Annotated in this window: 94 protein-coding genes, 4 tRNA genes and 1 pseudogene (2 of these 99 running past the window's edge); 39 read left to right on the top strand and 60 right to left on the bottom strand. The window is 71.5% G+C overall.

Features of this window, described 5'->3' with window-relative positions; all coding sequences use genetic code 11:
• The 3 genes in view from QP090_RS19255 to QP090_RS19245 are tightly spaced (at most 19 nt apart) and all read left to right on the top strand, a layout consistent with a single transcriptional unit that may run on beyond the window.
• Positions 1 to 2,272: the 3' portion of a carboxyl transferase domain-containing protein gene (locus tag QP090_RS19255; RefSeq protein ID WP_285940387.1), read on the top strand. It extends 989 nt beyond the left edge of the window; only the last 2,272 of its 3,261 coding nucleotides appear in the window; its start codon lies off the left edge, out of view; its stop codon occupies positions 2,270 to 2,272.
• 19 nt (positions 2,273 to 2,291) lie between these two features.
• On the top strand, positions 2,292 to 4,034 hold the full coding sequence (locus QP090_RS19250) for an AMP-binding protein (RefSeq protein WP_285940386.1): 1,743 nt from the start codon (positions 2,292 to 2,294) through the stop codon (positions 4,032 to 4,034).
• The gene (locus tag QP090_RS19245; protein WP_285940385.1) at positions 4,031 to 4,660 is read left to right on the top strand and encodes a TetR/AcrR family transcriptional regulator; all 630 of its coding nucleotides are present in this window, start codon (positions 4,031 to 4,033) and stop codon (positions 4,658 to 4,660) included. Before QP090_RS19250 ends, QP090_RS19245 begins: the two co-directional genes overlap by 4 nt.
• A 105-nt stretch (positions 4,661 to 4,765) precedes the next feature.
• Here QP090_RS19245 and QP090_RS19240 read toward each other — a convergent pair whose 3' ends face one another.
• Positions 4,766 to 5,803: a LacI family DNA-binding transcriptional regulator gene (locus tag QP090_RS19240; RefSeq protein ID WP_285940384.1), complete on the bottom strand. Its 1,038-nt coding sequence runs from the start codon at positions 5,801 to 5,803 to the stop codon at positions 4,766 to 4,768.
• A 154-nt stretch (positions 5,804 to 5,957) separates the two neighbouring features.
• Entirely contained in the window at positions 5,958 to 6,680 is a 723-nt protein-coding gene (locus tag QP090_RS19235; protein ID WP_285940383.1) for a GntR family transcriptional regulator, read from the bottom strand.
• 134 nt (positions 6,681 to 6,814) lie between these two features.
• Between QP090_RS19235 and QP090_RS19230 the strand changes: the two genes are divergently transcribed.
• From QP090_RS19230 to QP090_RS19210, 5 genes are read left to right on the top strand one after another with little or no spacing between them, the layout of a single operon-like run.
• Entirely contained in the window at positions 6,815 to 7,762 is a 948-nt protein-coding gene (locus tag QP090_RS19230) for a TIM barrel protein (RefSeq protein ID WP_285940382.1), read from the top strand.
• 43 nt (positions 7,763 to 7,805) lie between these two features.
• Positions 7,806 to 8,723, top strand: coding sequence for a Cgl0159 family (beta/alpha)8-fold protein (locus QP090_RS19225; RefSeq protein WP_285940381.1), 918 nt, complete (start codon positions 7,806 to 7,808; stop codon positions 8,721 to 8,723).
• Positions 8,720 to 9,577, top strand: a complete 858-nt coding sequence (gene iolB / locus QP090_RS19220; RefSeq protein ID WP_285940380.1) for a 5-deoxy-glucuronate isomerase — start codon at positions 8,720 to 8,722, stop codon at positions 9,575 to 9,577. Before QP090_RS19225 ends, iolB begins: the two co-directional genes overlap by 4 nt.
• Positions 9,574 to 11,421 (top strand): 3D-(3,5/4)-trihydroxycyclohexane-1,2-dione acylhydrolase (decyclizing), encoded by a 1,848-nt coding sequence (iolD, locus tag QP090_RS19215; protein WP_285940379.1) that lies wholly within the window; start codon positions 9,574 to 9,576, stop codon positions 11,419 to 11,421. The genes iolB and iolD overlap by 4 nt, the downstream gene beginning before the upstream one ends.
• A gap of 23 nt (positions 11,422 to 11,444) precedes the next feature.
• The gene (locus QP090_RS19210) at positions 11,445 to 12,926 is read left to right on the top strand and encodes a CoA-acylating methylmalonate-semialdehyde dehydrogenase (RefSeq protein ID WP_285940378.1); all 1,482 of its coding nucleotides are present in this window, start codon (positions 11,445 to 11,447) and stop codon (positions 12,924 to 12,926) included.
• A gap of 80 nt (positions 12,927 to 13,006) precedes the next feature.
• On the opposite strand, the gene QP090_RS19205 is transcribed toward QP090_RS19210, so the two are convergent.
• Positions 13,007 to 14,473, bottom strand: coding sequence for a catalase (locus tag QP090_RS19205; protein ID WP_285940377.1), 1,467 nt, complete (start codon positions 14,471 to 14,473; stop codon positions 13,007 to 13,009).
• Between the two features lie 220 nt (positions 14,474 to 14,693).
• Here QP090_RS19205 and QP090_RS19200 point away from each other — a divergent pair, with 220 nt between their 5' ends.
• Positions 14,694 to 14,882 (top strand): YegP family protein, encoded by a 189-nt coding sequence (locus tag QP090_RS19200; RefSeq protein ID WP_285940376.1) that lies wholly within the window; start codon positions 14,694 to 14,696, stop codon positions 14,880 to 14,882.
• Between the two features lie 168 nt (positions 14,883 to 15,050).
• Positions 15,051 to 16,007, top strand: a complete 957-nt coding sequence (locus tag QP090_RS19195; RefSeq protein WP_285940375.1) for a cation diffusion facilitator family transporter — start codon at positions 15,051 to 15,053, stop codon at positions 16,005 to 16,007.
• Positions 16,008 to 16,152: 145 nt separating this feature from the next.
• Here QP090_RS19195 and QP090_RS19190 read toward each other — a convergent pair whose 3' ends face one another.
• Positions 16,153 to 16,608, bottom strand: a complete 456-nt coding sequence (locus QP090_RS19190) for a tellurite resistance TerB family protein (protein WP_285940373.1) — start codon at positions 16,606 to 16,608, stop codon at positions 16,153 to 16,155.
• A gap of 400 nt (positions 16,609 to 17,008) precedes the next feature.
• On the opposite strand from QP090_RS19190, the gene QP090_RS19185 reads away from it, so the two are divergent.
• From QP090_RS19185 to QP090_RS19170, 4 genes are read left to right on the top strand one after another with little or no spacing between them, the layout of a single operon-like run.
• Positions 17,009 to 17,608 carry a hypothetical protein gene (locus tag QP090_RS19185; protein ID WP_285940372.1) on the top strand — a complete coding sequence of 200 codons (600 nt, stop codon included), beginning with the start codon at positions 17,009 to 17,011 and terminating at the stop codon, positions 17,606 to 17,608.
• Entirely contained in the window at positions 17,605 to 18,456 is an 852-nt protein-coding gene (bufB, locus tag QP090_RS19180) for an MNIO family bufferin maturase (protein ID WP_285940370.1), read from the top strand. Before QP090_RS19185 ends, bufB begins: the two co-directional genes overlap by 4 nt.
• Positions 18,449 to 19,396, top strand: coding sequence for an HvfC/BufC N-terminal domain-containing protein (locus QP090_RS19175; protein ID WP_285940369.1), 948 nt, complete (start codon positions 18,449 to 18,451; stop codon positions 19,394 to 19,396). The genes bufB and QP090_RS19175 overlap by 8 nt, the downstream gene beginning before the upstream one ends.
• Positions 19,393 to 20,709: a ferritin-like domain-containing protein gene (locus QP090_RS19170; RefSeq protein WP_285940367.1), complete on the top strand. Its 1,317-nt coding sequence runs from the start codon at positions 19,393 to 19,395 to the stop codon at positions 20,707 to 20,709. The genes QP090_RS19175 and QP090_RS19170 overlap by 4 nt, the downstream gene beginning before the upstream one ends.
• A gap of 105 nt (positions 20,710 to 20,814) precedes the next feature.
• Here the strand turns inward: QP090_RS19170 and QP090_RS19165 are convergent, their stop codons facing one another.
• The 4 genes from QP090_RS19165 to QP090_RS19150 all read right to left on the bottom strand — a co-directional run bounded on the left by QP090_RS19165 (position 20,815) and on the right by QP090_RS19150 (position 21,613).
• Complete coding sequence (locus QP090_RS19165; RefSeq protein WP_285940366.1) at positions 20,815 to 21,144, bottom strand: hypothetical protein; 330 nt, start codon at positions 21,142 to 21,144, stop codon at positions 20,815 to 20,817.
• A 205-nt stretch (positions 21,145 to 21,349) separates the two neighbouring features.
• Positions 21,350 to 21,424, bottom strand: a tRNA-Val gene (locus QP090_RS19160).
• A gap of 20 nt (positions 21,425 to 21,444) precedes the next feature.
• Positions 21,445 to 21,515: transfer RNA gene (locus QP090_RS19155), tRNA-Cys, on the bottom strand.
• A 26-nt stretch (positions 21,516 to 21,541) separates the two neighbouring features.
• Positions 21,542 to 21,613: transfer RNA gene (locus tag QP090_RS19150), tRNA-Gly, on the bottom strand.
• A gap of 136 nt (positions 21,614 to 21,749) precedes the next feature.
• On the opposite strand from QP090_RS19150, the gene QP090_RS19145 reads away from it, so the two are divergent.
• Both QP090_RS19145 and QP090_RS19140 read left to right on the top strand, forming a co-directional pair.
• Positions 21,750 to 22,451 carry a helix-turn-helix domain-containing protein gene (locus QP090_RS19145; RefSeq protein WP_285940364.1) on the top strand — a complete coding sequence of 234 codons (702 nt, stop codon included), beginning with the start codon at positions 21,750 to 21,752 and terminating at the stop codon, positions 22,449 to 22,451.
• 162 nt (positions 22,452 to 22,613) lie between these two features.
• On the top strand, positions 22,614 to 23,453 hold the full coding sequence (locus QP090_RS19140; RefSeq protein WP_285940362.1) for an aminotransferase class IV: 840 nt from the start codon (positions 22,614 to 22,616) through the stop codon (positions 23,451 to 23,453).
• A 55-nt stretch (positions 23,454 to 23,508) separates the two neighbouring features.
• Here the strand turns inward: QP090_RS19140 and QP090_RS19135 are convergent, their stop codons facing one another.
• Positions 23,509 to 24,783, bottom strand: coding sequence for an MGH1-like glycoside hydrolase domain-containing protein (locus QP090_RS19135; protein WP_285940361.1), 1,275 nt, complete (start codon positions 24,781 to 24,783; stop codon positions 23,509 to 23,511).
• Entirely contained in the window at positions 24,780 to 25,523 is a 744-nt protein-coding gene (gene ppgK / locus QP090_RS19130) for a polyphosphate--glucose phosphotransferase (RefSeq protein WP_285940359.1), read from the bottom strand. Before ppgK ends, QP090_RS19135 begins: the two co-directional genes overlap by 4 nt.
• A 184-nt stretch (positions 25,524 to 25,707) precedes the next feature.
• Here ppgK and sthA point away from each other — a divergent pair, with 184 nt between their 5' ends.
• Positions 25,708 to 27,111 carry a Si-specific NAD(P)(+) transhydrogenase gene (sthA, locus tag QP090_RS19125; protein WP_285940357.1) on the top strand — a complete coding sequence of 468 codons (1,404 nt, stop codon included), beginning with the start codon at positions 25,708 to 25,710 and terminating at the stop codon, positions 27,109 to 27,111.
• Between the two features lie 37 nt (positions 27,112 to 27,148).
• Here the strand turns inward: sthA and QP090_RS19120 are convergent, their stop codons facing one another.
• Complete coding sequence (locus tag QP090_RS19120) at positions 27,149 to 27,568, bottom strand: SsgA family sporulation/cell division regulator (RefSeq protein ID WP_285940355.1); 420 nt, start codon at positions 27,566 to 27,568, stop codon at positions 27,149 to 27,151.
• Positions 27,569 to 27,929: 361 nt separating this feature from the next.
• On the opposite strand from QP090_RS19120, the gene QP090_RS19115 reads away from it, so the two are divergent.
• The 8 genes from QP090_RS19115 (at position 27,930) to QP090_RS19080 (ending at position 33,965) form a co-directional block, all read left to right on the top strand.
• The gene (locus tag QP090_RS19115) at positions 27,930 to 28,337 is read left to right on the top strand and encodes a PGPGW domain-containing protein (RefSeq protein WP_285940354.1); all 408 of its coding nucleotides are present in this window, start codon (positions 27,930 to 27,932) and stop codon (positions 28,335 to 28,337) included.
• A 24-nt stretch (positions 28,338 to 28,361) separates the two neighbouring features.
• Positions 28,362 to 29,357: an ABC transporter permease gene (locus QP090_RS19110; protein WP_285940353.1), complete on the top strand. Its 996-nt coding sequence runs from the start codon at positions 28,362 to 28,364 to the stop codon at positions 29,355 to 29,357.
• A gap of 72 nt (positions 29,358 to 29,429) precedes the next feature.
• Positions 29,430 to 29,501: transfer RNA gene (locus QP090_RS19105), tRNA-Val, on the top strand.
• Positions 29,502 to 29,628: 127 nt separating this feature from the next.
• A complete protein-coding gene (locus QP090_RS19100; RefSeq protein ID WP_285940351.1) occupies positions 29,629 to 30,135 on the top strand; it encodes a hypothetical protein in 507 nt (168 codons plus the stop codon).
• A 30-nt stretch (positions 30,136 to 30,165) separates the two neighbouring features.
• On the top strand, positions 30,166 to 31,047 hold the full coding sequence (locus tag QP090_RS19095) for a hypothetical protein (protein WP_285940349.1): 882 nt from the start codon (positions 30,166 to 30,168) through the stop codon (positions 31,045 to 31,047).
• A gap of 18 nt (positions 31,048 to 31,065) precedes the next feature.
• Positions 31,066 to 31,353: a superinfection immunity protein gene (locus QP090_RS19090; protein WP_285940348.1), complete on the top strand. Its 288-nt coding sequence runs from the start codon at positions 31,066 to 31,068 to the stop codon at positions 31,351 to 31,353.
• Positions 31,354 to 31,830: 477 nt separating this feature from the next.
• Positions 31,831 to 32,634 (top strand): phosphotransferase family protein, encoded by an 804-nt coding sequence (locus QP090_RS19085; protein WP_285940346.1) that lies wholly within the window; start codon positions 31,831 to 31,833, stop codon positions 32,632 to 32,634.
• Positions 32,635 to 33,707: 1,073 nt separating this feature from the next.
• Positions 33,708 to 33,965: a hypothetical protein gene (locus QP090_RS19080; protein ID WP_285940345.1), complete on the top strand. Its 258-nt coding sequence runs from the start codon at positions 33,708 to 33,710 to the stop codon at positions 33,963 to 33,965.
• A 543-nt stretch (positions 33,966 to 34,508) separates the two neighbouring features.
• Here the strand turns inward: QP090_RS19080 and QP090_RS19075 are convergent.
• From QP090_RS19075 to QP090_RS19045, 7 genes are all read right to left on the bottom strand, one after another.
• Complete coding sequence (locus tag QP090_RS19075) at positions 34,509 to 35,132, bottom strand: IS3 family transposase (RefSeq protein WP_285940343.1); 624 nt, start codon at positions 35,130 to 35,132, stop codon at positions 34,509 to 34,511.
• Between the two features lie 404 nt (positions 35,133 to 35,536).
• Positions 35,537 to 36,790, bottom strand: a complete 1,254-nt coding sequence (locus QP090_RS19070) for a DUF2399 domain-containing protein (RefSeq protein ID WP_285940342.1) — start codon at positions 36,788 to 36,790, stop codon at positions 35,537 to 35,539.
• Complete coding sequence (locus QP090_RS19065) at positions 36,787 to 37,290, bottom strand: SbcC/MukB-like Walker B domain-containing protein (protein WP_285941372.1); 504 nt, start codon at positions 37,288 to 37,290, stop codon at positions 36,787 to 36,789. The genes QP090_RS19070 and QP090_RS19065 overlap by 4 nt, the downstream gene beginning before the upstream one ends.
• A 3,175-nt stretch (positions 37,291 to 40,465) precedes the next feature.
• The gene (locus tag QP090_RS19060; RefSeq protein WP_285940340.1) at positions 40,466 to 41,764 is read right to left on the bottom strand and encodes a hypothetical protein; all 1,299 of its coding nucleotides are present in this window, start codon (positions 41,762 to 41,764) and stop codon (positions 40,466 to 40,468) included.
• Positions 41,765 to 41,774: 10 nt separating this feature from the next.
• Positions 41,775 to 43,064, bottom strand: a complete 1,290-nt coding sequence (locus QP090_RS19055) for a DUF2398 family protein (protein WP_285940338.1) — start codon at positions 43,062 to 43,064, stop codon at positions 41,775 to 41,777.
• Entirely contained in the window at positions 43,061 to 44,518 is a 1,458-nt protein-coding gene (locus QP090_RS19050) for a DUF2397 family protein (protein WP_285940336.1), read from the bottom strand. Before QP090_RS19050 ends, QP090_RS19055 begins: the two co-directional genes overlap by 4 nt.
• Positions 44,519 to 44,854: 336 nt before the next feature.
• Positions 44,855 to 45,490: a hypothetical protein gene (locus tag QP090_RS19045; protein ID WP_285940335.1), complete on the bottom strand. Its 636-nt coding sequence runs from the start codon at positions 45,488 to 45,490 to the stop codon at positions 44,855 to 44,857.
• Positions 45,491 to 45,911: 421 nt separating this feature from the next.
• On the opposite strand from QP090_RS19045, the gene QP090_RS19040 reads away from it, so the two are divergent.
• From QP090_RS19040 to QP090_RS37680, 6 genes and pseudogenes are all read left to right on the top strand, one after another.
• A complete protein-coding gene (locus tag QP090_RS19040) occupies positions 45,912 to 46,037 on the top strand; it encodes a hypothetical protein (RefSeq protein ID WP_285940333.1) in 126 nt (41 codons plus the stop codon).
• 69 nt (positions 46,038 to 46,106) lie between these two features.
• Entirely contained in the window at positions 46,107 to 46,613 is a 507-nt protein-coding gene (locus QP090_RS19035) for an integrase core domain-containing protein (RefSeq protein WP_285940332.1), read from the top strand.
• Between the two features lie 429 nt (positions 46,614 to 47,042).
• A complete protein-coding gene (locus QP090_RS19030; RefSeq protein WP_285940331.1) occupies positions 47,043 to 47,309 on the top strand; it encodes a hypothetical protein in 267 nt (88 codons plus the stop codon).
• 10 nt (positions 47,310 to 47,319) lie between these two features.
• On the top strand, positions 47,320 to 48,192 hold the full coding sequence (locus tag QP090_RS19025) for a WD40 repeat domain-containing protein (protein ID WP_285940330.1): 873 nt from the start codon (positions 47,320 to 47,322) through the stop codon (positions 48,190 to 48,192).
• A 218-nt stretch (positions 48,193 to 48,410) separates the two neighbouring features.
• Positions 48,411 to 49,509, top strand: a pseudogene (locus QP090_RS19020) (IS701 family transposase); the annotation flags it as partial.
• Between the two features lie 306 nt (positions 49,510 to 49,815).
• Positions 49,816 to 50,400 (top strand): SMI1/KNR4 family protein, encoded by a 585-nt coding sequence (locus QP090_RS37680; protein ID WP_432763057.1) that lies wholly within the window; start codon positions 49,816 to 49,818, stop codon positions 50,398 to 50,400.
• Positions 50,401 to 50,477: 77 nt separating this feature from the next.
• Here the strand turns inward: QP090_RS37680 and QP090_RS19015 are convergent, their stop codons facing one another.
• The 8 genes from QP090_RS19015 to QP090_RS18985 all read right to left on the bottom strand — a co-directional run bounded on the left by QP090_RS19015 (position 50,478) and on the right by QP090_RS18985 (position 62,799).
• Positions 50,478 to 50,870 carry a DUF6221 family protein gene (locus QP090_RS19015; protein ID WP_285940329.1) on the bottom strand — a complete coding sequence of 131 codons (393 nt, stop codon included), beginning with the start codon at positions 50,868 to 50,870 and terminating at the stop codon, positions 50,478 to 50,480.
• 540 nt (positions 50,871 to 51,410) lie between these two features.
• Positions 51,411 to 53,918 (bottom strand): S8 family serine peptidase, encoded by a 2,508-nt coding sequence (locus QP090_RS19010; protein ID WP_285940328.1) that lies wholly within the window; start codon positions 53,916 to 53,918, stop codon positions 51,411 to 51,413.
• Between the two features lie 26 nt (positions 53,919 to 53,944).
• Positions 53,945 to 55,135: a beta propeller repeat protein gene (locus QP090_RS19005; RefSeq protein ID WP_285940326.1), complete on the bottom strand. Its 1,191-nt coding sequence runs from the start codon at positions 55,133 to 55,135 to the stop codon at positions 53,945 to 53,947.
• A gap of 9 nt (positions 55,136 to 55,144) precedes the next feature.
• The gene (locus QP090_RS19000; RefSeq protein ID WP_285940324.1) at positions 55,145 to 56,371 is read right to left on the bottom strand and encodes a S53 family peptidase; all 1,227 of its coding nucleotides are present in this window, start codon (positions 56,369 to 56,371) and stop codon (positions 55,145 to 55,147) included.
• 53 nt (positions 56,372 to 56,424) lie between these two features.
• Positions 56,425 to 58,878, bottom strand: coding sequence for a hypothetical protein (locus QP090_RS18995; RefSeq protein WP_285940323.1), 2,454 nt, complete (start codon positions 58,876 to 58,878; stop codon positions 56,425 to 56,427).
• Positions 58,879 to 59,110: 232 nt separating this feature from the next.
• Positions 59,111 to 62,008: an ATP-binding protein gene (locus tag QP090_RS18990; RefSeq protein WP_285940321.1), complete on the bottom strand. Its 2,898-nt coding sequence runs from the start codon at positions 62,006 to 62,008 to the stop codon at positions 59,111 to 59,113.
• A gap of 175 nt (positions 62,009 to 62,183) precedes the next feature.
• A complete protein-coding gene (locus QP090_RS37675; protein WP_432763070.1) occupies positions 62,184 to 62,411 on the bottom strand; it encodes a hypothetical protein in 228 nt (75 codons plus the stop codon).
• A gap of 28 nt (positions 62,412 to 62,439) precedes the next feature.
• Positions 62,440 to 62,799 (bottom strand): hypothetical protein, encoded by a 360-nt coding sequence (locus QP090_RS18985; protein ID WP_285940320.1) that lies wholly within the window; start codon positions 62,797 to 62,799, stop codon positions 62,440 to 62,442.
• Between the two features lie 598 nt (positions 62,800 to 63,397).
• Between QP090_RS18985 and QP090_RS18980 the strand changes: the two genes are divergently transcribed.
• A complete protein-coding gene (locus QP090_RS18980) occupies positions 63,398 to 63,889 on the top strand; it encodes a DUF4352 domain-containing protein (RefSeq protein ID WP_285940319.1) in 492 nt (163 codons plus the stop codon).
• Positions 63,890 to 63,966: 77 nt separating this feature from the next.
• Here the strand turns inward: QP090_RS18980 and QP090_RS18975 are convergent, their stop codons facing one another.
• Complete coding sequence (locus tag QP090_RS18975; protein ID WP_285940318.1) at positions 63,967 to 65,151, bottom strand: NsdA family TPR-like regulatory protein; 1,185 nt, start codon at positions 65,149 to 65,151, stop codon at positions 63,967 to 63,969.
• A 222-nt stretch (positions 65,152 to 65,373) separates the two neighbouring features.
• On the opposite strand from QP090_RS18975, the gene QP090_RS18970 reads away from it, so the two are divergent.
• Positions 65,374 to 65,883, top strand: a complete 510-nt coding sequence (locus QP090_RS18970; protein ID WP_285940317.1) for a hypothetical protein — start codon at positions 65,374 to 65,376, stop codon at positions 65,881 to 65,883.
• 197 nt (positions 65,884 to 66,080) lie between these two features.
• Positions 66,081 to 66,284 (top strand): hypothetical protein, encoded by a 204-nt coding sequence (locus tag QP090_RS18965; RefSeq protein ID WP_285940316.1) that lies wholly within the window; start codon positions 66,081 to 66,083, stop codon positions 66,282 to 66,284.
• A 128-nt stretch (positions 66,285 to 66,412) separates the two neighbouring features.
• On the opposite strand, the gene QP090_RS18960 is transcribed toward QP090_RS18965, so the two are convergent.
• The 3 genes from QP090_RS18960 to QP090_RS18950 form a co-directional block, all read right to left on the bottom strand.
• Positions 66,413 to 66,946: a GNAT family N-acetyltransferase gene (locus tag QP090_RS18960; protein ID WP_285940315.1), complete on the bottom strand. Its 534-nt coding sequence runs from the start codon at positions 66,944 to 66,946 to the stop codon at positions 66,413 to 66,415.
• 301 nt (positions 66,947 to 67,247) lie between these two features.
• Complete coding sequence (locus tag QP090_RS18955) at positions 67,248 to 67,943, bottom strand: MvdC/MvdD family ATP grasp protein (protein ID WP_285940314.1); 696 nt, start codon at positions 67,941 to 67,943, stop codon at positions 67,248 to 67,250.
• A 3-nt stretch (positions 67,944 to 67,946) separates the two neighbouring features.
• Positions 67,947 to 68,147 (bottom strand): hypothetical protein, encoded by a 201-nt coding sequence (locus tag QP090_RS18950; RefSeq protein ID WP_285940313.1) that lies wholly within the window; start codon positions 68,145 to 68,147, stop codon positions 67,947 to 67,949.
• A gap of 186 nt (positions 68,148 to 68,333) precedes the next feature.
• Between QP090_RS18950 and QP090_RS18945 the strand changes: the two genes are divergently transcribed.
• The 3 genes from QP090_RS18945 to QP090_RS18935 all read left to right on the top strand — a co-directional run bounded on the left by QP090_RS18945 (position 68,334) and on the right by QP090_RS18935 (position 70,737).
• Positions 68,334 to 69,629: a helix-turn-helix transcriptional regulator gene (locus tag QP090_RS18945; protein WP_285940312.1), complete on the top strand. Its 1,296-nt coding sequence runs from the start codon at positions 68,334 to 68,336 to the stop codon at positions 69,627 to 69,629.
• 325 nt (positions 69,630 to 69,954) lie between these two features.
• The gene (locus tag QP090_RS18940) at positions 69,955 to 70,146 is read left to right on the top strand and encodes a hypothetical protein (RefSeq protein WP_285940311.1); all 192 of its coding nucleotides are present in this window, start codon (positions 69,955 to 69,957) and stop codon (positions 70,144 to 70,146) included.
• Between the two features lie 276 nt (positions 70,147 to 70,422).
• Positions 70,423 to 70,737, top strand: a complete 315-nt coding sequence (locus QP090_RS18935; protein ID WP_285940310.1) for a hypothetical protein — start codon at positions 70,423 to 70,425, stop codon at positions 70,735 to 70,737.
• A gap of 175 nt (positions 70,738 to 70,912) precedes the next feature.
• On the opposite strand, the gene QP090_RS18930 is transcribed toward QP090_RS18935, so the two are convergent.
• From QP090_RS18930 to QP090_RS18865, 14 genes are all read right to left on the bottom strand, one after another.
• The gene (locus tag QP090_RS18930; protein WP_285940309.1) at positions 70,913 to 71,950 is read right to left on the bottom strand and encodes a hypothetical protein; all 1,038 of its coding nucleotides are present in this window, start codon (positions 71,948 to 71,950) and stop codon (positions 70,913 to 70,915) included.
• Positions 71,943 to 73,775, bottom strand: a complete 1,833-nt coding sequence (locus tag QP090_RS18925) for a class I SAM-dependent methyltransferase (protein WP_285940308.1) — start codon at positions 73,773 to 73,775, stop codon at positions 71,943 to 71,945. Before QP090_RS18925 ends, QP090_RS18930 begins: the two co-directional genes overlap by 8 nt.
• Positions 73,772 to 74,926, bottom strand: a complete 1,155-nt coding sequence (locus tag QP090_RS18920) for a glycosyltransferase (protein WP_285940307.1) — start codon at positions 74,924 to 74,926, stop codon at positions 73,772 to 73,774. Before QP090_RS18920 ends, QP090_RS18925 begins: the two co-directional genes overlap by 4 nt.
• The gene (locus QP090_RS18915; protein ID WP_285940306.1) at positions 74,923 to 75,771 is read right to left on the bottom strand and encodes an alpha/beta fold hydrolase; all 849 of its coding nucleotides are present in this window, start codon (positions 75,769 to 75,771) and stop codon (positions 74,923 to 74,925) included. Before QP090_RS18915 ends, QP090_RS18920 begins: the two co-directional genes overlap by 4 nt.
• On the bottom strand, positions 75,764 to 76,039 hold the full coding sequence (locus QP090_RS18910) for a hypothetical protein (protein WP_285940305.1): 276 nt from the start codon (positions 76,037 to 76,039) through the stop codon (positions 75,764 to 75,766). The genes QP090_RS18915 and QP090_RS18910 overlap by 8 nt, the downstream gene beginning before the upstream one ends.
• Entirely contained in the window at positions 76,039 to 76,344 is a 306-nt protein-coding gene (locus QP090_RS18905; protein WP_285940304.1) for a phosphopantetheine-binding protein, read from the bottom strand. Before QP090_RS18905 ends, QP090_RS18910 begins: the two co-directional genes overlap by 1 nt.
• Positions 76,341 to 80,726 carry a beta-ketoacyl synthase N-terminal-like domain-containing protein gene (locus QP090_RS18900; protein WP_285940303.1) on the bottom strand — a complete coding sequence of 1,462 codons (4,386 nt, stop codon included), beginning with the start codon at positions 80,724 to 80,726 and terminating at the stop codon, positions 76,341 to 76,343. Before QP090_RS18900 ends, QP090_RS18905 begins: the two co-directional genes overlap by 4 nt.
• Positions 80,719 to 87,459 (bottom strand): type I polyketide synthase, encoded by a 6,741-nt coding sequence (locus tag QP090_RS18895; RefSeq protein ID WP_285940302.1) that lies wholly within the window; start codon positions 87,457 to 87,459, stop codon positions 80,719 to 80,721. Before QP090_RS18895 ends, QP090_RS18900 begins: the two co-directional genes overlap by 8 nt.
• 1,618 nt (positions 87,460 to 89,077) lie before the next feature.
• The gene (locus QP090_RS18890) at positions 89,078 to 89,710 is read right to left on the bottom strand and encodes a sulfotransferase family protein (protein ID WP_285940301.1); all 633 of its coding nucleotides are present in this window, start codon (positions 89,708 to 89,710) and stop codon (positions 89,078 to 89,080) included.
• A 29-nt stretch (positions 89,711 to 89,739) separates the two neighbouring features.
• The gene (locus QP090_RS18885) at positions 89,740 to 90,780 is read right to left on the bottom strand and encodes a type III polyketide synthase (RefSeq protein WP_285940300.1); all 1,041 of its coding nucleotides are present in this window, start codon (positions 90,778 to 90,780) and stop codon (positions 89,740 to 89,742) included.
• A gap of 144 nt (positions 90,781 to 90,924) precedes the next feature.
• Positions 90,925 to 92,412: an arylsulfotransferase family protein gene (locus QP090_RS18880; protein ID WP_285940299.1), complete on the bottom strand. Its 1,488-nt coding sequence runs from the start codon at positions 92,410 to 92,412 to the stop codon at positions 90,925 to 90,927.
• 50 nt (positions 92,413 to 92,462) lie between these two features.
• Complete coding sequence (locus tag QP090_RS18875) at positions 92,463 to 93,911, bottom strand: condensation domain-containing protein (protein WP_285940298.1); 1,449 nt, start codon at positions 93,909 to 93,911, stop codon at positions 92,463 to 92,465.
• Positions 93,908 to 94,492: a hypothetical protein gene (locus tag QP090_RS18870; RefSeq protein WP_285940297.1), complete on the bottom strand. Its 585-nt coding sequence runs from the start codon at positions 94,490 to 94,492 to the stop codon at positions 93,908 to 93,910. Before QP090_RS18870 ends, QP090_RS18875 begins: the two co-directional genes overlap by 4 nt.
• Entirely contained in the window at positions 94,482 to 95,573 is a 1,092-nt protein-coding gene (locus tag QP090_RS18865; RefSeq protein ID WP_285940296.1) for a PAS domain-containing protein, read from the bottom strand. The genes QP090_RS18870 and QP090_RS18865 overlap by 11 nt, the downstream gene beginning before the upstream one ends.
• A 288-nt stretch (positions 95,574 to 95,861) precedes the next feature.
• Between QP090_RS18865 and QP090_RS18860 the strand changes: the two genes are divergently transcribed.
• Positions 95,862 to 96,596, top strand: coding sequence for a sulfotransferase family protein (locus tag QP090_RS18860; RefSeq protein ID WP_285940295.1), 735 nt, complete (start codon positions 95,862 to 95,864; stop codon positions 96,594 to 96,596).
• Between the two features lie 46 nt (positions 96,597 to 96,642).
• Here QP090_RS18860 and QP090_RS18855 read toward each other — a convergent pair whose 3' ends face one another.
• The 13 genes from QP090_RS18855 to QP090_RS18795 all read right to left on the bottom strand — a co-directional run bounded on the left by QP090_RS18855 (position 96,643) and on the right by QP090_RS18795 (position 111,073).
• Positions 96,643 to 97,377: a 4'-phosphopantetheinyl transferase family protein gene (locus QP090_RS18855; protein WP_285940294.1), complete on the bottom strand. Its 735-nt coding sequence runs from the start codon at positions 97,375 to 97,377 to the stop codon at positions 96,643 to 96,645.
• Positions 97,374 to 98,756: an MATE family efflux transporter gene (locus QP090_RS18850; RefSeq protein ID WP_285940293.1), complete on the bottom strand. Its 1,383-nt coding sequence runs from the start codon at positions 98,754 to 98,756 to the stop codon at positions 97,374 to 97,376. The genes QP090_RS18855 and QP090_RS18850 overlap by 4 nt, the downstream gene beginning before the upstream one ends.
• Positions 98,749 to 99,912 (bottom strand): acyl-CoA dehydrogenase family protein, encoded by a 1,164-nt coding sequence (locus tag QP090_RS18845; protein ID WP_285940292.1) that lies wholly within the window; start codon positions 99,910 to 99,912, stop codon positions 98,749 to 98,751. The genes QP090_RS18850 and QP090_RS18845 overlap by 8 nt, the downstream gene beginning before the upstream one ends.
• Positions 99,909 to 100,616: a hypothetical protein gene (locus QP090_RS18840; protein ID WP_285940291.1), complete on the bottom strand. Its 708-nt coding sequence runs from the start codon at positions 100,614 to 100,616 to the stop codon at positions 99,909 to 99,911. The genes QP090_RS18845 and QP090_RS18840 overlap by 4 nt, the downstream gene beginning before the upstream one ends.
• A complete protein-coding gene (locus QP090_RS18835; RefSeq protein ID WP_285940290.1) occupies positions 100,613 to 101,419 on the bottom strand; it encodes a hypothetical protein in 807 nt (268 codons plus the stop codon). The genes QP090_RS18840 and QP090_RS18835 overlap by 4 nt, the downstream gene beginning before the upstream one ends.
• 84 nt (positions 101,420 to 101,503) lie before the next feature.
• Positions 101,504 to 101,809: an acyl carrier protein gene (locus tag QP090_RS18830; RefSeq protein WP_285940289.1), complete on the bottom strand. Its 306-nt coding sequence runs from the start codon at positions 101,807 to 101,809 to the stop codon at positions 101,504 to 101,506.
• A gap of 42 nt (positions 101,810 to 101,851) precedes the next feature.
• Positions 101,852 to 103,147 (bottom strand): type III PLP-dependent enzyme, encoded by a 1,296-nt coding sequence (locus QP090_RS18825; protein WP_285940288.1) that lies wholly within the window; start codon positions 103,145 to 103,147, stop codon positions 101,852 to 101,854.
• On the bottom strand, positions 103,137 to 104,546 hold the full coding sequence (locus QP090_RS18820) for a preATP grasp domain-containing protein (RefSeq protein ID WP_285940287.1): 1,410 nt from the start codon (positions 104,544 to 104,546) through the stop codon (positions 103,137 to 103,139). The genes QP090_RS18825 and QP090_RS18820 overlap by 11 nt, the downstream gene beginning before the upstream one ends.
• Before the next feature lie 8 nt (positions 104,547 to 104,554).
• Positions 104,555 to 105,487: a 3-oxoacyl-[acyl-carrier-protein] synthase III C-terminal domain-containing protein gene (locus QP090_RS18815; RefSeq protein ID WP_285940286.1), complete on the bottom strand. Its 933-nt coding sequence runs from the start codon at positions 105,485 to 105,487 to the stop codon at positions 104,555 to 104,557.
• Entirely contained in the window at positions 105,484 to 105,771 is a 288-nt protein-coding gene (locus QP090_RS18810; RefSeq protein WP_285940285.1) for an acyl carrier protein, read from the bottom strand. Before QP090_RS18810 ends, QP090_RS18815 begins: the two co-directional genes overlap by 4 nt.
• A gap of 66 nt (positions 105,772 to 105,837) precedes the next feature.
• Entirely contained in the window at positions 105,838 to 107,511 is a 1,674-nt protein-coding gene (locus QP090_RS18805) for an acyl-CoA dehydrogenase family protein (RefSeq protein WP_285940284.1), read from the bottom strand.
• On the bottom strand, positions 107,508 to 109,193 hold the full coding sequence (locus QP090_RS18800) for an acyl-CoA dehydrogenase family protein (protein ID WP_285940283.1): 1,686 nt from the start codon (positions 109,191 to 109,193) through the stop codon (positions 107,508 to 107,510). The genes QP090_RS18805 and QP090_RS18800 overlap by 4 nt, the downstream gene beginning before the upstream one ends.
• Positions 109,194 to 109,312: 119 nt before the next feature.
• Entirely contained in the window at positions 109,313 to 111,073 is a 1,761-nt protein-coding gene (locus tag QP090_RS18795) for a fatty acyl-AMP ligase (RefSeq protein WP_285940282.1), read from the bottom strand.
• Positions 111,074 to 111,493: 420 nt separating this feature from the next.
• On the opposite strand from QP090_RS18795, the gene QP090_RS18790 reads away from it, so the two are divergent.
• Positions 111,494 to 112,132 carry a hypothetical protein gene (locus tag QP090_RS18790; RefSeq protein WP_285940281.1) on the top strand — a complete coding sequence of 213 codons (639 nt, stop codon included), beginning with the start codon at positions 111,494 to 111,496 and terminating at the stop codon, positions 112,130 to 112,132.
• Positions 112,133 to 112,421: 289 nt separating this feature from the next.
• Here QP090_RS18790 and QP090_RS18785 read toward each other — a convergent pair whose 3' ends face one another.
• The 3 genes from QP090_RS18785 to QP090_RS18775 all read right to left on the bottom strand — a co-directional run.
• The gene (locus QP090_RS18785; RefSeq protein ID WP_285940280.1) at positions 112,422 to 113,414 is read right to left on the bottom strand and encodes a Gfo/Idh/MocA family protein; all 993 of its coding nucleotides are present in this window, start codon (positions 113,412 to 113,414) and stop codon (positions 112,422 to 112,424) included.
• Entirely contained in the window at positions 113,414 to 114,748 is a 1,335-nt protein-coding gene (locus QP090_RS18780) for an aspartate aminotransferase family protein (protein WP_285940279.1), read from the bottom strand. The genes QP090_RS18785 and QP090_RS18780 overlap by 1 nt, the downstream gene beginning before the upstream one ends.
• Before the next feature lie 273 nt (positions 114,749 to 115,021).
• Positions 115,022 to 115,343 carry the 3' end of an inositol monophosphatase family protein gene (locus tag QP090_RS18775; RefSeq protein ID WP_285940278.1) on the bottom strand. It continues 524 nt past the right edge of the window, so only the last 322 of its 846 coding nucleotides appear in the window; its start codon lies off the right edge, out of view; it ends in the stop codon at positions 115,022 to 115,024.

Below are 115,343 nucleotides of genomic sequence, written 5' to 3'. Positions count from 1 at the left end.
CGCGCTGCAAGTGCGGGTCAACCTGGAGACCCTCGCCGAGGACGGCTCGCCGCGTCCCGGCGCCGGGACGATCACCGCGTTCGGCCCGCCGTCCGGGCCGGGCGTGCGGGTCGACACCTACGGGTACGCGGGCTACCCGGCGAGCCCGCGCTACGACTCGCTGCTCGCCAAGGTCATCACCCAGGCCGCCGACTTCGCCGGCGCGACCGCGAAGGCGTACGCGGCGCTCGGCGAGTTCCAGGTGGAGGGCGTCCCGACCAACATCGCGCTGTTGCAGGGCGTCCTCGGGCACCCCGACTTCGCGACCGGCCGATGGGACACGACGTTCATCGCCGACCACCTGGCCGAACTGCTCGGCGGCGCCCACCGGCGGCTGTACTTCGACGCGGCCGTGAACGGCCCGGCCGGCGCCGCCGAACCCGTGGCGGAGGCGCCAGAGGGATCCGTGGCCGTGACCGCGCCGATGCAGGGCATGGTGGTGAGCCTGGCCGCCGCCGAGGGCGACCATGTCGCGGCGGGCGCCCCGCTGCTGGTGCTCGAGGCGATGAAGATGGAGCACGTCGTCCGGGCGCCGGAGGCCATGGTGGTCGGGGCCGTGCTCGCGGGCAAGGGCCGGCTCGTCGACGACGGCGCGCTGCTGGTGTTCGGCGAGCCCGCGGGCGCCCCGGACGCGCCTGCCGCCCCGGACGCCGCCGCCGGGGCGGGCGATGCCGAGCGCGACGCGGACTGGTCCGCCGAGGTCGCCGAGATCCGCCGCCGGCACGGGCTGGCCCGCGAGATGGGCGGCCCGGTGAAGGTGGCGCGGCAGCACGCCGCCGGACGGCTCACCGTCCGGGAGCGGATCGCGGCCCTCGCCGACCCCGGCAGCTTCGCCGAGATCGGGGCGCTCACCGGCTTCGCCGACTACGGCGGCGACGGCGCACCGTCCTCGCTGCTGCCCGCGAACTTCGTCGCCGGGACGGCCCGGATCGACGGCCGCAAGGTGGTGCTCGGCGCCGACGACTTCACCGTCCGCGGCGGCTCCGGCGACGCCGCGATCCACGAGAAGCAGATCTACTCCGAGCGGCTCGCCCGCGAGATGCGGCTCCCGCTCGTCCGGCTGCTCGACGGCGCGAGCGGCGGCGGCAGCGTCAAGATGGCGCAGGAGGCCGGCTTCACCTACGTGCCGGTCAACCCCGGCTGGGACGCGGTGGTCGACAACCTCTCGCTCGTCCCGGTCGTGGCGGCCTGCCTCGGCCCGACCGTCGGGCTCGGCGCCGCGCGGCTGGTGATGTCGCACCTGGCGGTCATGGTGGAGGGCGTCGGCCAGCTCTTCACCGCGGGCCCGCCGGTGGTGCGCGGCGGCACCGGCGAGGACCTCACCAAGGAGGAGCTCGGCGGCGCCGGGGTGCACCGCGGCAACGGCACGATCGAGCGGTTCGTCCGCACCGAGGACGAGGCGTTCGACGTCGTCCGCCGCTTCCTGTCCTACCTACCGGGCAGCGCGTTCGAGCTCCCGCCGGTCGTCCCGGGGACCGATCCGGCCGGCCGCCGCGACGAGGCCCTGCTGGCCGCGGTCCCGCGCGACCGGCGCCGCCCGTACCGGATCGGCCCCGTCCTCGACGCGATCTTCGACGCGGGCTCGGTGTTCCGGTACGCCGAGTACGGCGCCGGCACCGTCACCGCGCTGGCCAGGCTCGACGGGCACCCGGTCGGGGTCATCGCCGCCGATCCGTTCAAGGGCGCCACGATGTCGGTGGAGGGCGCGCAGGCGATCACCCGGCTGGCCGATCTGTGCACCACCTTCCACCTGCCGCTGGTCAGCCTGACCGACCAGGCCGGGATGACGATCGGGCTGGCCGCCGAGCGCCGCGCCACCATCCGGCACGGCGCCCGCGCGATCAGCGCCGTCTACCAGGCGCCCGTCCCGCAGGCCGAGCTGATCCTGCGCCGCGTGTACGGGGTCGGCGGCGCGGGCATCGTCGACCGGCACCGGTCCGGCCGCAGCTGGGCCTGGCCGTCGGGCGACTGGGGCTCGCTGCCCGTCCAGGGCGGCGTGGAGGCCGCCTTCCGCGCCCAGCTCCAGGACGCCGCCGACCCGGAGGCGGAGATCGAGCGGATCCGCCGCGAGTTGGCGGCCGTCGCGTCCCCGTTCCGCACCGCCGAGCGGTTCGGCGTGCAGGACCTGATCGACCCGCGCGACAGCCGCCCGCTGCTGTGCGACTGGGTGCGCGACGCCTACCGCGTGCTCCCCGAGCTGACCGGCCGCCCGTCGTTTGGCACCCGTCCCTGAACCCGTGAGGAGAGCTCTGATGAGCCAGGACCTGGTCGCGGCGCTGGCCGCCGATGGGGAGATCGTCACCGAGCGGCTGGACCACTGGGCCGCCACCGCGGGCGACCGCCCGTTCTTCCACTACGGCGAGGACGGGGTGACGCTGACGTTCGCCGAGTTCGGCCGGCGCACCGACGCGATCGCGGGGAACCTGGCCGCGCAGGGCGTCGGCAAGGGCGGCCGGGTCAGCGTGTTCTGCCTGAACCCGCTGGTCAGCGCGCTGGTGATGTTCGGCGCGTGGAAGGCCGGCGCGCTCTACTGCCCGATCAACTTCGGCTACGCCGGACGGCTCCTGTCGTACCAGCTCGACGACACCGGGCCGCTGCTGGTCGTCACCGAACCCGCGCTGCTGCCCGCGCTGAACGAGGTGGCGGGCGGGCTCGCCGAGCCCCCTGCGGTGGTTGTCTACGACGCCCCGCCCGGCGCGCACGACCACGCCGCCGAGCGCGAGCCGGCGCATCCCGCGCTGCGCGAGGTGCCGTGGGCCGCGCTGACCGCCGACGCGCCGCGCCCGCGGGTGACCGTGGCCTACGACGACCCGGCGAACGTCATCTACACCTCCGGCACGACCGGTCCGGCCAAGGGCGTCGTCCAGCCGTTCCGGTGGCTCGCGCAGTACACCTTCAACCTGCGGCTGCCCGTCACCGGCGCGGACGTCATCTACAACGACCTGCCGATGTACCACGTGGGCGGCGCGATCGCCAACGTCGCGCGGGCCGCGTGGGCGGGCTGCGAGGTCGCGGTCTGGAACCGGTTCAGCCCGACCGACTTCTGGCGGCGGGTCGAGTCGCGCGGCGTGACCACCGCGATCCTGCTGGACGTGATGATCCCGTGGCTGATGAAGGCGCCCGAGGACCCCGGCGACCGCCGCAACACCCTCAACAAGGTGCACATGCAGCCGCTGCCGGCGCACCATGCCGAGGCCGCGCGGCGCTTCGGGTTCGACTTCGTGACCGCCGGCTTCGGGCAGACCGAGTCCGGCGCGCCGCTCGCGGTGGTGATCGAGGAGACCGCGCCGGGCGAGGGCACCCCGCCGGGCCTCTACCGGGGCCGCACCCACGAGGAGATCGCCGAGCTGACCGCCGCGCACGGCGTCCCGTTCCTGGCCGGCGGCGAGGCCGGGCGCAAGGGGCTGATGGGCCGTCCCAGCCCGTTCGTCGAGGCGGCCGTCCTCAACGAGCGCGACGAGGAGTGCGCCGACGAGGAGCCCGGCCATCTGGCGCTGCGTCCGCGGCTGCCCGCGCTGTTCCTGAACGAGTACCTCGGCAAGCCCGAGGCGACCGTCCAGGCGTTCCGCAACCTGTGGTTCCACACCGGCGACGCCGCCGTCCGCGACGCCGACGGGCTGTTCTACTTCGTCGACCGCCTCGGCGACCGGATCCGGGTGCGCGGCGAGAACCTGTCGTCCTTCCAGGTCGAGGACATGATCAACCAGCACCCCGGGGTGCGGTACTGCGCGGTCTTCGCGATCCGCAGCGGCGAGGGCGACGAGGACGACGTGGTCGCCTACGTCGTCCCGGACGAGGACGGCGGGCTGACCGAGGACGGCGTGCACGCCTTCGCCGCCGCGACCATGCCCAAGTACATGCGGCCCCGGCACGTGCGGATCGTCGCCGACATCCCGCGCACCCCGACGAACAAGATCGAGAAGTACAAGCTCCGGGCACGCATCCTCGGCGAGTTGACCGGCGGCGCCGGGACCGCCGGAGCGGCGGGCCGGTGACCTCGGAGCGGGCCCCCTGGGCGGCGGCGCGCAGCTCCCGCGAGGGCCGGGAGCACGAGACGCGCTCGCTGCTGGTCCGCTCCGCCGGGCGGGTGTTCGCGCGGCGCGGCCACGCGCGGACCACCATCGCCGGCATCACCGCCGAGGCGAAGGTCGCCCGCGCGACGTTCTACGTCTACTTCGCCTCGAAGGAGGAGGTGTTCCGCGCGGTCGCGCTCGGCGTGCGGGACGCGTTCCTCGCCGCGCACGAGATCCCTGGCGTCGACGAGGACGACCCGTACGGGCTGGCCCGGGAGTCCAGCGCCCGGTTCCTGGCCGCGTACGCCGCCAACCTGGAACTGCTGACGGTGATCGAGCACCAGGCCCTCGTCGATCCCGAGATCCGCGCGGTGTGGCGGGAGATCCAGGAAAGGCCGCTCCGCCGCACCGCCCGCTACATCGAGCGGATCACCGCGCAGGGGCTCGCCGACCCGGCCGCGCCGCCGCGCGTCCTCGCCGAGGCCACCTATGGGATCTTCGCCCGGTTCGCCCGCACGGTGCCCGCCGACCCCGCCGGCCGCGAGCGCCTGGTCGACGAACTCACCGCGATCTATCTGCGCCTTCTCGGGGTTCCCCCGGCCGGCTGAGACCGTCCCGCCTCCTCCCTGCGGCCGTCGCGCGAGTGGACCGACCCGGTCTTCGGCGCCGGCCGGGCCGGGCCTGCGTGTCGTCTCCTGAGCGGAGGTCCCGGGTCAGGCCCCGGCGGGGGGCGGGGCGGTGGTCGCCCGTTCCGTCAGGACCGGGGCGACGCCGATCCGCTGGGCGGGCCCGCCGGGGACGCCGCCGCGGATCCGGTCCATCAGGGCGCCCATCGCCAGCCGGCCGAGCTCGCGGGCGTCCGGGCCGACCGTGGTCACCCCGGCGGCCCCGGCCCCCGGCGGGTCACCGTGGACGACCAGCGACACGTCCTCGGGGACGCGCCGGCCGGCCCGGAGCAGCGCGGCCAGCGCGGCGGTCCCGCCCGGGTCGCCGAGCGCGAGCACCGCGGTGGGCGGCCCGGTCGCGCCCGGCGGCCCGCCGGGCCCGCCGTCGAGCGCGTTGCCGAGCGCGTCCGGGAGCCCGCCGGGCCCGGTGCTGAGCGCGTCCGGGACGGTCAGGACACTCGCGTGGGCGGACGGGCCGGCCCCGTCCATCGCGGCGAGGAAGGCGCGGCGCAGGGACGCCGAGCGTCCGTCCAGGTCGAGGCAGGCGATCCGGCGGTGCCCGAGCGCGGTCAGATGGGCGACCGCCTGCGCGGCCTCGGCGGCGGCGTCGCCGGTCACGCGGTCCACCCGGTCCGACCGCACCGCGCGGCCGACCACGGTGATCGCGCAGCCCGCCGCGGCCCGGTCGAGGTCGGCCGCGGCGATCCGCGGACCGGCCAGCACCAGCCCGTCCAGCCGCAGGTCGAGCAGGTCCTCCACCGCGGCCCGCTCCAGGGCCGGCCGGCCCCGCCCGGTCGTCAGCAGCAGCCGCACGTCGCGCCGGGCCGCCTCGTCGGCCAGCCCGTCGTGGATCCGCGCGTACAGCGGCTGGTGCAGGTCGGCCAGCAGCACCCCGACGATGCCGGTCCGGCCCGCGGCCAGGCCCCGGGCCATGGCGTTGGGCCGGTAGCCGAGCTCGCGGGCGGCGGCGAGCACGGCCGCGCGCCGCTCCTCGCCGACCTTCGGGGATCCGCGCATCACCAGGGAGACCAGGGCGCGGGAGACGCCGGCCCGCGCGGCGACGTCCTCCAGAGTCGGATGGGGCATGCTCGGCGCGGCTCCTCTGCGTGACACGGACTGCCGAGCGGGACGTTAACAGCTACGAGAGCGTCCGGCGGGCCGTCGGCGATACCGTGGCTCCCCGTCCCCGGCGGACGGGGCCGGAGCCGGGAGACGGGTCCCGCCGTGAGCGCGCGGACGGTCAGCGTTCGACGAGCGTGAGGGCGAACGAGTAGCGGCTGGCCCGGTAGACGTGCGACCCGTACTCGATCGAGCGGCCCTTGTCGTCGAAGGCCGTGCGGGTCATGGTGAGCAGCGGGACGCCGCGGCGCTCGTCCAGCAGCCTGGCCTCGGCCGCCGTCGCGCCGCGCGCGCCGATGGCCTGGTGCGCGACGCGCAGGTTGATGCCGGACGTGCGGAGCAGTTCGTACAGGCCGTGCCCGGCCAGGTCGTCGGCGGTGAAGTCGACCAGGTCGGTCGGCAGGTGGTTGGTGAGCAGCGCCAGCGGCTCGGCGCCGGTGAACCGCAGCCGGCGCATCCGGGTGACCTCGGTGCCGGGCGGCACGCCGAGCTCCTTGGCCACCTGGTCCTCGGCCGGCCCCGAGTCCAGGGCGAGCACCTCGGTGCGAGGCTCGCGCCCCGCCGCGGCCAGGTCGTCGTGCAGGCTGGTGAGCTCGACCGGCCGGCGCACCTGGGCCTGCACCACCTGGGTGCCGACCCCCCGCTTGCGCACCAGCAGCCCCTTGTCGACCAGGTGCTGGATCGCCTGGCGGACAGTGGGGCGCGACAGCCCGCAGCGGTCGGCGAGCTGGACCTCGTTCTCCAGCCGGTCGCCCGGAGCCGGATCGCCCGCGCGGATCGCCGCCTCGAGCTGCTGGGCCAGCTGGAAGTACAGCGGGACCGGGCTGCCGCGGTCCACGGACACGACTGGACGGTTCACCCGATGTCCCCTCCCGGATCAGATAGGGGCCATCGTACTTGTTCTTCCTGGCTATCTCATTACCTCATGATGTCATGACAAACTATTGACATCATGTCGCGCCGTTCAGCAGACTCGGCGTGCCGGCGCACGACCGGGCGCCGCACGCGCAGGGCGGGAAGGGTGAGCCGATGGGCATGGACCGGATCGCGGGAGCCCCGATCTCATGGGGAGTGTGCGAGGTGCCCGGGTGGGGCCTTCAGCTGCCCTCCGCGCGGGTGCTGGAGGAGATGGGCGGGCTCGGGCTGGCCGCGGCCGAGTTCGGGCCGGACGGCTTCCTGCCGTCCGGCGCCGCGGAGCGGGCGGCCCTGCTGCGGCGTCACGGGTTGCGTCCCGTCGGCGGGTTCGTCCCCGCCGTGCTGCACGATCCGGAACGCGACCCGCTGCCGGAAGTGGAGCGGGCGTTGTCCGGATTTGGGGTGGAACGTTCCAGTTCAGTGGGGGCGGGCCCGCCGCTCACCCTGGTGCTCGCCGCCGCCACCGGGCTCGACGGATACGACGAGCGCCCGGTCCTGAACGCGGCGGCCTGGACGACCCTGCTCGGCAACCTGGACCGGATCGCCGCCCGCGCGGCGGAGCTCGGCGTCCAGGCGACGCTGCACCCGCACGTCGGCACCGTGGTCGAGCGCCGGGAGGAGGTGCACCGCGTGCTCGACGGCGCGGCGATCCCGCTGTGCCTGGACACCGGCCACCTGCTGATCGGCGGCACCGACCCGGTCGAGCTCGCCGCCCGCGCGCCGGACCGGATCGCACACGTCCACCTCAAGGACGTGGACGCCGAACTGGCCGACGGGGTCCGCTGCGGCCGGTCCACCTACACCGATGCCGTCCGGGCCGGGATCTACCGGCCGCTCGGAGCGGGCGACGTCGACGTCGCCGCGCTCCTGTCGTCCCTGGAAGGCGTGGGCTACGACGGCTGGTACGTACTGGAGCAGGACGTCGTCCTGGCGGACGAGCCCGCGCCCGGCACCGGTCCGTGCGACGACGTGCGCGCGAGCCTGGGCTTCCTCGCCGGGGTCCTCGCGTGACGGGCGCCCACGAGGTGACGGCGCTCCTGGAAGGGTTGACGGCATGACCGTGGAGACACCGCGCCCTCAGGGCCCGCCGGGCGGATCGCGCGCCGGGCGGACGAACGAACTGACCGAGATCCGGGCGTCCCGGCCCGGCGCGATCGCCGAGGCGGCGGCCAGGCGGGTCCGCCGCGAGAGGCTGCTCGGGCCGTCCGGCCGGCTGATGCTGCTGGCCGCCGACCACCCGGCGCGCGGCGCGCTCGCGGCCGGCGGCGACCCGATGGCGATGGCCGACCGCGGCGACCTGCTCGACCGGCTCTGCCTCGCGTTGGCCCGCCCCGGCGTCGACGGCGTGCTCGGCACCCCCGACGTGCTGGAGGACCTGCTCCTGCTCGGCGCGCTGGACGGCAAGGTGGTGATCGGCTCGATGAACCGCGGCGGGCTGGCCGGCGCCTCGTTCGAGATCGACGACCGGTTCACCGCCTACGACGCCGCCGCCCTCGCCGCGGCCCGGCTGGATGGCGGCAAGATGCTGCTGCGCCTGGACGACGGCGACCCGGCCACCGCCGGCACGCTGGAGCGCTGCGCGCACGCGGTGTCCGCGCTCGCCGCGCAGGGGCTGATGGCGATGGTGGAGCCGTTCGTGTCGCACCGGGTCGACGGCCGGGTGCGCAACGTGCTCACCCCGGAGGCGATGATCCGGGCGATCTCGGTCGCGACCGGGCTCGGCGTCACCTCCGCCCGCACCTGGCTGAAGGTGCCGGTGGTGCCGGACATGGAACGGGTGATGGCCGCCTCGACGCTGCCCGCGCTGCTGCTCGGCGGCGAGGTCGCGGGCGACCCGCGGGCCGCGCTCGCGGGCTGGCGGCGGGCGCTGCGGCTGCCCACCGTGAAGGGGCTGGTCGTCGGCCGGTCCCTGCTGTACCCCTCTGACGGTGACGTGGCGGCGGCCGTGGACGCCGCGGTGGAGGCGCTGTGACCGGGACGTTCCACCTGCCCGCCGGGACCGCGGCGGCCCCGCCCTACGAACTGGAGATCACGCCCGAGCGCGCGGGCTGGGAGTACAGCGCGCTGCGCGTCCTGGAACTGCCCCCGGGCGGGACGCACACCTTCGGCACCGGCGGGTTCGAGACGCTCGTGCTGCCGCTGTCGGGCGGCTGCCGGGTGGCCTGCGACGGCGCGGACTTCGAGATCACCGGACGCGCGAGCGTGTTCTCCCGGGTGACCGACTTCGCCTACGTGCCGCGCGACGCGCGGGTCACCGTGACGAGCGCGGCGGGCGGCCGGTTCGCGCTGCCCGCCGCGCGCTGCCCCGACCGCCTGGTCCCGCGCTACGGCCCGGCCGAGGACGTGCAGGTCGAGCTGCGCGGCGCCGGGCGGGCCAGCCGCCAGGTCAACAACTTCTGCACCCCCGGGGCGTTCCCGCACGCGAGCCGCCTGATCGCCTGCGAGGTGCTCACCCCGGACGGCAACTGGTCGTCCTACCCGCCGCACAAGCACGACGAGGACCGGCCCGGCGAGTCCGTCCTGGAGGAGATCTACTACTTCGAGGTCGCGGGCCCGTCCGGCATCGCCTACCAGCGGGTGTACGGCAGCACCGACGTGCTCGCCGAGGTGCGCGGCGGCGACGCCGTCCTCATCCCGCACGGCTGGCACGGACCGTCGATGGCGGTGCCCGGGTACGACCTCTACTACCTGAACGTGATGGCCGGGCCGTCGTCCGAGCGCGCGTGGCGGATCTGCGACGACCCCGACCACGCCTGGGTCCGCGACACCTGGCCCGGCCAGGAGACCGACCCGAGGCTTCCGCTGACCTCCCGGGAGGAACGATGACCAGGCTGACGGTGGGACAGGCGGTCGTGCGGTTCCTGGCCGCGCAGTCGTCCGAGCGCGACGGCGAGCGGCGCCGGTTCTTCGCGGGCTGCTTCGGGATTTTCGGGCACGGGAACGTGGCGGGTCTCGGGCAGGGGCTGCTGGAGGAGGGCTTCCCCTACCTCATGGCCCGCAACGAGCAGGGCATGGTGCACGCGGCGGCGGGCTACGCGCGGATGAGCGACCGCCTCGCGACGTTCGCCTGCACGACGTCGATCGGCCCCGGCGCGACGAACCTGGTGACGGGCGCGGCGCTGGCGACCATCAACCGGCTCCCGGTGCTGCTGCTGCCCGGGGACGTCTTCGCCACCCGTCCCGCCAACCCGGTGCTCCAGGAGCTGGAGGACCCGCGCTCCTACGACGTGTCGGTGAACGACTGCCTGAAGCCGGTGTCGCGGTTCTGGGACCGGATCGACCGCCCCGAGCAGCTCCCGTCCGCGCTGCTGGGCGCGATGCGGGTGCTGACCGACCCGGCGGAGACGGGCGCGGTGACGCTCGCGCTGCCGCAGGACGTGCAGGCCGAGGCCTACGACTGGCCGGACGAGCTGTTCGCGGCCCGCGTCTGGCACGTGCCCCGGCCGGTCCCCGAGCCGGCCGCCCTCGCCCGCGCCGCCGCCCTGCTGCGCGGCGCCGAGCGGCCCCTGATCGTCGCGGGCGGCGGCGTCCTCTACTCCCGGGCGACGGCCGCGCTCCGCGCGTTCGCCGAGCGGACGGGCGTCCCGGTCGCCGAGACGCAGGCGGGCAAGGGCGCGCTGCCCTGGGACCACGCGTGCGCCGTCGGCGCGATCGGCGCGACCGGGACCACCGCCGCCAACGCGCTGGCCCGCGAGGCCGACGTCGTCCTTGGGATCGGGACCCGGTACAGCGACTTCACGACCGCGTCGCGCAGCCTGTTCGCCCGTCCCGGCGTCCGGTTCGTGAACCTCAACGTGGCCGCCTTCGACGCCGCCAAGCACGCGGGGGAGGCGCTGACCGCCGACGCCCGCGCCGGGCTGACCGCCCTCGACGGCGCGCTCGGCGGATGGTCGGTCCCCGCCGGCCACCGCGCCGAGGCCCGCGAGCTCGCCGGACGGTGGAACGCCGTCACCGACCGGGCGTTCGCCCTCGGCCGCACCCCGCTGCCCGCGCAGTCGGAGATCATCGGCGCGGTGAACGAGGTCGCGGGCCCGCGCGACGTGGTGGTCTGCGCGGCCGGCTCGATGCCGGGCGACCTGCACAAGCTGTGGCGGACCCGGGACCCCAAGGGCTACCACGTGGAGTACGGATTCTCCTGCATGGGCTACGAGATCGCGGGCGGGCTCGGGGTGAAGCTCGCCGACCCGTCCCGCGAGGTGTTCGTGCTGGTGGGCGACGGCTCGTACCTGATGATGGCACAGGAGCTGGCGACCGCCGTCGCCGAGGACGTCAAGCTCGTCGTCGTGCTGGTGCAGAACCACGGCTACGCCTCCATCGGCGCCCTGTCGGAGTCGGTCGGCGCGCAGCGCTTCGGCACCGGCTACCGGGCGCGCACCGGCACCGGCCTGGACGGCGATCGGCTCCCGGTCGACCTGGCCGCCAACGCCGCGAGCCTCGGCGCCGACGTCCTGCGCGCGTCGGGCGTCTCCGAGTTCCGCGCCGCGCTGGAGCAGGCGGCCCGGTCGTCCCGGACGACCGTCGTGCATGTGGAGACCGACCCGCTCGCCCCGGCACCGGGCAGCGACGCGTGGTGGGACGTCCCGGTCGCCGAGGTGTCGGCGCTGGACTCCACCCGCCAGGCCCGCGCCCGCTACGACAAGGACCGCCGCGCCCAGCGCCGCCACCTGTGACCCCAGACCCCGAAGGGAATCCCATGCGCTCAATCCAGCACTGGATCGGCGGAGTACCGGTCGCCGGCGGCGACGCCCTCCCGGTGTACGACCCGGCGACCGGGCGGACGCTGGCCGAAGTGCCCCTCGGCCGCGAGGCCGAGGTCGACGCGGCGGTGACCGCCGCCGCCGAGGCGTTCGCCTCCTGGCAGGACGTGCCGGTCACCGGCCGCGCGCGGATCATGTTCGCCTTCCGCGACCTGCTGGAACGGCACGAGGACGACCTCGCCCGCATCATCACCGCCGAGCACGGCAAGGTGCTGGACGACGCCCGCGGCGAGATCGTCCGGGGCCGGGAGGTCGTCGAGTTCGCCTGCGGCATCCCCCAGCTCCTCAAGGGCGACTACTCCGACCAGGTCTCCACCGGCGTGGACGCTTTCTCCTTCCGGCAGCCGCTCGGCGTCTGCGCCGGGATCGTGCCGTTCAACTTTCCGGTCATGGTTCCGCTGTGGATGCACCCGATCGCGATCGCCTGCGGCAACGCCTTCGTGCTCAAGCCGAGCGAGCAGGTGCCGTCGGCCGCCAACCTGATCGCCGAGCTGTACGCCGACGCGGGCCTGCCCGCCGGGGTGTTCAACGTCCTGCACGGGGACGGCGGCACCGCCGCCGCGCTGACCGCCCACCCCGGCGTGGCCGCGGTGTCGTTCGTCGGCTCCACGCCCGTCGCCCGCCGGGTGCACCGGGCCGCCAGTGAGTCCGGCAAGCGGGTCCAGGCGCTCGGCGGCGCTAAGAACCACGCCGTCGTCCTGCCGGACGCCGACCTCGACCACGCCGCCGACCAGATCACCGCCGCGGCGTACGGGTCGGCGGGGCAGCGCTGCATGGCGATCTCCGTGGTGGTCGCGGTGGGGAAGTCGGCGGACCCGCTGGTGCAGCGGCTCGCGGACCGGGCCCGCGCGATCAAGGTCGGGGCCGGCGCCGACCCGGCCAGCGAGATGGGCCCGGTGATCAGTCCGGCCGCGCGGACCCGCGTCGCCGGGCACGTCGAGGCCGCCGGGCGGGACGGCGCGGCCGTGCTCGTCGACGGGCGCGACCTGCCCGGACCCGGGTTCTTCGTCGGGCCCTGCCTGCTCGACCGGGTCACCCCCGCGATGGCCGCCTACCGGGAGGAGATCTTCGGCCCGGTCCTGCTGGTGCTGCGCGCGGCCACGCCGGACGAGGCGGTGGCGGTCATCAACGCCAACCCGTACGGCAACGGGACGGCGGTCTTCACCCGGTCGGGCGAGGCCGCGCGCCGCTTCCAGCGCGAGGTGCACGTCGGGATGATCGGCGTGAACGTCCCGGTCCCGGTGCCGATGGCGTTCCACTCGTTCGGCGGCTGGAAGTCCTCGCTCTTCGGCGACACTCACATGCACGGGCCCGAGGGGGTGCGCTTCTACACCCGGGCGAAGGCCGTCACCACGCGCTGGCCGTCGTCGTCGGCGCCGTCCGCCCCGCCCGAGCTGGCCTTCCCCACCGCCGACTGACCGGCCGCGCGGCCCCCGGCGCCCCGCCGCCCCGCCGCTCCGGAGGGCCGTCGGGGCGTCGGGCCGTCGGGGGAGGACGGTCAGGACACCTTCATGCCGGACGCGATGCGGTCGCCGACCGACGGGTCGATCTTGCGCCAGTAGGCGACGGCGTTGTCCAGCACCGTGCCCGACACCCCCTTGGACAGGTGCCCGACCACGTTGGTGACCAGGCGGTCGCGGGCCGCGTCGTCCATCACCTCGCGCACCAGGTTCCCCGGCTGGGTGAAGTCGTCGTCCTCGGCGTGCAGGGTGTAGGCCTCGCGGACCAGCTCGCCCGCCTCGACCAGCCAGCTCGCCTCCTCGACGTTCTCCTGCTGGGCCGCGTCCGGCCCGCCGAAGGAGTTGGGGTGGTAGACCGCGCCGGTGTCGGCCGGATAATGCCGCATCGGGCCGTCCTTGGCGTACGAGCGGACGTCCACGTGCGGGCGGTTGGGCGGCAGCTCGGCGTAGTTCACGCCGATCCGGTAGCGGTGCGTGTCGGCGTAGGAGAACAGCCGCGACAGCAGCATCTTGTCCGGCGACGGTCCGATCCCCGGCACGAGGTTGGACGGCTCGAACGCGGCCTGCTCGATATGGATGTGGTAGTTGTCCGGATTCTCCTTCAGCGTCATCCGGCCGACCTCGATCAGCGGGTAGTCGGCGTGCGGCCACACCTTGGTGAGGTCGAACGGGTTGAACCGGTAGGACGCCGCGTCCTCGAACGGCATGATCTGCACCTTGAGCGTCCAGGACGGGTGGTCGCCCCGGTCGATCGCGGAGTGCAGGTCGCGCAGGTAGTGGTCGGTGTCCTCGCCCGCCATCGCGTCGGCCTCGGCCTGGGTGTAGAACGCGTTGCCCTGGTCGGTGAGGAAGTGGTACTTCACCCACACCTTCTTGCCGGCGCCGTTGATCCACATGTAGGTGTGCGAGCTGAACCCGTCCATGTGCCGCCAGTTCCGCGGCACCCCGCGGTCGCCCAGCAGCCAGGTGACCTGGTGCGCGGACTCCGGCGACAGGGACCAGTAGTCCCACTGCATCGTGTTGTCGCGCAGGTGCGTCTCGGGGTGCCGCTTCTGCGAGCGGATGAAGTCCTGGAACTTCTGCGGGTCGCGCATGAAGAACACCGGGGTGTTGTTGCCGACCATGTCGTAGTTGCCGTGCCGGGTGTAGAACTTCAGCGCGAACCCGCGCGGGTCGCGCCAGGTGTCGGGGCTGCCGAGCTCCCCGGCCACGCTGGAGAAGCGCGCCAGCATCGGGGTCGACCGGCCGGGCTGGAACAGGTCGGCCCGGGTGTACCCGCTGACGTCGCCGGTCACCTCGAACACGCCGTACGCGCCGCCGCCCTTGGCGTGCACCACGCGTTCGGGCACCCGCTCCCGGTTGAACTGCGCCATCTTCTCGACGAGGTAGACGTCGTGCAGGAGCAGGGGGCCGTCGGCGCCCACGCTCAGCGACTGCTCGTCGCTCCCGACGGGAATCCCCGCGTTCGTCGTGGTGTGGCCGCCGGAGTTCGGCATCCCGGTCATCGAACTACCCCCGTATCACGATGAGTGAGATATTGATCGCTCCCCGTGTCATGCTCGCATATCGCGCGCCGCAACCCCGGTGCCGCCCCTGCGCCCCCGGCGCTCCGGCACCCGCCCCGGTACGGACCCGGTATGGCGGGGGTCAACAACGGGAGCCGCGCCGTTGACCGCCCGGACTGGACGGGTAAAGGGCGATCACTACCGATTTCGGGGGGACGTCATGACGGGGAAGTTCGTGATCATCAAGGACAAGGCCGGCGCGTTCCGCTTCAAGCTCGTCGCCGGCAATGGCGAGACCATCGCCGTCAGCGAGGGGTACGGAAGCAAGGCCGGCGCGCTGCACGGCGTCGAGTCGGTCCGCACCAACGCGCAGGCGGCCAAGGTCGAGGACCGCACCCAGAAGGTCTGACCCGCTGCCGGCCCGCTGCCGGCCCGTCGCCGCACGGCCGTGCGGACGGCGCGTATTACGACTGTAGTAGCGTGTTCGCGGCCTCGCTCCCGGCCGCGCGCCGGGCAGCGGGCCCGCCGGCGGGCCCGGGGCCCGCGTACGAGGAACATCACCAGGGAGACGCGGCTGATGAGTGCCGACGGGAGTACGAAGGCCGTCACGATGGCGCTGGCCGCCAACTTCGGGATCGCGGTCACCAAGTTCCTGGCCTTCGCGCTGACGGGGTCCTCGTCGATGCTGGCCGAGGCGATCCACTCGGTCGCCGACTCCAGCAACCAGGCACTGCTCCTGATCGGCGGCAGGCGGGCCAAGCGGCGGGCGACCCCCGAGCACCCGTTCGGGTACGGGCGCGAGCGCTACATCTACGCGTTCATCGTGGCGATCGTGCTGTTCACCCTCGGCGGGCTGTTCGCGCTCTACGAGGGCTGGCACAAGATCCGCGACCCGCATCCGATCACCGAATGGCAGTGGGTGCCGGTCGTGGTGCTGCTCGTCGCGATCGTGCTGGAGGCGACCGCGCTGCGCACCGCCGTCAAGGAGTCCAACCAGGTGCGCGGCAAGGCCGGCTGGTTCCAGTTCGTCCGGCGGTCCAAGGCGCCCGAGCTGCCGGCGATCCTGCTGGAGGACACCGGCGCGCTGCTCGGCCTGGTCTTCGCGCTGGCCGGCGTCGGGCTCACCCTCGCCACCGGCGACGGCGTCTGGGACGGCATCGGCACCGGGGCCATCGGCGTCCTGCTGTGCGTGATCGCGATCGTGTTCGCGACCGAGGTCAAGAGCCTGCTGATCGGCGAGTCCGCGAGCGACGAGCACGTCCGGCTGATCCGCGCGGCCATCCTGGCCGGCGACGACGTCGACACCGTCATCCACCTGCGCACCATGCACCTCGGCCCGGAGGAGCTGCTGGTCGCCGCCAAGATCGCCATCGATCTGGACGACGACGCGCGGGACGTGGCCCAGGCCATCAACGGAGCCGAGGCGCGGATCCGCGAATCGGTTCCGATCGCCCGGCTGATCTTCATCGAGCCCGACATCCTGCGCGGCGGGCACTCCACCTCGACGACCGCGCCCGCCCCGGGCCTGGAGTAGGGCACCGCGGCAGGAGGCGGCCGGATGCCGGTGCCCCCTCCGCACCGGCCGCGCGATGTGCCGGGATGCGAACCGCCACCAGGCGGGGCCGGGCGTCGGCGGCTCCAGGGGCTGACGTGCCGGCGCCCGCCGGCGGCGGTCCGTCCTACAGCTCGAATTCGCTGGGGGAGAGGTCGACGGCGAAGCACGCCTCCCGCACGACGGCCTTCTCCTGGTCGTCGAAGTTGCCGTCGGCGCCGCCGATGATGATGCCGATCTGGATGACGGCGCGGGCCTCGGCGGGCTTCTTCTTCACCTTGCCGATGTCCTGGAGGACGCTGACCTTGCCGAAGTCGAAGTCGGCGGTGAGCTTGTCGACGTAGGCGTTGAAGCGCCGCTGGAGGTCGTCGGCCGGGAAGTTCTGGAGCACCTCGTTGGAGGCGATGAGCGTCGCGGTGCGCTGCCGCTCGCTCGGGTCGACCGAGCCGTCGGCCGCGGCGACCAGCGCGCAGACGGCCATGCTCGCGTCGCGGAACGCGCCGCTCTTGAGGTCGTTCTTCTTCGCCATGAGCTGGGTCTGCATCGTCTGAGTCGAGTCGCGCAGCTTGTCCCAAAAAGCCATTGAATGCCTCCACGTCGCCGTTGGTCTGCCTGGACTGTAGCCGATCTACGACAAGTGTCGTAGCAGGCGCCGACCCCGGCGGCCGGCCGCAGGATGGGCACCCGCCGACGACACTACCCGGCGGTCCCGCCCCCGTCCGGTGAGGTCGCCGCGCGCGTCCGGCCTGGCCGTCCGCCCGCCGGACCCCGGCTCGCGGCTCGCGGCCCGTCGTTTCGCGGGGCCGCCGCGGCCGATCGTCATCCGGACGTCAAAGGTGTGCCTTGCGCGGGCAAATTCGCATGCCTCCGGATTATCGACCATGGGTCAAGGGGAGGTAGGGCCAAGGATCGGAATGGTCTTCCAGGTAATGGCGTGTTCGATCGTCTGCGCCGTTCTGGTGTGCGGGCGGGGGAGGAATGACATGGGGAAGGTCAAGAGAGAACATGAGGGGCACGGCGAGCGGACCGGGGCGGAAGTCCTCTCTTCGGCGGAATACGCCGCCGAGCTGAAGTACGAGTCGAGCGGCAGGCTCGTCGAGGCCGGCTGCGGAGGCACGTCCGACGGGCTCGAGCAGCACGTCTGCATGGGTCTGAGCGCCTGCCACGGATTCGACGTCGACGGCCAGGCGTACATGGCGGGCACCGGGAGCTGCGCCACGGTCCGGCACGTCTGCCACGGTGAGGGCCAGTGCCGCGGCCAGGGCGGCTGCGGCTACGCCGGCGCCGACTCGGAGCAGTGGCGTCCGGGCGATCAGGCGTGCCGATACAACGGGAGCTGCGCGAGCCCGATCAACATCAGCCGGGTGTTCTGTGCGGGCCCGATGAAGGGCAAGAGCGTCTGGATGCAGGCGCGCCGCCAGATGGAGGACCGGATGAACCGGGCGAGCCTGGCCTATGGCCCCGCACCCGGCGAGGGCATTCCCAACGGAATGCTGCCGGAATATGACATTGACGACGAAGAAATTCCTCCCAAGCCGAAATCCGCGTCCCCATCGGACGACGGTTCCTCGACGGCCCGATGACGGCACCCGTTTCCGGGGGCGGGCCGCTGGGATTCGGGGTCGGACTGCGCACGCCGCACCTGGAGCACGTGCGGCGCCACGAGCCGCGGGTCGGATTCTTCGAGGTCATCTCGGAGAACTACCTGACGTCCCAGGGCGGGCGCCGCAAGGGGCTCGCCGAGATCGCCGAACGGTACCCGATCGTCCTGCACGGGGTCTCGCTGTCGATCGGCAGCACCGACCCTCTCGATTTCGACTACCTCACCCGCCTGCGGCGGCTCGCCGCCGAGACGCGGGCCGAATGGGTGTCCGACCACGTCTGCTGGACGGGCGTGCTGGGCCTCAACACCCACGACCTGCTGCCGATGCCGTTCACCGAGGAGTCCCTCGCGCACGTGGTGCGGCGCGTCCGCACCGTGCAGGACTTCCTGGGACGGCGGCTGGTGCTGGAGAACCCCAGCAGCTACGTCGAGTTCACCGGCTCCTCCATGACCGAGCCCGAGTTCCTGGCCCGGATGGCCGACGACGCCGACTGCGGCCTGCTGCTCGACGTCAACAACGTGTACGTGTCGGCGGTGAACCACGGGTTCGACCCGGCCGGGTACCTGAGCGTGCTGCCGGCCGGCCGGGTGGCGCAGATGCACCTGGCCGGCCACTCCGACCACGGCACCCACCTCATCGACACCCACGACGGCCCGGTCGCCGACCCGGTCTGGGAGCTGTACGCCCGCGCGGTCGCCGCGACCGGAGGGGACGTGCCGACGCTGCTGGAATGGGACGACAAGCTGCCCGGCTTCCCCGTCCTGGAAGCCGAGCTGGACAAGGCGCGCCGGGTCGCCGAGACGGCGGGAGGCCGCGCCCATGCCTGAGCTCGACGGCCTCGCCGGGCTCCAGCGCTGGATGCAGCACGCGATCCTCGACCCGGAGGGGGTCACCGCGTCGGCCGGCGAGGTGCTGACCGCCTCGTCCGGGATGACCGCGCGGGAACGGCTCGCCATCTACTGGCGCGGCTACCGGCTGCGCCTGCTGGAGTGCATGCGCGAGCTGCATCCGGGCCTGATCCACCTGCTCGGGGAGGAGCTGTTCGACGCGTTCGCCCTGGAGTACCTGGACTCCTGCCCGCCGCGGGACTTCACCCTGTCCCGCTTGGACGCCGGGTTCGCCGGCCACCTGGCCGAGACCCGGCCCGACACCGGCCTCCCGCCCGCGGAGCGGCAGCCGTGGGTCGACGTGATGATCGACCTGGCCCGGTTCGAACGGGCGGTGACCGAGGTGCTCGACGGGCCGGGCACCGAGGACGGCCCCGTGCTGGACGCGGCCGACCTCGCGCTGCACGCCGCCGACCTCGCGAGTACCGCGGGCGCCGCGGGACCGGGCGGGACGATGTCCCCGCACGGCGGCGGCGGGGGACCGGCCGGCTGGCGGCTGGCGACCGCGCCGTGCCTGCGGCTGCTGCGGCTGTCCTTCCCCGCGCACCAGTACGCGACCGCCGTACGGCACGGCCAGGACCCGCCGTTCCCCGCACTGGGGACGACGTACCTGGCCGTCGGCCGCCGCGACTACGCGATCACGATCCACGAGCTCGGCCCGCGCCCCTTCCGGGCGCTGCGCGACCTGAGCCGGGGCGCCACCGTCGGCACCGCGCTGCGCGGAGCGGCCCGCGAACGCGGCCCGGCGTGGCTGCGGCACTGGGCCGGGCTGGGGTTCTTCACCGCCATCGAACGGCCGGCGGCGCCCGCCCGCCCGTCCCGTGCCCGCGCGCACGGACCCCGTCCCACCATGAACTCGGTAGAGAGGGCAGCACGATGACCGCCACGACCACGACGGCCGTCCCGGCGCAGACGATCAGGCCGCTGCTCCCGGGCAAGGGGATCACCACCGTGCGGGAGCTGGCCGACCATCTGCACGTCGCCGCCCAGGTGGAGCTGTCCACGATCCCGCTGTTCCTGTACTCCGCCTACTCCCTCAAGACCCAGGGGCACTCGCAGTGGGCGGCGCAGCGCGGGGTCCTGCGCACCCTGATCGGGGTCTCCATCGAGGAGATGCTGCACCTGGCGCTGGTCCGCAACCTGATGGTCGCCATCGGGCACGGCGACGAGATCAAGTTCTACGATCCGAAGTTCGTCCCGGTCTTCCCCAGCGACATGCTGAACCGGAACGACCCCGCCGACCCCGACGGTGCCAGGATCCGCCTGGAGCTGAAGGCGCTGTCGACCGCGCACGTGCGGACGTTCCGCCGGGTGGAGCAGCCCGACAGCATCCCGCCGCGCGCGGCCGGCGCCGTCCCGGACCCCGCGGAGGTCGGGCAGTACACCAGCCTGGGCGCCTTCTACCGGGCCATCGAAAAGGGCTTCGCCAAGCTGAACAAGGAAAAGAAGATCAGCTGGGACCTGGCGAACGTCAGAAAGCAGTACCACCGCGGATTCTGGAACGAATTCGGCAGCGGGACGCCGATCAGGGTGTACGACTACAAGACCGCCAAGGCCGCCTTGGAGCTCATCATCGAACAGGGCGAGGGAAGCACCAAGGAGCACGAGCGCATCCAGATCAGGCCCGGCATCGAGGACTACACGCACTACGAGAAGTTCCGCCGGATCGAGAAGGAGATCGAGGGCATCGGCGCAGGTGACGCCACCTCCAAGAACGAGATCTCGATCAACGATCCCCGGGTCGTCTGGCCGGTCGTCGACAACCCCAGGCTCAAGAAGTACAAGAGCCTCCCGAACGTCCACGCGCTCATGGAACTGTTCAACGCGTGCTACTGCTACACGCTGTGCCTGCTCGACGAGCTGTATCAGAACACCACCAAGGACGAGCGCGAGGAGACCATTCCCGGCACCGAGCGCACTGAGCTCTTCAGCCGCCGGTACGAGCTCGAGCGTAACGGCATCGCCGCGATGCAGGGAATCCTCTATCCGATCGCGCAGGCCCTGGTCACCACGCCGGTGGACATGAAGCACACCGCCGGGCCCTCCTTCGAGTTCTACCGGTTCGGCGAGCGCGGCGCGGAGACCAAGAAGGACGAGCTCGTCCGGCTGTGCGAGACCGCGATCGGGTACCACCCGAAACTGGGCGGCGACGACGGCGTCCGCCGCCAGATCTCGCTGCTGACGGAGATCTGAACCGGGCGGAGCGCCGCCGCAGGACCGTGCCGTCCCGCGGCGGCGCTCCGCGGCGCCACCGGTGGGGCACCGCCACGGGCACCGTCACGGGCGGCGCCGATCGTCCTAGCGGCTGAGCACCTTCTCCAGCTCCCGCTTGTTCATCTGGGACCGTCCCTGGATGTTGCGGCGCTTGGCCTCGGCGTAGAGCTGTTCCTTGGTCCGCCCGCCGGGGCCCAGGCCGCGGCCCGAACGTCGGCCGCCCCGCTTCTGCGGCGATTCGGTCTCCGTCGAGATCCTGCTCGCCCGCCGTGCCTCGCCCGTCCGCGCGCGGTTCTTGTTGACGGTCCGCGCGGCGATCTCCTCGGCGCGCCGTTCGCCGGCGCCCCGCTTCTTCTGCGAGTCCTTGATGTCCTCGTACTGGCGTTCCCTCTTGTCGCTCCATGCCCGCGGCATGACCGCCCCCTCGGCGAGATTCCGGGATCCGGGCCGGCGACCTGCGCCGATGCCCGATTCGCGACGTTCGCAGTGGTAGCGCTACCCAGGCGAGTGCGGCTCACGCACGGAGCCCCGCCCGCCACGTCCGGAAGCGGGACGCCCGCCCGGAAACGAGGGAAGCCTCGTTCCAGTGTGTCGGAACGAGGCTTCTGAACTGGGGAGATGGTGGGCGATACTGGGATTGAACCAGTGACCTCTACCGTGTCAAGGTAGCGCTCTCCCACTGAGCTAATCGCCCGCGCGTCTGCCGACGCATCGAGGTGGAGACGGGATTTGAACCCGTGTACACGGCTTTGCAGGCCGTTGCCTCGCCTCTCGGCCACTCCACCAGAGCGAGGCCCTCCGGACCTCTCAGAGCGGAAGACGGGATTTGAACCCGCGACCCTCACCTTGGCAAGGTGATGCTCTACCACTGAGCCACTTCCGCTTGCGCTGCCCGGTGCCTTGCGGCCCCTTGCGGCGACGGGGAAAACATTAGCGCGTCCAGGCCCGTTCCCCAAACCGGGTTTCGCCAAGGGCACGTTTCGTCACGGATCGAAGCAAGGCTCGCCTAATGTCGGAACATGTCCGCAGAACACGCCATCGGCTCCGACATCGCGCCGGTCGCGGCGCTGCTGGCCGACCGGGCGCGGGCGGCCATGCTGACCGCGCTGATGGACGACCGGCCGCTCGCCGCCGGGGAACTGGCCCGCATCGCCGGGGTGAGCGCCCAGACCGCCAGCGCGCACCTGGCCAGGCTGCTCGACGGCGGGATGGTCACGGTGGTCAAGCAGGGCCGCCACCGCTACTACCGGCTCAGCGGCACCGAGGTCGCGCGGCTGATCGAGTCGCTGTCCAGGATGAGCCCCCCGGTGGAGGTGCGCAGCCTGCGCCAGTCCCGCGACGCGCGGCGGCTGCACCTGGCCCGCACCTGCTACGACCACCTGGCGGGTGAGGCGGGCGTCGCCCTGTACGCCGCGCTCTGTGACGGCGGCATGATCGAGCCCGGCCCCGAGGCGTGCGCGGTGACCCGCAAGGGCGAGGAACGGCTGGCGGGGATCGGCATCGACGTGCCCGAGCTGCGCCGGGCCCGCCGCGGGTTCGCCGGGCACTGCCTCGACTGGACCGAGCGCAGGCCCCACCTGAACGGGGCGCTCGGCGCCGCGCTGATCGCGAGGATGATCGAGCTGGGCTGGTTCGAGCGGGGGAGCACCCGGCGGGCGCTGACCGTGACCGACGCCGGCCTGGCCGGCCTCGCCGACTCGTTCGGCTGCCTGCTGCCCTGACCTCGGCGGCCGTCCCGGAGGCCCGCCGCGGGGGCCGGCCGCGAGACCGCGCCGCCGACCCGGCCCGATGAGCCGGGACGGGCCCCGCACGGCCCGTAGTGTGGTCTGGACAGCGGACTGTGAGCGGGCCGAAGGCGGCCCGCCGTATGGAGGTGGCTTCCGGTGACGGCGGGGCAGGGCAAGATTTGGCTGAACGGGGACCTGCTCGACCCCGAGCAGGCGCGGGTGTCGGTCTTCGATCACGGCGTCCTCGTCGGCGACGGGATCTTCGAGACGGTGAAGGCCACCCACGGGGAGCCGTTCGCGCTCACCCGGCACCTGCGGCGGCTGGCCCGTTCGGCGGCGGGCCTCGGCCTGCCCGAGCCCGACCAGGACGCGCTCGCCCACGGCACGCTGGAGGTGCTGGCGGCGGCGCCCAGGTGGCCGCTGGCCCGCGTCCGCATCACCTACACCAGCGGGCCCGGCCCGCTCGGCTCGGACCGGGGGACCGCCGGGCCGACGGCTTCGATCATCGTCGCCGAGCAGCGTTCCTTCCCGGAGACCGCGGACGTCACGGTCGTGCCGTGGCCGCGCAACGAGCGCGGCGCCTTGACCGGACTCAAGACCACCTCCTACGCCGAGAACGCGCTCGCGCTCAAGTACGCCAAGGAGCGCGGCGGCGGCGAGGCGGTCTTCGGCAACCTGGCCGGGAACCTGTGCGAGGGCACCGGCACCAACGTCTTCGTGGTCCGGGGCGGGCGGCTGGTCACCCCGCCGCTGTCGTCGGGCTGCCTGGCGGGCGTGACCCGGGGGCTGGTGCTGGAATGGTGCGGCGGCGAGGAGGAGGACCTCCCGCTGGAGGACCTCTACCGGGTCGAGGAGGCGTTCCTGACCTCCACGACCCGCAACGTCCAGCCGATCCGCGCCGTCGACGGCACCGTCCTGCCGGTCGCGCCCGGCCCGGTCACCGCCAAGGCCATGGAGACGTTCGCCGCCCGCGGCGCCGAGCTGATGGACCCCTGACGGCCGTCCCGGCGCCGCCCGTGCCGACCGTCCGGGGCGGGCGGCGCCGGCGTGCTCAGGGCGCGAGCGCGACGACCAGCGCCGACCAGGTCAGCGGGACGGCCCCGTGCCCCCGACCGGTCTCGGGATTCCAGTGCTCGGCGAACCCCGAGGGGCCCACGGCGGCGCGCGACATGGCCGTCACCGCCGCGCGCACGTCCGCACGGCCCCAGCGGTCGGCGGCGAGCACCGCGAGGTAGTTCATCTGCATCCACGCGGTCCCGCGCCAGTAGCCGTCCGGGTCGTAGGCCGGATGGTCCCGGGCCACGTACGCCAGGCCGCAGGGCGCGGCGAACCGCTCCGGATCCAGGAGTTGGTCGAGCGCCCGCTCCGCCTTGACGGGGTCCCGGGTGGTCAGCGCCCCGAGCACACCGTCGAGGGTCGGGACCCGGCCCGTTCCCGCCCCGCCGCTGATCTCCCCACCGGTGATCGGCTCGTCCGCCCAGAGGCCCTGCTCGTCGTCCCACAGGCGCTCGTCGATCGTCGCGGCGTGCCGCGCGGCGCGCTCGGTCCAGGCCCGGTCGCCGGTGAGCGCGCCCAGTTCGGCGGCGGCGTGCGCGTACAGGACGTTGTAACCGGCGGAGGCGCACTCGAAGGCCGTGGAACGCGTCGCGGCGCCGTTCGGAGCGAAGCCGGTCGCGTCCACGAGATGCCAGTCGAAGACGGTCCAGTCGGGCCGGTTCCAGCGCAGCGTGCCGCCGGGGCCGCCCGTCCTGCCGAGGAAGGCGGCCACCCAGGCGTCCCAGCGCGGCGAGTCGTCCGTCCCGGACTCCCAGGGGTGGACGAGGTAGATCAGGCCATCCGGGGTGCGGCGGTGGCGCCACAGCCACTCGAGGGACGCGCCGATGCGGGCGGTGAGCCCGTCCGGGAGCATGCCCGCGGTCGCGAGCACCCGGGCGGCGTGCGCGTACACGGGCGGTTGCGTGTACGAGGAGCAGTGGTCGAGCGGCCCCCGGTCGCGGTTGGGCTCGGCGTACCGCATGTGCGGGACGAACCCGTCCGCGAACTGCGCGGACAGCACCCCCGCCAGCTCGCGCCGCGCCCGCGCGTGCTCGCCGAAGTGGTGCCAGCAGATCGCGGCGAAGCAGGAGTCCCACATCCACTGGTGCGGGAAGACCGCGGTGTTGGGGTAGGTGTGGCCGCGCCGCTCGTCCCAGTGGGCCTCCAGGACCGCGCGGGCCCTCCTGACGATCTCCGCCGGGTCCCGGATCGGCCCGGCGCCGGGCGACGGCCCGGTGTCGCGGGGCGGGGGCGTGCCCTGGGGCGGTCCGGTCTCGCGGGACGGCGTCACGGCGTGGTGCCGGCGGCGGCCATCGCGGCGCCGACGATGCCGGCGTTGTTGACCATGGCCGCCGGGACGATCGGGGCGCGGACGTGGTGGATGAGCGGGACGAAGTGCTCGGACTTCTTGCTCACCCCGCCGCCGAGGATGATCAGCGAGGGCGAGATCAGCGCCTCCAGATGGATCAGGTAGTCGCTGAGCCGCCTGGCCCACTTCTCCCAGCTCAGATCGTGGTCCTCGCGGGCCTTGGCCGACGCCCGCGACTCGGCGTCCTTGCCGTGCAGCCTCAGGTGCCCGAACTCGGTGTTGGGCACCAGCACGCCGTCGGTGAACAGCGCGCTGCCGATCCCGGTGCCGAGCGTCAGCAGCACCACGGTGCCGCCGTGCCCCTTGCCCGCGCCGAGCCGCATCTCGGCGAGACCGGCGGCGTCGGCGTCGTTCAGCACGGTCACCGGCCGCCCGGTCGCCTCGGCGAAGAGCCTCCGGGCGTCCAGCCCGATCCACTCCTTGGACACGTTGGCGGCCGTCATCGTCCGGCCGCCGATCACCACGCCCGGGTAGGTGACGCCGACCGGGCCGGTCCAGCCGAAGTGCGCCACGATGCGGCCCAGCACCTTCGCGACCGGTTCCGGCCTGGACGGGTGCGGGGTCTCGATGCGCAGCCGGTCCGCGCGGAACCCGCCGTCCGAGAGGTCCACCGGGGCGCCCTTGATGCCCGACCCGCCGATGTCGATGCCCAGCATCTCCATGCCCCCTGCCTACCCCCGCCGGGTGCGCGCCACCCGTCGGTGATCGGGTCGCCGGACCTGCCCCGCGCCCGCGCCGTCCGCGCGGATCAGGGTGTTCAGGGGGCGCCGCCGGGACGCGCGCCGGTCGAGATTCGTCGCCGTTTGGGGCTTATGGGATCGGTCGCGTCCCGGCAGACTGTGTGCCGTGAACGACTTCGATCTCCTCGTGCTCGGGTCGGGACCCGGCGGGCAGCGCGCGGCCATCGCCGCCGCTAAGCTCGGCCGGCGGGTCGCCATCGTCGACCGCCGCGACATGATGGGCGGTGTCTGCATCAACACCGGCACCATCCCGTCCAAGACGCTGCGCGAAGCCGTTCTGTACCTGACCGGGCTCAACCAGCGCGAACTGTACGGGCAGAGCTACCGGGTCAAGCAGGACATCACGGTCGCCGACCTCGGCATCCGCACCCAGCACGTGATCGGCCGCGAGGTCGACGTGATCCGCAGCCAGCTCGCCCGCAACCACGTCACCGTGCTGCCCGGGATGGGACGGTTCCTGGAGCCCGACGCCGTCGGCGTGAGCGGGGGCGGGGAGCGCGAGCGGAAGGTCACCGCCGACCGGATCGTCATCGCGACCGGGACCCGCCCGGCCCGTCCGGACACCGTGGAGTTCGACGACCGCACGGTGATCGACTCCGACGGGATCATCAACATGGAGCGGATCCCCGAGACGATGGTCGTGGTCGGCGCGGGGGTGATCGGCATCGAGTACGCCTCGATGTTCGCCGCGCTCGGCACCAGGGTCACCGTGGTCGAGCGGCGCGACCGGATGCTCGACTTCTGCGACCTGGAGATCATCGAGGCGCTGAAGTACCACCTGCGCGACCTGGCGGTCACCTTCAGGTTCCGCGAGACCGTCGCCTCGGTCGAGCGGACGGCGCACGGCGCGCTCACCGTGCTGGAGAGCGGCAAGCGGATCCCCGCCGACACCGTGATGTACTCGGCCGGCCGGCAGGGCATGACCGACGGCCTCGACCTGGACGCCGCCGGGCTCACCGCCGACCACCGCGGCCGGATCAAGGTCGACGAGAACTACCGCACCGAGGTTCCGCACGTGTACGCGGTGGGCGACGTGATCGGGTTCCCGTCGCTGGCCGCGACCTCGATGGAGCAGGGCCGGCTGGCGGCGCACCACGCCTGCGGCGAGCCGGTCTCGGAGATCCACAAGGTCCAGCCGATCGGGATCTACACCATCCCCGAGATCAGCTTCGTGGGACGGACCGAGGACGAGCTCACCGAGGCCAAGGTGCCGTTCGAGGTCGGCGTCTCCCGCTACCGCGAGCTGGCCCGCGGTCAGATCATCGGCGACTCGTACGGGATGCTCAAGCTGCTGGTCTCGTCCGAGGACCGGTCGCTGCTCGGCGTGCACGTCTTCGGCACCGGGGCCACCGAGCTGGTGCACATCGGGCAGGCCGTGATGGACCTCGGGGGGACGGTCGACTACCTGGTCGACGCGGTGTTCAACTATCCGACGTTGGCCGAGTCCTACAAGGTGGCCGCGCTCGACGCGACGAACAAGATGCGCCACATCGCCAGGCTGGGCGGCTGACCGGCCCCGCCCCCGTCCGGCGTGGCCGGGACGGCGCTCAGGACGGCCAGAGCAGGTTCTCCAGCTCGGAGTCGATGTCGATGAAGTCCGGCTCCTGCCCGGCCGGGACGGCCTGGTAGGTCCGGTGCAGGAAATCGGCCAGCGGGGAGAGCGGCACCTCGAACAGGGCGTCGCCGAACGGGGACGACAGCGCGATGTTGAGCGTGCTGTCGTCGTCGGGGGATGCGGGCCAGACCTCCACGTCCCCGTCCCCGACCTTGCGCACGATGCCGACGGTGAGAAGCTCGCGAGCGAAGATCCACTCCACCGGCTCGTCGTCGCCGACGTAGAACGCCATCCGGATGGCGTACGGGTCGTCCGCCACGTACTCCAGCCCGGCGAGCAGGGGGACGGTCGTGCGGTCGGGGACGACGAGGCGAAGGCCCAGCTCGGCTGAGACGGTGGTGCTGCTGTTCATGAGCAATCCTTCAGACGTCGGTCCCGCTGACGCGCGGGCGCTCGGGTGGGAAACTGCACTCCCTCCCACGGATGTCCCCGCGATCTATGACGCGTAACTGAGGGAAGTTGTGGGAACATTCCGCGACCCGTGCCCGGTGTGACCTATCTCACGTTCCCCAAAGGGGCCCCTGACCTGGGCAAAATGGGATCAATCGGAACGCGCGCCGGGGATTCGCGGCCCGATCGGCTGACGGCATGCCCGTCGCTGTGTGACTATCGGCGGGGCGGCACCATGGTCGGTATCGGGATCGAAGATCCGTATCGGCCCCCGTCTGACATAGGGTAATCACGTGGCGATCAACCATGAAAAGGACCCCCCGGTGGCTGCCGCCGAGGACGAGCCCGGCCCGTTCACGCGCTTCCGCGAGGTGATCCGGCGCAACGCGCTCCTCAACAACACCTGGCGCGTCGGCGTCTTCACCGTCGGCGCGACGGTGCTGGTCGGCGGGCTAGTCATGATGGTCGCCCCCGGCCCCGGAATCCTCGGCATCATCGTCGGCCTGGCGATCCTGGCGACCGAGTTCGCCTGGGCCCAGCGCGCCCTGCACCACGCGAAGCAGGCCGCCGAGAAGGCCAAGGAGAAGGCGCTCGACCCCCGCAAGAAGCGGCGCAACACCATCCTGGCCGTCCTCGGCGGGATCCTGGCCGGCGCCGCCGTCATCGCCTACCTGGTGATCTACGGCTTCAACCTGCCGTGGAACATCGAGGACCTCACCTTCTGGAACTGATCAACGATCACATAGCGTGATGCCATGGAGCATCCGCGTGACCGTCGTGCGCCTGCCGAGCACTGGGCCGCCTTCCGCTACTCGCGGTACTTCCCCGCCGTCGTCCTGACCCTCATCCTCTCCGCCGCCGCGGGACTCTTCGCGGGCTCCTACTGCTACACCCTGGCCAACCCCGCCCCCCGCCACGTCCCCATCGCGGTCACGGGCCAGGGCCGGTCCGACGTGCTCGTCAAGGCCATGGACCAGGGGCTGGACGCCTCGCTGGCCGTCCACCGCTACGCCACCTATGCCGAAGCCCGCGCCGCCGTCGAGAAGCAGCGCGAGTTCGCCGTCCTCGTCCTCGGCGGCGACCGCGCGACCCTCGACGTCGCCGCGGCGGCGGGCGCCTCGGTCGCCCGCCTGCTCATCCAGGCGGCCCCCGCCGCCGGACGCGCGGCCGGCGTCCCGGTCCAGGTGAACGACATCAAACCGCTCCAGAGCAGCGACCCGCAGGGCCTGGCCATCTTCTACATCTCGCTGGCCGCCGTGATCATCGGCTTCATCGGCGCCGTCAACCTCACCGTCCACGCCGGCGGCCTCAACACCGCCGAGCGCATCGCCTTCACCGCCGCCTACGCCGCCCTCGGCGGCTTCACCATCTGCGCCATCGTCGACTGGCTCCTCGGCGTCCTGCGCCTCCCGCTGAAGGAGTCCTGGTTCATCCTGTCGCTCACCATGTTCACCAGCGGCATGGTCTTCACGATGTTCAACACCCTCATCGGCCGCTGGGCCATGATCCCCACCTGGGGCCTCATGGTCGTGCTCGGCAACCCGTCCTCGGGCGGCGCGGTCTCCTGGCCCCTCCTGCCCTCTGTGCCGGGCCGCGTCGGCCGCTGGCTCCCACCCGGCGCCTCGGTCAACGCCCAGCACACCGCCATCTACTTCAGAGACCACCAGATGGCGCTGCCCTTCGTCGTCCTCTTCGTCTGGAGCCTGGTCGCCACCGCGGTCTTCATCATCTGGCAACGCCGCCGCCCCTGACCCACGATGCGCGAGCACCCGCCGACATACGCTAGAGTTTCCGACGTCGGAACGCCGCAAGGCAGACCGCCAGGGCGATTAGCTCAGTGGGAGAGCGCTTCGTTCACACCGAAGAGGTCACTGGTTCGAACCCAGTATCGCCCACCGCAGGTCACAGGCCCTTTCCCGGTCGCTGGGGGAGGGCCTTTCGTGATCCACTGGGAGGAATTCGGGAGATCATCTTTCTCCCGCCCCAACGAGGTCACAGGTTGACGCCGTTCACGCGACTACCGTGCGTAACGACGATCGGGTGGGCGGCACGTGCCGCCCACCCGATCGATCACCTCAGACGGTCACCGGACCGGTCGATGCAGTGTGTCTCCCCAGCGACACGGATCTGGCCGACATTCTGCGCGACCAAGGGCGTGCGAGCGTGCGCGAAGCGCTACTTTTGGCGGTTCCGCTAGCCGATCTGGTGGTCGACGCAAGCATCGAGCGATCTGGGGGGACGCTCGAACTCCCTGAACACCGGGTGGCCGCACTCCACGCCGCCGCCCGCTTGATCGCCCAGATGCGAGCCCCCGAGGTCGCCCGGCAGATCTCACGCGTCGCGACCCGGACCGACCTGGACACCGCCACCGTGACCGCTGCCCTGGCCTCCGCCATCAGCCCCGAACCGACCCGCGATCCCGCCGCCGACGACTTCCCGTCACCCCCGCTCACCGGCCCCGAACACGCCCCGGCGAGCACCCGCACGACCCGTCAACCAGATCACTCCGTCCGACACCGTGGACGGTGATCCTCGCACTCCGATCTGGAGACCGTCGTCATGACCACCGAATACCACCCTGACCCCATCACCGAGGGATTCAGCCACAGCGGCCAACGCCTGGTCCAGCTCGTGGCGCTTGCCGCTGCCGGGCAACAGGGCTACAGCCGGTACAAGGATCGGTTAAGAGCGGCGCAGGACGCCCGCGAGGCCGAAGCCGAACGAGCGGCGGCACGAGACCTCAAAGCGGCCTTCGACGAAGCCCGCTCCCACCGGGCACCGGCACACGACCGGCGCTGGCTGCGCGAGGCGAACCTCCCGCACGTCGCGCAAGCGTGGGGAGCGGCCGTGCCGTACGCAGCCGACAACGCATCAGCGGCCTCGGCGGTGCGCAAATGCGAAGAACGGCTCCGCGACCTTCACCCACACGCGATGAGCCACTACGACCGCTTCCGAGACCAAGGCCAAACCCCGCTCGACGCCATGGGGAACGCCGCGCCCTACTTCACCCGAGACCCGAACGTACGCACCGGCGACCCGGCGCCCGCCCACAGTTGCCGGAGGGGACAGAAAGCAGGTGGTCTGTCCCTGACCTCGGCTCGCAACGCGCCGCCGAAGAGGAAGTCCGGCAGGAACAACGGGCGCACCAAATCGCCAACGACCTCAGCAGTCGGCTCCACGATCAGGGACGGGAAGCCACCCCGGCGAGATGCGCTCCACATTGGAGATCACCACCAACCTGCCCGAACCCGTTATCGCCAAAGTGACCGGCCCGAACACAGGAATCCGACCAGGGCGTCGAACGAAGCAGAGCCCGCGGCCGAAGACTTCCCGCACACCATCGACCAAGCCCTCGCCATGACGGCAGAACAGCCCTTCGAAGAGCCCGCGAGGAAGCCACCAGTCCAATCACCAGAACGGAACCGGCGCCGCAACCGCTGAGAGAGAAGGAGAAACCCCATGCACGCGATCGGATCAAGCCCCTACTTCTGGCTCTTCCTCATCGGCGTTCTGATCCTCACCGCCGTCCTCCCGACCCTCATCGCCATGATCCGAGGCGTGGAGGACATCATGCTCATCGTCCTGTTCAACGTCCTGGGCTGCGCCATCGTGTTCGGCTGGCCCGTCGCCCTGGTGATGGCGATCAAGTGGCCAAGGCCCCAAGACCTGAGGATGCCCGCACACCGCCGTCCCCAGCCGCCCAGCGGAGAATCGGATCCGCATATGACGACCAGTGAACCCATCTAACAGACCCTGCCCGGCACCCATTACCGGGACCGAGCCGTCCACTTGACGCGGCTCGGCGCCGCCCACGCCGCCGACCAGGCCCCCGACGCAGCCGCGATCGCCGGACTGGGCGCCCTCACCGAGACCCGCCGGGGCGGATCCCAGCACGCGCTCGCCGAGCTGGGGATACTGGAGGCCACGCTGACGGGAGCATGGCCCTGCCAGCCCAAGGTCCGCGAATTCCACGCCGCGATGTCGGCCGCCCGAGCCAGCAAAACACCCAGCTGACACATCCCGAACCGACCTTCGTCCGCTTACTGGCCTGAGCCGGTGCACCCGCCTGTGGAAGACCTCACGCCCATGACCCCATCCAGCCCGTCGGATACCGCTGTCCGCCCCGCCTGGGCCGATTTGCCTCGGCCGTTGCGGGATGGGCTCGCCGCGCGTCTGGGTGAAGTCCGCCGCGCACACGTCCAGACCGGCGGGTTCACTCCCGGGTTGGCAGCGCGGCTGCAACTGGCCGACGGCGACCAGGTCTTCGCCAAGGGCATCCCGGCCGACCACGCGCTGGCCGGCAAATACCAGGCCGAGGCACGCACAGCCCTCCCCGACATAGCTCCCGCCCCCCGGCTCCGCTGGGACGCCGTGATCGGAGGGTGGATCGTGCTGGTCTTCGACGACGTCGCAGGCCGCCACGCCGACCTGCCCCCTGGATCCTCCGACGTGGCCCGGGTAGTCGCGATGGTCGGCGGTCTCGCGTCCGTCCTGACGCCCTGCCCGGCGCCGAAGGTTCCTGCCGCAGCCGCTGAACTCAGCGATATGGTGCACGGCTGGCGGGAGCTGGCCGCCTCACCACCGGCGGACCTGAACGGCTGGGCCCGCCGCAACCTGGACCGCCTCGCCCGAACCGAGACGGCCTGGCTGACAGCCGCCGATGGCGACACGCTCCTGCACGGCGACATCAACCGTTCGAACCTGCTGGTCACCGACGATGAGGTCTACCTGGTCGACTGGGCCCAGCCCGTACGCGGCGCACCCTGGCTCGACCTCGCCGACCTCATCCCACACCTCATCCTCGCCGGGCACACACCCCCAGCGGCCGAACAGGCAGTCGCCCCCGCGATCACAGCGACCGGAGTGAGCGCCCAGACGATCACCAGCTACGCCATCGCCTTCGCGGGATACTGGAGCCGGACCAGCCGAGACCCCGCCCCGCCCGACGTCCCGAACCTGCGCAAATACCAAGCCCGTGCCGCACACGCCGCCCTGACATGGGCAGCCCACCGAACCCGCTGGTCGTAACCGACACACTGCGCCAGCCCGGACACGCCCTCGACGGTAACCGCACGTTCTGCACCACGGAGCCCACGCAGGGCAGAGCCCGTGGGATGCGTGGGACCCGAGCACACAACCTGCGGATTAAAAGTCCGAAGCTGTCGTATCAGGGTGGCTCTCTTGGTGTCGGCCGGTGCTGATCTGTCCGTAACGGTCCTGATCTTGGTGCCACACGATGCCGCCGCGTGTCGATCCGGTTCAGAACCGCCGAGCCGACAACGAGCCGACATGGGACGTTGTGGGGATTCGTGGACTGGGCAGGCGGTGGGCTGCGCCTCCCGGTGCAATGACAGATTTGAGTCGACCATGCCCACACACGAAACGACGTGCAGGTTGTCGCCGGTTTCCGGTCAGGACGGCAACCCGGAACACGACTCGAGGCCGGTGACGTCTGTCGTGCGGCCGGGGTGCGTCCATCGCACGGCAGTGCGCGGCCTGCCTTTTTGTGGTGACGATCGCGCCTGCCTGCTGACCTGAACGCGAACCTAGCGCCGTAAGGCCGATGCCTCTTCCGTTCAACGCCGACCGGTACGCTTCGCCGCTATGGGCATTTCCTGTTGACTTTGACCGATTTGGTCCGGCGGCGCAGGGCTCTATCGAGGGAGGTCACAGTTGTCGAAGCTATGTAGATCTACGAACTGATCTTGATTGTGGGTTACTTCGGTCACCCGTACGGTGTGAGGGGGGTGGTGCGACATCCATCAGAAGCGAAATATGGCGTACTCCTCCTTAGTAGCGGGGATCAGTCAGAGAGAAGGAAGGTTATGTATCAAGTAAGCATCAGGAAATTCGTGCTCATACCGGGATTGGCGCTCGCGCTCGGGCTCGCCGGTGGCATCTCCCCAGCCTGGGGAGCCACCTCGGCCCCGATGAGCGCGGCCCCGGCCCAGGTCTCCCAACTCGCCCCGGCCCCTGCCGTCCCCGCCCGAAAAGTCGCGCTCACTCGCCAGAACAGGGACTGCCTAGGGATGCCGGTCGGACCCACGCTGACTCAGAGCTTCGGGTTCTCCGTCGTCAGGAGGACCGGCTCGAACAGGATCGTGACCACGGTCGTGCTGCAGGGAGCTGCACCCAACGCCACCTACACCATCCGGCTCATCCAGTTGGGGTCGTCTCTTGGGACATCCGACTGCCAGGGGGTCGCCGGTACGGTGACCACCGACGAATTCGGTAATGGCGAGGCCAATGTCCAGGAGAACGTGCTCCCTGGCGCAACCCATGTCTTCGTCGATCTCAACAATACGGCAGACCCGAACGGAGACTTCTTCACGACCGAGCCGGTCTCTCTCTCGCGATAGGCAAGCCCTCTCAGGCCGCCTGAGACACCGGCGACTTCCGAGTTTCGGCCCCCGGGTACCAGGTATCCGGGGGTCGGAACGTGCGAGTGCGTCCAGGGGCGACCGCGCGTTGATCAATTGGTCATCACCCAGGTCTCCGCCTGCCTGGGTATCCCTGGAGCGCACGCCGCAGGCGATCGCCGCCGTCCGACCGCACGTCGCCAATAGCGACATCACTCTCGGTCGGACGTCACTGCTCGAAACCCCCTCTGGCCGCTCGGCGCGGTGCCGTGTGCCGCCGTGCAGGTCGGTCAGCGTGCCCCCGGAGACTCTAGGTGAGGGGCGTCAGCGTCCTATGCATCATGGTGGGCGGATGCCGGGGCGGATCCTCCGAAAACGAGGATGGCCAGGCCCGAAGCGTGTCCCCGAGCCGCCCTGGAGCCGAAGTGGGGCGAAGTGGGCGGCGGACAAGTCAGGCAAACTCACGTTTGCCCTGGTTAGGGGTGGTGGGTCGCGTGGGATTTGAACCCACAATCTACGGATTAAAAGTCCAGAACTGCCATGTCAGGTGGTGCTGTTCGGGGGTAGAGAGTGCCGCTCCGTCCACGTCGAAGCCGATTTGCGTGCCGGGCCGTGCCGGTCGATGCCAGCCCGTATCGGGCCTGCCGAGAGAACAACGAGCGAACATGACCGTCGGACGACCCCGCATGGGGTTCGTGTCCGTGGCCGGGCACCCCACAGATGGAACACCGCCAACCCTGTGCTTGCCAAAAGGTACGTCCGTACAGGTGAGAGGTGTATTGTCCGGCGGGTCGCGGCGCAGGGGCAGCCCGCCAGGCCGGCGCGCTGCATCAGGATCGCCACCGTCTTGCGTGAGACGACCACGCCCTGGCCCTGGCCCTGGACGAGCTCGGCGCGCACTCGAGGCGATCCGCAGGTCTGTCGTGAGGCCTGGTGGATGGCGGTGATCTGATCGGTCAGCCACGCCTGGCGGATCACGCGCGCCGAGGGCGGGCGAGTGCGGGCGTCGTAGAAGCCCGACCGGGATACTCCGAGCGCGAGACAGGCCTGCTTGACCGGGACGCCCTCAACGGCCAGCTCGGCCACCAGGGCGAAGCGGGCTTTTGGGGGCACCACCTGCTCGACCGCCGCGGCGGCCTTCCGCAGAATCTTGACCTCGTTCTCCAACTCGGCGATCCGTGCCCGGGCCCTGGGCCAGGGCGACGGACTCGGCCTGGGCGGGGCTGGGTGACTTCAGGCCACGGTCGATCAGGTCCCGCCGCTTTCAGCGGTGCAGGCACGACTCCACGATGCGCAGTGACGTGGCCACGTCCCGCACCGATCGTCCCGACTCCAGCAGATCCAGGGCGCGCCGACGAAACTCCGGCGGAGAAGGCTTGGGCACGAGCACGATCTCCTTCGCAAGATCGCCGAACCCTACCTCTCTCAACATCCATGCCCGCCAAACGGGGGCAACATCAGACGAACATGCCGCTTGGCCTGCACGGACGAAATTCTCGGCAACTGTAGGGCGGGGTCCTCCGCCGGACTGGGGATGAGGACTTCCGCGGATGGCCTTCGAGGCCCGCCGCTCAGGGTCGGGCTCGGAGGGTGGTGCGCACCGAGGTGTCGTCGTGGAGGTCGGGGCTCAGGATGCGGCGGGTCACGGCGTCGTGCTCTTGGAACACGGCGTGGTGGGTGAGGCCGAGGTCGGACCGGAGGGAAGCGGCGAAGCGGTCGCGGAGGGGGACTGAGGAAGGAGAGGGGCCCGCTTCGGTGACGGTCTCGGCGTCCATGGCCAGCAGTTCTGCCCCATACTGGTCGGCTACCGTGGCGGCGATCTGGAAGCCGTCATGGTCGAGGTCTCCGGCGTAGCGGAGCCGGACGCCTTGGTCGCGGGCCAATTGCAGGAATACGTGGTCGACGGCGCGCAGGTGGCCGCTGGTGCAGGCCAGCGGGACGTCGGAGCCGCAGGCCATGGCCGCCTCCAGCACGGACGGGTTCTCGACGACCGTCACGGTCTGCGGGGCCAGGGTGGGTGGATCGCGGGTCAGGTCCAGCAGGGTCAGGGCGACCGGGACGTCGGACTCGCGGAGTCTGCGGTCGATGACACCGTCCGCGGTGGTACGGATGCGGTGCAGCAGGATGGTTGACGTGAGCCGGTCGGCGAAGATCCCCGCTTCGGCCAGCAGCGCACGGGTGTGGTGGGGAAGGGTGGGCTCGGGGCGGCCGGTGACCTCCATGACCGCGTAGACCAGGCAGCCGCCGTTGAATCCGCCCAGGTCGAAGTAGTGCGGGTCGCCCGCGCAGTCGTGGGCGAGCTTCGGCAGGCTGACCGGAGGGGTATAGGGCACGCGTTCGGTGACGTGGGCCAGGACGGTGATGAGGCGGCGGGCCTTGGGGACGTCGGCGCCGATGCCGCTGGCTTTCAAGCGGCGGACCAGCCGGGGGAGGCGGGGAAACGCCGCGTCGGCGTGCTCCCAGAGTTCGCGGCGCTGCCCGGCCGCCTCCCGCCGGTCGGCGGCCCGATTCACCACGGGCCTGCCCGTGACCTGCTCGGCCAGGAGAGCGACCTCGTTCGCGGACGCATCGGCGACCTGGAGGAGTTCGCGCAGCGGCACGTCGGTCGTGGTGCCCTCGACGGTGACGGCGGAGCGGCCGCGGCGGCGCCGGGTGGAGGTGTCCAGGTATGTACGCAGCTCGGCCAGGGCTCCCAGCGGAAGGTCCGTCACTTTCAGGGTGACGATCTGGTCGGCGGACCGTCCCGCGCAGAGCCGGTCGTGCAGGGCCTTCCAGAAGGGGACGAAGTCCGGGTCCCGGGCGAACCCGGCGAGGATCCCGCTCACGCCATCCCGTCCAGAGTGACCGGCCGGGGTTCGCCGTGGCCCTCCCACAGCCAGGGGATGGTGATGCGGTTGCGGCCGGAGGCGACGACCTGGTGGACCATGGCCCGGCCCGCCTCCCGTTTGATCATGGGGGTGATGGACGGCGTGGTGGCCAGCACGTCGAAGTCCCAGGAGCGCAGCAGCGCCAGCACCTGGCGCAGGTTGGGCTCGTCGAAGGCGGCGTCGATCTCGTCGATCGACAGCAGGCGCGGCCCGCGGTAGTCACCCGAGTACATGGACCAGGCGGCGGCCAGCAGCGGCAACATCGTGGCGAGCCTGCGCTCACCGGTGGACAGCGTCTCCAGCGGGTTGGAGCGCGTGCCGACCTTGCGGAACGCCTCGTTCGACGATCCGTCGCCGAAGGAGGAGTGGGTCACGAAGATGTCCCACTCGTGCCAGGAGCGGTAGTCGAAGGTGTGGGCGACCCGGTCGGGCCAGGGCTCGTCGGCCTTCGCGTCCATCCGCTGGCGCAGGACGGTGTACATCTCCTCGAAGGACCGGTCGGTCGGGGCCTCCTCGATGAGTTTGATCATGCGGACCGCGTCCTCGTCCTCCTTGCGCACGTCCCAGTCGACCTGGATGCCGACGTTCGCCACGCCCGTGCGGACGCCGTCCAGCGTCTCGCGGATCTGCCGGACCAGCTCGCGGGCCGCCTCCCGGCGGATCTGGATGTCCTTGCGGAGCCGGGTGAACATGCCGGTGCGCATCGCCTGCTTGAAGTCGTCGCGCAGGTCCTCTTCGAGCAGGGCGATACTCGCCTCCAGGGACGCCAAGGCATCGCTCAGGTCCTCGCCGCGCACGGTGTCGGGCTCGGCGACGACGGCGCGGCGCCACTCGGTCCCCTCGATCGAGACGAGCATGACCTGGCGGTTGAAGCGGGCCAGTTCGCCACTGGTGTCGCGGGCGCTGTTCTCGACCGTTTTCAGTGCCCGGTCACGGAACCGGACGAGCTGGGCGTGCCGGTCCGCGTGCGCGTGGCGGTCGGCCAGCAGTAGCCGCGACCACTCCAGGGCGGCGGTCAGGTGGGCCGGCCGGCCGGACGGGTCGGCGGTGATGCCGTCCGGCAGCGTGGCCAGACTTTCGTCGATCAGGCGGCCGAGGGCGCGCACGCAGCGGTCGCGTTGCTGCTCAGCGGCCCGGCGTTGCGGAGCGACGTTCTCCAGAGTGACCTCTGCCCTGGTCTGCTCCTTGTCGGCTTCCTCCTTCTCGGTGCGGAGTGTCTCGATCTCCGACTTGACCCGGCCGAGCTGTTCGGAGAGCCGGTTCTTGATGGTGAGAAGGTCGTCGTATTCGGCGCCGTAGAGCCTGCGCATCGTCTCGACCGCGGCGACGGCCTTCCTCGCTTTGACGCGTGCCTGACCGGCCCGGTCGGACATCCTGGCGGCAGTGGCCCGGGCCGTGGCGGCGGTCTGGTGATCGCGGTGTGCGGCCCGCATCAGTTCGGCGCAGCGGAGAGCTGCCGTGCGGCCGTCCCGGACCAGCAGTTCGAGCGCGCCGACCGCTCCGGCGTGGTTGTCCAGGGCGTCATGGGACGTGGGAAGCAGGGAGCCGTCCGGGAGGGCGGCCGCCTTGTTGAGGGCGCCCAGCGCGGACCGGACCGTCCTGGTGGCCTCGTCATGCTTCTCGGCGGCGTCGATGGCGGCGGTCTCGGCGCGGATGAGCGCCTCCTGCGCGCGATCTTCGGCGCTGTGCGCGGTGCGGACGGCGTTCACCGCGGAGTGGGGGAACCCGTCCTGTTCTCCGTCGGCCTCCTCCTGGGCGCGGGCGGCTTCCAGGCGGGCGGTCTCGCATCCTTGGGCGGATCGCCGCAGCTCCGCGGCGTTCTCCTCCGCCTTGGCCGCGGCGGAGCCGGCGGATCGTGCTGTCCGCTCGGCGTGCTCCAGGCTCTGCCGGGCTCGATCGAGCCGGGCGGAACGTGCGTCGGAGCGTTGCCGGAGGGTCGTCATGACCTGCTGGAGCGCGAGGTCCGCCTGAGCGGTGCGCTGCGCCGCCTGCCGCTCGGCGATGGAGTGCTCGCCGGTCAGGCCGGCGAGGTCGTGGCGGGCCGAGGAGAGCGCCTCGGCGGTGGGCAGGGCATCCCGTTCGGCGGCCGCGGCGAGGACGTGGCTTTCGCGTCGGCTGAGTTCCTGGCCGGCCTGCCGCAGTTCCTGCTCGCGCTCGGCGAGGCGCTGCTCCAGATCGGCGAGGCGCTGTCGCCGGGCGCGTTCCCGGGCCGTACGGCCGATGTAGGCCGCCTGGTAGCCCTCGGGGCAGGCGGCGGTGAGCACGCCGTTGCGCAGGGCGCCGGGCGCGGGGGAGTCGACCGGGATCGAGCGCAGCAGCCGGTGGATCGCCTCGGCGGAGCCGCCGTCCTGCGCGTCGGGCTGGAGGAAGCCGGCCAGTGTCCGGTGCGGGGCGGACGCGGTGGGGGCGAGGACGAGATCACCGGCGACCGGGCGGCCGTCCGGCGTGATCAGCGCGTCGAGGAGACCCGACGCCAGCAGAGCTCCTTCGAGCCGGTCGGCCTCCTCGGCGGGAAGGTGGCCAGCGAAGTCGACGACGGCCCACAGGGGGACGCCGTCGCCGGCCGAGCGCGACCGCCATTGCGGTGCGGGCGGGACGGGGGCGGCCCGGCGCGCTCGCACCACGTCGGCGCGCAGTTCCTCGATGCCTGCTTCGATCGTCTTGATGACCTCGCGGGCCTCGGCGACCTGGTGGTGCAGTTCCGCGGCGGCCGCCGCGTGGGCCTTGTGGGCGGCCAGGCGGACGGACGCGGGCTCGACCCCGCGCAGCGCCTCGTCGGAGAGCGGAACCGACGGCTCGGGGAGCGGGATGGCGCCGGGATCGAGGTAGGCCAACGCCGTTCGCCAGCGGTGAGCGCCGGCCAGCCAGTCGCGGGCGGCCTGGAGCGCGGCGGCCGCGGCGTCGGAGCGGCGCCGCCGAGCGTCCCGTTCCGCCTCCCCCGCGTCGGTGATCTCGCGGTGGTGGTCGGCACGCGCCTGCTCGAGCTCGGTCTCATCGGCCTGTTCCGCGGCGGCGTTCTCGGCCTGGACGTCCAGCAGGGCGCCTTCTTCCTCCCGTACCTCGCCGAGTGCCCGGCGGTGGGCGGCGTGGGCGTCGGCGGCGAGCCCTTCGGCGGCGTTCACGAGGGCCTCGGTGGTCGCCGCACGTTCCCGATGCCCGGTCAGGTCGATGCGCAGGCCGGCGGCCGCCACCTCCTCGGACAGCCATCGCCGGATCCGGTCCGCGGGCAGACGGTCGTTCTCCGCGGCCTGATCCGGCGCGCACAGGTCGGGTGGCGGCGGCCGGAGGTGGCGCAGCCGGCCGGACCAGGTGCCGAGCTCGTCGAGGAACACGGTCTCGGCCTCCTGCCGATCGCGGGTGGCGCCTTCCAGGGCTTCGCGCGTGACGGACTCCCCGGTCTCGGCCTCCTGCCTGCCCTGGGCGAGGGTCCGTTCCGCCGTCTGGGCCTCGCCGTGCAGGCGCAGCGCGGTCCGGACCCGGGCGACTTTGCCCGTGCGCGCTTCGGTCCAGGCGAGCGGTGTCGCGCACAGTTCGTCCAGATCGACGGCCGGCGGCTCGGTGTGCGGCTCGGCGGCACAGAGCCCGCGGTAGACCGAGATCATGCGGTCGGTCACGGACGCGGCACCGAGATGTTCACCGTCCTGCCGCAGCCGCTCGGCGAAATCGAGCAGATGACCCTGCGCCTGGTGCGCTCTCGAAGCCGATTCCGCGGAGCCGTCCATCGCCGTACCGGCATCGGTGGCGGCCTGCTCGGCCTGCGCCTCGGCGTCGGCGGCGGTGTCGTCCAGCTCGGCGGCGCGTTCCTCGCGAAGGGGCAGCTCGGCCCCCGCGTGGTCCCTGAGCATCCCCTCGGCGGCGGACAGCTCGCCCCAGCCGGGAGACGCCCTCGTACTTCCGCGAGAGCCGCCGCTGGATGTCCTCAGCCGTAGCCTGGGCCCTCTCCAGATCATGGGACGCCTGGCGCGCCTGGCGGGTCTGTTCGTCGTAGGCGTTGTTGGCGGCGGCCAGTTCGGCGGCCTGGAGCTGGGCGACCGCGCTGCGGTAGCTGCGGTAGTGCTTGTCCGTCTGGGCCAGCAGCCGCGCCTCCTTGCGGGACTGGTCGAGCTGCTTCTCCAGCTCGGAGATCCGCGCCATCGCGTCGGCGACGACCTTGAGCCGGTCGGGTTCGAGCGCGGGCAGCGCGTCGGTGAGGACCTGGCGCATCTCCTTGGGCGAGATCGCCTCGGCCGTCCGCACGCTGCGCAGGCTGCGCAGCACACCCACGAGGGCCTCGAACTGGATCTCGTTCAACGGGGCGAACAGGTGGGTCCGGACGGCGTCGCGGAACTCGTGCTCGTCCCCGAGGATCAGCGGCACGCCGGCGAGTGCCGAGCGGGGGACGGCCGAGGACAGGAACAGCCGGCCGCCGAGTGCGGCGAGCTGCCCGCCGAGATCGTCGATCTTCACCGTGGCGCGTTCGCGCCGCAGGGCCAGCTCGTGGCCCACGCGCGCCGGCACGATGAAGAAGGCGCGCTGGAGTTTCCCGCCGGTCGAGCGCAACCACATCCCGGTGGTCATGTACCGGGTCTGCCCGGTGTGCTCGTCGCGGTACCCGTACTCCAGCCACCACAGGCCGGTCCGGTCCTCCTGCTCGTTGCGGTCGGTGTGCCTGCTGGCCAGGGTCCCGCCGGCCTTGCCGGACACCGACAGCGCCTTCTGTGAGATCTCGGCGTCGAGCAGCACGGTGATCAGCATGGAGGCGGTGAGCGACTTGCCCGAGCCGTTGGGCCCGGCGAGGGCGAGCCAGCCGCCGGCGAAGAAGAGGACCTCGTCCGACCAGGCCCACGAGTTGATCGCGCCGGCCCGGGTCGGCTGCCAACGGCCCTCGGCACCCGGAACGCCCTGCACCGCCGTCTCGGTCACCGGGTGGAGCGGGCTTGCGTCAGGGGACACGGCTGACTCCTCAGTCCTCGTCGGTGAGAAGGGAAGGCTGAACCGCTGATCCGGCGTCCGTGCGGGCGGCGGCGGGAACGGGCGGGGAGTGGACCTTGACATGCCACAGACGGGCGCCGGGTGTGGGAAGCCAGGTGCCGCCGCGGTGCGGATCGGGACGCAGCAGCCCGACGTCGGTCAGCTCGGCGGCGGCGACACGGGCGAGCACCGGCAGCCTTCCAGCGTAGGCGGCGGCCCAGCGGGGCCGATCCCGGCGCGCCAGTTCCAGCACCTCCACCGCCTCGGCCGTGGACAGCGGAGCCGCGGGGTCGGTGCGGCGAACGATCGCCGCCAGCAGGGCGAGGGCGGCCTGCCGTTCGGTGCGGCGTCCGTTGGGGAACTCGATGCCGGATCCGGTTCCGTCGCGATCCGTCACTTCCCACCAGTCCCGGCGGACCGTCGCGATGTAGCCGAACGAGGTGATGAGGTTCAGCGCGCGCTCGCGCCCCGCGGGGGTGTGGAGGTAGGGGGAGCCCTCGGTGGGGTCGTCCACCGGATCGGTCGCGGGGTCGTCGGCGATCCGGCGCATCAGTCTCACCCGCCGTTCGTCCAGCGGCGGCACGTCGGACTCGGCCGGATCGCTCAGGGTCGCCCGCGACAGCGCCGCGGCGTGCTGCTCCGGCGGGAGGGACGCGAGGCCGAGCAGCAGGGGGGACAGGGAGGAGAACTTGGTGGCCAGACGCTCCCGGGAGGCCGTGACCACCAGGTTGGCGTCCTCGTCGTCCACTACGCGGTCGAGGTCGTCGTCGACGGTGGCCGTACCTTCGGCGACCAGCAGCTTCAGCGCGTCCACGAGGCAGAGCCGATTGCTCCGCGCCTGCTGCTTGGACACGTCCTCGGCGAGAACCACCGGAAACGGGGGGAGGGTCCCCTCGTCCTCCTCAGTGGCGCACGTCTGGGCGATGGCCTGGAGGAGCTCCTGGAGGCTCATCCGCGACCTGCGCCACAGCTGCTCGCAGATCAGCGCACAGCAGATCAGGACCTTCTTCGACGCGATGGGGCCGTCCCCGCGCGCACGCTGGAGCCGAGGCCCTCGATCGGACGGCACGTCCGCCCGGCGCTTGTGCAGCCGGATGAGGGAGGCGGTCTCCGACACCTCCAGCGTCCAGCCGAGCTCGTCGTGGAAGAAGGCGGTGAGCCGTTCGCGCCCTTTGAGTGCTGTGCGGTATTCCTCCGGGTGGGTCTCGGCCCGGAGCCGCCCCGTGGCGTTCAGGATGCGCGCGGCCGGGCTGAGGTCGGGGTCGAGGCGCCGCCCGGTCATGCGATGCCCTGCCGGGACGGCACGTTCTCGATGGGAGGGGACGCACCCGGCTCAAGCGAGGTGGCGCGCAGGCGCAGGTCGCGTCCCCAGAAGGACAGAGCCCCTTCGGCGAAGTCCGCTCGGGCTGTGGGGCTATGGTCGATGCAGCGGATCTCGACCAGGACGTTCGCCCCGTCCACGTGCCCCGCCCCTGTCCCCGTCACGGGGTCGAGGCGCATGAGCGCGGTCTCCACGGCGCGCAGCAGGGCCTCGACGGCCTCCGCGCCCAGCCCCGCGAAGTAGGAGAGTTCCACTTCGCCGGGGGTGACCAGCAACTCGGCCAGGCGGCGGTTCCGCTCCGCCTCCGCCATGGCCTCGGCCAGCGCGGCCTTCCGGTCGGCGGCGGTGTCGGGAACCGCACGGGGACGGCCGCTGGTCCGGCCTTGCCGCTCGTGCTCGCGGAGCGTCACCTCCACACGGTGGCGATCGGGGCGGCCTGCCGCCTCGGTGCCGTGGGCCACATCCTCCTCGGCCCGGGGGGTGACCGCATGCCATGCGGACCAGTCGCCGAAGGCGGCGGCATGGACGCGCCGCGCGTCCTCGTCGGACCGCTGCCGGTGCAGGCTCTGGGCCAGGGCGTGGAAGTCGGCCCCGAGGTCGGAGCCGCGGCGGCGCGCCGAGTAGCGGCGGTCGATGGCGATGAGGAGCGTGTAGACGGCGCCGGACGCGGAGGAGATGAGCCGCTGGACGGTGCCCTCCGGGGCGAACCACGATCCCAGCGCCGACAGCAGCCGCACCCGCTCCTCGACCCAGTGGTGCTGGTCGCGGGCGTCGATGAGCCCGGCGTGGGCGACCGCGGCCTCGGCGACCTGGCGGTGGCCGACCCGCTCCAGATCGGCCAGCGCCTTCTCGACCGAGACGAACGCTCTCTCGTACTCGCGGGGGAATTGCCGCAGCGCCTCGATGACTCGATCCCGGTTCGCTCCGAACAGCATGTCGTTGGTGACGTCCGCCTGGACCAGCTGACCGAGCGCGGCGTAGAAGTCGGCGGTCACACGCTGGAGTTCGCCGATGCGGGTCCGGACGTCGTCGAGGTCCATCGGCAGCAGGCCCCTGCCCCTGCCCTCCTTGACATGGGCGGTGTCGTCGCCTTCCGCGAAATGCCTGATGATCTCTCGGATCGTGGTGGCGATGCTGTCGAGCAGGCGGCTGGGCAACTGCAAGGCGCTGCCGACGTCCAGGACCGCGTTCCGTACGGCCGCCACGACCGTCCGGCCCCGGCGGGTCAGCGCCCATGCCTCCTGCCTGACGATCAGCCCTTGGTAGTTGCGGACGGGGGCGGTGTAGTCGCGGAAGGGTTCGGCGAGCCCGTCGCCTGCCAGGCGTTCCAGGGCGCTGCGCAGATCCTGCTCCGACAATGGAGCGTGGAACCCGATCTCGCGCATCTCGGCCGCGATCTCATCGAGATCGGCCATGGGGCCGCGGGTCGACAAGCGTTCCAATGCCGCCAGGAGTGCGGTCCACCGATCGCGTGCCAGATCGTCGGAGAGGGAGAACACCGCCCAATCGGAGTGCTGTACCGCCTGCCACCACAGCCGTGGTTGTTCCAAGGCGGCCTCCCAAGCGTTGGTGACTGGCGCCCGCTCTGGCTGAGGCTGTCAGGATTATCAAGAAAAGTCCCCTGGGGAGTCACAATCCTTCGGAGATGGCCGCAATCTGCCATTCGGCAGTCATGGTTTGTCTTTTTTGCTGCGAAAATATTCTCGATTCTGACTGATCGTTGTGCTCGGCGTCAGATGCGGTTCGAGGGGTCAGGAGCGCTTGAGGGCGGCGCCTTCGCCGGTTTCGGCGTCCTCCCACTGGAGGCCCAGCCCGCTGGGGGCGAGGAGCTGCTCGCCGCCGAGGACGCAGCGCGGCTCGTCGCTGAGCAGCCGGACCGGAACGAGATGGATCTGGTTCTCGGCGGAGATCAGCAGGGCCATGGACGTGCAGGTCAGGTCGTTGACGGTGGTGGTGATTCTGATGGCCTCGGTCCCGACGGTGCCGGCGCCGATGTCGAACTGCCTGCGCATGCCCGGCGTGGGGAGGACGGAGATCCCGGCGGCGGTGCCGGCCCAGCGGCCGCGCAGCTCCGGGGGCACCGAGTCGTGCTCGGCCCGGGAGATGGTGCCCGCCATGCCCGGCGCGGCGAAGTGGACGTCGGCGCCGTTCTGGGTCATCGACTGGCTGGGCGGTGGCTTGCACCGGCCGGGCGGGATGCAGCGGGTGAGGCGGGGGCGCAGGATCACCGAGGGCGAGGCGGAGGTCATCGTGGCGGTGTACTCGCACACCCGGCGGCGGCCCACCGTGCGGATCCGGGCGTCGTTGTGCCTGCCGAAAATTACGTCCGCACAGGTGAGTCGGGCAGGGGGTGGGCTGGTGCGGGGCTTGATCAGTCGCAGAACCAAGCCGCGGCAGGGTGGTCGTTGCGAGACGATGAGTGGCTGTGCTGTTGCGACTGGCCTACTTGACCGTGACGAACACGTTCGCGATGCTGCGTCTACTTCCGGTGAGCGGTCGGGACAAGGACGCCGAGATCTTGGTGTTGCGGCATCAGATCGCCGTATTGGAACGCCAGCTGGCAGGGAAGAGGGTGCCTTTTACTGCGGCGGATCGGGCGCTGCTGCATCGGTTACCTCCCGGGTTACTGCGGCGGATGCGGCTCCTGGTACGGCCGGAGACGGTGCTGCGCTGGCACCGCGACCTGATCGCCGGTCGCCACGCTGCCCGCTCCAGACCCAAGCGGCCGGGCCGCCCACCGACTGTCCGCTCCATCCGGCTGCTTGTACTGCGCTTGGTGCGGGAGAACCGAGTTGGGGCTACCGGCGGGTGCACGGCGAGTTGCTGGTGCTCGGCGTCAAGGTCGCGGCCTCCACTGTCTGGGAGATCCTCAAGGACGCCGGTATCGATCAGGCACCTGAGCGTTCCGCCACCACCTGGGCCGGTTTCTTGTGATCCCAGGCCGAGGCGCTGCTGGCGTGTGACTTCCTGGAGACCGTCACGCTCACGGGTACGCGGATCTACGTGCTGGTGGTCATCGAGTATCACACCCGCCGCATCCGGGTTCTGGGCGCCACCGCTCACCCGAACGCAGCGTGGGTGACGCAGACGGCCCGGAACCTGGTTATGGACCTTGAGGACGCCGGCTGCCGGGCAGGATTCCTGATCCGCGACCGGGACGGCAAGTTCCCTGACCTGTTCGACGCTGTCCTGGCCGATGCCAGCATCCAGGTGGTGCTGACCGGGGTACGGATGCCGAGGATGAACGCGGTGATGGAGCGGTGGGTGCAGACCTGCCGCCGTGAGCTCCTGGACCGCACGCTGATCTGGAACCAGCGTCACCTGCTCCACGTCCTCCGCGAGTTCGAGACCTTCTACAACGCACACCGCCCGCACCAAGGCATCGCCAACGCACGCCCGCTGAAGCCGCTGCCTCCGACGATCACCGAACCAGACCAGATCGCCCACCTGAACATCCGAAGAAGGCGACGTCTGGACGGAATCCTCAACAAGTACGAACATGCTGCTTGACCTGCGCGGACGTAGTTTTCGGCAAGTGCAAGGTTGCACCGAATGGGCTGGGGTCCTACTGGAGCGATCTCGTGAGCTTTGATCTTGGGTTTTGGTGGGAGGAGTATTCGATTGCTCCTGCTGAAGCGGAATGAAAATACGAAGCGATGGTTGAAGGTGGTGTCGGTATTGGGCGCGAACATCCTGCGCTTTGGGCATTCTATGGTGAGCTGGTCGGCCAGTTTCCTGACTTGATGGCTCTGTTCGTGCCTTCCGACCGCAGATGTTCGCGACGGACGACCGCACCCTCGTCACGGCGAAAGTGGCGTTCGCCAGTTGTGACCGCACCCGATCGCTGCCTAGGCGGGGGCGACTTCACCTGCAGCTCGTCAGCGCTGATGATCATGCTGGGCCCGGGTCCACGGTCACATGTGACGAGCAACCATAGGAGTGCAGCAGGACGCGGACCATGCGGCCGGCCAGGCGGACCGGCACCGAATGGCGGCCCATACGGACACAGATCTCGGATCGGCGGACATCCACTCGAGGATGGAAGACCCGGCCGGCCTCAAACAGCTCGTCCGGTACCGGCTGCAGCAACGACTGTTCCAGCGCGAAGTGCTCCCCGCCGGTGTGCGCGCAACAGCCGATCCGCCGCAGGTCATCGGCGGCTTCCTACTCGGCGATCCGCGCGTTGAGCTCCATTCAACCCGGTAGATTCTCGGCCATGTCTCTCGATCTCACCGGCATTCCGGATATCCAGGCGCCTGCGGCCGAACTCGTTCCGTTCTCCCCCGAGGACGGCCTCGGGTGCGGTATCGCCTTCTCTGACGACGGCCGGCTGCTCGCGGCCATCAGCTATGAGGGAACGCTGGTGGTGTTCGAGACCGCCGGCTGGGCCGAGGTGTGCCGCGTAACGGAGGCCGTCAACTTTGCTTTTCCGCGGCTGATGTGGGTGCCGGGCGGTACGATCGTCACGATCGCGGCCGCAGACGACGACACCATCGAGCAGGTGGCCTTCGACCCGCGTACCGGCGACTCGGTAGAGGTGTCGGCCGAGGCCGGGGTCAGGCGGTCCCGGGCGGGCCGTGTTCGCGCCACCTTTGGATACGACGCGGGCATCGAGGTCCTCATCGAGGACGGTACGGGACCGCGCCGCCACCGGCCCGGGCCGGACCTTCTCTTCGAAGCCGTGTCGTTCACCACGGACGAGACCCGTATGTACGCGGCGACCCTGGACGGTGGTGTCTACCTCCTCGAACCGCCGGAGGCCGATCGCCTCACGAAGACCTTGCGAATGATGCCCGCGGTGGCCACTCTGGCTGTGGCGCCGGACGGCCGCCACCTGGCCGTTTACGGCGTTCCTTCCGCTGATGGGGAGGAGTACGTGATCGCCGTCGTCCGGCTGGAGGACGAGGTCGTGGTCGCATCGCACGACCTGGGCCATGACGTCAGCACATTGGCCTGGTCGCCCGATGGCACAACGCTCGCCGCACTGGTCATGCGCGACCGCGACGCCGGTGGCGACGTCGAGGTCATCCGGATCATGACGGCCGGCGGCGATCGCGTCCCTTCACAACTCGCAACCCAGCAACCCTGACCGCCCACCCCCGGCCCGCCCACAGTGCGGTCACTTCTCACAAACATTGATCATGGCTCCGACCCCCAAGCGCGGTCAGAACTCACGAACAAACGCGGCCACTTCTCGCGAACGAAATCAGGGCCGCGTGGTGGCGTGAACGCAGGCGGCCACCGCGGGACTGTGTGAGGTGTGAATGGACTCAACAGAGCGCGGTGGCCGTGGCTGCCAGCGTAGAGGTGACAGAGGCCGATCTGCGCGCGTGGCGGGCGGGTTTTGAGGAGTTGTTCGCGCGGATCGCGGGCCGGTTCGGCCGGGTGGAGCCGCGCCGCCGGGCGCGGGCGTATCTTCTCGGGCTGCTGGGCAGGGCCGAGCGCAAGAACGGCTGGCAGCTGGCCGAGTACGTGGGCGACGCTTCGCCGAACGGGATGCAGCGGCTGCTGAACCACTACCGGTGGGAGGCAGATCTAGTCCGTGATGACCTGCGCGATTACGTCGGTGAGCGGCTCGGCGAGCCTGGCGGGGTGCTGATCGTGGACGACACCGGGTTCATCAAGAAGGGCCGGTGCTCGGCGGGCGTGCAGCGTCAGTACACCGGTACCTCCGGCAAGGTCGACAACTGCCAGCTCGGGGTGTTCCTGGCCTACGCCAGCGGCCTGGGGCGGGCGCTGATCGACCGGGAGTTATATCTGCCCCGCTCCTGGACCAATGACCCGCAGCGATGCGCGATGGCCGCAGTCCCTGAGACGACGGCGTTCGCGACCAAGCCGGCGCTGGCGCGGGCCATGCTGCAACGCGCCCACGCCGCGGGCGGCCGGACGGTTGCCGTTCGGCTGGGTGACCGGAGACGAGGCGTTCGGCCAGGACCCGCAGCTGCGCGGCTGGCTGGAAGCCGAGCACATCGGGTACGTGCTGGCGGTGTCGGCCTCGCACCGGCTGTCGACCGCGGTTGGAGCGCGCCGCGCCGATCAGCTCGCCGCCCTGGTGCCCCAGGGTGCCTGGCAGCGCATCAGCTGCGGCCAGGGCGCAAAGGGACCCCGCGTCTATGACTGGGCGCTGGTCCAGGCCGGTTCCGATCATCAGCTTCTGATCCGCCGCGCCATCGGCGATGGCAAGCTGGCGTTCTACCGCTGCTACGCCCCGGACGGGGCGTCACTGACCGAGCTGGTGCGGGTGGCCGGATCCCGCTGGGCGATCGAGGAATGCTTCCAAGCCGCCAAGAACGAGGTCGGGCTCGATGAGTACGAGGTCCGCCGCTATGACGCCTGGTACCGGCACATCACCTTGTCGATGCTCGCCCACGCATGGCTCGCCGTCCTGGCCGCCCACGCCGTCGAGGAGGCCACCGCGCACAGCGCCGATCGGGCCGAAGCCCCTCAAAAGGGGACCCACCGGCTGTGGACAACCTCCGCCACCCGGCCGGACAAAGCCCTCCCCACCAGCCGAAACCGGCGATCGGCTGGCCGCGTTGACCGTCCCAGAAATCCGGCACCTGTGGGCCACCACCAACCAGCCGCAACCTCCGAACAAGCAATCCTGGCCTGGTCACACCGCCGAAGACGACACCAACACTGCGCACGCCACTGCCACTACCAGCGAAGACTCAACGAAGTCACTAAGTGAGGCTGGAGTACTAAGGGATGGATGGGGCTCATACACTGTTCAGTGGCAGTGTCAGCCGGATCGTGCCGCTCCTGTCGAAGATGGAGCGCCGCCAGCGGCATGCCGGGCGCAATATTGGTTTATGATGATGGGCTCTTCGAAGATAGCGACTACTATACCGGGCCTCCGCTCGACAGGGACATGGTCTGTCGAGCCGAAGAGGACCTTGGCGTACGCCTTCCTCGGAGCTACGTGGAGGTGCTACTCCTCCGAAACGGAGGAACCCCGCGACATCGCTGCTACCCAACGTCGTTTTTGACTTCCTGGGCTGACGATCATTTCGAGATCAGTGGGATTCGAGGAATCGGCGGAGCCTGGGGAATTGACTCGTCATCCGGTGGTGGAAGTTCACATTTGATCGCCGAGTGGGAGTATCCGGAAATCGGTGTGGTGATTTGTGATACGCCTTCCGCTGGCCATGACACGGTAATGCTTGACTATTCCGAGTGTGGCTCCGAGGGTGAACCTGGCGTCGCATACATCGATGAAGACCGCGTCCCTCGGCGGGTAGCGCAGTCGTTTGACGAGTTCCTCACGCGGCTAGTGCATTGCGGTTCGCTTGAATAAGGGAATGTCTCATGTGGTAAGCGTGGCGAGTTTCCTGTGGATGCGGGCGGCGTCCCGCGTGAACATCCGGTCGATGCTCACCAAAGCCGCCAGTCGTCTTGGTAGTCGGGGTGGTCGGCGTACACGGTGGCGAGGTGGCGCAGGACGACGTAATAGGCGTCCGTGGTCTCCGGGCCGCCGTAGCTGTCCAGCTCGATGATCAGCCGCCGCTTGGCCTCAATCTCGGCGAGCGCGCGGGCCGGCTCATGGTGGGCGATGTGTGTCAGGTCCTCGGCTGTCAGGTTGGTGCGATCGTCGGCGATTGACAACCCGTCGTTGTCACGTAGGACCTTGTACTCAACCGGCTCGGCACCGTCGAAGCCGTGCTCGGACGTCAACCGCCACGGCGCGGCCGATGCAAGCCGGGCCGCCTGCGCCACCAGTTCGTCATCGTCGAGCCGCGCCTTGACGAACTCCACCAGACCGTTCATCCCGCCATCCTCTCGCCTCGAAGGTAGGTCTGCCCGAACCTGGGCCACACATCTCCGCCCCCATCTTGGTGCCGCACGTTCCGCCGTAGTGGATGACGCTCGGCCTCGGGTCGTCCTCGCGGCGCACGGTTGCGTACAGCCTTCCGCCGCACGGCTCCCGTCGACCTGCTCCTGGCACGGCCCGATCTCGATGCGGCGGGCCCTGACGGCGCGAGCAGGGATCTGGCCCGGGATGCGAGCCCCAGATTTTCGTAGATCGGCGTCGTCTGACCGTTGCCCGGGGCGGCGGACGCGGATCGGCGGCATCGCCCACGTCGACCTGACTGCCGGGATCGACGTGGACGGTGATGGCGCCGCGACGGCCGATGCACGCCGCCGACTGGCCACTACCGGAGACGGAGACCTCGACCGTGCGGCGAGGACCGCCAAAGCCCGGCCCGAGGTTCCTGCCCGCCTCAGCGATCAGGCGGGCTCCCCGCACGACGTGGTGCGCCGCGCCGGGGCGGCTCGGCCCCGGCGCGACGCCCGTCGGCCGTGCGGTTATCCGGCTATGGGGGTGCAGGTGCGGTCGCCGATGAAGGCGTTGTCAACGGCCCACCAGCCGGAGTTCTGGCCCCGGTAGTGGAACCGGAACTTGACGTTTGCCTTCCCGGTCGCCTGCGGGATGGCGACCACCTGCGGCGCCGGGCCGGGGATGCCGGGGTAGCCCTTGTTGATCCAGACGTTGGCCCACGTGGTGCCACCGTCGAGGCTGAGGTCCACCGCTGCGACGGAGTTGGTGGCGGGCGACAGATCGTTGCCGAACTCGAGCGTGGCGTGTTCGCGTCCGGTCATGTCGATCTGCGGGCTGGTCAGGTAGGTGTCCTGGACATGACCCGCACCGGACCTGAGCGAATCGACGATGGCGAAATCGCCATCGCCGCCGGTGCTGTTGGTACGGCCGCCGGGATTGTTGAAGACCCAGCCGGGCTTGTGGTCGTAGCCGGGGAATCGAGGGTTCTCGTTGGTGACGGTCCAGCCCTTCGGACGGTTCGTGCTGGGGAAGGTGTTCGTGACGCCATCCCGATCGACCTGGTAGCCGCGGGCCTCGCACAGCGGCGTGACGGTGAGTGCGACGTCGACGGTCGAGCCGGTGTCGTCGAGGGTGAGCTGCCGGGCGGCGGGTGTGTAGCCCTTCTCGGTGGCGGTGTAGGTGAGGGTGTAGCCCAGGTTCGGCAGCAGCGGGAGCGTGTATGCACCGGTGCCGGCGTCGGTGTCGGCGCTCCAGGTGTGGCCGGCGCCGTCGTCCGCGGTGACCTTGGCCGCGAGCCCCCAGCCGTGGCCGGACCCGTCGGTGACCTTGCCGGTGACGTTCACCCGCTGGGTCGGCGTCAAGGTCACGTCACGACTCGCCGCGCCGTTCTTGATGACGGTGACGGTGCCGGAGTCCTGCCGGTACCCGAACGCCTGCGTCGTGACCGTGTAGTCGCCGCCGAGCGTGCGAAGGTCGTAGGTGCCGTCGGCGCCGGTCTTGGCGGTCCGCTCCGTCTGGCCCGTCGCGGTGATGGTGGCGCCCGCGACCGGCTCACCGGTGCCGGCGTCGGTGACGGTACCGGTGACCGTGCCGATCCCGGCCGCCGCGTCGTCGACGAGCCGGAGGGCGTCGAGGCGGCCCTCGCCGTAGACGTTGTTGTTGGTGGCCGATCCGCCGCATTGGGCGTCGGCCGTGTCGACCGCGGAGAGATCGAGCAGCGCGCGCGTTCCCGCGATGTCCCGCGCGTACTCCGGACGGGTCGACCACAGCAGCGCGATCGCGCCGGCGACGTGCGGGGCCGCCATGGACGTACCGTTGTTGAGCCCGTACGCTCCGCCGGGCAAGGCCGAGCGCACGTTCACGCCGGGCGCGGAGATGTTCGGCTTGAGCTCCCCGCCCTGGCCGGGACCTCGGCTGGAGAACGGGGCGATGCGGTTGGCGCTGTCGTACGCGCCGACGGAGTAGTTCAGCGTCCGGCTCCCGGGCGTTCCCGAGGTCTTGCAGTCAGGGCCGCTGTTGCCGTTGGACCACACCCCGAAGATGCCGGAGGCGGCCCACGCCTCCTGGATGTCCTCGAACAGCGGCTCGTCGGTCGGCACGTCCGAGCCCCAGGAGTTGTTCACGATGTCCGGCCGTCTGGACACGTCCGGGTTCCGGCCGGACAGGTCGGTGGGCGCGAGCATCCACTGGGACGCCTTGAGCAGGTCCACGTCCGAGCAGGTGGCGCAGCCGTTGGCCTCGATCCACTTGACGCCCGGGGCGACGCCGATCTGGTTGCCCTGGCCGTCGTCACCGGCCATGGTGCCCATCGTGTGGGTGCCGTGTCCGTTCTTGTCGCAGGGCGCGGCGGACGAGCAGGTGCCGGAGGTGTCGAACCAGTTGTAGTCGTGCGTGAACGTGCCGTCGCCGTTGTTGCCGCGGTACTGCTTCACCAGGGCGGGGTGGTCGTACTGGGCACCCGTGTCGATGCTGGCCACCACGACGTCCTCGCCGCGGCGCCCCGTCTGCGCCCAGACGTCATCGGCGTTGATGTTGCCGATGCCCCATTCCAGGCCGTTCGGCGCGATATTGGATGGTTTGGCTGCCGCGGGTTCGGGTAGCCTGTACGTCCGCGAAGCACGGATCTCCGTCACCTCGGGCATCGCGGCGAGCTTGCGCGCGGCGGCTTCCGTAGCGCCCTTCACGTAGATCGCGTTGGTCGCCCAGAACGCCTCGCTGCGCAGGCCCGCGGATCGGAGCAGCGTGCGGACCGGACCCTGGGTCCGCGTTGCCGTGGCCTTCAGGTCGTCCACGACGGCGTTGCCGCGCGCCTTCCGGTTCTTGATCTTTGCCGGGCCGGACAGGTCGGTGCCGGCGGCCAGCCGCACCCAGAGGTCCGACGTCGCGCCGGCGGCGAACCGGTCCAGCACCGCGCGTGCGATCTTCGGCTTGGCCGCGGGCGCCGGTCGCGGGTCGGCCGAGGCGGTCCGGGCGGGTGCGGCGGTGAGCAGCGCGGCGGCCAGGACGCACGTCGACACCAGTGACAGGCAGGCCATCAGTCGGAGACGGAACCGTCGCATGGTCAGGACCCCCCGCAGGACCGGTGGTAGGCGAGCGGCCTCGGCCGGTGGGAGCCGTCGCCGACGTCGTAGCCGCCGACGACCCACGTCTCATCCGGGCCGGTGCCGGTGATGTCGCTGAGGTGGAAGTCCGTTCCGGACTGGCGCATGGCGGGCGGGGTGGCGTCCTGCCAGGTGCTGCCGTTCCCGTGGAGCAGTTGGTTGACCCCGTTCGTGCCGGTCCCGACCGCCCACACGTCGCCGGGGGCGGCGGCGTACACGGCACGCAGATCGGCGAGGGAGCCATCGGCGATACCGTCGACCAGGCTCCATGTGCGGCCGTCCCAGTGCATCGACACCTGCCCGCCACCCATCAGGGTGCCGACCGCCCACACGTCGCCGGTATCGGACGCGGAAACCGCGGTGAGCACCGCGGACGTGCTCGCTGCGGGCGTCTCGGCCCACTTCCGCCCGTCGTAATGCATTGTGAGCGGCGCTATGTCACCGTCACCGTCCTCGCGGTAGCCGACCGCCCAGATGTCGGTCGGGGAGATCGCGGTGACGGCGCGGAGTTCGGCACCCGGCGCCTCGTCGAGTGGATTGTCCACGATCGTCCATTCAGCGCCGTCCCAGTGCTCGATGAGCGCTCCCGTGGGCTTGGCGAAGCCCGGGCCCGCGCCTTTCTCCGGTTTGTAGAAGCGGCCGACCGACCACGCGTCACTGGCGGACAGGGAGGCCACGTCCCACAGCAGGACACCGCGCTGCTTCGGATCCGGTGAGACCGCGCTCGGCGTCATCGTCCAGCGGCCGTCGCGCAGCTGGAACGAGGTGGTGGCCTCGCTCCCGGCGCCGAAGGACTGCGTGAGCATCCAGCCGGTGCCCGTGGCGTCCAACGCTGTCGAGGTGGAGTTGAGCTGGATGTTCTCGACGACGGGAAGCTGCTGGGGGGCCGCGGCGATCGTCTTGCCGTCCCAGCGCAACAACGGCATGCCGGCCGGCGTGCCGGTGAACCAGACGTTGTGCGTTGACGAGGCGGCGACGCCGGTCGGGAAGCCGGCTCCGCTGGGAGCGGGCAGCGCCGCCTCGGACCAGGACGGGGTGCAGGCGGGCCGCTGCCGGGCGGCGGCGACTCCGCTGGTGGACGTGGTGAGCAGAGCGATGCCGGTCAGTGCCGCGGCGGTCAGGGCGGCGGCGCCGCGTGTTCGGGTTCGCATGGTGGTCTCCTAGAAGGCGGCGATGCCGTTGGGGGTGCCCAAGCCGGTCGGGCCGTCGTAACCCCGGCCCGCGGTGCACAGGTAGCCGCCGAGACAGGAGCCGTTGGTCCCGGCGGTGACGTCGTTGAGGTACTTGCCGCTCTTGTACAGGCGCGCGCCGGGCGAGGCGGGGAGGGTGTGTCCGGCGAGCCCGTACACGCCGCCGATGATGCCGGCGGCCACCGGGGTCCCGGCGGTCAGCAGCGAGCCGCCGCGGTCGGAGTTGAAGACGATGACCGGGCTGTCGGTGGAGGCGACCGCGGCGACGTCGGCCACCGTGCGGCGGTTCCCGCAGCTCCCCTTCCTCTGCCAGGCCGGGCGCGCCTCGGTGATGGAACAGCCGGAACCCGCGCGCTCCCAGGCCCGCTCGGACCAGCCGCGTGCGGTGTCGTCGGGGTACAATGTGGTGCCGCCGACCGCGATCACCGACGGGTAGGCGGCCGGGATCGTCTGCGTGCCGGTGCTCCCGCCGCCGAACCCGTTGCTCCCGGCCGGCGCGACGATCGCCGTGCCCGGGTGGTCGTAGTGCTCGGCGTCCGCGCGCTGCCCGTCGTACTCGGGGCCGCCGAACGGGGTGACGACGGCGTGCGCGCCCTGGGCCACGGCCTGGTCGACGGCCGCCCCAAGGTCGGCGAACCGCGCAGAGTCCGCCTCGACCAGCAGCAACCTGCAGTTCGGGCAGGTGGCCGAGGCCATGTCGAGCGCGGTCGCGGCGTTCAGCGACCAGGCGGTGCTGGCCGGCGGCGGAGTGTCGCCGCCACGCTGGTTGATCTTACGGAAGCAGGCGTAGTCCGTCGTGCAGGGTGCCAGGCCGTTGCCGGTGCGGTACGCCGCGAGGTCCGTCTCGGCGGCGGGGTAGCCCAGCGGCGCCACCACCGCGACCGTCATGCCCCCGCCCAGCCAGTCGGACGGGAGGTTGTAGGCGGCCTGGAGGTCGGCGGGAGTGTAGGCGGGGAAATCGGTGGGCCGCACGTCGGTGGGACGCATGGGCCGGCCATCATCGGTGGTGATCACGCGTAGCAGGCAGTCGGCGGTGCCCGCCTCGGCTGCCGGGCACGCCGGTTGCGATGACGGTGACACCTGGGCGCGCGCGGCGGCGGGAACGGTGAGCGGGGACCCGGCCAGGGCGGCGACGGCCGCCATCGCCACGGCGGCCCGGCGCAGGCGCGGGGGACGGGTTCGGGGGGTGGTGTTCATGGTGGAGCTCCCTTCGGACGTGCCGCCGCCGCATGGCGGCGGCACGCCCGCGGTCAGTCGGTGAGGCGGTAGGCCCGGCTGTTGGTCTGGGTGACGGAGTTGCCCGCGTCGTCGCGCGCGATGATCCGCAGCGACACGTACTGCGCCGGGTCGCTCAGCGCCGGATGCTGGACGGTCGTGGCGAACGAGCCGTCGCCGCGCCGCGCCGCGTCCCGCGGTTCGCTCCACGTCTCGCCGTCGTCGTAGGAGACCTCGACGGTGGCCGTGACACCGCTCGGGGGCGGCTGGGACTGCTGGTGGCGCACGGAGAACGCGATGTCGAGCGGGGCGCCCGCCTTCGCCTGGGAGTTCAGGTCGAGGCCGAGGTCGCCGTACCGGATGAACAGCATCGGCAGGAACGAGCAGCCGCGCGACGGGTCCGGCGTGCAGTCCGTCTTGTCGGGCAGGGTCGCCGCCGTGTCGGCCGGTCCGGACCGGAACGTCCAGTCCGAGGTGACCGACATCTGCGCGTCCGTGCCGTACTCCTGCCGTGCCTTCAGCCGGTACGTGGCCGCGCGCGGCACCAGCGGGAGCGGCATCCCGGACGGCCCCAGATACGTCGACGCATTGGTCGTGGTGAAGGCCAGTGCGCCGTCGCGGTAGAACTCCGCGCTCACGAGGTCCTTGTCGACCTGGGGGAACGCCTCGTTGACATGGGTGGGCTCCGAATAGCCGAGGCCGAGGTTCACCATCGCGATGTTGTCCTGGCGGCAGGCGGCGCAGATCCGGTCCATCGCCACCGCCGAGGTCACGAGCGTGTCCGACGTCCCGAACCCCACCGCAGGTGAGACCCGGTAGAGCGGCGTGTCGGCGAAGACCCGCGGCGCCTGGTTCCACTTCTCGCTGATCACCTGGCCGGGCCGCACCTTACGGCGCTCGCCCCAGACGTTCTGGAAGTCACCGTCATCGGTGATGAGATCCCGCTGCTGCCACACCGTGGTGTCGGGCGTGTTGCCGTACACGTAGTCGGTGCGCTCGCCGGGCTTGACCCATGCCCAGTTCCGGCCCATCGTCCACGGCAGCGAGAACTCGCTCGTCATCTGATGCGGCATGCCGGTCGTGCCCGGACGCTGGTACAGCTTCGAGTGCAGGGTGGTGAGGTCGGCCGACCGCACCTTCGGGGACATCGATGCCGGCACCCCGCCGGGGAACGAGAAGCCCAACATGTAGGTGGGGAGGGAGGTCGGCTGCTCGGGTACGGTATCGACGTTCTCGCGGAGGTAGGTGTAGGCCGCGAGATCGAACGAGCCCTTGGTGACCGGTCTCGTCGGCGTGGCGAAGATCATCGGGGAACCCTTGCTGGGATACGCGATGAGCCGCATCTGGATGAGCGCGAACCCCGTGAAGCCGAAGGGGTGGAGGGCGTTGCCGTTGCCCGCCTCGCTCGTACGGGAGAACCACAGGGAGTCCGTCCGCTGCAGCCCCTGCGCGCCCGGATCGTCCACGGTGGGCTGGTACGGGACGGCCTTGCGCGCGTCCAGCGTGACCGTCGTGTCGGCTTTGACGGTGAACTCGGGCTCGGTCACGAACGCCATCGGCGAGCTCAGCTTGTCGCCCGGCCCGGTCAGCACGGTGGCCTCGACGGCGTAGGTGCCCTCCGGCACGCTGAACGTGGCCTGCTGCCGGCCGGGGAAGTCCATCAGGAAGAACCCGACGTTCGCGTCCTCGACGTTGTGCGCCCAGCCGATGATGTTGCCCGGCTGTCCGTTGAAGTCGATGGAGTTGACGGTGAGGTTGTGGTTGCGGACGCCGGTCGGCTTCGTCGCCGCCGACAGCGGCGCGGCCTGCGCCGGAGCCTCCGGCAGCGCGGGCGCGCCCTTCGGCGGCGCCAGGGTGATCCGGTCGATGCCGGGCAGGGTGCCGATCCCGGCGGGGTGCGCCGCGCCGCCGCGCCAACGCTCGGCCAGGGTGCGGCCGAGCCGGCCGGCGTCCTTCTTGGCGACCTTCGCCCTGGCATGGCCGCCGGCGGTCCCGGTGACGCTCGTCGCGGGCAGGTCCTCGGCGCGGGCCGCGGTGGCCTCGATGCGCACCGGCAGCGTGCCGGTGCGTCTGTCGTCCAGCTTCGCCCGTAGCAGGTAGCTGACGTTGAACAGCCGCGGATCCAGCGTCCGGCCGAGGTAGGGGCCCGCCTCGGCGGGGATCACGTACTGGTCGCCGCGGAAGATGAACTGGGCGAACCCGCCACCGGCGGTGTCCTTGCCACCGGCGGGCGGGAGCACGGTCAGCGCCTGCGCACCGCGCGGTCCGGCGTCCACGCGCACCCGGTCGCCGGTCACCAGCGTCACCGTCCCGCCCGGCGCCGGTTTCGCCGGCTGGGCGACGGCCGGGGGACGCGGCGCGCGTGCCCGTGGCGCGTCGGCGGTTTCGGCGACCGCGGACGTACTCAACCCGGCGACCAGCGCGAGCGCCACACCGACCGCACCCGCCCGATGCGGGCGTTTCGCGGCCGTCAACAGGTACCTGAACACAACGCCTCCCACTGCCCTGAGATGACCCCGATCCGGGTGCGGCTCACGCCTTCACCCAGCCATCGGACGGGTCGTCCGGCGGCTGCTCGCCCGGCTCCGGTACGGGAGCCGGGCTCGGACCGGCCGAATCCTGATCACGGTCCGACTCGTCACCGGCCGCCGATCCCCGCTCATCTCGCGATGAATGTGCTTCTGCCATGCCGCACACCATCGCCGCCGGCCACGCGGACAGCTACCCGGGAAAACCCTTGTTCGCCGTGTCGGGCGACCCTTGAGTGTCGGGCGACCGTTGATACCGGGCCAGTTCCGTGCGGGACCGCAGGCCCAGCTTGCGCAGCACGAGCCGCAGGTGCCCCTCGACCGTCTTCACCGAGACGAACAGCTCCTGGGCGATCTCCTTGTTCATCAGCCCGGACGCGGCAAGGTCCGCGACCTGTCGTTCTCTCGGCGACAGCTGCGCGCCGTACCCTTGGTGGCCGCCCCGGTGCCGGGCGGGCAGTGCCACACCGCCGCGACGCGCGAGGCGGGTGGCACGGTCCAGATCTCTGCGTACGCCGAGCCCTTCATACGTCGCGATCGCCGCGCGCAGCACGGTGCCGCCGTCGGCGTCCCCGGCGTCGAGCAGGCAGGCCGCGGCCTGCTCACGCGCCTGCGCCGCCTCGTACGGGGCCGGCAGCCCGTCATAGGACTCCGCCGCGGCGACGAGATGCGCCGCCGCCTCCCTCGGCTGCCCGGCCGCCGCCGCGAGGTGGCCGCGGGCGTGCCGTAGCGCCGAGGTGGCGAGCGGCGCGTCCTGGTCCCGCATCGCGGCCTCGTAGCGGCTCAGCAGTTCGGTGGCCTCGCGGGCCCGACCCGCGCCGAGAAGGGCCTCGACGAATGCCGGAACGGCGCGTGCCCCCAGCGCCCACAGGCCCATCGCCTCCCACGACGCCACGTGCGCGGCCGTCTCCTCGACCACCGCCGCGACGTCGCCGCGCGTACCCTCACAGCGCAGCAGGGCACTGACCGGGAGTGGCAGCAGGTCCATCTCGCCGGACGCGGCCGCCCGCACCATGACGTCCCGTACACGATCGGAAGCGCCCGGCTCACCGCGTGTCACGGCGAGCCCGGCCGCGACCGCCTCGACCGTGATCCGTTCTGTCGGGCGCGCGCTGAGTCGGTCGAGCAGGACAGCGATCTCCTCGTCCAGCTCGGACCAGGAACCGGTACAGAACGAGATCAACGCGAGGATGGCCCGGCATCGGTACAGCATCTCGTCGGACCGGTCCCGTGCCCAGTCGCGTGCGGCGGCCAGCATCGACCGGGCGGTGCCGTAGTGGCCGCCGAGGCACCCGCCGAGCCCGATGGAGTAGAAGGAGTCCGCCTCCTGGTAGCTGCCAGGACTGCTGCCGGTCTCGGCGAGCAGCCGCTCCATCAGCACCGCCCAGCGCGGGTCGCCATAGATCACCAGGAGCATGGCGGCCTTGCCGGTCACGAACAGCCGCAGATCCGGGTTGCCGATCTTCGGGATCAACGCGAGCGCGCGGTCGACCCACGCGAGTTGCTCGCCCGGTGCCACATCGGTGAGGGTCGGGATCCCGAGCGCGACCATCGTCCAGGCGGCCAGGTCCGGACGTCCGTCCAGGTCCTCGACCGCCGCGACGAGCGCTTGGTGCCGGCTGGCCGGATCCGCCCGGACCACGTGGTAGTGCAGGGCGAGGAGAAACCGGAGCTCCCCGCGGAGCATCCGGGGAAGGTCACCATCGAGCGCGCCTTCGATCAGGTGGGACACGTCCGGAACCCGGAGGACGCGATGGACCGCCCAGCCCAACCGCACCGCGAGCTCGGCCCGCCGTACCGGTTCCAGCGGCGCCGTTCGCAGCACCTCCTCCAGGAGACGGACGGCCTCGGCGTCGTCGCCCAGCTCCGTGGCCTGGCCCGCGGCGCGTTCGGCGGCCTCCACCCACTCGTCGACGCGATCGGCGCGCCGCAGGTGGTGGGCGACCTGGCCGAGCGGGATCGGCCGCAGCGTCCGCAGCGCGGTCGCCGCGGCGGCGTGCAGCTTCTGAGCGCGTGACAGCGGGATGCTCTCGTACACCGCCTGCGAGGCGAGCACATGCCGGAACGCGATCCTTCCGTCCCGTGCCTGGAGCATGCCGGATTCGAGGATCTCGTCCAGCGCGTCGCCGGGTCCCCGCAGGCAGGTCGCGCCGAGGACCGGGATCGGCACCGGGACCTGAAGCACGGCCGCCGCCTCGGCGACCGCGCGGGCCGTGTCCGAGAGCCGCGCGAACCGTTCGAGCACCGGATCGCGTACGCCGACGGGCACGTCGAGCTCCTCCAGCGTGCGGCGCTCCCAGCCGCCCCGGCGCCGCACCAGGTGGCCGCGCGCTTTGAGCAGCGCCAGCAGTTCCTGGATGGCCAGCGGCAGTCCGGACGCCCGTTCGCACAGGTGGGCGGCGAACTCCTCGGTCAGCTCGCCGGCGGCCAGGATCGCCGCCGCCAGCCGTCCGGTCTGCCGCGCGTCCAGCGGTTCCAGCACGAGCCGCGCGTACGTGACCGATGGCGAAGGCCGCAGGATCGCCGTGCGCAGGGTTGGCGTGGCCTCCTCCTCCCGGAACGTGAGGACCACGGACAGCCCGTCCGGCGGGCCAGGCAGCAGGTAGGAGAGAAAGTCGGTGGTCTGTTCATCCGCCCAGTGCAGATCCTCGATCACCAGGATCGCGGGGGTGAGCGCGGAAAGGACCTCCGACAGCCCGCGAAACACCCGGTACTTCTCGGCCGTGCGATCGTCAAGCGGCTCCGGTGGGTCGGGCAGCACGTCGGCGAGTTCGGGCAGCAGACCCCGCAGCGCGCCCGCCACTGGTGAGAGGGTGTCCGGGGCCAGGTGCTCGCGGGTGTCGCGGAGTGCCTCGACGACCGGACCGAGCGGGAACGGCTCGCGGATGCTCCGGCACGCGCCGCTCAACAGGCGCCGGCCGCTGACCTCAGGCCGGGTCTCCAGTTCGGCCACCAGACGGGACTTTCCGATGCCCGCCTCGCCCTCGACGACCACGACCGCGGGCGGTCGGGTCACGGCCATGACGAGGCGAGCCAAGTGTTCGTCCCGTCCTACCAGCACCGGTGAGAGCACCCGCTCGCCAGTCGTCATCCGATGCGCGATCCCGTCACCGATCCCGGGTCCGCAACAGCCTCCGGGTACCCCGGTCGCCGGGGCCGCGATAATTGTCCGATATTCAACCCCAGAACATCCCAAATGTCACTGAGCTGATTCCTACCTCATTTGTCCCGGTGGTGAAGAGTGAGGATGGCCTGGACGATGGCGGTCAGGCGGCGTGAGCAGCGGGTCTTCTGCAGGATGTGCCAGCGCTTGAGCGTCGCGGAGCCTGTTCGCCGAGCGCGCGGACCTTGGCGTGGTACCGGTTGAACAGATTCTTGCGTTTGCCCAGCTTCCGGCGCTTCTTCCGCTTGTAGGGGGCGCCGACCACGCCGCCGGATCCGACATAGGCATTGTCGGCGTAGCAGGCGATCGCGCGGCTGGTGAGGGCGTCGATGATGCCGTGGGTGCGGGCGGCGGTCAGATCATGTGTCGGGCCGCGCCGACGAGGCCCGGATCAGCTCGCCGTTCGGGTCGGTCAGGAACTGGATGTTCATCCCGCGCCGGTGATGCTTGCCGCTGCAGTGCAGGCGGTCGTTGAGCCCGGACAGGCGGCCGATCGGCGCGAGGGTGCCGTCCAGGATCACAAACGCCTTGCGCTGGGCGATCCGCATCGCCTCGCGCAGATCGGGTGCCCGGTCGGCCAGCAGCGCGATGACCTCGGTGATGTAGCGGTGCGCGGTCGCCGCGCCGATCCCGAACGCGGCCGCCAGGGGGCGAAGGTGTCGTTGCGGCGCAGGTGCACCAGCACCAGCGGAGCCTGGCCGATCGCCGCGTCGCCCCATGCGAGTCCCGGCTGCTACACCAACAGCTCTTCAGTCCGGGGGGACTTTGACGGCCATCTTGTCGTGGACCTTCCCCGGGCGATCGCGTTCCTCTCCGTCCAAAGTCGTTAGAAGCCTGAACGTCCCGCGTACGCCTGCCACCCCGACTGCGATCCCTCGGTCGATCTGAACTTACTCTCCGCAACTTCAACCCGGATCGGCCGCGTCAGTTGCGGGAGATCGGAAAGGCTTTGATCTCCCTCTAAGAGAGACGATGGGAGGCCAAAGTAATCCTCTGAGCTGGGAATACGTGGTGTAGCGGCTCGGGCTGGGGAGGTCGGATCGTGTTCACACCGAAGAGGTCACTGGTTCGAACCCAGTATCGCCCACCCGCAGGTAGAAGGCCGTTTTCCTTGCCAGAGGAGAGCGGCCTTTTTCGCGTCTGTGCGTGCCTGGTGCGTGATGATCTTCAAGAGTCGTCTCGTGCGTGCGTTCCTAGTGCGTGTGGAGTATGACCGGATGGTGACAGCCGTCTGCCCCTGGCAACGGCCGCACCGCCCGGTGCGTCACACTCACATCCCGCGCTTCAGAGGGCCATGCCTCCCGCCACCGTCACGTCATGACAGGGGACCTCATGCGCATCCGCGTCATCATCATCGGCCTGCTGGCCGTGCTCGGATTCACCTCGGCCTGCAACCTCGAGGAGGAGCCGACGCCGGTTCAGCCGGCGGAGAAGGGCGCCGCCGTAAAAGGCAACGGTGGCAAGAAGAAGGCGACGCGGATCAAGCTCGCTGCCGTGCGCACTGCACACAAGCCCGGCCCGCTCGACACTGGCGGCGCGTTTTCCTGCGTGCGTGTGACCGTCCTGAACCAGAGCGCGAAGAACCTGGAGGTCAACCCCATGTACTTCTCGCTCGTCGACACCGGCGGCACCAAGCACGAGATCGACATCACTGCCGCCGCGGGGAACGGCCAGATCGACACCACCACCCTCGCGCCGCGCGAGAAGGCCAAGGGCATGGTGTGCGGTGCGGGCAAGTTTGTGCCGAAGATCGTCGCGATGACCAATCCGCTGTTCTCCGAGGCGGCCCGCGCCGAAGTCGCCGGCTGACCCTCGAACGAGACCGACGCCCCGCCCCTCACACGCGGTGAGGTGGCGGGGCGTCAAGCGTGTGGTGCACGCGCTTCTCAGCGTAGCCCTGCCGAATCGTCGGCAGGGTCGACTACGTCGAGAAGGCGCCGCAGATCCATCGCTGCGTCCACGATCACGGACGGCCCGCGCCGCCGAACGATGCCGTCTACCACGCCCGTGAGGATGTTGGTCGTCCGCGCCGAGCCGACCTCCGCGGCCTGGTCGAGCACCTCGATCAGCACCGGCTCGGCCTCGTTCCACGCCTCTATGTGAACCAGCACCTCCAGCAGTTGGGCCAGATCGTTGTACCGGGCGCGGGTCCGCGTGGACGCCCGCCGGCGGGCGTTCGTCCGGCCGGACGCCGACTCGGTGATAGCCGTGATCGCCGGGTCCCACTCGCCGAGCTCCACGTGGAGCATCCCGCGATGCCAGGCGAGCTCGGCCCCGTCGAGCCACCACGTCCATTTCGGGTCGCGGGCGGTGATGCTCGCGGTTACGGCGCCGGTGGCGTGGTCGAGGGCGGCGAACGCGGCGGGTCGGTCGCCCATCTGGGCCAGCGCCCGCGCGCGCCGCAGGTCGAACAGGGCGTGGACGCGCGGCGGCATCCGCTGGTCGTCCTGCATGTCCTCGCAGAGCCTGAGCGCCTCCCGGGATCGCCTCAGGTGCAGCGCCAGCAGGGCGAGGTGCGACATGTTGAAAAGCTCCATGCTGCGGTCGCCGGCCAGGCGCGACAGGAGGAGCGCCTCGTGGATGACCTGCCGCGCGGTGTGCTGCTTGTCCGCGTCATGGGCGATCCACGAGGTCACCTCGGCGGTCTCGCCGGTCGCTGCCTCCAGGTCGCGTTCGATGGCTCGTTCGTGGTGGCCGGTGGCGAGCTTGGCGTGCGCGGCCCGGAAGATTCGCAGGCTGAGCGGTAGGAGATCGTTTCCGCCGTACAGGCTGTCCAGGCTGATCAGGTGCTGGTTCGTCTCGCGGATCGTCTGGACGTAGTCGGCGCCGACCGGGCGTCCGCGTTCGCCCCGGGTCTCGACAACGCCGAACAGCACGGCCGCGGAGAGGTCGTCGATGTCGCGGGGGATGTCGAACAGGTCGATCTCCGGGGTGTCGAACGCGGCGGCGTACAGGCCGCGGGTTCGTTCGTCGGGCCGGTGATCTCCTCGTTCCCAGCCTCGGATCTGCCGTACGAGGGACTCCAGCGGCGGGTACGGCGAGCCGTTCGCCTTGTGGAGTTCACGGGCCATGTCTGGTTGGGACCATCTGCGTGCCGTCCGTTCTGCCCGTAGCCGAGCAGCCCACGGAGGCCGTAGTCGATCGGTCATTGCGTGCACCATTCGCTGACCGGGCAACCCCGGACAGGGTCGTGTCCGGGCCCTTCTCCGTCATTGTCACCTGTCGGGCGACCCTACGCGGGGTGTTCGCTGAGCGTGACCGGATCACAACCCGCATCGCACAGGACGGTCACGATGATCACGACTCGCTCAGACGACACGGCGGAGCTACCCGAGCCCGACGGTCCCGCCCTCCTGGCAAGCCTTGGGGTCGCGTTCCGCGGCCAGGGCTTCACGGCCGAGATCAAGAGTGGGCTGCTTCGGGTGGCGGACGGGCCGGACGGCCGGGGTGTCCGGCTCGATTGCCGTCGGCGGGACGGTGATTGGGACCGGTGGTGGTTTACGTGGGCGGGTGGGATCTGGCTGTGTGAGGCTGACAGGCCGTTCGAGGCGATCACGACGGTGAAGGGTGCGTTGCGGCGGGGCGGGGACGCGCATGCCGGCGCCGCCGCGAGCGCGGAGCGGGCGGTGGCCGAGGTCCGCGCGGAGTTCCCTGACTGGACCATCACCGACACCGAGACCGAGGACGGGCGCCGGTGGTGGGCGAGCCGCGGCGCACCGACGAGCACCATCCTGAACCGCGACTCCGACCTGTCCGCCAGCAGCCCCGAGGCACTGCGGTCCAAGCTGCGGGCCCACCGATGAACGTGGGCGCGGCGGAACCATTCCGGGGAGCAACCCCCCGTGCCCGCCCGATGTCGCACGGCCCGCGCGGGGGTCGTGCGGCCCGATGCCCGGTCGGCGGACTGGGGAATCCGTCCGGCCGGGTGGGGGATCGCGCGGCCGGTGCTCCACACCCCCGCCGCTTGGGGGAGCACCGGCCGCGCTTGAGGGAGGCAGCGATGACGGAATACCGGCTGAGCGGCGCTGACGGCGTCTACTTCCTCCGCGACCAGGACGACCAGATCGCCGGGACGCTGCTGCGCGAAGCGGGCGGGTGGTGGCGCGGCGTCGCCCCCGACGGCCGGGTCCGCAAGTTCTTCATCGCCCCCGACGAGGACGGCGACCCTCGGCTGATCGCGGCCGAACGGCTGGTCAACCGATAAACTCCGCGGCCCCGGGTTGACGGCGCGCGCCCGGGGCCGCGGCACCATCCGATGCAGCGCGCGAAATGCCCCGCCCACCCGAGGTGAGCGGGGCTCTCGCATACCGTGGGGCCTGGCCAGCCCGCCTGCTAACCCTGAGTCTCCAGCTCGTAGGCGACCCGCCCGTGCCGCTCCCACACACGTTCTCCGCCGACGCGCTCGATCGTGATCCGAGCAGCAGTGTTGCTCACGGCAACGATGAGGGTGGGGCGTTCGACGTGGGCGCGGATACGCGGCAGAGCGTCCCGCAGCAGCTCGGCGCCGAGGCCCTCGCCGCGACGGGACGGCCGGATCGAGAACCAGACCTGTCCGCCGACGTGGTGGAGGACCGGGACGAGGTAGTGCCGAATGCAGAGGCGGCCGAGCATCTCGGGCTGGCCGTCAGTGCTGGTCTCGCACCACCATGACTCCATGCCGGCGGTGCCGGGGCGCACGCCAGGGCGCGGGAAGGTCCCCTGGCGAAGGTTCTCCGACAGGTACGTGAAGTCGCCGGCTTCCAGGTCGTGGCGGGTGAGGCCGTCGGCGTCCGGCCAGCCGTCAACGGCGGCGTAGTCCCGCTGCGCGTCCAGGAAGGGCTCGCGGAGGCGGGTGTGCGGGGCAAAGAACGTCCGTACCGTCGTCATAGTCGCCATTCCCTCACTGTTTCATCGGACGGGCATGATTCCGAGTCGCATCAGCTATTCGTTGCCCGACAGTGAGCAGCAGGTCAGCGAACGCGGCAGTGATCTGTAGGCCCGACTGGAGCTCGACGAACCCGAACATTCCGGACGGATTGCATTCGAGGAACACCCACCCGTCCGGGCCGGCGATGAAGTCGAATGCTCCGTACTCCAGTCCGTACCGGTGAAGGTAGGCGGCTGCGGCGGCCGCGATCCGGGCGGGGATCGGGACGGGGGTGAAGGTGAGGCGGTCTTGGACCGGCCGCTAGTCGAGCAGGTCGGTGCCGGAGATCTCCACGGCGAACATCTTCGGTCCAACGACCGTGAGCCGTATCGACCGGCCGGGGATGACCTCCTGGAAGCACGACGCCGCGGCGAGCAGGTCGGGGACCGAGGCCGCCTCCGCGATCCCCGCGGTGACCATCGCGTCGGGGTCGGCGCCCTGGGCGTGCTGTGCCTTGTACAGCACGCGGGCGCCAGCCGGCCTGCGCCGGATCCACTCCCGTGCCGTAACGCCGCTGCTGGTGATCAGCGTCGGGGGCACGGCGAGCCCGCACGCCTGGGCGGTCAGTAGCTGGTCTGGTTTGTCGTTGGCGACGCTGATCCTCGCCGGGTGGTTGATCCACCTGACCGGCAGCGTCCGCAGCACTCCCAGGATCGAGAGGGCGTCCTCGCGTGCCGCCCACGCCCGCGCTGCCTGGCTGGTGATCGCGGGATGACCTGATGGTGTTCCCGGCCAGCGCCAGAGCACCGACACCACATCGGTGAGCCGCGCGGCACGGTGCTGGTCCCCGACCTCGCCCACCCACCGGCCTTCCTCGAGGCGGGCGTCGATGTTGAGCGGTCCGGCGCCGGGATCGAGGCGGACGACATGCGCGTCACGCTCCTGTAGGGCGTGGACGATGAGGTCGGTGGTGTGGTCTTCGGTGTCGGTGAGGATCAGCACCGCGCCGCGGTTCACGGGTCAGCCGCCCGCGTCGGTCTTGTTGTCCTTGTCGGTGGTGCCCCACGTGACCGAGTACGCCTGCAGCAGGTCGGGCTGCGCGGCCAACGGGACCCCGTTGGCGAGGGTCTGCTGCCGGACCGGGCAGTACGTCAGGTTCGGCGGCGGGGTGGTGAACGCCGGGTCGAGCGACTGCTGATGGATGAGCCCGTACGGGGTCATGGGGACCTCCTGGGTGTCCGCGGCGCCTGCGGTGGCACCGTCGAGCCCAGTGCACCGCGGGAGTGACCCGAATCCGTGATCGTGTGCAGGACTTGCACCCGTGTGCAGATTCTGCACATCACTGTGGGGAGCGGCATCGTCACGCGTACCGTGGGGATGACCCTCGCGCGCCCTAAGTGAGGCGTGATGTCTTCAGAGCACTTCTGGCAGTCGCCTGTAGTGCAAGCCCTGGTCGATGCACGGGATCTCGGCGGGGTGATCCGCATGGCCCGCGAACATCAGGGCTGGCGGCAAGCCGATCTCGGGCAGGCGGTGGGGTACTCCCGGTCCACGATCTCCCGCCTGGAGACCAGCGCAGCGACCCGAGACCTTGTGAAAGCGCGGGTCGTGGCCAACCGTTTGGAGATCCCGGCCGAGGTATTCGCCCAGCTTGTAGGGATCGGACAGTGCCCGGCAGTTACGGTGGTGGCGTCTGTGGCCGCAGCCCCGGAGGATGATCCCATGCACCGTCGCTCACTGCTCGCCGCCGCTGGCCTCGCCGTCCCAATGTCCGCTCTCCTCCAAGTCGACGACGCGCTGGCAGTCCTCCCCGAGGTGCAGGGCGCGGCGACACCACAGCGGATCGCGTCGCTCCTCACACGAGCCCGCCGGAGATGGGACACCGGTGATCTAAGCGCCCTCGTACGGAGTCTGCCCGAGTTGCTCGCCGCCGCGCACCAGGCCGCCGAGCAGAGCGACGACCGAGCCGGGTATGTGCTGGTCGCGTCGGCCTATGATCTCGCCGCCGAGGCCCTCAACAAGATCGGTATGGGCCCGCAGTCTCGCATCACGGCCGATCGGGCAACGCTGTTCGCCGCCCGTTCAGAGGACGTCCTGGCTCAGGCTGCAGCGGCGCGGACCCTCGGCGTCGTGCTGCGGCACGAAGACCGGCCCCGCATCGCCGAGCAGGTCACATTGCAGGCGGCCGAGCGGATCCACGCCGCTGGGCTGCCCACCCCAGAGCATGCTGCCGCGTATGCCCAGATGCTGTGCACCAGCGCCTACAACACGGCGCAGGCCGGGGATAACCGAGCCCTGGACATGATTCAGGACGCGCGGGCCGCGGCACGCTCGCTCCCCCAAGGCACTCCTGCCCTTGGTCGACGGACCAGGATCGACAGCCCCCAGGTCGCACTGTATGAGGTCAGCGTTCATTGGGCGTTGGGCGACCCCGAGAAGGCTCTGGCCGTGGGCCACGAGCTCAAGCCCGCGATGTTCGCCACGCCGGAGAGGCGCGCCCGGCTGCACACGGACATGGCGCGGGCGTGGTGGCTGCGAGGCCGCCCCGAACAGACGGCGCAGCGGCTGCTGGCCGCGTCGCGTGAGGCGGCCGGGGAGGTGCGTGACCGGCCTGCGATCCGTGCGATGGCGCAGCAGGTCGTGGCGCGTCATGGCCGCGTGGCGGGCGCGCGGGAGCTGACCGCCCTCCTGAGAAGGCGGTAACGCGGCAACGAGCCCCGCGACGCCGGTGCCCTCGACATCACCGCCCTGAACCTGGTGCCCTCGGAAGCGCCGATCTACCAGGCCGGCAGTTGCACCATCTACCACTGGGGCCTCACCCGGCTGTGCGACGACTTCAGCACCCGGGCCTGACCGACCGGCGAATGCAGTGGCACATCGCCAGTCCAGCGGGCTGGCTGTGTGCCCACCCCGTCCACAGGCGACATGGGCCGCCTCCCCTGGGGTCTGCGAACGTCGCCGACCCACAACGGCTGAACGACTCCACGTTGCACCCAGCCACTGAGCATCACCAAGGAGAGCGTTGATCATGAGACGTATCCTCATCGCCTCGATCGCGGCTGTGATCGCGACCGTGATCACTGCGGTACCGGCCACTGCGGCACCGACCATTCCGTACCGGACAGTCACTGCCCTGGAATGCAGGATCGGCGGCGGCGTCAACGATTACTTCGGAGTCTGCGTCGGCGGAGCGTACGACGGCTACACGGTCATCGGCTAGCGCGACCGGCCGTGCCGCCGCAAAGTCGGCGCGCGCTCGCAACTCAGGCATGACGAAAACCGCCACACCCTCCAGAAGGGTGTGGCGGTTTTTGCTGCTCAGACGCCCGCCGACCGGGTCAGGCTGCCGGGGCGTGATGGACGCCCACGCCGCACCGACCGGCACCGCTCACCACAGGTGGCGAACCCAAGTGGCCGAGACTAAGAGTAGTTGAATGGGTGTGAACGGTGAGATTTATGGGAGTGCAATCCCGAGGCCGCAGAAAGGGGATCACCCGTGATCACCCGTACCGCGTTCACCGGTCTGGCCGTGGCCGCCGCCGCGGCGCTCACCCTGACCGTCCCCGTCGCCCCCTCCGCACAGGCCGCCGAGGCACGCGCCCCGAGGGTCATCCGCTGCGCGCTGGTAGAAGCAGAACTCCCCACCGTGTTCGGGCGTGACTGCGGGAACGAGCACTGGGGCCCGATCCAGGACTTCGTCATCGTCGACCGCGACACCCGGAAGGCGTTCCACTGCCGGAGCGGCTGGGCCGAAGGTTCCCTGTGGGTTCGGGGCGAGGACTGCCGGCAGGTCCGCGCCCCGGGCGCCTGACTCTCGGGAAACGCAGATAGGTGATGTGGGCTTGGCGGAGAGGTCGGGGAGGTCGGACATGAACGTCTTTCGATAAATGAGATACGGATCATTTGTCGGATTCGACTCGCGTACTCCGCCAAGACCGAGCAGTGAGGAGGACCGGCGTTGTGGTGGTGCGGTGAGCGGTCGGCGGCTACTTTCGGGTGGCCGGGCCGAAGGGGGTCACCGTGAGTAGGCGCGGCGATCGCAGGCCGCTGGACGTGCATGCCTGCGTGATGGCCGTGCGGATCGGGCCCAGGTCCTCCGCGCGGACGAGCAGCAGTACCGGGCGGCCCGGGCCGTCCCAGATCATCCGGCCGCCCAGCGCGCCCGCGTCCAGGGCCGCCGTGACCACGGTGTTCTGCTCGCGCACCGGCACGCCCGCGCCGACCAGCCGGGTGTGGGCGGCCGTGAGCTCCACCCCCAGCGCGGCCGGGCCGCCGGTGCGCAGACGGGTCGCCGCCTCCCTCAGCCGTGTGCGTTCCACCACCGGCCGGAGCGACTCCGCGCGCCTCTGCGTGTCGGCCACGACGAGCCGGAGCCCGGCGGCCTCCAGGTCGAGCGGGGCGCGCGTGCCGTCCGGCCCGTCGTCCAGGTAGGCCGTGCCCGGACGGCCGAGCAGCGTCGCGCGGCATCGGCCCGCCTCGCGCCCACCCGTCACGCCGAAGGCGCGCAGCCCCCGGTCCACCAGAGCGGACAGGGTGCCCAGCGGAAGCGTCGGCGCGTACATGTCGCGCAGCGCCAGTGCCACCGCGCACGCAGTCGCCGTGGGAGCGGCGAGCCCCGTGCCCTCGGGCAGGTCGACGCCCGCCAGCATCGTTGCGCCGCGGAGCGGGTGCCCGGCCGCGCGCAATGCCCAGGCCGCACTCAGCGCGGGCGCCGCCCACGGCTCGGTCGCGCCGGGGCGGAGGTCGGCGAGGTCCACCCGTTCGCGCTCGACCGGCATGTTCATCAGCGTCAGCTCGACCGTGTCGTCCTCGCGCGGGTGTGTCGCGACGATCGTGCCCCAGCGCGCCGCCACGGTCATGCTCGCGTTGACGTCGGACAGCAGCGTCAGCGAGCCGGGAGCTCGCCAGACGCCTGTCGCCCCGTACCCGTAGGTCTCGTGGAACGTGGCCGGGACCAGCCGGACCTCGGGCGCGAGGTCCAGACGCCCCGTGAGCTCGTCGCCTTGGGGCACCGCCTCAGCCATGGGCGCCGTCCCCCTTGCGGGCGAGCAGCCGGTACGCGTTGCCGGTGCCGCTCCGGCGCGCGACGAAGGCGCCCACCGTGTGGTCCAGCAGGAGGCCGACGAGCACGGTTGGCACGCCGACGGTCCAGATCAGGCCGCGCCCCACGTGCCGCACCCTACGACGCTCGGCCAACCACGGCAGGGTCCGGTCAGGAGCGAGCCCGGCGAACCACAGGTACGCCGCGGTGACGAAGTCGTTGCGCTGGTGCGCGGACGCGCGCTCCTCGGCGACCAGGGCCAGGCCTCGATCGGTGAGCGCCTCCTTGAGGTTCCCGATCGGCATCATGTGCTGGTGCTGCGGCTGGAACCACGGCACCCAGTACTTGCCGAACAGCCGCCCGAGCCGCCATTCGGGGTCGGGCAGCTCGATGAGCAGGTATCCGCCCAGCGGCAGGATCTTCACCGCGGCGTCCAGCTCGACGAACGGGGCGCGGGTGTGCTCCAGGTAGTGGTGCATGCTCACCACGTCGTACATGCCCTGGATGCCGTCGGCCAGGTCGGGGAACATCCCGCGGTGCGCGTGCTCGATCCAGCCGCGCCGCGCGGCCTCCTCGATCTCCGCGCCCTGGTCCAGCCCGTCGAAGACGGTGTCGGGCCAGACCTCGCGGGCGGTGGCGCAGAAGTGCGCATGCCCCGACCCCACGTCCAGCCACCGCTTCGGCGTCGCGAACGGCTTCAGCATCCGGGCCCGGCCCAGGTATTCGTGCGAGGAGGTCATGAAGACGCTCTCGGCGCCGGCCGCGCCGATGCCGTCGTAGAAATCGCGGTAGTAGAAGTCCAGCCCGGCTGACGTCAGCCGCGGGTTCTGGAAGATGTGCCCGCAACTCCCGCACCGCTCCAGCGTGAACGTCCCGGGCTTGTGGTAGATGAGATCCTGGCCGCGCAGCACGACCGACAGGTCGCTCGCGCCGCACCAGGGGCAGGTCTCGCACCGTGGCTTCAGGAAGCGCTCGACCCCCTTGGCCAGCTCGGCGTCGTAGTACGGACGCGCGTCCGTGCGCAGGGCGGCATCGCGCCGATCCGTCTCCGACATCCACCGGCCGGTCGCGGTCCGCATCCAGACGTACACCTCGTACAGCGGACGGGCCAAGGCCGCCAGGTGCAACCCGCGCGGGCGCAGCGCCGTACCGGCGAAGATGAGATAGGGCTGGAGGCAGTACACCGCGAGACACGCCAGGGCCAGCGGCCAGGAGAGGAACGCCTCGACGACGAGCAGCGCGAACGGGACGAGCGCCAGCGTCAGGTCGATCGGGACGATCGTGCCGCCCGCGCGGAGCCGTGACCGGCGCCGTGCCAAGTCGTCCGGTGCCGCGCGAAGTGCGGGCGCGACGGCCAGGGCGCTGCGGTCGCGCGCGTAGTGCTTGAGACGCCGCGCCAGGTTGATCAGGTCGGGCGTGGAGATCGCGTCCGGCTCGGTGACGTTGGCGCGTTCGAGCACGCCGGGGACGACGAGCAGGGCCGAGCCCGCGCCGACACCGTTGCCGGGGCCGTCGGCGTCCGGCCGCGAGATGCGTCGTACGAGGTCGCGCGCCGCGGATATCGGCAGGTCCCGGGGGAGGAGGTCGACGATGTCGTGGTCCTGCCGGTGGGCGTACGCGGCGGCGGCCTGGCGGCTCTCCTCGTCCAGGACGACGCCCTCGGCGACAAGGGAGCGGAAGGCCCTGTCACCGGCGGAGGCGTCGCCGGGAGCGTCGAGCTCGGTCAGGGCCGCGGCGCGACCGCGCAGGCGCGACGCGTTGAGCAGCAGGCCCCCGATGAGCAGGCCGGCGAGGGGGATGGCGATCACGACAGTTTCTCCAGATGGTCTGCTGCCGTCGCGGCGCCGCCGGCGGCCGCGAAGGAGTCTCGGACGCGCTGGGCGGCGGCACGGTAAGCGGGAACGTCGAGCACCGCGAGGAGCGCCGCGCGCAGGTCGTCCGCCCGGACCCGGCCGAACCGCACGCGCTCCCCGGCCCCGGCCGCGACGACCTGATCCGCGATGATCGGCTGGTCGTCGCGGATCGGGCACACGACCAGCGGGAGCCCGTGCGCGAGCGTCTCCGACACGGTGTTGTGGCCGCCGTGGGACACGACCGCGTCCAGGTGGGGCAGCAGGGCGAGCTGCGGCACATGGTCGGTGACCAGGACGTGCGGCGGCGGCTCGGTGAGCATGCCGGGCGGGGCGACGATGATCGCCTGCAGGTCCTCGCCGAGGTCGGCGAGCGCCTCGACCGCGACGCGGTAGAAGCGCTCGCCCACCAGGCCGTTCAGCGTGCCGAGCGAGACCAGGACTCTGCGGTGGGAGTCGAGCCAGTCCCAGGGGAACGTACCGCGGTCGGGCCGCCCGGCCAGCGCGGGACCGGCGAAGATCCAGTGCCCGGGGAACCGCGACACGTCGCCGACCAGCGCCCCGGTCGTGAAGACCAGCGTGAGACGGTCGGAGAACCGCAGGTCGACCGCCTCGGCCAGGCCGGACCCGGCCTGGAAGTCGGCCATGAGCGAGGAGATCCACGCCTCGACCTTCGGCATGCCCGCGAGCGGCTTCAGCACCTCGGCCGGCGTGCTCGCCGAGGTCGCCCAGGTGATCCCGGCACGGCGGGCGGCGACCGGCCCGGCGATCGCCTGCTGGTCGGCGACCAGGACATCGGGCGCGAAGGTCGCGACGGCCGCCTCGACGTCGGGGAGCATGGCCTGTCCGAGCGGGACGATGAACTCCTCCCACAGGGACTTCAGCGCCGCGGCGCCGCGCAGCGCGAGACGCTCCTCGCGCAGTAGCCGGTCGAGCGCGTCATCGGTGACCGGCAGTACACGGGCACCGGTCGGCAGGAGCGGTTCCAGCATGCCTCGATGCCCGGCCCAGGCCACCTCGTGACCGCGCCGGGTCAGCTCCGCGCCGACCGCCGCGGTCGGGTTGATGTGGCCGGTCAGCGGCGGCACGGTGAACAGGAAGCGGCTCACGGGCCCTCCTTCGTCAGGGGAGCGGCTGGAACACGGCGTTCCCTGGCCCGCGTGCGCTGCTCGGCGAGCCAGGTCAGCAGGATGTCGCGGAGGATCTCGGTCGCCTCACGCAGGACGGTGTGCGCCAGGCCGGGCAGGATCTCGACCGTGCAGTCCGGCACATGACGTGCCAACTCGGCGGCTGCCCCGACCAGCTCGGACCGCTCGCCGTACACGCCGAGCACGGGGCAGCGGATCGCGGCCAGCTCGGCCGGGCGCAGCGGCCGTTCCGACGCGACATCGTCCACCAGGGTGGTCCGGTTCAGCAGCCCGTCGGCGTGCGCGATCAGGCGTGCCATTCGCCGCTGCCCGGCCTTGTCGTACTGGTTCCGTGCCCCGTCGTACTCCAGCCGCAGTGCGGTCACCGACAGCGTGTTGGCCATGTCCTCGATCCAGGCGGCGGCGCTCGTACCCGCGCAGCTCGCCTCGATCAGCGTCAGCCCGGCGACCCGGTCCGGCTCGGTCACCGCCATGCGGGCGGCGACGATGCCGCCATAGCTGTTGGCGACCAGATGGACCGGCTCGTCGACGCCGAGCGCGTCGAGCAGCGCGCACAGATCGTTCACGCCGTCGTCGGCCGTGTAGCCGGTCTCCGGCCGGTGCGAGCGGCCGTGCCCGCGCAGGTCGTACAGGATCACGCGGGCCCCGTTGACGACGGCGGGCCCGGCGAGCGTGTAGTAGAAGCTGGACAGGTTGTCGGAGATCAGGCCGTGGACGAAGACGACGGTCGGCGCGTCCGCCGTGTGCTCCTGGGGTTCCAGGATCTGCGCGTTGAACCGTATGCCGTTCGCGTGGACGTCAGCCATGAGCCGATTCCGTGAGCGCCGCCCCCGGTAGGACGGTGAGGGGGCCGGTCACCGGTGGTTCCGCCCTGAGGCCGGCCGGCACCGTGGTGTTCTCGACCGGCGCGGTGATCCGCCGTGTAGCCGGCCCGTTCCGCAGGTCCCAGGCCGGGTACCAGGAGGCGGCGCTACCGGTGGACGGACCGTGCGGCATCACCACCGGCTCACCCGGATGGTCGGGCGCCGGAACCACCGTGTGGAACCGCGCCTCGCGGACGGTCGTGTACGGCATCACCGGGCTCTGCTTCCCGGCCGGGCGACTGTCGTGCGCTCCTCGACGTAGGCCACCAGGGTGCCGACCTTCATCGCCATGATCTCGGTGATGTCCATGTCGGCGACGAGGGCGGCGAAGTCGACCCGGCCGCTGTACCGCCGCTGGAGCTTCTCGGTGAGCGCGACGAACTCGATGCTCTCCAGGGCGAGGTCGTCGCTGAACGTGGTGTCCCTGGTGATCTCGACGTCGAGGAGGAAATCCTCTCCCACGATCTCGATGAGCATCTCGACCACTTCGCCGAGGACTGTGTCCGTTGTGCTCACTTCGCGTCCTTTCCGTACGTCCAGGCCACGGCATACGCCGCCGCCCCGCTGGTGATCACTGTGCTGCCGGCGAGGTACGCGTCGCCGTCGGGCGCGGTCACGACCAGAGCCAGGTCCTCGTCCGCGGGGTCGGGGGACGCGCGTACCTCGAAGTCGTGTGCCCGACCGCCGAGCCCGGTGCCGAGGGCCTTGGCGACCGCCGCCTTGGCGGTCCGCAGCCGCGTGAACAGCGCGGCGCGGTCGGCGCCGGTCCGGTCGTGGAGCAGCCGGCGCTCCGTGACGGTCAGCGTGGCCCTCTCGGTGTCGTCGTCGGGTTCGGCGACGGGCTCGATGTCGATGCCGACCGGGCCCGGCCCGGCCAGCGCCACCGCGATGCCGGGACTGCGCCCCTGACCCGCGCAGTGCGCCAGCGAGATCCCCGGCGCGCGGAACGCCCCGGCCGCGCGCGGCCTCCCCGCGTCGTCCTTGATCGTGATCTCGGCCGGGTAGACGGGTCCCGCGCCGTGGTCCCACAGCCGCCGCCGCACGGCGTCCTTGGCGGCGATCCGGCCGAGCAGCCACGCGCGCCGCGCGTTGGGCGTCAGCTCCTCGAAGCGGGTCCGCTCGGCGGCGCACAGGTATCGGCGCATGATCAGCTCGCGTGAGCCGGTGTCGGGCCAGCGCTCGCGGACGACGCACCAGCCGCCCGGGTGCGGCTCGGACAGGGTCTCGCTCTGCGGGCGGAGCTTCACGTCCCAGATCCGCTCGTCGGTGGCGAAGCGCCGTGTCGTCCAGCCGTCGATCCGGCACCAGAGGCGTCCTTCGCCGTCGAGGATCTCGGCGTCGGCGCGCATCTCCGTGTCGGTGATCTCCCGGATCCAGGCGCGGCAGTCCAGCCGCGCGCCGATCTCGGGGCGCGGACCGTAGAACCGCACCGCGCCGATCCCGGTCGGCAGCACGGTCTGGTCGGTGGTCAGGCTGACCTGCATCCAGTGGCCGATGAGCTGGCCCGCGCCGTCGAGCAGGGCGCCCTCGGCGGGGAGGCTGGTCAGGCTCCCGGTGATGCCATCGCTGCCGAGCTCGTCGACGTGGGCGACGCTGGCGAACCGGGGGCCGTGGAACATCCAGTCACGGTCGTACAGCTCCCGCGCGGAGACGGGCGCGGGCCGGGGATCCGACAGGGTCAGCCGCGAGGGCTCGGGTGCGTCCGGACAGCCGGTCTCGCGCAGGCGTACGACGCCACTCGCGTAGCCCTCGATCTGGACCCTGACCTGGATCTCACCGTCCGGTGCGGTGTCGCCGCGGGTGACGTGCACGGAGGTGGTCGTCTCGGGCGCGGTGCAGAGCCAACGGAGCGCCCTGACCTGCGTGATGCCGACCACCGTCGCGTCCGGCACCAGCTCGGTGGCCGCCCCGGCCATCACCTCGAGGATCGTGGTGAGCGGGACGACCGGGAACCGGTCGGTCATGTCGGGCCAGCCCGGCGCTTGGGGGAACACGCAGTGGTCGACGGTGTCCGGCATCGTCGCTAGGGAGAACACCCTGGTCCGGCTGAGGGCCTGCGGCGGTTCGCCGGTGGCCGCCTCGCCGTCCGCGGGAGCCACGTCGCTAGGGGCGGCCAGCCATGCCTCGGTGATCGTCCGGGCCACAGCGGCCGTGGCGGTGAGCGCGGCGTTCAGCTCGGCGACGACCGAAGAGCCGTTCCCGACGACCGTCTCGGCTGCCCCGGCAGCGGGCGCGGCGACGAGGCCGTCGAGGTCGGGCAGCCGGACCATCGGCTCGCCGAGGCGCAGCCGCACGGTGCCTTCCGGACGCGCGCGCGGGGGCGGTGGGGCGGGCAACCGGGTGAAGTCCGGGGCCAGGCCGTCCGCCCAGAGCGCCGCGGCGACCCGGCGCAGCTGGTCGAGCCCGTCGCGGGTGGACACGGCGGTGGTGGTCGCCAGGTACTCGCGGTCGCGCAGCGTGTCCTCGGTGAATCCGACCAGGCTGCCCTGGCCGACCTGGACGAACGCGCGGATGCCCGAGTCGTGCAGCAGCTCGGTGAGGCGCCGGAACCGCACCGGCTCGACGAGGTGGCGCAGCACCAGGTCGCGTACGCCGCCGACGTCGGCGGGGAAGGGCTCGAGCGAGGTGGCGGACCAGACCGGCACGGTCGGCCGACCCACCTCCAGCCGTTCCAGCACCGCCCGGGCGGCGGGCAAGTGCGGCGCGTACACCGGGGAGTGGAATCCGGTGCGGAAGGGCATGGTCTCGGTCAGCACGCCCTGCCGGCGCAGGCCGTCCACGACTTGCGACACGTGGTCTGCCGGACCGCAGATCACCGCCTGGTGCGGGCAGTTGTCATGGCTGAGGTACACGTCGTCGAACCCGTCGAGTTCACCGGCGACGCGATCGGCGGACGCGCCGAGCGCCGCGTACACGACGTCGGGCACCTGCACCATTCCGGGCCGCATCGAGGCGATGAAGGCGTCGACCTCCGGGTAGATCCCTCCGACGATCATCGCGGTCCACTCGCCGAGGCTGTGCCCGGCCACCGCGCCCGGCGTGATGCCGAGCTCGGCGAGCGCGGCGGCGTACAAGCGGCACACCATGACGATGTCGAGTGCGTGCTCGACGACCTCGCCGCTGCCGGACAACTCGGGGGCGGGCAGGCCGAGGTGTTCGGCCAGGGCCGTGACGCGGGGCGCGAACTCCGGCTCGAAGCCGGGGAACAGGAAGGCCACTTGCTCGGGTCCGGAGAGCAGCGGCCGGGGCGTGAACCACACGTCGCTCCGGCCCCGCCAGGCGCGCCCCCTCGCGACGATCTTGCGGGCCAGTGCGAGCCGTCGCGCGTCCGGCCCGACGATCGCGAGCCGGCAGGGCCCGTCGCCGGGCGGGACCTGCCGTCCCGACCGCTCGATCAGCTCGGCGTCGGCGGCGGCGAGGACGCGCGCGACGTCCCGCGGGCCGGACCCGGCGATCCGCAGGACCGGCTCGCCGACGGCCGGCCGGGCCGGTGCGGAGGCACGCGCGCGTGCGGCCCGCGGTGCCTCCTCGAGGACGACGTGTGCGTTGATCCCGCCGAAGCCGAAGGCGTTGACCGCCGCGCGGCGCGGCGTCCCGGGCGGGCGCTCCCACGCAGTGGCCTCGGCGATCGGCGTGAACCGCGTGCCGCTCAGGCCGGGATGCGGCTCCTCGATGTGCAGGGTCGGAGGCAGCGTTGCGTGGTGCAGAGCGAGTGCCGCCTTGATCAGCCCGGCCACGCCCGCGGCGGGCATGGTGTGGCCGATCATCGATTTGACCGTGCCCAGGCCGATCGGCGGGCCGCCGGGGCCGAACACCCGCCGCAGCGTTTCCAACTCGGTCGTGTCGCCCGCAGGAGTCGCGGTGCCGTGCGCCTCGATCAGCCCGACCGCGTGCTCGGCGGCCGGGTCCACGCCCGCGGCCCGCCACGCCTGTTCGACGGCGGTCACCTGGCCGTTGGACAAGGGGTTCATCATGCTGGTCGCACGCCCGTCGCTGGCGACGCCCACGCCGCGGATCACCGCATACACCCGGTCGCCGGACCTGACCGCGTCCACGAGGCGCTTGAGCAGCACGATCCCGGTGCCCTCCGACAGCAGGGTGCCGTCGGCGCGGGCGTCGAAGGGCCGGATCGTCTCGGTCGGGCTGAGCGCCCGCAACTGGGTGAAGACGCTCCACAGGGTGGTGTGGTGGCAGTGGTGCACGCCGCCCGCGAGTACCGCGTCGCAGCGGCCGGAGGCCAGGTCGCGTACGGCGTGGTCCACCGCCAGCAGCGACGACGCGCACGCGGCGTCCACCGTGTAGGCGGGGCCGCGCAGGTCGAAGCGGTTGGCCACGCGGGAGGCGGCGAAGTTCGGCACCAGGCCGATCGACTCCTCCGGCCCGAGGGCCTTCTGGAACGCCTCGCGCACGGTGCCGAGCCGGTCCCCGGTCAGGCCGGGGACGAGGTCGCGCAGCACGGCGGCGAGCTGGTGGGCGGTGTGGACGCGCTGGTCGAGCCGCGCGAGGCCGGGGGTGAGGTAGCCGCCCCGGCCGATGATGACCCCGACGCGGGAGCGGTCGGGGAGCCGGTCCTCGCCGCCGGCGTCGGTGATCGCCTCGGCCGCGGCCCGCAGGGCCAGCAGTTGGTCCGGCTCGGTGCCGTCGACCGCCGCCGGCATGATGCCGAATCTCGTCGGGTCGAAGTCGGCGACCTCGTCGACGAACCCGCCCCGCCGGCAGTAGAAACGATCCGGTGCCGCCCTGCCCTCGGCGTCGTAGTAGACGCTTTGGTCCCAGCGGTGCGCGGGTACCTCCGAGACCGCGTCCACCCGGGTGCGGATGTTGCGCCAGAACGCCGTCGCGTCCCCCGCGCCGGGGAACACCGCACCGATTCCGACGATCGCGACGTCCTCAGACATCGTTGGTCTCGCCGCACATGTAGACGACCTGGGCGTCCTGGCCGTGGGACAGCTCACGCAGCAGGCACGCGACGCCGGCGTCCGGGTCGATCAGCGTGATGCCGCGCCGCGCGTACTCGCGTCCGAGGTCGGGAGAGACCATGCCGCCACCCGCCCACGGTCCCCAGTCGATCGCGACGACGCGGCCGGGCAGCCGCGCCGCCCACGCGTGGCAGAGGGAGTCGAGGGCGTCATTGGCCGCCGCGTAGTCGGTCTGACCGCGATTGCCGAACACCCCGGACACGCTGCCGAACGCGGCGACGAACCCGACGGGCGGACGCTCGTCCCCGTCCTGGGTGCCGACGGGCGCGATCGCCTTCAGCAGCGCGCGGAAACCGTCCACCTTCGTCGCGTAGACGCGGGCGAACGAGTCCGGCGTCTTGTCGCCGAGCAGCCGGTCCTCCAAGAGGCCCGCACCGTGGACGATCCCGTCGAGCCGTCCGTGCCGCGCGTGGATGTCTTCAACGATGGCGCGTACCGCGTCGGCGTCGCGGACGTCGGCGGCGTGGTAGCGGACCGAGGCCGCGACGCCGCGCAGCTCCTCCAGCGTGCCCCGGATCTCCCGCTCCCTGAGGATGCGGCGCGCGGCCGCGTCGATCTCGGTGGGTCTTCCGCCGCCCTGGCGGGCCAGGGCGGCGCGAAGCGCGGACATGTCCGGGGCGGACGTCGTGGCCGGGTCCTCCGGCGCGGACGGGGCCGGCGTCCGTCCGATCAGCTCGACGTGGCAGCCGGTCAGGCGGGCCAGTGCGCGGGCGGCGACGGCGGTGATGCCGCGTGCGCCGCCGGTCAGCAGGAGCACCGATTCGCGGCCCAGGCCGGGCGGCGGGGCCACCTCACCGTCGAGCTCGGCGCGGCGGACCCGCAGCGTGGTGCGGGTGCCGTTGCGGTATCCGACCACGGTGCGGCCGTCGCCGCCCGCGAACTCCTGAAGCAGGTGTTCGGCGATCCTGCGCGGGTTCTCCTTGGGGTCGACGTCGACTGCGCGCACCACTGCGTCGGGATACTCGCGCGCTAGCGCACGGACGAGCCCGCGTAGGCCGATGTCGATCGGGTCGTGCTCGGACACGCCGTCGCCCTGCCCGAAGCCCCCCGCCGTCGCGGTGGCGACCACCAGCCGGTCGGCGCCGTCCAGCATGGCTTGGCGGATCCCGGCGAACGCGGTGGGCAGTACCGGTCGGGCGCCGGGCGACAGCGCGGCCAGGTGCACGAGAGCGTCGGCGTTGGTCTCGTCCTCCGGGGCCGCCACGACGCGGGGGGCGGCCCCGCGGCGTTCGAGCAGGTCGGCGAGTTCGAGCGCGATCCCGCGACCGTCGTCGACGATGACGACCCTGCGGCCGGTGAGCCTGGGGCCGTCGACTCCGGGGGCGGCGACGGTGACGGGCTCGACGACATACCGGCTGGGGACGGCGGACCCGGCGGGCTCGGCCGCCTGAACGGGCTCGGCGGGCTCGGCCGGCCCCGCGAGGTGGCCGCCGAGCCAGTCGGCGATGCCGCCGATGGTCTTGATCCGGGCCAGCTCGGCGACGACGTCCTCGTTCAGTGCCGACTCGTCGCCGGAGAGCCCGAGGCGCTCGGCGAGCTCCCCGATGATCTCCGTTCGCTTGATCGAGTCGATGGACAGGTCGCTCTCCAGGTCCAGGTCCGTGCCGAGCATGTCGGAGGGGTAGCCGGTACGGGCGCTGACCGTGGCGACGACGACCTCGCGGATTCGCTCCGGCCCGACCGTCCTCGGCTCCGGCGTGGCCGCGGGCTCGGCGACGGGCGCGGGTTCGCCGACCGGCGCGACCGCCGGTTCCGGGACCGGAGCGGGGAGCGCCGCCGGGACGGGCGGCGGCGCCGGAGCGGCCCCGAGATAGCCGAGCATGACGTCGCGCTGTGCCGCGACCAGCTCCCGCGTCGTCCGCAGGAACTCCGTCACCGCGGCGTCGCGTTGCGATCCGTTGGCCTCACCCATCGGTTCTCCTGTCGCTGTCGGACCCATCTGTGGCGCTTCGGTCGCGGGCCGCAGCCCGCCGGGCACGGGTTCCCCGGAGGCGGTCCGTACGAGCTGCCCGTCGACGACCCACCCGGGGCGTCCGGCCGTGCCGGGGACGGGCCCGGCACGGCCGGCGTACAGGGGCCCGAGGTCGACCGGAACACCGGCGACGGCCAGCTCGGCGAGCGCGTGCAGCAGCCGCACGACACCGTTCTCGCCGGACACGTCGCAGGCCACGACCGTGTGCGGCCGGTCACCCAGGATCTTGCGGACCAGGCCGGTCAGCACGCGGCCCGGCCCCGCCTCGACGAAGACCCGTGCGCCGGCCGCGTACATCGCCTCGATCTGCTCGACGAACCGCACGGGCTCGGCCACCTGGCGGGCCAGCAGTTCGCGGACGAGGTCGGGCGACCCGGGGTACGGGGCGGCGGTGCCGTTCGACCAGACCGGGTAAGCGGGCGGTCGCACGTCGCGGTCGGCGAGCGCTGCGGCCAGTGCGTCCGCGGCCGCGGCGACCAGGGGGCTGTGGAACGCGCAGGCGACCGGCATGTCGCGCGTGTTCATCCCGCGGGCGCCGAGGGCGGCGGCGGCGCGTTCGACCGCGTCCGTGGGACCGGAGACGACCGCCTGCTCGGGGGCGTTGTCGTTGGCGACGATCACCTCGTCGTCCACCCCGAGGTCCGCGAGTGCCGTGCCCACGTCGGCGGCGGAGGCCGCGACCGCGGCCATCGTCCCGGGGTCCTCACCGGCCGCCGTGAGGATCGCGTCGGCGCGTGCCTCGCTGAGGGCGATCAGGTCCTCCTCGCCGAACGCCCCGGCCGTGCAGAGCGCGACCAGTTCCCCGTAACTGTGGCCGCCCGCCATGTCGGGCCGGACACCGAGCGTGCCGAGCAGTTCGGCCATGGCCAGCCCGGCGATGCCCAGGGTGGGCTGGGCCACGCGGGTGTCGGTGATCGCGGCCTTCTGCCGCGCGATCTCCTCGCGGTCGAACGCGGCCGGCGGGAACATCACCGGGGCGAAACGGCCGTCCGCCAGCCGAAGCAGGCGCTGAAGGCGCGGGAAGGCGACGAACAGGTCGGCGAGCATCCCGGGCCGCTGGCTGCCCTGGCCGGGGAACAGGAACGCCACCGTGCCGGTCGCGATCTCGTCCGGTGGCAGGTGGACGCCCGTCCCGGCCCGTCCGGCCCGCAGGTCGGCGAGCTTGGCGGCCAGGTCGTCCCGGCCAGAGGCGACGAGCGCGGCACGGACGGGTGCGTCGGGGGCGCCCCGCAGGTGGGCGGTCGCCAGGTCGCGCAGCTTGGCGGCAGGGTCGGCGTCGAGCAGCTTCGCCAGGCGGTCGGCTTCCCGGGCGACCTCGTCTGGTCCGGCGCCGCGGAACACCAGCAGCTCTGCGGGCCACTCCGGGAGGCCGTGCGCGGGCTCGTCCGCACCGTCGTAGCCGCTCAGAACGGCGTGGAAGTTGGTGCCGCCGAAGCCGAACGCGCTCACCCCCGCATACCGGCGTCCAGGCGGAGTGCCCCACGGCGCCGGCCCGAACGCGAACGGGCTCGTCTCCGGCGACCAGTACGGGTTCGGCTCGGTGATGTGCAGGCCGCCCGGACGCACCCCGGTGTGCAGGGCGTACGCGGCCTTGATCAGCCCGGCCAGGCCGGCGGCGCACTTGGTGTGCCCGATCTGGGACTTGACCGACCCGATCCGGCAGCTCGCGGGTTCGGCACCGGCCTCGGTGAACAGGTCGGTGAGCGCGGCCAGCTCGGTGCGGTCGCCGACCACGGTGCCGGTACCGTGCGCCTCGATCAGCCCGACCTCGGTGGGGGAGACACCGCTGGCGGCGTAGGCGCGCTCGAGCGCGCGCCGCTGTCCCTCGGGGCGCGGCGCCGTCAAGCCGAGGGAGCGGCCGTCGCTGGATCCGGCCACGCTCTTGACGACCGCGTAGATCCGGTCGCCGTCGCGCTCGGCGTCGGCAAGGCGCTTGAGCACCGCGCAGGCCACCCCCTCGCCGAGCACGATGCCGTCGGCGGCGGAGTCGAACGTGGCGCATCTGCCCTTCGGTGACAGCGCGTGCACCGAGGCGAAGAGCAGGTAGTCCTGGATGTCGTTGTGCAGGTCCGCGCCGCCGCACACGACCATGTCGCTGCTGCCTGCGGACAGCTCTTTGCAGGCCAGGTCCAGCGCGGCGAGACTCGACGCGCAGGCCGCGTCCACAGTGAAGTTGGACCCGCCGAGGTCGAGGCGGTTGGCGATCCGTCCGGCGATCACATTGCTCAGCACGCCGGGAAAGGAGTCGTCGGTGAGCTCGGGCAGGTGCTGGTCCAGAGCAGGTGGGACCTCGCCGGTGTAGGACGGCAGCATCGAGCGCAGGCCGTACGCCGCCGACAGGCCGCTGCCCGCCTCGGCGCCGAAGATCACCGAGGTGCGTTCGCGGTCGAAGGCGCGGTCGGCGTAACCCGCGTCGCGCAGCGACCGGGCGGCCACCTCCAGCGCGAGCAACTGAACGGGCTCGATACTGCCGAGCGAAGCGGGCGGGATGCCGTAGTCCAGTGCGTCGAAGGGCACCTGCGGGATGAAGCCGCCCCACTTGGAGGACGTCCGGCCCCGGGGCCGCGTGGTGGCCTCCGGGTCGTAGTACAGCTCGCTCTTCCAGCGCTCAGCCGGTACCTCGGTGACCGCGTCGACACCATGGACGATGTTCGACCAGAACTCCCCGAGATCACCCGCGTCCGGATACACGCAGGCCATGCCGACGATGGCGATGTCCAGCGGCTTCGCGGAGGCCTCCCGCACCGCCGTCTCCTCGTCCGCGAAGGAGGCGAGCAGGCGGGCGGACCCGGCCGAGACCTCCTCATGCAGCGCGGCGACGGTCGTGACCTGCGAGCGGAGCATGGCGACCTGGCCGAGCATGTACATGCCCTCGTCGCGCTGCTCCCGCTCGTCCACCGTCCGGACGCCCTCGGCCGTACGCCGCAGGCCTTTCGAGGCGATGCGCAGTCGGCCGAGGTTGAGGCTCTCCAGTTCCGCCCAGGTCTCCTGGACGGTGGCGCCGTCTTCGGTGAGGCGCCGCCGCGTCTCTTCGAACGCCGTGAGGTACGGGGTGTCCGCGCAGCGGGTCACGTGGCCGGGCGAGGTCTCCAGCAAGGCCGTGCGTTCACACTCCAGTGCGGTCCGCTGGTAGTTCTCAAGGATCGCACCGGCGCTGACGGCCTCCTGGGTGAACAGGTACGCCGTTCCCATGAGCACGCCGGTCGCGACGCCGCGCTCGGCGAGCGGCCCGCAGGCTGCCGACACCATCGAGGCCGACCGCGCGTCGTGCACGCCCCCGGCGAACAGCACGCTCACCTCGGGCAGCACCTCGGGGTGCTCGAGCAGGCAGTCGATCTGGGACTGCCAGAGCGGGAAGCTCGCGCGCGGGCCGATGTGCCCGCCGCACTCCGAGCCCTCGAACACGAACTTGCGGGCGCCGTCCTTGAGGAACCGCGCCAGCAGGCCAGGAGAGGGGACATGCAGGTAGGTCGAGATGCCATCGCCCTCCAGCGCCGCGGCCTGGGCCGGACGCCCACCGGCGATCAGCGCGTACGGCGGGCGCGCCGCGTGGACGGCCTCCAGTTGGGCGGCGCGGACCTCCTCCGGGGCGAAGCCGAGGATGCCGACGCCCCACGGTCGGTCACCGAGCAGTTCGGCGGCCTCCGTCAGCAACCGGCGCGTGTCCGCGCCGCTCATCAGGGCGAGCGCCAGGAACGGCAGGCCGCCGCCCTCCGCCACCTTCGAGGCGAACGCGGCCTGGTCACTGACACGGGTCATCGGACCCTGCGCGATCGGGTAGCGCGGGTCCTTCGAAGCGTGCGCGATGCCCCGGCCCGGCGCCAGGGGAGCCTGCTCCTTGCCTGCGGCGATCCCGGCGCGGATCCCGGCACGGATCGCCTGGACGACACCGCCCGCCGTCTTGTGCCGACGGGCGAGAGGCGCGGCGAACGCGCCCTCCTGTCCGATCGGGAGCAGTTGCGTGCGCAGGTCGCGGGCTCCGACATGGTTCGGGACGCCGCTCTCGGCCAGCTCGGACACCGGAAGGTCGGGGCGTGTGTAGACACGATGGCCGTCGACGACCCTCGTCTCGCTGCCGTCCATCGCGGCGATCGCCGCCGCGACCGCCTCCGGAAGCTCCGCCTCGGCCACCAGGGCGAGCTGGGAGTCGACCACCACACCGCGAGCCCCGCCGGCCACGGCTGCGGCGGCGGTGGCGGTGCCGATTCCGCCCTGCGCCCAGACCGGAACGGCGACCACGGCTACCAGACGCTGGAGCAGAACGAACGCGCTCAGCTCCTCGATCCGGCCGCCCGACTCCATACCCTTGGCAATGACTCCGGCGACGCCCCGCTCCACGGCGGCGCACGCCTCCTCGACGGAGGTCACCTCGGCGAGGATGCGGCAGGCCGTACTCAGCCACGCCCGGCCGTTCACGCCTGCGCCGAGCACCACGGTGTCGACATCGCTGGGCAGGTCTTCGGGCGCGAGCGGGCAGCCCTCCGGCACCCGCACGCCGAAGGCGCCGCCCCAGCGGCGCGTGACGCGGTCCAGTTCCTCGCGCGCCCGGACCGAGTCCAGGCCGAGGTCGAGGATGCCGAGACCGCCGGCCCGTTCGACGGCCACGGTCAGTGCGGCGTTGGGTTCGGTGAAGGGGGTCAGGCCGATCACCAGGTCACGGCTGTGCAGGTCGGTCGTCATCTGTGTCTTTCCATCCCAACCTCTGAAGAAGTCCCCTTCAGGAGGGCATGGGGGAGCCCATGGTGGACGTGCGAATCACATCTGGAGTGGCGGCGGGGGTGTCAGCGGAAGCGGGGGACGATGGTGAAGGCCGCGCGACTGTATAGGTGCTACCACAGCATCGCGACCGATGTCGACATTCCTTTATTGGACAGTAAGGCCAGTTGGTCAAGAAACGCCTGGTCGAAAGCCATCCGGGTGCGCTGAATTTTCCGCCGAACGGCCAATGCCCGCACACGTCGCGTGAGGAAATGCTCACACAATGACACGCGCGCCGAAGAGAAAGCTTTCACCATGCCGTTGATGTGCACGGACCACTCTGAGCCAAATCCCACTCTGTTAGTCGCTGACATGCCGCCCCGCGCGCTGGCATTAGATGTCCCGCGGCAAACCTGTCGACACGGGAGGCGGGCATGGCTTCAGGCGGCTACGAGGGTTCTCCAGGGGCGGATTTCAACGGGCTGTTCTGCGCGCTGTTGTCGAGGCCGTACTGGTGGGCGCTGGAGAGGCTGGCGGACGCCCTGCTCCGTGCGACGGACTGGGGGCGGTCGTGCGCGGGGGCCGGCATGGGCGCGAGGACAGAGCATGATATACATCACATTCTGAAGGATCGCCCTTCCCTGGGATTCCCCGATGGACGGGCTGCACGAGGCGGCCCGTCCAGGGAAGGGGACCCGATGTCCGACGTCACACGCGACCGGAGGAACCCGGTCCGTGCCGGCCACCGCTCCCGCCACGTAGGCGCTGATCAGCCGGGATCAGGTGATCGCGAATGCTCTCACCCGGAACCTGCATACCTGGCGGCGCATCCCGGGCCGCCCTCTCGCGTCTCTCCGGCGTCCGGGGCAACGGAAAGACGTCGATGGGCATGGACGTCGCACACAACAAGCTCGTTTCGTCCAACGCAGGCAATGCGACCCCGAACGTCAGGAAGGTCGGCACGACCTGGATGGGTGACCTGGACGTCACTCCGGACAACCTGTTCGACAGCCGCAGCTCTTTCCCGCATGGGACAGCACGGTCTGCAAGGGCACGACGTCCTATAGCGTCCCCTGGACCCGTGCGTTCTATGACCGCAGGGACCTCGGTGTAAAGCCTCCGACGACGTGGGACGAGACCAGGCAGTGGGATTTCGACATCCCGCAGGTGGCTCAGGCCCTGGCACAGTGGCAGTCGTCCTACAAGGACGTCTTCACGTTCAATAAGGTGGACACGGGAACGTTCTCGCACATTTTCTTCAAGGGCCCAAACCGCCGTGTAGTACACCGGCCGCTGGGGGATCAACGCGATGAAGAAGGGCGGCGGGCCGGGTTTCGACAAGAAGTTCGACCCCCAAAGGACCGTCCGGTAACAACACCTCGCTCATGGGCGGCAGCGACCTGCTCGTGTTCGAAGCTCACGGAGACACCGGAGGAGTCCACCAGGCGACGGTCCGCGCCGCCCGTCAAACACGGTGCCCCACCATGATCTCCGGGAAGACTTCGACGATGCCGTAGGCCCCCTCGACGGCGGAGAACGCCGGTGCCGGCTCGGTCCGCACTACCCGGGGCATCTGCCGATCCTCTCGCCCGGGCTCGGGTCAGGCGGTGTGCTCATCCAGGAGGGATGCGAACTCTTCCTGGTCGTTGAGCCGGGGGAACGGTTCGTCGGGCACGGGCTTGTCGAGGAACGCGCACAACGGCTCCCACCCGTTGGCGGGCTCGAAGACGAGCAGCCGGTCGGCGGGCAGGTACTCCCGGACGGCGACGATGTGGTCGTTGAAGACGCGCAGCGCGTGGCCGCGGTCGCTGAAACGGCCGTCGAACAGCCCGTCCCACAACATCTCGCGGGACATTCTTCGCATATCGGCCAGGACGGGGGAGGCCGCGGGAGAATCGTCCATGGCGGCGCGGTAGATGGTGTTGAGGGCGCTCTCGTACCAGCGTTCCGGGTCGCGGACGCCAAGGATGACCTTCGCGTCGGGATAGTGGTCGGCGAGTTCGCGCCAGAAGCGAGCGCCCGGCCAGTCCACGGTGGAGCGGTAGCCGCGGTAGACACGGTCCCAGTCCACGGTGCCGTTTCGAGCCGCGGCGGTGCGCCAGAGGGGGACCTCGTCGGGCTTGTGGAGCATGCCGAGCATGTGGTGGCAGGGGCCGAACCCGAGCCGTTCCAGCGCGGCCTTCAACGACAGCGTTCCGGTGCGGCCGAATCCGGCACCGATGACTTCGAGCATGGGGATTCTCCTCCCAGACAGGGACAGGGTCAGGCGCCGCCCAGCAGTACAGACCAGATGGTGGCGCCCGGGCCGAACGTGAGGGCGACGCCGTACTGGCCGGGGGAGAGGGGGCGGGACTCCTGGAGGCGGCCGAGGACGGCCATGACGGCGGGCCCGGCGGTGTTGCCGTACTCGCGCATCACCGCCCGCGCCACGTCGGTGGAGTCGGCGGGCAGGTCGAGTTCCTCGGCGACCCGGTCGATGATGCGGCGCCCGCCGGGATGCAGCGCGAACCAGTGGATGTCAGCGCGCCGCAGGCCGTTGCGGGTGAGCAGCCGGTCGGTCGGTCCGGCCACGGCGGATGCCGTGATGTCGGGCATGGTCGGCGCGAGCCGGATGCGCACGCCGGATTCCCCGACGTGGACCTGGAGGTCCTCGGCGAACTCGGGAACGTACAGCATCTCGGTGTCGAGGATGTCCAGGCCGTGCAGGGCCGCCTCCCCAGGGCGCACGACGGCCGCGGCGGCGCCGTCCCCGAAGAGGGTGAGCACCACCGCCTGCTCCCTGTCGTACGGAGGGGCCTGCAGGTGCGGGGAGAACAGGTCGACGAGGAGCAGGACGGCGGGGCGGCCGTGCACCTCGACCCAGTTGCGGACGGTCGACAGGGCGGGCAGCGCGGCGTAGCAGCCCATCGGGCCGAGCGACTGGAACTCGGTGCCGGGCAGCATGCCCGTCTCGTGGACCAGCGTGTCCAGCCCGGGCGCGGAGTGCGTGGTGGTGGTCGCGGTGGCCAACAGGCCGATCTCGCCGGGGCTGAGCCCGGAACGGTCCAGAGCCCGGCCGATCGCCTCCCGGCCGAGAGCACGGGCCTCGGCCAGGCTCACGTCCATCCGGCGGGTGGTGCCCCAGTCGCTGGGATCGTCGATGACCGGATTGACCGCCATCCCCTTGGACTCGATGGCGGAGTTGCCGATGACCTCCACGACGTGGTGGCCGCCGGGCCGGTCGGCGAAGAGGTCCGCGAACTCCTCCATCTTGACCTGCGGTGGTGAGACGAACTCGATGGTGGTGATGCGTGCGGTGCGCATGACGACCTCTCAAAGTATGTCGAGTCGGGATCGAGCGTCCGGCCGGCCGGCCCTTCCTCCTGCGGGGCGGAGCGGCGGACGGACGTTTCGGCGCATCCGGGCGGACGAACTTGACAGGAGCGGTCGCCGCCCCGCGGAAAGGGCCTACCGGCCGGTGCGGGGAGCGGCGTTCGAGGAGCCCAGCGGCTTACCCTGGGCGTCCAACGCCTCGACCTTGACGTACGTGGCGGAGGTCGCGGCGGCGGGGAGCGCGATGGCGGTGTCGAGCCCGTTCCAGGCGGTCTCGGCGATCGGCTCCATGGCGTTCTGGGCCGTTCCGGCGTACAGGCGCCAGCGGGCGACGCCGGTTGCGCCGTTCCAGACGGCGTGCACGGTCCCGCCCTGGGCGACGGCGATCGGCGCCGATTCCGGCTTGGCGCGCCAGGGGGACCGGAAGATCCGGTACGTGCTCCAGTTCTTGTCCAGAGCGGCGTCGAACAGCAGCTTGCCGCCCTTGGAGAACTCGGAGATCCGGCCCGTCGGACCCCAGCTGACGGCCGTGTTGCCGTTCGGCAGGCCCTGCGCGTTGCCCTCCTGAATGGTGGACAGATGCTCGGGGTGGGTCACCTGCTTGACGAGCCTGGTGGTCTTGCGGCCTGGATTGACCTTGATCCAGGCGACCCGCGACTCGTACCCGTCCCACAGGAACAGGGTGCCGTTGTCGAACAGCTTGATCGTGTCCTTGCCCGCCCACACCGCGTCATGCTGCCAGGAGAACCGAACGCCGATGCCGAGCGGGAACGAGCTGCGGCGCCCGCCGAGCCGCCACTCGATCTTCCCCGTCTGCCGGTCGATCTTGAAGACGGTGGACACGAACCGGCCGGAGACCAGCAGGTCGCCTTCGGCGTCCTCGTCGATCGAGTTGATGTGGAAGTAGTCGTAGGGGGCGCCGTCGGGCCGCGCGGCGTACGGCAGGTCGGTCTCGCTGATCGGTACGTGGTCGAGGCTGCTCCATCGCCACAGCAGCCTGCCGGTGGCGATGTCGATCTCCTCGACGACGCCGTCGAAGACGGTGCCGTCCTTGGGGCCGCCGACCGCGGTGAGGTCGCGCTGCACCTGCGGGTACAGGGTGAGCAGCGCGGTGCCGCGTGAGGTGAGCCGGAACTCGTGCAGGTCGGCCGGGCCGCTGGAGCCCTTCACCGTGGCGATGACGCGGTAGTTCTCATCGGCGATGTACCCGACGCCGCGGCCCGCGCCGACGTTGACGTGCTCGCCCTGCCACCAGGTGATGACCTTGCGGCCCTGGTAGGTCTGTACGCGCAGGTCGGTGGCGATCTCACCGGCGGGGATCGGCCTGAACCACACCGGCCGGCCCTTCCCGTCGACGATCGTCGGGCCGTGCGGGACTGCGAGGTCGTTCGGGTTCTGCGGGGTGGTGAAGAACATGCCGGGCGCGGTGCCAGGACGATTGCGCAACACGTTCACCTTGGGCACCGGAGGGAGGCCCGAGGTGGGCGAGGCCGCGCCCGCGGGGACGGCGCGCACCGGAAGGGCGTGTCCGGATCCCGCGCCGCTCGGCGTCGCGAGGACGACCGTGAGGATCGCCGCGGCGCCGATCGCGGGGACGGACCACCGTGGCTTGGTGTGGATCACGCGGATCACTCCTTGGAACGGCCGGACGGACGCGTCCGGGTCTCTGCGGGTCATGGCAGAGGGGGAGGGGGGGTGGCCGGGAGCCTCGGACCCGCAGTGGAACCTGCATGTCCGGATGGGCTCCCAGCGCCGGTGGCCGGCGCGGCAAGGGCCGTGGCGGGGTGCTGTTCGAGGGGTTCGATCTCCGCCAGGCGCAGGTCACCGTCGACCAGCGAGAGCACGAGCCGTTCGATGCCGAACAGGAAGGCGCGGATGGTGGGCGGGGGCAGGTGGGCGGTGTCGGCCAGGAGACTGAGCCGGATCGCGGAGGTGTCCGTCAGGTCCTCGTGGACCTCGAGGAAGAACGTGACGCTGGCTCTGTCCCGTTTGCGTTCCCAATGGAACGTACTGGGGGCGGGGGGTACGGCGGGGAGGACGGCGAGGTCGCGCACCGGCGTCCACAGGTCGTTGAACGCGATGGAGAGATCGACCTTGGACGCGGCGACCAGGGCGGCGACCTCGTTCGCGTCGAACCGGCCGTTGCGCTGCACCCGCATGGACGCCGCCCACGTGTTCCGCACCACGTCACCGAAGGTCTCGCCGTTCAGGTCGATGACGGTCAGGACCTCCTGGGCCAGGTTCCCGACGGCGTGGCGGAGCATGGTAGAGATGCGATTGCCCGCCATGAGCCGAACCGGGCAGCGATCGTGGTCGGTGTGGCGGCCGAGGAGGACGGCTGCCGCGGCCAGCAGTACATGCGTGGGCCCGACCCGGTATCGCTTGGCGACGACGTCCAACGCGGTCGGAAGGGCCTGAGAGCGGATGCCGCCGCGCCAGTAGCGCGGTGTCCCGGACTCGTTGGGCGGTGCGGTGAACATGGTGGGCGGGGCCGCCGCCAGTTCCCGCCGCCAGTGCTCGAGGCCCTTGGCCAGCGCGCGCCGCCCTCGGGGTGAGCGTTCCTCCTCGGCGACGTCGACCGGTGCGGCGCCCGGTGGCCGGGCGAGCCGTCCTTCCAGGAGTTTCACCAGCTCGTCGGCGACGATCCGGCCGCTGATGAAGTCCGCGGCCAGATGCGACATCCAGAGCTGGAAGACGGTCGGCCTGCCGTCGAGCAGGCCGATCCGTGCACCGAAGGGGACCATGGTGGCGGGGTCGTGCGGGAGGCCCTCCGGGAACGGGGACCAGTCGCCCACGGCGTCCTCCGGGGTGAGCGTCGACAGGTCGACGAGCTCGACCTCCACCTCGCCCTCTGCGAGGACCTCCTGGACGAGGGTGCCGTCGTCGGCGAGACGGAACAGGGTGCGGAGGGACTCGTGCCGTCCGACCAGTGCACCAAGCCCGTCGAGGACCTCCGCGACGGTCACCCCGGCGGGCAGGATCCCGCCGGAGGTCATGTCGGTGAACGACGGCTCGCCCGGGCGGTGCGTCCGCAGCCAGAAGTCCCACTGGCCCACCGTGCAGGGCCTGGTGACGGCCCGGTCTCCCGTGAACGGGATCCGGCGCGGCGGATACTCGGTCATCCTTGTCCCCCGAACCGGCGGAGCAGCGCCGCCCTGCGCTCCGCCTGGTAGTGGGCGTCCATCCACGCGGGCAAGCGGGCGTGCGGGGACACGAAGTACGGGGCCAGCTCCTGGCGGCGCCGCGGCCGGCCGGCCCCGGCGCCGTGGCTCCTGGTCGAGGCGGGGAGCGTGAGGTCAGGAGCGGCGGCGAGGCCGTTCACCCAGCGTTCGGCCAGGTCAAGTTGCCAGAGCGCCTTCTCAGGCGGGAGGTGCGTCAGCTCTGTCCAGGCCAGCGCCCGAGTGGCGAAACGTGCGCCACGCAGCTCGGGGAAGCGTTCCACAACGACCACGATGGGCAGGACGGCGCGGGCGGTGAGACGTTCACACGCCAGCATGGACAGCGCGGGCTCGTCGCCCGTGCCACGCATCGGTGCCGGCCAGCGCCGGTCTCCTCCGATCGCGCCGCAGACCGTGCAGGCGACCAGGCGCACCCGTACGGACGGGCCCGTTCCGCCGGTCGTCACGAACGGGGGGGCCATGAGTTCGCCGTGGGCCTCCCGGGCGGCCATGCCCGCCAGCAGGTCACGCAGCTCAGCGGACATGGGCACCGCTGTGAGCCGTGAGGGCGCACCGAACGGCGGCGACACCGAGGTCGATCAACGGATCCAGGTCGAAGGCCGCGCGGTCGGGCTCCGCGAGCCCCGAGTCGACCCAGGTGGAGACCGCCGCCCGGGTCAGCGGCCCGCCGCCGTGCGGCGGGGCCGGGACGGCGGCGCGGGCGACGTCGGCGCCGAGCAGGTACCCGGCGGCCCAGACCTCGGTGGCCACGGGCAGCAGCTCGGCGGGGAACACGCTCAGCCACGGCTCCGCCCGGCCGAGGATCTCCTCAGGCGCCAGGCCGGTGAGCGGGCACGCGTCGTACCAGTACCAGCCGAACTGGTGCTCCACAGGTTCCCCGTGCACGATCCGGATTCCGCAGCGGGAGTCGAGCAGCTCGACGGTGTACGGGCCCGGTTCGAGGCCGTTTCGCTGTCGCCAGTGCCCGTCCGGGACGGGGAGGTCCGGGGCGTGGACGGTGGCGTGGAAGCGGCCGTGGTGACCGACGATCGTCTCGTCGTGGCCGTGGTCGAGCAGGTGCGGCACGGTGGCGACGACCGGGATCCCCTGCTTGCGGCAGAAGACGACCACCATCTCGTCGTCATCCTGCACGTCGTCGGGGATGCCCGTCAGGAAGGCGGCGAGCCGACCGGCCTGGTCCACGGGGAGGACGAAGCCCTGGGTGGGCGTCCACTCCGCCGGCGAGAGCGGCGCGTAGGCGCGGTCAGCGACGGTGGCGCGCCGGGCGAGGTAGGAGTTCTGCGGGCTGTCCCAGTGGGAGTACATCGCGATGCCGTGCTCGGGGAGGGCCGTCACCGCCTCCCACAGGTGCCGCACGAAGTCCGGGACCGGAACGGCGTCGTCCTGGAGGACCAGGTGGTGCGTCGCGCCGTCCTCGATGTCCGCCCAGGCTCGCTTCGCAGTGCGCAGCGGGCTTGGCGGGCCGTCCGGAACGGGGTCGGGGACGATCCGGGGCCGCAGCGGCGCGAACGCCGCCAGGACCTTCGGCAGCCGGTCCGCACGGCGTGGATGGTGCATCATCACGACGCTGAACCGGACCGGCGCTGTCCTCGAATTGCCTGCCATGGGGTCTCCCCGTTCCGCCCGGTGGTCGTGAGAGGCCGCTCCCCGGGCGACCGCATCGCCATCCTGGAGCCGGCGCGGGCGCTGGTGAATACCCGTGCGGCCACGCCAATGACCGGACGGGCGACCGCGCCCGATGGGCATGCCCGTCTTATTGGCTACTTGGCCTGGAATGCCTGGTGACCGGATCGAGAAAGCCACGCGGCCCTTGCAGGTATGCCCGTGTGCGCATGGTGAACGTCCGGTCGTTCGGGGCTGACCGGGACCGGGAGCCGGATCAATACTCGATGGGTGAACGAGACGGAGAACGCCGCCCCGACGATGTTGTTCGTCGGGGGACTGCACAGAAGCGGAACGACTCTCTTCGCCTCGCTTATGGGCACCCATCCGGAGATCAGCGGATTCCGTCACACCGGTGCGCCCGAGGACGAGGGCCAGCATCTCCAGACGGTGCTTCCCATCGACGAACACCACGGCGGCCCGGGGAGGTTCGCGTTCGCTCCGGACGCCTATCTCACCGAGTCGTCTCCGTATGCCTCGGTGGAGACGGCCCGGCGGCTCCGCGCGCAGTGGAATCGGTACTGGGACCTGTCGAAACCAATTCTGCTGGAGAAGTCACCACCCAACCTGATCCGGTTCCGACTTCTCCAGGAGCTCTTTCCGAATTCGAAGTTCATCCTGATGATGCGCAACCCGGTCTCCGTCACGCTCAGCACCCGTAAGTGGAGCCCGGCATTGTCGCACCGCGATCTCGTGAGGCACTGGCTCCATGCCCACAAGATCGCTTTCGAGGACGCGCGGTCACTGCGGTACTTCATGACGGTCCGCTACGAGGACCTGATGGAGGCCCCGGAGAGGACAATGGAATCCGTGGCGTCGTTCCTCGATATTCCCAACGCGTTCGCTACCACGCAGATTGCGCCCTTCCTGGACGGCCGCTACGCGGCCCAGTGGAGTGCCGAGGTCGACCGGGCGGTCCTCGACGACCTTCGGGACGCCGTGGCGGATCGCGGCTACACCCTCTGACGCGATACTGCGACAAGCCACCGCGGCGGCCGCCCGGCCGCCGCGTTCACGTTTCCGGTAGTGGCGCACGAAAGGACGCCCTGACGGTGACCATCGGCGCCCGTCGTCCCTCGACGGCCACCGCCGCCGCGTATTCGCCGGGCATCGGCAGATCCTGGACGGACCAGGTCCCCGCGATCGTCCCGGTGGGATCGCGCACCACGATGGCGCCGGACGCCGCGCCGGACCCGCTCGTGGCCACCGGGAGGCGCAGCCCCTGGACCACCCGTCCCCCTGCCGCCTTGACCACGGCCTCCTTCCGGGTCCAGAGCCGCAGGAAGGCGGCCCGAGCCTGGGACGGGCCGGCCCCGGCGACCATGTCCGCCTCGGCCTCGGGGAAGTACCGGGCGGCGAACGACCGGACGGGCATCCCGGACCGTGGCAGGTCCACGTCGACCCCGACCTCGCCACGGGAGGTCACCGCCACCAGGCCCAACTCTCCCGCGTGCGAGAGGTTGAACCGGAGGTGGCTGTCGGTCCCGGCGAGCCTGGGCTTCCCGTGCGGACCCCGCGTCCAGCGCAGGTCCTCGGGCGGCTCCCCGAGATACCCCCCGAGAATCCGCCGTAGCGCACCGTGGGCGACGATGAACCGACGCCGTTCGGCGTCGGAGCGGCTGCGGCGAAGACGTTCCACCTCCTCCTCGCTCAGGGTTCCCCGCAGCCGCGACACGGTGGGTGGCGGCAGCTCCAGGGGAACCGTCCAGACGTCCACAGCACCGTTGTCCGGCATGGGTTCGCTCACCGGCCGCCCTTGCCAAGGTCCAAGCGGGCGCGGGGTTCGGGCGCGCTCGGTTGGCTTCGGCTCAGGCCGCGGACGAATCGGATCGCCACGACAACTCCCGCGAGGCCTGCGAGGTTGAGGAGCGCGATCGTCATGTACAGGGCGCCGGGGTCGTCGAGCCGTCGGGCCAGCAGGCCGCCCACGCCGATGATTCCAACCGTGTAACCGGTGTTCAGGCCGAGGGCGACGAGGCCGCCGCCGACCTGTTCGATGGCCGTGACCGCCACCAGCACCATCCCGAAGACCAGGTAGGTCGGGGCGACCACGCCGAGATAGCGGACGCCTTCCTCCGCCACCTGGGTGTCCCCTGCCATCAGCCGGCCGATGACGTCCCGGCCGAGCCAGACGGCCGGGACGAGTGCTGCGTACACCACGAAGGTGACCCGGAGCCCGGCCCGCAGCGTGCCGTCCAGCCACGGCAGCCGCCCGGCGCCGCGGTGCTGGTTCATGATGATCGCGGTGGCGGAGCCGAGCGCGATCGCCGGGATGATGACCAAGCTCTGCACGGCGACCCCGACCGCGAACCCGTCGCGGATGTTCCGGCCGAACGGGCTGAGCACCCACAGCAGGGCCAGGTTCATCGCGAAGAGCACGAGGTAGGAGACGCCGACCGGGAGCCCCACCGACAGCAGTCGCCGAAGGGCGTCCGGCCGCCACCCGAGCGGCCGTCCCCACAGGCCCGCGCGGCGCAGGTGCGCCAGACCGAGGAGGGTCCCGGACAGGCCGGCAAGGGCCGTCGCCACCGGCACCGCCATGATCCCCAGGCCGGTGCCATGGCCGAGGACGGCGACGCCGGCGATCTCCACGACCGCGTTGGTCAGCGTGATCGACGCCGCCGCCCGGGCTCGGCCCGTTCCGCGCAGGCAGGACGCGGCCAGGACCGATCCGGGCAAGGTGAGGTTGGCGGCCGCCATCCAGCGCAGGAACGCCTCGAACTGTGGCCGTACCTCCGGCTCCACCTGGAGCGCGTCGGTCAGGGCGGGTGCCGCCACCGCCAGTAGCGCGCCGATCACCACCCCGATCCCGACCCAGACCCGCAGCAGGCTGACCGCATGTGCGGGCACGTTCCGGTCGGTCCCCTGCCCGCGGTGGAATGCGGCCCCGGCCTGGTTGCTGAGGTCGAAGGCCATCTGCACCGCGAGGAAGAGGAAGGCCAGCGGCGTATAGAGAGCCCGGACCGACATCTCGTCGGGGCCCAACCGGGAGACCAGGGCCAGCACCACGGTCGGCACCAGCACCCCGGCCGTCCCGGCCAACGTCATGGGTCCGGCGAGCCGCATCACGTCCCGGCGTAGCCGCCGGTCCGCGGCTCCCGCCGGACCGGGATCGGTGTCAGGCACGACGCAGGCGTCCCTGGAGCAGGCCGGTGAAGAGATTGAGCTTCTGGATGTTGCCGGTCCCCTCCATGAACTCGACGGCGCGGGCATCCCGGGCGAGCTTGTCCAGCAGCGGATGCTCCAGACGGGCACCGGGCCCGAAGAAGCCGAGCGCCTCCATGGTCGCGTCCTCGGCGAGCCGGGACGCCTTCGCCTTCGCGGCGGACGCCAGGTAGCCCGCGGCGGGGTCGTTCTCGTCGACGGCGCGGGCGGCCCGCCAGATCAGCTGGCGGACGCCGGTGATGCGGCGACCGAGGTCGTCCAGGCGCTCCCGATCCCAGGCAGGGAGGCCGGGCCGGTTCTCCCGGACGTACTCGTACGCGGACCGGGCGATGCCCAGCCCGAACGCGGCGACGCCGGGGCGGAGCCGGTTCAGTCCCTGGACCGCACTCCACATGCCACGCTGGGTGGGCCGCAGGTGCCGCCCGAGCACGTTGTCCGCGGCGATCCGCACGTTGTCGAGCGTCATCGCCGTGATGCGCAGCCCGCGCAGTCCGATGGTCTCCAGGGGCTCGGCGGTGAACCCGGGGGCGGACGCCTCGGTGAGGACCGCGGTGACGCCGAGCGGGCCGGGCCGGGTGCGGGCGAAGACGACGCCGATGTCGGCGCGGGCGGCGTTGCCGATGTAGCGCTTGGCGCCGTTCAACACGTAGCCGTCGCCGTCGTCGGCGGGGGTGAGGGTGGTCTCCATCGCCCCGGCGTCCGAGCCGCGGGCGGGCTCGGTCAACGCGAAGAACGTCCAGGTGGGGCGTTCGAGGATGCGGCTGTAGAACCACTTCTTCTGCCGCTCGTCGCCCAGCGAGTCGATCAGCACGCCCGACATCACCGGGCCCGGCGCGGCCAGCAGCATCCCGGCGTCGCCGACCGCCACCTCCTCGGCGAACACGACCCGTTCCAGGGTCCCGGTGCCGTAGAACCGGTGCCCGTCGATGACCACGGGGTCGGGGTTGTACTCCGGGGGGAGCGGCATCCGGGTCAGGTACGACACGATCCCCACGTCGAGGTGGCGGTAGATCGCATCGGGGTCCCCGTCCAGCTCCAGGGCCAGCGGCTTCAACTCCCGCGCCCACTCCCGGGCGCGCAGCCGGATCGCCTTCGTCCGATCATCCAGCTCGATCATCGTGATCCCCTTTCCGGGGCGTGACCGACGTAGACGTCCGCGAGCAGTTCCGACACCCGGGCGATCTGGCCCGGGCCGTCGGCCAGGAACCCGGAGGCGCCCAGCAGGCGGAGCAGCATCCGGTCGGCTCGGGTGATCTGGGCGTGCAGGTGGGCCACGGCGGCGTCGTCGAGGTCGCCGGGGGCGGCGCCGCCCAGCATGGTCTCGATCTCCAGGTGCTCGATCGCCACCTCGGCGAGCGCCCCCTTGACCATCTGCTGGTTGAGCAAGGTGCCGCCACCGACGGTTCGGCCGCCGAGGTAGACCATGCAGGCATCCATCAGCCGGTCGGAGAGGCCTAACCGCACCCAGGCCAGGCCCAGCGTCCAGGCTCGGACCGGTGCCTCGGGGGCGTCGGGCAGGGCCTCACCCCGGGTGCGGAGGGCGACGAGGGCGCCGCCGGACACGGTGATCTCGGTCAGCACGTCCTCGCGGTCCGCTGCGCGGGGGACCACCCGACCGTTCGCCCAGGCGACGTCGCAACCGTCGGCGACGGCGGTGGGGACCAACGCGTGCCCGCCCGGGCCGCACGGCAGGGCCCCCGCGCAGACGGCCGCCCGCAGCTCGGTCAGCGCGGGAACGACGCCCGCACCGCGCGCGGTCCCCCGCAACCTCGCCCACGTATCCGTGACCGCCTCGACGACGGCGGCCTCCCGGCTCGTCATAGATCCTCCTCCAGTTCCATCGTGCTGAGGCACAGGTAGCGCTGGACACGGTCGTAGTCCGCGACGACCAGCCGTTTCCGCCCGCTTGTGGCCAGGCGCGGCAGCGCGTCGGCGAGCGCGGACCACGGCCCGGTGCAGGGACGCCCCTCGGGCGCCCTGATCACCTCGGCGAACCGTCCCGGCACGATCCAGTCCGGCTCGATCCCCTCCCCGGCCACCAACACGACGGACGTGCCGCCACCGGCGTTGAGCAGGGCGGGGACCTCGCCGGGGCTCACGTCGGTGCGCTGACGGGTGGTCGGCTCGCCGGCGGGGCCGGTGGGGCCGAGGACCAGGCCGACCGCGCTGTCATGATCGGGGACGCCGTCCGCGCCGGCCGTGTCGTAGGGGAAGCTGCGCTGGTCCAGGATGACGACCAGGGCGTGGCGGAAGGCGTCGGCACGGGCGTACTCGGTGACCAGGCGCAGGGCTGTGAAGGGCCCGGCGGTTCCCTGGTCGGAGACGTTGAACGCCAGCGCGTCGCCGGGGGCCGCGTCGGCGAGATAACAGGACGGCGACCGGCGGGGGTCGGCGTCCGGCACGCTGTTGACCACCAGGATCATGTCCAGTGGTCCCTCGAACGGCTGGAGAGCCTCCAGCAGGGCCTGGCTCATCTCGGTGAAGGTGTTGCGTCGGCCCCGGGCCAGCAAGCCGGGGCGGAACTCCATCTGGTACGGGCGGGTCAGATCCGCCTGCATCCGTTCCAGGCTCGGCTCCATCGGGTCGGGCAGGAACGGCCTGCCCGACCCGAACGTCAGGCTCACCAGCCTCGACAGGCGCAGTGGCGTCCGCCCCCCCGGCGCCGCGACGGGCGCTGGACCGGGGGCTGTGGCGAGGTACATGGGCGGCTAGGCCCCGGCCAGGTCGGGCACCTGCTCGACCACCTGCACCTCGACGAACGCGGCGAGAGTGCCCACCGACTCGAAGTGATGCTGCTCCAGCGAGTCGGTTTCGAACTCGATCCCGAGCTCCTCCTCGATGGCCATGAGCAGCCCCAGCACCGTGGTGGAGTCGAGGCCCAACTCGTCGAAGAGGGTGCTGCCCTCGCCGATCGTGCCCGGATCGAGCTGGGTCGCCTCGGCGAGCGAGGTCACGATCGTGCCGACCACCTGGCCGTGCAGGCCGGTGGCATTGCCCGGCGCCGTGTTCTCCATCAGAAAGGTCACCTTTCGTGTGTCGTGGTGGTGGGGACGGGGTCAGGGGGCGACGTCGGCCGCGTTCCGCGCGGCCGGGTCGAACAGGCGCTGGCGGGCCATGAGGTCCTCCGGCAGGTCGCGGTCGCGGACCAGATGCGGCCGGCCCTCGTGGACGAGCACCTCGGCGGGGTAGCCGTGGCTGAGGAACAGTACGGGTGAGGCGGTCGGGCCGTACGCCCCGGACCGCAGCACCCCGATCAGGTCGCCGGGCCGCACCGGCGGGAGTGCCACCTTCTTGCCGAGGGTGTCGTTCGGCGTGCACAGCGGCCCGGTGACGTTCCAGTTCTCGGTTGCGGGCTCGTCGAGCCGGTTGAGCACCGCCATCGGGAAGTTGCGCTTGGCGAACGAGCCGATGCCCACGGCCGCCATGTGGTGGTTGGTGCCTCCGTCGGCGACCGCGAACCGCTCGCCCATCGAGGTCTTGACGTAGCGGACGCCGACGACGTAGGTGCCGGACTCGGCGGTGAGGTACCGCCCCAGCTCCATGATCATTCGGGTGCCGGGGTGCCTGTCGGCGAAGCCCGCGATGACGGGGTCGAGCTTCTCGGTCAGCACGGCGGGGTCCAGGTCGGTCTCACCGGGGAAGTAGCCGACGCCCAGCCCGCCCCCGACGTCGACCATCCGCAGCGTGATGCCGAGGTGCGCCGCGACCCGTTCGGCCAGGTCGAGGATGCGGGTGGTGTTCTCGACCACGACGTCCTCCTCGAGGATGCGGGTGCCCATGTAGACCTGCACCCCCATCAGGTCGACGCCGGGGTGCCGTTCGGCCAGATCGGTCTCGGCGAACACCTGCTCCTCGTCGATGCCGAACTGGCGGGGTTTGCCGCCCATCGCCAGCCCGGACCGCTTGACCGCGAAGCTCGGGTTGACCCGCAGCGCGACCGGGGCCCGCACGCCGCGGCTCCGGGCCAGCTCGTCCACCAGCGCCAGCTCGGGGAACGACTCGCAGACGATGGCGAAGACGCCCTCGTCCAGGCAGGCCGCGAGCTCCTGGCGGCTCTTGCCGGGGCCGAGGAAGATGATGTCCTCCGGCGCGACCCCGGCGCGCCGGGCGGTCCGCAGCTCCACCAGCGAGGAGATCTCCGCGCGGGCGCCGAACGAGTGCAGCAGCGAGCAGATCGATACGTTGGGGTTGGCCTTGAGCGAGTAGAAGATCTCGATCGCCGGGTGCAGCCGGTCGCGCAGACCGTGGAACCGGTCGTGCAGGACCTGCCCGTCGTAGACGAAGAACGGCGTGCCGTACCGCCGGGCGAGGTCGGACACCGGGATGCCCTGCACGTGCAGTTCACGCGACATCGGGTGAGCTCCTTTCTCCGAGGGCCGCCAGGCGGCGGCCGATCTCGCCGTCGAGTGCCGTCATCCGCTCCGCCGAGGGGGCGATGACCACGCCGTACAAGCGGCCGGCGAACGGCCGGTCCGTCGCGTCGGCGGGCTCCGCGCTCGCCGGTGCCGCCGCGTTGACGGTGGCGTGGTTGTTGACCAGTAGCCCGGTGCCGCCGGGGGCGTCGAACAGCAGATCTCCGAGCACGTCGCGGAGCGACCCGAACGGCAGCGGCCGGGTGAGCCGCAGCGGATACTGCCGGACGAGCGCCGTCGTCCCCGCAGCCGCCCGTTCCCCCAGGAACGCCTCCTGGATGGCGGCCTGGTAGGTCGACATGTTGTTCCGGGCGTTGATCTCGACGACCGGGTAGAGGCCGCCGTCCGGGTCGACCATCGCGTCGACGCCCACGACCCCGTAGTAGCCGTCCGCGGCCAGCGACTCGCCGAGGCGGCCGGAGACGTCCTTCAGCTCGGAGACCTGGCGTTCGGTGAGCCGCGCGGGGATCCGGTGGCCCTTGTGCACCCCCCTCTCGGTGAGGGCCTCCTTGACGAAGTCGAAGCGCACGCCGCCATCGCGGCCGACGGTGAACTGGTAGTTGAGATCGGCGCGTTTCCCGACCCACTCCTCCACGACCAGGCCGAGCCGGCCGCCGGCCGCCTGCCCGGCCCTCTTGGTGATCATGCGGAGCAGCCGGTCCAGCCGCCGTTCGCCCTCGACGAGCTCGATGCCCTTGCCGGAGACGCCGTAGGCGTCCTTGACGACGACCGGACGTCCGGCGGCGAGCACGGCGCGGGCGGCGGTGAACGCCTCCTCGAGCCCGGCGACGTCGTCGCAGGTCCAGCCGCGGGCCTGCCGGATGCCGAGGGCGTCGGCCAGCCGCCGACTGTAGATCTTGCTGTTGACGGCCTTGCAGGTCGCGGCGGACGGCGCGGCGAGCGCGATCCCCGCCGTGGCGGCGAGCCGTTCCTCCAGCTCCGAGACCCCGTGGGCACTGAGGGCCGCGCCCTCCGCGCCCAGCACGCCCAGTTCGGTGAGCAGCGCCGGGTCGGCGAGCGCGTCCTCGGTGACCAGGTTGCGCGGGTCGTTGCGGGCGACGGGGAGGATTCCCGGCAGATCGAAGCCGAGGTCCTCCAGGTAGGCCAGGAAGTCGGAGTCGGGCGCGGTCTTCAGCACGACGTGGTCGCTCTTGCCCGCCAGGAGGAGCGCGAACTCGTCCATCCGGTTGACGATCACGCTGTCGGACCCGAACGCGAGGCGGGGCAGGCCGGTCTCACCGCGCGCCCACTGGTCCTCCACCTCGAAGTTGCCGAGGAGGACCAGGCTCGTGTCGGGCGCTCCGGTCAGGGCCGACTTCAGCCGTTCGTTGAAATCCATGTACATCCTCAGTGCTCGAAGACCATCGCCGAGAAGGTCGCCCCGAGCCCGACCGTGGTCAGCAGGTAGCGGTCTCCGGGCCGGAGCCGGCCGAGTTCGACGGCCGTCTGGTAATTGATGAAGGGGTCCGCGCAGAAGCAATGACCCGTGACCGGGACGTTGTCCAGGAACACCCGGTCCAGTGGGAGCCCGAGGCTCTTGGCGAGCCGGACCCACGACACTCGGTTGACGTTGTGGGGGAGGACCAGGGCGATGTCGTCGAGCGTCAGCCCCGCCGTGTCGACGGCGGCGAGCATCGACTCGGCCAGCGCGCCGGCGTAGATCCGTTGGAACTCGGTGAACAGCGCGTCGGTCAGCGACAGGCATTCATAGAACCGGCCGTGCGTGCGCGCGGCGTACCCCAGCATCCGGTCCCGGGCGCCGCGGATCCCGACCAGTACGGCGGCGGCGCCCTCGCCGTTGATGGCGGTGCCCGGAACCGTCTGCGCGGCGAGCGTGAACGTCTTCTCCCCGGTGAGGATCAGTGCGAGGCCGTCGGGGTCGCCGTCGGCGCGCAGCAGCTTGCCGCACAGGTCGACCGCGAGGAGCCCGGACGCACATGCGTGGTGGGTCAACGCGAACGCCTGCGCGTGCCGCAGCCCGAGCGCGTCCCGCACCTCGTGGATGGGATTGACGGGGTGCGGGACGACGACCGGCATGGTCCGCGCCTGCACCACGTACCGGACATGGTGCTCCCGGCCGCGTAGCGCGTCGAGCTTCCCTGCGGCCGACAGCAGCAGGTCGGTGAGGGTCCCCTCGGGCTCCCGCCGGACTTCCGACAGCCCGTAGAACCGCCGGAACACCTTCAGCTCGTCGGCGCTGAGCCCCAGCTCCTCGGCCATGTCGGCGATCGGCACCACTCCGGGCGGCAGATACGTCGCCACGGCCTCCAGCGATGTCATCCGGCGTCCATCCGCCGGCTGGAACCGCCCAGCATTTCCTCGACGTGCGCGATCAGCGCCTCGATCGTCGGATGGTCCCAGACGACCGTGGGCTCCAGGACGACCCCGAGGTGGTCCTCGAGGTCGCCGCAGAGGCTCAGCGCATAGACGGAGTCGAGGCCGTAGTTGGTCAGGCTGACCGACGGGTCGATGTCGGCGGGCTCACGCCGGGCGTAGTGGGCGACGCGTTCCCGCAGCCAGCTCCGAAGGCTCGGCTCCATCGGGGCGAGCTCAGAACCATGCATCTCAGTCTCCTTGTCATGACGGGCGGAGCCGCCCAGGGGGCACCGTCGCAGCGGTCATCGGTGGTCCTAGAGGCCGAACAGGCCGAAGCCGCCGCCCCGGCGGTGCCGGGCGAGGACGTCCGCCGCCAGCGCTTCATCGTGGTGGCGGGGTCGTGGTCCGGGGTCGCGGCCCAGCCGTCCGGCGATGCGGCGCAGCGCGGCCGTCACCCATTGCGGGTCGGCGAGGAAGTCCTCGCTCCGATCCCTGCTGTGGAGCCAGACGTTCACGCAGGCGGTCGCGGCCAGCACCGCCGCGTACCGGGCGGGCAGCTCCAGGACCTCCGGACGGGCGTCCACGGTGAGGTCGCGGGGGGCCAGCGCGGCGCATTCGAGGCCGAGGGTGCCGAGTTCGTTCGCGGCGACGAGCAGGTGACGGCGCAGGTCGGCGGGCACGTCCGGAGCGTCGAGGGCCGCCGTGAGCGCGGCGCTGTGGCTGTCGCGCCCGCCGGACGACAGGGTGAGCCGGTCGAACGACAGCGGCGGCAGCGGCCCGCCGGGCCGGTACACCTCGGAAGGCGGCGCGTCGCCGCCGCGCCACGCCTTGCGGGCGAGCCGGGGCAGTTGCGGCAGGACCGTGCCGAGGCAGGTGGCCCGCGCGGAGTGCCCGAAGCTCGCCGGGGGCAGGTCCCGCAGGTGCTTCTGGAAGATGCCGTACTCGCCGTCGCGAAGGTAGAACTGCGCACCCAGGACACGGGACAGCTCGTAGACGGCGTCCGTCAGTAGCGTCGCGATGAAGTACTTGCTCGCCGAGGCGTACAGGCTCGTCTCGTCGGGCAGGAGGTGCACCGAACGGGCCGTCACCGTGGCCAGGCACTCGCAGATCAGCAGGTCGACGAACGCGTCGGCGAGAATCGATCGGATGTGCGGCATGTCCGCCAGTGATCGCCCGTACAGCATGCGCGCGTCGACGAACCGGGCCGTGACATCCAGTCCGGCTTCGAGGATTCCGGTGGCCATCGCCGGCAGCACGGTGCGGGTGATCTGGAACGAGCGCAGCGCCGTCTCGACTCCGTGCCCGGGCACGCCGAGGACGGTGTCCGCCGGGACCGGGCAGTCGCGGAACTCCAGGCCGCCGAGTTGCACCCCGCGCATGCCCGAGGTGGGGAAGCGCGGCAGGTCGCGGAACGCACCCGCGGGCAGGTCGGCCCGTTCCGCCAGGAGTTGGGAATGGCTGCGGCTGCCGGGCTCGGAGGACGTGCGCGCGAAGAGCACCATGGCCTCGGCGCGCCCGGCGTTGGCGATCACTTCCTTCCGCCCGTTGAGGCGGAGCACGCCGTCCGGGCCGGGCAGCGCGGACAGATCGTTCCCGGCGAAGTCGTTGCCGTGGGCGAGCTCGTGGTACCCGGCCGCGACCCGGCCGCCCGCGAGCAGCAGGTCGGCGACGCGGCGCCGCTGGCTTGCGTCGCCGGCGGCCCAGACGTTCACGGCGGCGATGAGGCTGCTCACCCCGTACCCCAGGCCCAGGGCGGGGTCACGGCGGAACACCGGCCGCATCACCTGGATCAGGTGGTCGAGGCGGGCCAGCCGTCCGCCGAGGTCGACTGGGACGAACTCGGCGTTCAACCCGACGGCGTCGAGGACCTGCTCCCCGGCGGCGAACGTCTCGCCGCGCTCGTCGGCGGCCAGCACGGCGGCGTGGCCGGTCGGGTTACCGGAGTCCCACGGATCGCCGAAGCGGCGTTCCAGTTCGGTGGCGATCACCGGACTCCCTTCGTGGTGGGCGGCCCGACGGAGGCGCCGGAGCGCAGCGCGTCGAAGAGCCGGTCGAAGACCTCCTCGTCGGTGGGCATCTCGGCGGGGCGCAATGACCGCAGGATGTGGACGAGGCACGCCTCGAGCCAGAGCTCGTCGTGGCCGGAGCGGAGGTTGTGCAGCCAGACCCTGAGCGCGGCGGCGCCGGCGAAGCACAGTTCGAACCGGCGGGCGAGCGCGAACGCCTCCGGCGGGGCGAACTGGGAGGAAGGCGGGAATTGCGCCAGCTCCTCGTGGAGGAGGTCGCAGTGGGCGGACAGCTCCTCCGCGAGGCCGGCGAGCCATGCGGACGCGTGCCCGGCGACCGCCAGGGCGCGCAGGTCGCGCGCGGCGGAGACCAGCCCCTGGGTGAGGCCACAGCCGCCCTGCGCCATCAGGCTCAGCCGGTCCAGCTCCGGGGCCGGCAGCGGCGCCGTGAGGTCGGCGGCGTGCTCGACCCCCGCCGGGTCCGCCGTGGCGGCCGGGTGGCAACGGGCGAGCAGCGGGAACTGGTTGATCAGGGCGTGCCGGCTGACGAACGTGCTGCCGTCGAAGATGCCGACCACCCGGTGGTCTCGGTCGAGCTTCTGGAACGCGCCGTGCTCGTGGTATTCGGTGAGGAAGCCCCGGACCCCGAGCAGCTCCCCGCACGTCATGATCAGCTCGTCGGCGCGGGACGGGACGTACGCCTTGGCCACCGCCGAGATCACGCTCGTCTCCTCCGGCGCGGTGTGCAAGGCGCGGGCGGCGAACACGCTGACGATCTCGGCCGTGAAGAGCGAGGCGTACGCTCGGCCGAGCGTGCGCCGAACGTGCGGCAGATCGACCAGCGTGCGGCCGTACAGTCCGCGCCGCGCGGCGTGCTCGACCGCGAGCCGGAGCGCCTGATCGGCGGCCCCGAGCGACAGCGCCGTGCACACGGTCCGGGTGAGTTGGAGGGCTTTGAGGACCGTCTCCAGCCCACCGCCCTCCACCCCGACCAGCGCGTCGGCCGGAACGGGGCAGTCGTCCATCCCGAATCCGCTGATGTCGGCACCCCGGATGCCGTGGGTGAGCACCTTCGGCAAATGCCGGTACCGATCGCGCGGTAACCGCCGCTTGTCGACCAGCAGCAGGCTGAACCCGCGCGGACCGCCTTCGGGACGGGTCCGGACCAGCAGGCAGATCAGGTCACCCCGGGTGGCGTTGTTGATCAGCCACTTCTCGCCCTGAACGCGGTAGCCACCCGCCTCGGTCGTGGCCGCCATCGTGCCCGCGAGCAGGTCGCTGCCGTGACCGCGTTCGGTCAACCCCCACGCGACGGGCGCGCCCGCGACGATGTCGGCACCGAGCGCGCGGGCCTGCTCGGGACGGCCCGCGAGCCATACACAGGCACCACCCAGGAATGTCTTGCCGTGCCCGATCGCCACGGTCAGATCGCGACGAGCCACCAACCGCAGCGCCGCCAGCAGCTCGTCGTAACGCGCGAGCGCCCCGCCATGCTCGACCGGAACGTAAAGCCGGGGCATCCCCAACCGATCGAGCTCCTGACACATCTCGGCGGGGAACTCCTCCCGGCGATCCGACTCCGCACTCCGAGCGAACGACAACGGCGCAGCCGGATCGAAGGGATCACCGAGTGCCCGATCGAACTCCGCGAGATCGACCGTCATAGCGATGACGACGCGCGCCGAGTGCGCTGCGGGCGCGGTGGAGGCCGCAGGCCCGGTGGGCACGACGGACATGACCGGAACCGCGGGCTCAACGGAGGCGGCGGGTCTGGCGGGGGGCGTCACGATGCCGTCCTCCCGGTCTTGACGGCGGGGAGGTTGGCGCGGACGGACGGGCTCAGTTCCGCGTGGACTGGGGTCAGATCCCCCCGCAGGAACTGCTCGCGAACGAGGCGGCGCTGGATCTTCCCGCTGCTGGTCCGCGCGACCCTGCCGGGGCGGACGAGGACGATGCCCTGGGCATTCACCCCGCACTCGCGGCTCAGGCGGTCGCGAACGGCCTCGGCGACGCGTGCCAGTTCGGCGGGATCCCGTTCGCGGCACTCTCGGACGATCACCACTTCCTCCTCCGGGACCGGGACGGAGAAGGCGGCGCCGACGCCACGTTCAAGGGCCGGGTGCGCGGTGCGGGTCACCGCCTCCAGGTCCTGCGGGTACAGGTTGCGGCCCCGGACGATGATGAGTTCCTTGATCCGGCCGGTGACGTAGAGTTCGCCCTCGTGCAGGATCCCGAGGTCGCCGGTGCGCAGGTATCCCGGGTCGCCGTCGGCGGTGGTGACATCGAAGACCAGCGCGGTCTCCTCGGGGCGCCTCCAGTAGCCCCGGGCGACGTTCGGGCCGCGCACCCAGATTTCCCCCACCCGCCCGTCCGGCAGCATCCGGCCGGAGTCGGGGTCGACGACGATGATGTCGAGCACCTCGGCGGGGCCACAGCTCACGAGCCGTCGCGCCGTCGCGCCGTCGGCGGGCGGCGCCAGCTCGCCGCGTTCGAGCGCGGCCGGGTCCACCGGGGTGATCACGGGGTGGCGGCCGGGCCGGTCGCCGGAGACCACCAGGGTCGTCTCGGCCATGCCGTAGCCGGGCAGCGGCGCCGTCGGGGACAGACCCGCCGCCGCGAACCGCCGGGCGAACCCCTCGAGGGTCGAGGCATGGACCGGCTCCGCGCCGTTCACCGCCAGCCGCCAGCGGGACAGGTCGAGTTCGGCGATCTCCGCGTCGGTGGCCCGCCGGGCGGCCAGCTCGAACGCGAAGTTCGGGGCCGGCGAGAAGTCGATGCCGTGCCGGTCGATCAGTGTCAGCCAGGCGTTGGGTCGCTTGAGGAACGCCATCGGCGGCATCAGCACGCTGCGGCCGCCCAGGATCAGCGGAGTCAGCAGTAGCCCGATCAACCCGAAGTCGTGGTGCATCGGCAGCCAGCCGCCCGCGACGGTCGCGGAGTCGAGGTCGAGGACCAGTGCGAGCAGCCGGGCGTTGGCCAGCAGGTTGGCGTGGTCGACCATGACGCCCTTGGGGTCGCTGGTCGACCCGGAGGTGTACTGGAGGAAGACCAGCGCGTCGGGGTCGGCAGGCGGACGCCGCCAGGCGGCGGCCAGGGGCAGTTGCTCGGATGAGGGGTCCAGGAGGGCGAACCCGGGGAGGTCCTGTTCCTTGGCCCAGGTCGTGAGCGCCTCCATGTCGGTGGTGTCGGCCAGGGCCGCGACGGCGTCCGCGTCCCGCGCGATGGCGGCGATCCGGTCCGCCTGGCGCCGGTGGCCGTCGGGCGGCGGCGCGGCGACCGGGACCATGCCTGCGTACACGCAGCCGAGGAAGCTCGACGCGAACCCGAGCCCCGTCGGTTGCAGCACCAGGACGCGGTCGCCGGGGGCGAACCGTGCCTGGAGCAACGCGGCCACCCGCCGGGCGGCCTGGTCGAGGCTCCGGTACGTCAGGATCTCGTCGCGTTCGGGGCGGAACGGATCCGCGCTGAAGACCAGGGCGGTCTGGTCACCGTGTTCCATCGCCCTCGCGCACATGAGTTCGACGAAGCTGCTGTGCTCGTTCATATGCTGCCGGCCTTCATCGGTCGAGACGTCGGGTAGTCAAGCCTCGCCTATCCAAGAAATTGGTCACAAGCCATAGAAGAGCGCGCGATAGATCTGCACGAACACCCGCCTGATCGGGTAGGCCCGAATTGTCCAACACGGCTATGAGCTGCGAAAACAAGGTGCAGGCGGGTCGCTGTTCGAATAGCGGACGGTCGTCGGCCGATTCAGGAGTTAGCGTGAACGGACCAAGTCCACCGAAATACGCGAGGAGCGGCGGAAGCCGTTCCGCGACGCCTGGAGGTAGCGGTGACATCCGTTCTCGTCGTGCACGGAACCGGTGGGCCACGCCGGGATCCGTGCTCGCTGCGGCTGGAGTGGGTCACCTCCCTGCAGGACGGTCTGGCTCTCGCCGGGGCCACACCGCCCGAGGCGCCGGACGTGGCGATCGTTGACGTCGACGGCCGCACCGAGCACTCCGGTGAGCCGCCCCTGACCGGGTGGGAGGCGGAGGTTCTCGAGCGGTGGTGGCGCGTCGCGCGTTTCGACGACGAGGCCGTCCGCCGAGAGTTCGCGGCCGACCGCCTGGTCGCGCTCAGCCGGTCCCGCTTCTTCACCGGTCTGCCGCCCGAGGACCTGATCCGGACGGTCCGCGCGATGATGTCCGGCCCAACCGCCGGCGACCACCGGGCGGTCCGCGAGGCGCTCGCCCCGGAGACCCGGGCCGTTGTCGGTTTCGGTCTTGGCGCCGTTGCGGCCGTGGACGTCCTCGCCCGGCGGCCGACGGTTCCCCGCGAGGCGGTCACGCTGATCACCGTTGGCTCGCCGCTGGCCTGGCGGCGCAGCCCGGCACGCCCCCGCGTGCGGGAGTGGATCAACCTCGCCGATGTCGGGGACGGCCTGGCGGGCGGCGAGGGGCTCGCGCCCTACCACGGCGAGGACGTCCACGACATGGTGATGGACTGCGACCCCCGACTGCGCGCCCCACGCCCCTACATCGCCAGCCCCGAGTTCGGCCGAGCCCTGCTGCGGGCCTTCGACACCGCCGGGTCAGGTCTGGGGCGTCGCGATGGGGCATGAGGGCCTCCTAGGCGTCGGCGTGGATCTCGCAATCCACACCGAACCCGGAGGCCCCCTCATTCCACGACCATCTGAACGTGTTCCCCGCGTTCACAACCTCTGTCGTCAGTACACCTAGGGCCTGTCTCAAAGTGCCTCGGCCGTCGCGCGAGTGCGCTACCTGGCCGGTGGGGCGAAGCCGGAGGCGAGCCCCACCGGCCAGATCGCGAAGCGATGTCGCGCTCGCCCAAGCACGGTCGGCGTCCGAGCCGCCAGGCGAGGACGCCGGGCCGGGCGTTGGAAACACCGCCTAGCCGTCGATGGCGACCGCTGTGCCGTTCTGCGCGGCGGAGCGATAGGCCGCGTCGATGATCCGCGCGGTCGCCAGCGTCTCGTCCAGCGGCCGGGACCACTCGCGCGGGCGTTCGACCAGCCCGGCGAAGTCGGCGAACATGTCAGCGAACCATTCTTCGTGTGTACCGCTGCCGGTGGGGGAGGTGAGCTCCCGGACTTGACGGCCACGCGGTCCCTCGACGAGCGCGCGGCCGTCCCGGATAGAGACCGAACCGGTCGGGCCGTTCAGCTCGTACAGGTTGGAACGTTCGTCGCTGACCCAGCTCAGGACGATGCTGCAGGAGCCCTCCGGGAAACTCAACTGAAGCTTGGCCGCGTGGTCCAGACCATCGTCGTTCAGGCTCGTCGTGCACGACACCTTGGTGGGAAGGGCGCCGAAAAGGCGGGTCGCCATGTAGACGCAGTGCGTGCCGTGATCCAGAAGGATGCCGCCGCACGCCACGGAGGGATCGCGACGCCAGTCCGGCATCCAGGACGGCACGCCGCGCGCGTGCGTGCGGCGTCGGATCTCGAACGACGCGGTCATCGGCCGGCCGACCGTGTCGTCCGCGATCGCCTCGGTGAACATCCGCATCATCGGCGAGAAGGTGTAGTTGTGCGCCGGGTAGAGCAGCCGCCCCGTCCGCCGTGAACAGGCGACCAGTTCGGCCGCCTTCGCTCCCTCGAACGCCACGGGCTTCTCGCAGATCACGTGGCACCCGGCGGTCAGCCCGGCGGTGACGAGTTCGGCGTGGTAGGCCGGGGGCGAGCAGATGTCGATCGCGTCCACCGGGGTCGCCGCCAGCATCGCGGGCAGATCCGCGTAGGCGGTGAGGCCGAGGAGGGCCGCACGTTCCCGCCGGTCCGGGGAGGGGTCGACGACGCAGGTGACGCGCGCGTTCTCGATCAGGGCGTAGGCGAACAGCCGCGCCTCGCCCGCGGTACCGAATCCGATGATCGCCAAATCCATCACGCGCCTCCGGCGGGCAGGTCGATCAGGGTGCGGCGGATCAGGTCGACCGCCTGGTGCGCCTGTTCGGTGTCGATGTTGAGGGGCGGGTAGAGCCGGAGGCTGTTGCCGCCGACCATGACCAGCACCCCGGCCTCCATGAGGGCCAGGAACGCCTTGCGGACGATGTCCTTACCGACCGGTTCGCGGGTCTGTTTGTCGGCGACCAACTCGATGCCGATCGCCAGGCCCAGGCCTCGCACGTCACCGACCAGCGGGGCCTCCTCGGCGAGGGGGGCCAGCGCGGCCAGCATCTCGGTGCCGAGCTTGGCCGCGTGCGCGGGCAGATCGCCCTCGACCAGGGCGTCGGTGACGACGGCCACCGCCCGGCAGGCCATCGGGAACGCCCCGAAGCTGGACGAGCTGGCGCTGGGGTCGGAGAACGGGGAGGCGGACATCGTCTCGGCCGACGCGATCACACCGGTGACCGGGTAGCCGCCGCCCATGCCCTTGCCGACCGTGACGATGTCCGGCTCGACGTCGTCCTGGGTGAAGGCGAACATGCTGCCGGTACGGCCGAAGCCCGTCATCATCTCGTCGACGATGAGCAGCGCGTCGAACTCCTCGGCGAGGCCTTTCAGCGCCGAGAGGTATCCCGGCGGCGGAACCACGTTGCCCGAACGGCCCTGCACCGGCTCCACGACGATCGCCGCGAGCGACCCGGTCGAGTTCTCTTTGATCACGCTGCGGGCATGGTCCACGCAGGCGAAGCCGCAGGACGCCGGCTTCAGCTTGAACGGGCACCGGTAGCAGTTGGCGTACGGGGCGCTGAAGTACCCGGGCGGCAGCGGGCCGAGCTTCGCGCGGGCCCCGGCCGTCAGGGCGAGGCTGCCCGCGGTCTTCCCGTGGAAGCCGCCCCAGAACGACAGGAACTCGTGCTTGCCGGTGACGGACTTGGCGAGCCGCAACGCCGCCTCGACCGCCTCGGCGCCGCCGCTGTAGAGCTGGATCCGGTCGAGGTCACCGGGAAGCACCCGGCGCAACGAGTTCGTCATGTCGCGACGGGCCCGTGACCCGAACGCCCCGGCCGGTGCCGTGGTGATCTCCGTGGTGAGCGCGTCCACCAGCCGGGGATTGGCGTGACCGATGGAGTTCACACCTCCCGCGCCCTGCAGGTCGAGGATCCGGTTGCCGTCCATGTCGGTCAGGACCGCGCCGGACGCCTCCTCCACGCACAGTTCGGACCACAGCATGACCGCCTGCAGGCCCGGCCCGAGGACCTCCTGTTCGGCCTGCCAATGCTCCGATGCTCGGTCACGCGGGTTCCGCCTCCCCGGTTCGGGGTTCTCGGACATGCTTTCGCCTCTCCTTCGTGGATGCTGCCGATCGGGCATGCGAGGAATCGTCCAGAATCTCTGTCATCTTCGTTCGCATGGCGGGGTCAGCGTCATGCCCTGGCGGCTTTCCTTTCTTCCGGACGAATGGTCATGCCCATGTGGCCGTTCACCCGGAATCACCCAAGGGGAGGCGATAGCCGTAGTCGGAATCGAGGCGCCGCGCGGGCTCCTTGTTGCCCAGCCCTTCGGCGGTCACTCGCTCTTCCGAGCTTTTGTGTCAATCTCCGGATTTCACCGGAGGGCAGGAAGGTTCTTCAGCGCATTCAGGGTGACGGTGCCCAGCTCGTCGAAACCCTGGCGCCAGGCGATGAATCCCCCGGGCCGCGTGGTGCGCGGTTCGTCGGGCACCGCCACGAAGGTGCCACCCGCGGCGGTGACCAGGGCGCCGCCCGCCGCGATGTCCCAGGCGAACACGTCGGCGTTGACGGCCAGATCCGCTCGGCCGGACGCGACATAGGCCAGCGCGAGCGCCGACGAGCCGATCCGGCGGACATCGGCCTTCGCGAGGAGGGCGGTGAACAGGCTCAGTTCCACCGGGTCGTTGGTCACCCCG

Origin of the sequence: Actinomadura xylanilytica (assembly GCF_030283145.1) — a bacterium.
GTDB classification, from domain to species: domain Bacteria; phylum Actinomycetota; class Actinomycetes; order Streptosporangiales; family Streptosporangiaceae; genus Spirillospora; species Spirillospora xylanilytica.
This window is presented reverse-complemented; position numbering and strand designations above follow the sequence as displayed.

What these genes read in the sequence shown, in the direction of transcription:
- QP090_RS19110 (WP_285940353.1), top strand. Translation starts at nt 28,362, where the DNA reads ATGGAGCATCCGCGTGACCGTCGTGCGCCTGCCGAGCACTGGGCCGCC.
- QP090_RS19055 (WP_285940338.1), bottom strand. Translation starts at nt 43,064, where the DNA reads ATGACCGGGCGGCGCCTCGACCCCGACCTCAGCCCGGCCGCGCGCATC.
- QP090_RS18780 (WP_285940279.1), bottom strand. Translation starts at nt 114,748, where the DNA reads ATGTCCGAGAACCCCGAACCGGGGAGGCGGAACCCGCGTGACCGAGCA.
- QP090_RS19025 (WP_285940330.1), top strand. Translation starts at nt 47,320, where the DNA reads ATGTCTCTCGATCTCACCGGCATTCCGGATATCCAGGCGCCTGCGGCC.
- QP090_RS18840 (WP_285940291.1), bottom strand. Translation starts at nt 100,616, where the DNA reads ATGACGAGCCGGGAGGCCGCCGTCGTCGAGGCGGTCACGGATACGTGG.
- QP090_RS19090 (WP_285940348.1), top strand. Translation starts at nt 31,066, where the DNA reads ATGCACGCGATCGGATCAAGCCCCTACTTCTGGCTCTTCCTCATCGGC.
- QP090_RS19210 (WP_285940378.1), top strand. Translation starts at nt 11,445, where the DNA reads ATGCGCTCAATCCAGCACTGGATCGGCGGAGTACCGGTCGCCGGCGGC.
- QP090_RS18965 (WP_285940316.1), top strand. Translation starts at nt 66,081, where the DNA reads ATGACGGAATACCGGCTGAGCGGCGCTGACGGCGTCTACTTCCTCCGC.
- QP090_RS18910 (WP_285940305.1), bottom strand. Translation starts at nt 76,039, where the DNA reads ATGCCGTACACGACCGTCCGCGAGGCGCGGTTCCACACGGTGGTTCCG.
- iolD (WP_285940379.1), top strand. Translation starts at nt 9,574, where the DNA reads ATGACCAGGCTGACGGTGGGACAGGCGGTCGTGCGGTTCCTGGCCGCG.
- QP090_RS19165 (WP_285940366.1), bottom strand. Translation starts at nt 21,144, where the DNA reads ATGCCGCGGGCATGGAGCGACAAGAGGGAACGCCAGTACGAGGACATC.
- bufB (WP_285940370.1), top strand. Translation starts at nt 17,605, where the DNA reads ATGACGGCACCCGTTTCCGGGGGCGGGCCGCTGGGATTCGGGGTCGGA.
- QP090_RS18875 (WP_285940298.1), bottom strand. Translation starts at nt 93,911, where the DNA reads ATGACCGAGTATCCGCCGCGCCGGATCCCGTTCACGGGAGACCGGGCC.
- QP090_RS19005 (WP_285940326.1), bottom strand. Translation starts at nt 55,135, where the DNA reads ATGCGAACCCGAACACGCGGCGCCGCCGCCCTGACCGCCGCGGCACTG.
- QP090_RS18940 (WP_285940311.1), top strand. Translation starts at nt 69,955, where the DNA reads ATGAGACGTATCCTCATCGCCTCGATCGCGGCTGTGATCGCGACCGTG.
- QP090_RS18950 (WP_285940313.1), bottom strand. Translation starts at nt 68,147, where the DNA reads ATGACCCCGTACGGGCTCATCCATCAGCAGTCGCTCGACCCGGCGTTC.
- ppgK (WP_285940359.1), bottom strand. Translation starts at nt 25,523, where the DNA reads ATGGAGATGCTGGGCATCGACATCGGCGGGTCGGGCATCAAGGGCGCC.
- QP090_RS18845 (WP_285940292.1), bottom strand. Translation starts at nt 99,912, where the DNA reads ATGATCGAGCTGGATGATCGGACGAAGGCGATCCGGCTGCGCGCCCGG.
- QP090_RS18900 (WP_285940303.1), bottom strand. Translation starts at nt 80,726, where the DNA reads ATGTCTGAGGACGTCGCGATCGTCGGAATCGGTGCGGTGTTCCCCGGC.
- QP090_RS18890 (WP_285940301.1), bottom strand. Translation starts at nt 89,710, where the DNA reads ATGCTCGAAGTCATCGGTGCCGGATTCGGCCGCACCGGAACGCTGTCG.
- QP090_RS19190 (WP_285940373.1), bottom strand. Translation starts at nt 16,608, where the DNA reads ATGGCTTTTTGGGACAAGCTGCGCGACTCGACTCAGACGATGCAGACC.
- QP090_RS19170 (WP_285940367.1), top strand. Translation starts at nt 19,393, where the DNA reads ATGACCGCCACGACCACGACGGCCGTCCCGGCGCAGACGATCAGGCCG.
- QP090_RS19225 (WP_285940381.1), top strand. Translation starts at nt 7,806, where the DNA reads ATGACCGTGGAGACACCGCGCCCTCAGGGCCCGCCGGGCGGATCGCGC.
- QP090_RS18795 (WP_285940282.1), bottom strand. Translation starts at nt 111,073, where the DNA reads ATGAACGAGCACAGCAGCTTCGTCGAACTCATGTGCGCGAGGGCGATG.
- QP090_RS19050 (WP_285940336.1), bottom strand. Translation starts at nt 44,518, where the DNA reads ATGGCCGATCTCGATGAGATCGCGGCCGAGATGCGCGAGATCGGGTTC.
- QP090_RS18870 (WP_285940297.1), bottom strand. Translation starts at nt 94,492, where the DNA reads ATGTCCGCTGAGCTGCGTGACCTGCTGGCGGGCATGGCCGCCCGGGAG.
- QP090_RS18810 (WP_285940285.1), bottom strand. Translation starts at nt 105,771, where the DNA reads ATGCATGGTTCTGAGCTCGCCCCGATGGAGCCGAGCCTTCGGAGCTGG.
- QP090_RS18865 (WP_285940296.1), bottom strand. Translation starts at nt 95,573, where the DNA reads ATGGCAGGCAATTCGAGGACAGCGCCGGTCCGGTTCAGCGTCGTGATG.
- QP090_RS18885 (WP_285940300.1), bottom strand. Translation starts at nt 90,780, where the DNA reads ATGCGCACCGCACGCATCACCACCATCGAGTTCGTCTCACCACCGCAG.
- QP090_RS19010 (WP_285940328.1), bottom strand. Translation starts at nt 53,918, where the DNA reads ATGGCCTGCCTGTCACTGGTGTCGACGTGCGTCCTGGCCGCCGCGCTG.
- QP090_RS19145 (WP_285940364.1), top strand. Translation starts at nt 21,750, where the DNA reads ATGTCCGCAGAACACGCCATCGGCTCCGACATCGCGCCGGTCGCGGCG.
- QP090_RS18930 (WP_285940309.1), bottom strand. Translation starts at nt 71,950, where the DNA reads ATGGCTGAGGCGGTGCCCCAAGGCGACGAGCTCACGGGGCGTCTGGAC.
- QP090_RS18945 (WP_285940312.1), top strand. Translation starts at nt 68,334, where the DNA reads ATGTCTTCAGAGCACTTCTGGCAGTCGCCTGTAGTGCAAGCCCTGGTC.
- QP090_RS19015 (WP_285940329.1), bottom strand. Translation starts at nt 50,870, where the DNA reads ATGAACGGTCTGGTGGAGTTCGTCAAGGCGCGGCTCGACGATGACGAA.
- QP090_RS18895 (WP_285940302.1), bottom strand. Translation starts at nt 87,459, where the DNA reads ATGACGACCGACCTGCACAGCCGTGACCTGGTGATCGGCCTGACCCCC.
- QP090_RS19250 (WP_285940386.1), top strand. Translation starts at nt 2,292, where the DNA reads ATGAGCCAGGACCTGGTCGCGGCGCTGGCCGCCGATGGGGAGATCGTC.
- QP090_RS19200 (WP_285940376.1), top strand. Translation starts at nt 14,694, where the DNA reads ATGACGGGGAAGTTCGTGATCATCAAGGACAAGGCCGGCGCGTTCCGC.
- QP090_RS18980 (WP_285940319.1), top strand. Translation starts at nt 63,398, where the DNA reads ATGACAGGGGACCTCATGCGCATCCGCGTCATCATCATCGGCCTGCTG.
- QP090_RS19000 (WP_285940324.1), bottom strand. Translation starts at nt 56,371, where the DNA reads ATGAACACCACCCCCCGAACCCGTCCCCCGCGCCTGCGCCGGGCCGCC.
- QP090_RS19175 (WP_285940369.1), top strand. Translation starts at nt 18,449, where the DNA reads ATGCCTGAGCTCGACGGCCTCGCCGGGCTCCAGCGCTGGATGCAGCAC.
- QP090_RS18820 (WP_285940287.1), bottom strand. Translation starts at nt 104,546, where the DNA reads ATGGATTTCAACGAACGGCTGAAGTCGGCCCTGACCGGAGCGCCCGAC.
- QP090_RS19065 (WP_285941372.1), bottom strand. Translation starts at nt 37,290, where the DNA reads ATGGACGCGAAGGCCGACGAGCCCTGGCCCGACCGGGTCGCCCACACC.
- QP090_RS18800 (WP_285940283.1), bottom strand. Translation starts at nt 109,193, where the DNA reads ATGACGGTCGATCTCGCGGAGTTCGATCGGGCACTCGGTGATCCCTTC.
- QP090_RS19195 (WP_285940375.1), top strand. Translation starts at nt 15,051, where the DNA reads ATGAGTGCCGACGGGAGTACGAAGGCCGTCACGATGGCGCTGGCCGCC.
- QP090_RS19185 (WP_285940372.1), top strand. Translation starts at nt 17,009, where the DNA reads ATGGGGAAGGTCAAGAGAGAACATGAGGGGCACGGCGAGCGGACCGGG.
- QP090_RS18970 (WP_285940317.1), top strand. Translation starts at nt 65,374, where the DNA reads ATGATCACGACTCGCTCAGACGACACGGCGGAGCTACCCGAGCCCGAC.
- QP090_RS19095 (WP_285940349.1), top strand. Translation starts at nt 30,166, where the DNA reads ATGACCACCGAATACCACCCTGACCCCATCACCGAGGGATTCAGCCAC.
- QP090_RS18985 (WP_285940320.1), bottom strand. Translation starts at nt 62,799, where the DNA reads ATGGGGCGACGCGGCGATCGGCCAGGCTCCGCTGGTGCTGGTGCACCT.
- QP090_RS18815 (WP_285940286.1), bottom strand. Translation starts at nt 105,487, where the DNA reads ATGACATCGCTGGAGGCCGTGGCGACGTATCTGCCGCCCGGAGTGGTG.
- QP090_RS18990 (WP_285940321.1), bottom strand. Translation starts at nt 62,008, where the DNA reads ATGACGACTGGCGAGCGGGTGCTCTCACCGGTGCTGGTAGGACGGGAC.
- QP090_RS18915 (WP_285940306.1), bottom strand. Translation starts at nt 75,771, where the DNA reads ATGGCTGACGTCCACGCGAACGGCATACGGTTCAACGCGCAGATCCTG.
- QP090_RS19240 (WP_285940384.1), bottom strand. Translation starts at nt 5,803, where the DNA reads ATGCCCCATCCGACTCTGGAGGACGTCGCCGCGCGGGCCGGCGTCTCC.
- QP090_RS18785 (WP_285940280.1), bottom strand. Translation starts at nt 113,414, where the DNA reads ATGGATTTGGCGATCATCGGATTCGGTACCGCGGGCGAGGCGCGGCTG.
- QP090_RS18825 (WP_285940288.1), bottom strand. Translation starts at nt 103,147, where the DNA reads ATGTCGCGTGAACTGCACGTGCAGGGCATCCCGGTGTCCGACCTCGCC.
- QP090_RS18830 (WP_285940289.1), bottom strand. Translation starts at nt 101,809, where the DNA reads ATGGAGAACACGGCGCCGGGCAATGCCACCGGCCTGCACGGCCAGGTG.
- QP090_RS18975 (WP_285940318.1), bottom strand. Translation starts at nt 65,151, where the DNA reads ATGGCCCGTGAACTCCACAAGGCGAACGGCTCGCCGTACCCGCCGCTG.
- QP090_RS18960 (WP_285940315.1), bottom strand. Translation starts at nt 66,946, where the DNA reads ATGACGACGGTACGGACGTTCTTTGCCCCGCACACCCGCCTCCGCGAG.
- QP090_RS19205 (WP_285940377.1), bottom strand. Translation starts at nt 14,473, where the DNA reads ATGACCGGGATGCCGAACTCCGGCGGCCACACCACGACGAACGCGGGG.
- QP090_RS37680 (WP_432763057.1), top strand. Translation starts at nt 49,816, where the DNA reads ATGGGGCTCATACACTGTTCAGTGGCAGTGTCAGCCGGATCGTGCCGC.
- QP090_RS19120 (WP_285940355.1), bottom strand. Translation starts at nt 27,568, where the DNA reads ATGAACAGCAGCACCACCGTCTCAGCCGAGCTGGGCCTTCGCCTCGTC.